Here is a 113,015-nt window from a genome sequence, read left to right as displayed (position 1 = left end):
GCCCCTGATGACTTGGTTAGCTCTCTATCTGATATCCATACATCTTGGCGGCTGCCAGTGCACGCTCTTTGGAGAGAGGAGTGATCAGCCCTGTCGTGCCTTCAACTAGCATGTACAGAAAGTACCGGCCGTCTTGATCGAGGAGTATCCGATATACCGCTTCGGATGTTTCGTAACCTGGGGCGACCGTCTGATCCACAAGAAATGTATAGGTGTGTATGTGCATACGCTTAAGCGCTGCGTCGAAGTCTGCACTGACGTCAGATTCCCACCGCTTGGTGCTGCGCAGACTGAATATGAGTCTGATCAGCAAGGCCAGCGCGATGCTTGCTACCGCAAAAATACCCGACCCATGATCCACGCCTCTACTCCCTGTGCTGGTATAGGTCTGATAAATACGGGCAACCAGCCCCTATTTCAATAAACCTTAGCGTGAGGCGCCAAAGCCTCACAGCGAACTGATGGTGCGGAGTGCTCCTCATGGACGAGTCTACCGACGCGTTCTCGCTCGCCCACTACCGCTCATTGGACAGTGCTTAGAGCCCTTACCCCCAAAAAGGCACAAAAAAAGCACTTGCGATAAACGCTAAGTGCTTGATTTTTATTGCTTGTTTGGTGGGCCGGGGTAATCTGAACCTTCGCTCTAAAATGATGATTTTAAAGCGATTTTAGTTTTAAAAAAATTGCTTGGAATACTTTTTGGAATGCACGGGCAGGGGTTCTGTGCCAGTGAGCGACTGAGCTGAGGCCGTCAGCTAGCGCGACGGCTATGCGAGCAGCGTTAGTCGGGCAATGTGGAACAGAAGTGTACGTTTATTTGCTCTATGCCAGATATCCTAGTGCTGACTCAAGCGCTTTCTGTTTAATAGCGGCACCATTGCCAAACCAGGCAGAGTCGACCCTGTACTCTGAGCTCCGAGCCCGCCTCTCATGGTCTACATACTGGGTGACAGCGTTTAGCAAGCCCCAGGCGGTCCCTCTTGCTGCGGGAAGCGTAGCGCCAATCCCATGACCCTCATAGAGCTCTATCACCCGTGTCATTGCCCGCACATTAGCGACCTTCTCAGGCATCGCCTTAAGCGCAGTCGTGTCACAGATGACCTTGGAGACGAACTGCTTCGCTTCAGCTCCCGTCACCTTCCGCTCAGCCAGTAATTTCATTTCGTACATGAAGCTCTGCCAGTTTGAAACTTGCAGTCCCAGCTGCCGTTTGACCTCGGTACCATCGAACCGGGTGCTGTGCGGTACCTTGATTGCCTGTGAGGCCCCATTGATTGCAATGGTCAGCGTGTTATTGCACACGACCCGAATGCTTGTGGGAGTCGCCGTAGTAGCGAGCGTGCCGTCGCAGGAGGTAGCAAGGAGAACGTAGCTGTCGACGATATCGTTACCTTTCAGCGTCGAAGAGTTACCAGTCCGGGCAAGCGCCCAGAATTTTCGCCCCTCTTTCAAAATGCCAGCAGTTTCCAGCTGATAACCGAATAAGTCAGTAAGGTCTCGGTAGAACTCCAGAACATCGAGTGGTTGCACGACTTGGTATCGCATTGACACTACTGATAGCGGTTTGAGGGTATCTGACCGGAACAAAACCTTATGGTCTGTGAACGCCTGAGTCGCGTGCTCGCCGCAGATATCTGTCTTGAAGTGGACAGGGCTCTCTTTGATGTGCCAATCCATACCTGCTTCTTGTTGCCAGATTTCGATCGGCCGATTTTCTGAAAGCTTTGAGCCCAGACCATGCCAAGGAGCCTGACCTACGTACGCCATTCTTTCAAGTTTATGAGCCATGGGTAATTTCTCGAGATGCACGCATACAGCCGCGCCGAAGGCGCGGTTGTATGCTGTAAGTTAAGTTTCTAAGAGCGATTATTGAAGGTGTAGTCGCAATTCACGCAGCAATAGTTGTCGAGAACCTCCTGGTCGACGATTCCGCCTATTCTGCTACCGGTTATACATCCAGCGGTGCCGACGATAAGGGCGCCAAATACTGCACCGCCGATTCCACCGATTGGTATCCCTACCGGTCCTGCCAGCGCGCCCGCTAAAGCGCCCATTTCTGCTCCTGCTAGGGCGCCGCTGAACCCGCTGATAGCACCACCAGTTGCTCCAATGACGGCACCTGTTTTCATCGCGGTGTTACGTTTTCTTACATGGTCCGAGGAGCATTTAGGGCAATTTAATGACATATGTAATTTTCCGTTGTTGAATGTCATTAAAATTATGTATGGTCAAAATTATTTTGAATGCACATGGATTAACGGAATAAGAGCCTGGCCAAGCGCTAACAATGTATGAAGTCAAGGATAGGTAATAGTATGGAGAATACTTTAATTCCAGATTGATGTGGATTCGGAAAGGCTCAGCATCCGAGCAATATTCATCTTGACGTATAAAGATAGTCTCCAGTTGAGGGGGGCATTGATCTCTGTATTGATATTATTAAGTCAGGACATGCATGCGAGCTCATACGGCAATCTAAACTTGTCAATAGGAATGACAGATATGGGCAGAGTACTTGTTCGTCACCCGGATAACAAGAATTTACACTTGTACTACGGAACATTCTTTCAGGATTATCCCGTGATGGTAAATCACGCACCATTCATTGCTGAATATCTAGAAGAATTTACCAGTTTGATTCACCGTGCATTCAGGGATCATCGTCGTATATTTGCGATGAGATTCGACCTAAGGTTTCCTAGAGATGCCGATACCTTGGAGTTCGATAGGAGCGTAGTGTCACGATTTGTGGACTCTTTAACATGGCGCCTCCGCTCCGCTCGTGACAGGGCAAGGGCAACGAATCCCAAGGCGCATAAGACCATGGTGCATTGGTGTTGGGTGCGAGAGAGGGGCATTGATGGCGGAGCTCATTATCATTTTGTGCTCATGCTAAATAACGACTCTTACCATTCGACAGGCCGTTTCGCGTCCGCCGCTAATAACGTATTCAATCGTATCCAAGCCGCTTGGGCCAGTGCATTGCGGTTGGACGTTGAGAAGGTCCGTGGCTTGGTCTATATACCGCGCAATTCGGAGTTTCATCTAACAATGGCAGACCAGGTCGAATTGGATCGTTTTTTTCGTAGGTCTAGCTACCTGTTTAAAGCGGCAACGAAGGAGTATGGCCGAGGGGGCAGGTCCTTTGGCACCAGCAGGTAGTTGTAGAGGTGTCGATAGCCGATGTTTCAGAACGATCATTTAGGCACGCAAGGCGCTATTTCTGCTACAGGTAGCAGAAATAGCAACACGCTTGCATGCAAAAACGCACTGTTATCAGGTGGTCTCGTGGTTTTCGCAAATGTCAATGGGTTTGCCTGAGTTATTTTTTACTTTGAGCACTCTGGTAACGCTGCTCCATCGCAAGGCTAGGATTGCCAGCACTCGGTCTCGCCCTGAGACCATTTGCACGATGGTGGCCGCATGAATTCCTCAGAAATTTTCGCTGAAGGTGTCTTCTCAGCTAAGAAAGTTATTAGATTCAATCGTTTAGTTGACAAGGTCGGAGTTGGCCGTTCAACTATTTATGATTGGTTGAATATCTCATCTCCGAGGTATGATCCTGAATTTCCACCGCCATTTAAGCTGTCAACGAGCAAAAATGGTGCCGTAGGGTGGATAGAGTCGGATGTAGACATGTGGCTTTCCAAAAGAGCAAATCGCCATGCATAACTTGATGGGGAAAATGTCATCACGCTCAAAGAGGTACGTGTTACCGACAGAGCGCCCAGAGTTTCCGGTGCTGAACAAATTTCCGATATTGCGAAGCGCTGTCGAAGAGGCTGAAAATAATATTAAGGCGCCTAAGGAATTGATTTTTTTCTCCGCGCTATCGGCGGCGGCTATCGCTGTGCAGAATCTTAATAACATGATTAAGCCTACAGGGCAGGAAATTCCGCTATCGCTGAATATATTGATCGTTGCAGACTCAGGTGAAAGAAAGTCAACCGTCGAAAGGGTATTCTTTGAGTCAATTAGAAGTTTTGAAAGCCAAAAGGCAGCAGAATTCCAGCAAGCCAATGTGGAATGGGAGAACACTGAGAAAATATGGATAGCGAAAGAGCGTGCATTCATATCGGAAATAGCTAAACAGACACGTCGAGGCCTAGATACGTCCGAGGTTGAGATGCGGCTAGCCGAGCATGTTTTGCTTCGGGTTCTGAAGCCTTTGGAAACTAAATTGCTTTATGAGGATGTCACATCAGAAGCACTTTTTTCTGGCCTAAAGAGAAATGGCGCGGCCGCCGGACTAGTGTCCAGCGAGGGCGCAGCAGTTCTTGATGGTCGTGCATTCAGAGACTACCCTAAACTAAATTCCATATGGAGCGGTGATGAGATTAGAGTCGATAGAAAGACGGGTGAGAGCTACGTCTTAAAGAACGCCAGATTGAGTTTGGCTATAATGGCACAAAAGCGGGTGTTGGACGGGTATTTAGCAAAAAGCGGGGATGAAATCCGTGGCTCGGGCTTCTGGGCAAGATTTCTGGTATGCCGGCCAAAATCTACCCAAGGAAGCCGAGATATCAGAAATACAACCATGACCTGGTATGCTAAATCGAAATTTACCAGAACGATATATGAAATTTTGAACAAATCAGGAGCTATGAGGCTTGACGCTGAAGTTCCAGCAAGAACCACAGTATGCTTCAATCCTCAAGCTGCTCAAGAGTGGCTTGAGATCTACAATTGCATTGAAATAGGTATAGGTCAAGGTTGGTTTAAGGGGATGGAGGATCACGCTTCGAAACTAGCAGATATCATAGCTAGGGTCGCCGCTATAATTCATTGCTTTGAGGGAGGGGAATGTGAGGTGCCAGTAGAGCCATTACGATTCGCCTTTGATCTTTGTTTTTGGGCCAGTGCACAATACTTTGATGTATTTTGCCCCAAAGATGAGGCTGAAATTCAGGCTGATGAACTTGAGGATTGGTTGATCAGTCTCTGGAAGAAAGGAGAAAAGGATATTCGAAAAAATTATATTCGGCAATATGGACCAAATTCGCTTAGAAAAGTAGATCGCCTAAATAAAGCACTCTCGGTATTGATTGGCCGAGGCCTGGTGGACGTCTATGATTCTCGCGGTATACAGTTCGTAGAGATTCGTAATCCTAGAGGCTAGTGGTTACTCACTGGAAAAAAATAGTTTCACGAGTTTGTCCTCGTGGAGTAGATTTATCATTCGAATTTTAGCATCTTCTCGTTTAATCTTAAATGCTTTGGAGGTTGATAGTTCATCATAGCGATTCATAATTTTTTCTGTCGCTGTGGATATTTTGTCCCATCCTTTTGTTGGGCGATCTGTTATCAGCGTGGTTATGACTAATTTATTGATTTCAAGGAGTGCTCGAGCTTTACCTTCCCCGCCCGCTTTTGCGTTTGAACTTTCCGGGTTTGCTAGGTCGGAGTGTATTTGATTACTATGTCCTAAAAAACTACTGGCTAAGCTAATGGCTTTCCAAGCCATTATTAGCCGGTCCTCGCTGGCTAGATTCCTGGCGATGGTATTATAGATAAAAGCACTATATAGGTTCGCTTCGAGTTTCTCTTGCTTATTCAACTTTCCGAGCATTAACGCGTGATGTAAGTCATTAAGCTGCCCTTTGGTTAGTTTTCCATCTTGTAGCTTTGTTTCAATTTCTTCGAAAATTGGTGTGTTTTTATGAGTTCTCCCAAGCCACTCTCCGATGAACTTGATTTGCTCAAAGTTTCTACTGATCAAACCTCTTATTTCCCGGTCGGGAAGCAGTGAGCTGAAGTCAGGGTTTCCACTTGATTCAATGTCGTCAAATTCAATAAAGTCGTCCATTGGTATAGTCCTATATCTGTCCGAAGCGGCCTGGGTTAGTATGTAATTACTTCAGGGGAGGAGTTAAGAAAAGAGGACGACTTGCGCGTATCTTTGATAAACATCGCGGTTCCGCCGTGGCGCATATCGATCTCGAATAACTCCGAGATTCGAATGAGGTCGCCCAGCGTTCTATAACCGTAATTTACAGCCGAGAACGAGCTATTGTTACGGATGAATTCACCAACCTGGCTAAGATGCGACCAGCCTGCATCATCTGCGGTTTTCTCCGCTGCTGTCCGGAGTAGGCGAACCAGCGAGGTGTCGCTGCGTAACTCGTTGCGTGTGCGTTTTGTAGGTTTCGGGGGGCCGCCCTCTGTGGCTTTCTCCTGATCATCGCTGATCAGGTTCTCGGTGTAGATGAACTGAGAGCAGGCATCAACGAACGGCTTGGGAGTCTTCTTTTCCCCGAATCCATACACCGGCAATCCACTTTCAAGCAGACGGAGCACGAGCGGCGTGAAGTCGCTATCGCTTGTCATGAGTGCAAAGGCATCGACGTTTTTACTGTATAGCAAATCCATCGCGTCAATGATCATTGCTGAGTCGGTGGCATTTTTACCTTTCGTGAAAGCGAACTGCTGCATAGGTCTGATCGCGTAGGGATGCACCTTTTCAACCCAGCCTGTAAGGTGTGGAGAACTCCAGTTCCCGTGTGCATGCCTAATGTTCACCATGCCGTACTTGGCCAACTCGTCGAGCACGCCGCCTATGGAGGCATGGCTCACGTTGTCACAGTCAATCAGCAATGCTATCCGTTTCGAATCCACGTTGAATCCTTGAGCGAGGTCCCTCTAAGCCTCCACTATGTCATCACGGGTGTATTCGCATCAAGGTTACTCGATTGTTGGTTGGCTGGGGGCTGCTCCTATGCTGGGACGCTGGGATGGATATCCTTCCACACACGCCGCAGGTACGCAGATTCGTCAGTGAAATGTTCGGCGAGAGGGCGCCTGGGGTGATTGCTGCTTTCTTTCCAAATCAAAGCCCCTAATTGGAGCTTTGATCCGACTCGGACTTTCGTTGTAGCGGAGCTTTAATACTGCTGAGTCCTCTAACGGAAAATATCTCGAGTAGCGCGGTAAGAAAAGCCCGCCCTTCAATAGAAGAAGCGGGCTAAGTGTTAGCTAAGCCAAGGAATTAGCCTGTCCCATGCGAGGCCGAGTAGACGGCGCGATCGCTCATCGATGAACTTGATGCCCCAGTCCTCTTGATAAGCGCCAATGGCCGCTAGATGAGGCATATGGGACGATATCTGCGCTAGCTCCTGCGTAGATTGTGCGAGCTTTATTCCAACTTCTTCGGCAGTTTTGAGAATTTGTTCCGCCTCTTCATGGGATGGCGCTCCCAGTGCTTTATAGAGAACTCGTTTTTCTTTCCAGCCTCGATTGCTGAGAGAGCTATTGGCGTCAGACTGGACGAGCACAAGATTTCCGAGCCGGTTAATGCTTTCTTTGTTTAGATAAACGTCTTCAGCCCAATCGGCGGATGCAGTCTGTGGCGCAATGTGTTCGAGAGCGAGATGGCGGGTGTCGACAAAACCCTCATAGGTGAGGCAGGTCGACGAGTAAGGTTTGCCCTGAACAATGAGTCCGCTATTCGCAGGGTCCGCTACGGAATCATGATAAGCTGCTAGGAGAATAAACCGGGCTGTAGGTCGGCTATTGCTATAGGCGGGCATTTGGGACGCATCGCTGATAAACTGCGAGCGGTTGACTACGTTGCCATGATTGGCCCCAAGCAGCCGAGCTAGAAGCTCTGCTTTCAATTTCACTACATTTATTTCAGGATCTTGAGAGTCCGTCGCACCAGATTTATTTTTGCGAGCCAAGGGAGCTAGATCGGTTAGGTTGTTAATTCCGGCTAATATCTCACGGTACTCTTGATCTATGTTTGCAGTTCCCCGGTGAGAAGCTCTCCAAAGCGCCGAAAACGCAGCCATGGCTTTTATAGCTTGCTCAAATTGTGCTATTTTCCCCGGCTTTTCGGCTTCAGATGCCGCCAGCGCTGCAGAATAAAATCTAACCAGTGGCGCTATGGCCACGGTATGTTTAAGCTCACGAAAATAGCTGAGACAAAGCTTTACACTATCAGTGGTAGCATCGACAGGAAGCCCGTGAAGGGATGGAGTTCGATCGTTAAAATCCCAAGAATATTGAATGAAAGTTGAAACATCACGAAGATGCGTAACAAACGAAATTCGCTCCGCTTTATCTTCCTCGTGCCTCTCGAATTCCTCTTTCAGGTAGCGACGCTGATCCGCAAGTCGCTTTGATAACTTCTTGCCGGTTTCCGCCGCCGCGAAATAGATCAGAAGGTCCGAGGTAGCAGATTGCAGCTGGTCACCCACTCTAAATCCTGAGAGGTAGTCGGACACGACATTCAAGCACTTTCTGGACTCGGAGTGTTCGTATTGTGTGAGTGACTCCGCGCTTACAACTCGAGGCTTAAAAGTTTCGTATGCAGTGAGTGGTTCTCCCGTCGTGTTCAAAGACTCAAAAACGGTGAACGCATAATCTTCGTTTTTTCCGCGTACTACAGTCACAGCGACGCGATTCAATAAATAGCCAGCAAGGAGGATTAAATGAAGAAGTCCAGAATACTCTTTGGAAAGAGTCTCCGACTTTAACTCGTCAATCACTTCCTGTGGAAATTCGTGGTTCAGGAGTGCTTGCTGAAGCTTTTTCGCATTGATTACTTCTTGAGTGCTAGGCAGCTCCTCTAGTTCGTCTTTAGGAGGCTGTCCAGATGCAATCGGCTTAAAGATTTTAGACAGCTGCATGAATCGATCTACAAGCGCCTCCTCTCCCTCAATTCGATTTTCACGTTTTTGTGGTTTGAACTCGATGACCTTTTCTAACTCGATAGTCTCTACGTACTTGGATATTAGGTGCGCAATAGGAGATTCGTATTTTGCGTGCAGTCCCGTTCGGGACCATTGATCATCAAAAGACCGAATCATCCTCGGATATAGAGGAGAGTCACCATAAGCTTGCTTTTCAAAAAAAGTAGCCGCTAATTCTTCAACGACTCTTCGAGCTTGCCCGTCAATCCAGTGAAGCGCGGGCGGCCACTCTTCAATTTTATTTGTTTTACGAAGTTTAGCGTGAGCGAGTCGTATGTTGTTATGGAGAGACAAGCACACTAACAGGAGTGTAGTCAGACGCTGCTGGCCATCGATTACCGTTAGCAGCTTAGCAGGTACATCTTGCCTAACTATGGGTTGGACGGTCGTATAATTGATGTCGTGGATAGTGATAACAGTACCCAGGAAGGTAAAGCTTTCCTCGCTTTCGAGCAGCATTGAATAGCCGTGAAGGGTATCTTCGACCAGCTTACTTACCTTATCTTTATCCCAGCCATAAGGGCGCTGGTATGGCGGTATGTATAGCCCCAGCCCTCGTTCGCTTAGCAGCTCCCTAACTGTTTTAGAATTCGCTTCAAAAATATCCTTCGCTTCCATCGGCATTACCGTGCTCCTTTCATGGTTATTTGTGGCAAACTAAACAAGCTCCTCCTCCTTCATCCTCTAGGTAAAGGTCATCTATGTCTTCAGGTTCTACCTCTGAGACCCTTAGAGGATTGGGCCTTCTGCGCGCAAGGTCTCTCGCTTTCCTAGTGGCAAATTCTTTCTTTATCTGCTCAATTCGCTCTGGTTGTTCGAGCTCAGAAAGTGACTCGCCTTGACTCCACGTAAATGGTGAGCCATGTTCTAACGCTGACTTTTCATAAGTCTTCGCCTCTTCAAATTCCTCTGGGTGTACTTCTTTCAGCCTAGCCCATTCGATTTTCTGCTGAAAAAAACAAAACGTACAGCCACTTCGGGATCTCCAATCATAGTACTTCGGAAGCCCCAGGCCCGAGGCCTCTAAGATATCGATGATTCCTGGTTTGTCTATTCCGTTTTCACGAAACGGTAGTTTTACTACCAAATTGTCTTGTCTAGCTATCATGCCGTCCCGATGTTCTTCATCCGCTCGGATGGCTACATAGCTGTATACCTTATCTCCGGCTTTCAACCATGGATTAATCCAGTGCTTGAAGGGCTCCAGTTTTAATTTTCGCGTGCACCAACGAGTACTGGCAGAAGGCAAAAAACTATTGTATTGACGCAACCAGAAGTCGAAATCCCGATGCGGATTGAGCCTCTCGATAGCCTTACCTAAGAAGCCCTCAAGTCTTCCAAGAAATTCATAGACTTCTGGAAGCTCTTTTCCCGTATCAGTGAAAAAATACTTGATATCAAGTTGGGGGTAATGAAGGCTCATGTAAACAGCCAATGCCGCACTATCTTTCCCGCCCGATAATCCGAGTACGTGATGTTCATTCATTGAGTTGTCCCTCAAGCCTTCTCGACAGCAACAGCGCACCCGCTTCGGCGAGCGCAGCGAGCACTAAATCCTCATTGTGCTCGCCCATAGTGGCCAGCATCTGTTTAGCCAGGTCCGCCACGACCGGCACATCGTGTTCCGATATATCTATTGAGCCAGTCACATCTCGCCCCTGGTCTGCTCCGAACACAACACCCATAACCCTGCGTGTGGCAGGGCGTCCATGAAGAGGCGCCATAGCTTCTTCTTTTCGAAATTCGAGAGCCCATGAGCCAACTTGTGAAAGAGCTAGGTCAATATCGCGATCAACCCATTGCGCTGGCGGTTTGTTTGTCGCAAGGCTTACGACTTTTTCTATGCTGTCGGTGCTACCGTCAAAAGTCTCAAGTCTAGTTGCGAAAGCGTCCAGCAGAAAATTACCAGTTATTCCTTTGATCCCAGCGGCACGTCTGTTTAAATCAATAATGTCCCTATTTTTGTGATCAAGTGCCAAAAATAGGGTTTCTTTAATGCGCTCCAACATTTTAGGATAAGCGCGTTTCAGCTCTGAGGTTATCCCCTTAAGCTTCAGAATCAGCTCTTCCGCGTTATCAGTTTCAAGGAGCGTAGGCAGGTCCGCAAACAAAACCTTGTGAGGGTCGCTCGCTTTCAAAAGCATGCCTCGTACCTGTTGCGCAAGGGACGAGATGTGCGTGGTCCTTCTCGTCCAGCCTGGCAGCTGAGTGACCATGCTTACCAGCGCTCTTGCCGCATCCAGCGGCTTCGCATCACTAGTATTTTTTTCATCAAAGCTACTGTCAGCTGTTTCTTTAATTGCTGATAAAAGCTTCTCTTTTTCCCTCGAAAGCTCCACAAACTTAAATTTCACTCGTGACGGATCCTGCACCCACTCGTCAACAGTTGCTTCAGAAATTTCTGGAGTAAACACCCCATCAATGTACATTGCGATGGACGAGCGGTTTGCCATGAAATAGGCTAATGCAAGAACTGGCATAATTCCAGCTCTGAGACCGAATGGTGCTTTTCCCCACACTTGGTATAAATCAGCAAGTGTAAGCGCTCGTTTTGAGTCAAGTAATAGCTGATCAGTTTCCCACCACAAGGGCGCTATAGAGTCGCCTTTTAAGCTTTGGCTGGGCTTGCCAAAGCCCCAACCGGAATCGCGCTCAGCATGGATGCCACAAGCATGTAGAACTGTGAAGTATAGACCAGCATCTGCAGGGTGGGTCTGGTAGCCTAAGTTTGGTTCATGAGGGTGACGGATCATCGTATAAAGCAGATCTTTCCGAGCCTTCATGGAGTTGCTTGATAGCTGTTCCCGATTGATTAGCTCGCTCAAGATTTTAGGCGACTTATGATAGATCTCTTGTGCAATAGCCGACGCAAGGGATGAGAGCGATTTGTAATGGCTCTTGTGCAGAAGCTCTCCAGAAAAATGCCATTTTGAGAGATCGTAGGCATCGCTGAGCTCTTCCTCAAGTGAAGATTTGACGCTTGCTATCCTCCCAGTCAGCTCGCGTTTGGCTACGGCGTCACCTTCTAGTTCCGGATAGGTGTTAAACACTCGTTCTGAGGCTGCAAGCTCTAGACTTAGATCTGCGATCTTTTCAGAATTAGCAGGTACGCCAAAAAAAGAAACCAGATCGGAATATGTGCTACTTGCCAGTTTAGCCGCATTCTCTGCGCTTTTATTGCTCTGTCCTAGTTCCGGAAGGCAGAGAAAAAAAGCCCCTACACTTCCTCGGTCGGTTTGAAAAGACTTCATGAACTCACTAACCTCCGAGAGGCGCAAGATATGGCGAGAGAACCAACGCATACTGCCGGTTTCTTGGTAGAGACGTTTCGCTAGTACAGGCTGAAGGTCTGTGAGTGCAGAAATTTGGTCCAGCGCATACGTGCCTATCTCAAATCGCGCTTTGTTTACAGCGGCTTCAATATCAAAGTCACTGCCAGCGTATATTCCATAGGCGTTCAAATGCTTTCGTTCTACCAAAATTCGCCAGGCGACTAAATTACCTATCGCGCTATGAATTTCTTTCTTGCTGGCTCCTGGAACAGAGAGGGCAATTATTTTTTCCTCCGGAACAATTCCGCTGCCCCCTCTGAACATATCGATTAACGCTACTGCTTTAGTCAGCTCAATGTGTATATGTTCACCCTTTGCCTCGGCTCGTTCTACTGCATCGCAGGCAGTCGCCCAGCGGTGGCTATCGCTAGAGGCAAGTATCGCCGGCTCCAGATTCGCTTTCAGATATTCCCAATAACGAGCAGGCCCGTAGCTGCAATCTAGGTCAAGTTGCGTGCCCTCAAGAAACTCCATGAATCCAAGCGGTTCCCTTGATGCCAGGAAACCGAACGTGCTGCGCTCGTTCTGGCCGAATTTGCGCCGCGAAATTGGACCTAGTAGAGCCGCCGTAATGGGGTGCAGCGGCCAGCATTTGGCTAAGCTACGCCCTATCCCATCAGGTGTGGCAGGGCGCCGAGTTTTAATGGCACGGCCTACCGCCTCAGCACGCTTTACAATTTCTTCTTGCAGGGCTGGGCCGACTGAGCTTTGGATTGCGCTCCCAATCAGCTCAATAGTTTCATCCGCAGCAGACACTAGTGGGATATCTATGAAGCGCCCTTGGATTTTAGCCCAGTCATCTTGAGATTGGCGTCCAAGACGTGACGAGTACGCTTCGAAAGATTGATGCAGAATGCCCACAATGACTAGTTTTCCATTGCATCGGCTTGCAGCCTCCGCAAGCTCTTGCAGAATGTAAATGTCATCGTTGTCTAGCGCTGCAGCCTCAAGAAATTTCCCGAGCTCGTCTATGACTAAAAGCACCCCGTTAGGATGAGCTTCTGCCGTAGCCACAATGTCAGCTACTACGTCGAGGTTCTTCCGTCGTGAAGTTGATTGCCCTTTTGCTCGGGCAAATGCACGCGCTAGTTCAGCGGCAATACTTGCTCGTTTACCTACTACAGGTACAACAGTCCATCCGTCGGTACCGGATGCGAACGCGGTGCGGACCAGGCTGCTATCGTCAAGGTTCAGAATTTTTTCAGCATTACTACGAAGATTCCTATCCGCTCCGACAAGAGTGCACAGCATCAAAGCGAGAGAGGATTTTCCACCTCCGTATGGGCCAGTCCAAGTAAACGCACGCTGCTTGGTTTCTAATATTTGCGACGCCATGTTTTCAAGCAGCGTCAACGCTGCGCCTTGGCAAATGTAGCCGGCAAGAGCATCTTCTCGACCATAGTCAGTATCAAGGCGGATGGATCGCAAGAACTGACGTGAAATACTGACGACCTCGGACAAAACCTTTTGCGGTAACGCGGAGATCAGTTGGGTCTTAGACATAAGCGGCCTTCAAAAATGTGTTTTTAGCCTTTTCGATATCGCTTAAAGCTAAGCCTTTACGAGTGACTTGGCGAATACCTGCCTGCTCAGTCCAAAGCAATTGGCCTTTGCTTAGTTGCTCCAGAGCCATCAATCGATCGGCTACCGCGTGCTCATCCAGCTTGAACACTCTTCCCGGCGATCCGTAGTCGTGAGCGACCCTATCGAAAGCCATAACGGAACCTGTGCCCTCCATCTTCTGCCAATAATCTAGGAGTGCGTACGCAAATATCCCATCAGGTAACGATCTTTTTGCTCCGCGTCGAAATTCAAAACTGTCCTTCGTGTTTTGCTGCAACAAACCTAGCTCACCTAGTAACGGCTCACTCATTTCTTCGGGGGAATCGCCGCCTAGTTTTGGAACGTAGCTACGAATACAGCATTCCACATCCCGCTTAATCGTTGCCGCAGAAATTCGAATCCCGTTCTCGGCTGCCATCTCAGAAAGTGCGCTTGCCAGCTCTTCCCTTTTAAATACTTGATGCACTACATGATTGAACAGAAAGTACCATGTCGTCGTTTTATTCGGGTCGCTTGCTAGGATCCAATGCATAAGCCATGTGGTGGCCGGCTGCTCTGAGAACGGGTCTAACCCGCTCTCGCTATTAAAAATCAGCTCTGCCAAAGGCGTTGGACCGTATCCGCCGTCCACCTCATCGATAATTTTGCATGCTGACGCCCAAAATCGAATCGACATGACCATGTTTTTTCCCACCCCAAACCTAGCGATTGCGGCGTCTTCGGAAAATATGGTTTTCGGCGCCTTGAGCCCTAGTGGCCGATAATGCGCCACCGCATCATAGGCTTTGCGTAGCCATAGCTGACGAAGGGGAAAGGTTTCATGGCCAGAAAATTGGGGCCGTTGGTCAGGACTGAATATGATCATAGCTACCGATGGTATCCCGGACTGGAGAGGGTCGCCAGTCTGCATGATGGTCATGATACTGGATGTATGAACAGATTTCTAAGCGTTTTTTGCTACGATAACTATATCTTGACTTGCCGCGTGAGATGTGAATCGTTGGTGGCCTGTCGTAGTGTCAGGTTAGATCTTGGTTGCATTCTTCCTGGATTTTTACGGGAGTGGAGCGCCGGCGCGCTTCGAGGGGGTTTAGCCGAATGTGATGCCTGAGTTTTAGACGGGTTTGAAAATAAAGAAGCCTGCTTTGGGCAGGCCTTTTAGGTGGGTGAGGGCGATAGCGATCTCAGCTGTCGACGTTTTAGTTGTTCTCATTCATGGCAGATATGGATAGGTTGCCAGTTGCTGCACCTTGAATGTGGTCGCTCCACCATTTCATCATTGGGCGCCTGCGCTCCACGTAATCGGCCCGGTTGTAGGCGCTGCGGACCTCGTCCTTGTCAACGTGAGCAAGGGCGACTTCAATCAATTCAGGATCCCATCCGAATTCGTTGAGGATGGTGCTCGCCATCGACCGCATTCCATGGCTCACAAGGCGCCCTTCGAAGCCCATGCGCTTCAGTGCCATATTGGCGGTTTGACTATTGCAATGCGTGCGAGGATCTCGATCTGCAGGGAAAACATAGTCGCGGTGTCCGCTGAAGGGCTTGATTGCCTCCAGTAGTGCAAGTGCTTGTTCGGTTAGTGGAATGATGTGTGTGCGACGTTTTTTCATTCGCTCCGGTGGGATGGTCCAGATTTTCTTGTCGGTGTCGATGTCCGCCCAGCGTGCGGTAGCTGCTTCCGCAGGGCGAGTCATGGTGTGAAGCTGCCACTCGATTAAGCAACGTGTTGTCCTTTTTATGCTGGCATTGGCCACCGTAACCATCAGCTCTTTCAGTTCCTCGGGCGCGAGTGCCGCCATGTTTTTCTTTTTCGGCTTCTTGAAGACCGAGCGAATCCCGCTGAGTGGATTTGAGTGAATCAAGCCGGAGTTGACGCCGTAGGTCATGATCTCGTTAAGACGCTGGCTTAGTCGCTTCACGGTCTCGAGACTGCCTTTGGTCTCGAGCGGTCGAAGCAATTTTATGACGGCCGGAGCCGTAATGGTCGAGATAGGTACAGCACCCAAGTCGGGGAAAACATGCAGCGTCAGGGAGCGCCAGATGTCTTCAGCATAAGCAGTAGTAACAGAGTCTTTCTTGAGCTCGAACCATGCGGTGGCCACATTTTTGAAAGTGTGTTCCGTAGTCGCTCTTAAAGTTTGCCGATCCGCGTCACGCTTCTCTTTCGGATCTAACCCATGCGCTACATGCTCCCTGGCTTCTACTGTCCGTTTCCGAGCTTGAGCCAGGCTCACCTCTGGAAAGGTACCAAGCCCCATGTTGATCCGTTTTTTTGTTGCAGGGTGAATGTAGTTAAAATTCCACAGCTTTGAGCCGTTGGCGCGCACCCTCATCTGAAGGCCGTCGCCATCAGTGAGGATGTAGTCTTTTTCCATTGGTTTCGCTGCTTTAACTTTGAGGTCTGAAAGCCGCGTGGCTTGGGCACCCATGGTGAACTCCGATGTTGCGTGTATTCCAAAAAATACCAGTTGTGGGCTTGGAATACCACGTGGAATACACGAATTGTAGGATGAGCTCAGATACCATCAGACCGCTTTGGACCTTAAACCCCTGTATTTACTGGATTTTAGGCACAAAAAAAGACGCCCTTGGACGTCTTTAGATGTAAAAGTGGTGGAGCCGGGGGGATTTGAACCCCCGTCCCGCCTTTTAAAGACGCGGGCTACGAGCCGAGAGCTGTCATTTTGCTGTCATTACCGCTCAGGTCATCTGATGGATCTGCTCCTAGGTAACCGTTTGCCCGGCTAATTTCTACAATTTCGCCTACCGCGGCAAGTGCGCCGCCGAAAAGCTCCATTGCATCAAACTCCAGGTCTTCGACCTTACAGATCATATATTCGGCTACTGATGTTTTTGCACCTTCTACGTGGTCAAAATCCATCGTGAGAGGATCGAAGTTGAAAACTGTCAACTCAGCGTCCGGATCTTCCTCCCGGTTTATCGTAGGATAACCTCCCATTGAGGTGATCGCCCCGTGGATTCCGACGTAAGTCCATATGGTGAATCGTCCTGGTTTGCCAAAGAAAGTCATACTACAACCGCCGCCGTTAGCTCCATGCGCTTCTACCGAGTAGATTCGCGACTTTTTCTGATCAATCAACTTCCTGTGATGCACCCTCGAAAGCTTACCAATAGTTACGAGCCGGGAATCTATACCGGCAATGGGTTGGGTTGCGCGTAGCCACTCCGTAAAAAGAAATATCTTTGCATCGATCTTGTCGCTTGTAGTAAGGCCCTTTGTCATTTTTCCCAGAGCTGAGCGAAACATTTGCTCGTCTGCTGCATAGGGGTAATAAACATCCTTGGCAGTTCGTTCATTCTGCTCTTCTATAAATATAGAGCTCCAGACCTTGAATGTTATTTGATCTAAGATATTTTTTATGGACGCTATGAGCTCTAGGGTCTCAATCCTGCTTTCTCGACTGGTTTGTTGGTCTGGCTCGCATTTGGAGAACTCTTCGGCTATGAGCTCAAGCTTTGAGTAGGCCTTTGCTAATTGAGCCTCGAGGTCATCGACAAAATCTATATCAGGTTGTATGTCAATCATGTGGATACCAAAAGAGTTATGCTTATTGACGAGATCATCGTGGCTCTGCTGAGGCACCATATTCTCAAGTCAACACAGTCGGTCTTATCTCTATAGCGGAGGAAATAGCCGAAAGGCTGGCATTTAGCTAACGTTATTGAATGATTACCCGACGTGGGCGCCGGCGTGGTTTTCTCAGGTCGCTAAGCGAATGATCACCTTCCCAGTTGTCGAGCGCTGTTTTGATCTTGCGAATCAGCTCCACAAACTTCCCTGTATCCAAGAAATAATTAGGGTATGCCTTTCTCAGGGCTGCTAACGACTGTGCCGCGACCAATACCACCTGGATATTACTTTTATCCTTCGCCCATTTCTCACGAGCCAAGTACTCAGTGGTGGCCTCAGGAAGCGAGCCCCTAGCGAAGCCTTGGACACTTACGTTCATTCCCGCCGCATCAAGTTCGAGCAGATAATAGTGGGTTTTCTCCCCGCTGGTATCCTTGAGGTGCTCAACAATACTGTTATACATTTCTAGTTTTTTTATAACCTCGAGCTCTTGCTCAAGGGACATCAAAGTCTCTAGGATTTGTCGCTCATTCATTAGGTCATGAGCGGGTATAACCGAACACTCTTCGATTATTGCGAAACCGGACGAAGCGAAGCGAAAAAAATCGAGCCATTCATCGCTTCCGACGCTGGACTTCAGTGCTTGATTCAAAAATACACCTGCAGTTTCTACTGCGGTTGCCCATGCGTGCTGAAGATCGTTGCGAATCTGGAGCTCAATCTGCAAACCCTCATATGCTTTCGCCCCGCCTTTGCGGTTGTTGTATTTGTAAATGAGATGAATGCCGCGATAGCCCGAATCTTTCGGCGACTTTATATAGTCATGCTCAGACACCAATACATGATCAAACTTGCTGTTTATTACATAAGAGTCTCTGAGGGCGTAGATTTCTTTGGTAGTTTTCACAACTGCGCGTAACCCACCAATGTCCTGCATCCGCGACAGACTCATATTTTTGAAGCGTTCCAGCTTTGACATGATAGAGGGGATCCGCTTCAGGCGTTGCCCGACAAGTCCGTCGATGCCAAGCGAGTTCAGCTTTTGTCTAAGCCCGGCCTGAAACGTGTTTACCGGGTAGCTATGACTTGAGCGCCAGTTGTTGAGGATTTGCAGCGCTTCTTCAAACTCATCGTCAGTCGCATCATCATTGAAAAGCATCGCCCCAGCGCGCTTTACCTTCTCTTTGCTGTAGAGGGGGACAACCCACGCCATTTTTCCATTCCTTGGAGGAGACCTATTTGATGCGAAGAATGGCATTTTGATTGTGCTCAGGCAATTGTTCTTTATCGCCAGGACTGGCTGCCCACGCCGCTACTGCTTTGGACCCCATCGACTCCTCATCATTGGTCATCCAGCGCCCGTAGACTCTCGCGATCATGGTCCAATCAGAATGCCCCATTTGCTTTGCCACCCACATGGGATGTTCGCCCGCAGAAAGCATCATCGAGGCGTAGGTGTGTCTAGTTTGATAGGGGCGCCGGTATCGTACACCTGCCTTCTTGATCGCATGTGCCCACATAGTCTTCCTGATAGGCCCATCGCCAGCCCAACGTTCGAGCGTTCGCGGGTTTTGGAACACCTCATTGCCGGCCAAATACGTGTATTCCTTCTGCGTCCTTAGGGCCCCGGACGCAGGACCAAGCAACTTGACTGAGCGCCTGCCTGCGGCGGTTTTAGGAATCTCAGCCACTCCCTTTGAAGCCTGAGTCATAGCTTTAGTGATCGTTATCTCGCCCCGAATCCAGTCCACGTCGCCCCAGTCAAGCGCCACCAGTTCGCTCGTCCGCAGGCCTGTCCAGAACGCAAACTGCACCAGGTTTGCGGCCTGGCCTTCAAGCGCGCCTATGATGGCGTGCTGCTCTTCCGGACTGAATGGGTCGACGTCATCCTCGTCTGTCGGGCTGGACTTACGCTTGTAAGTCCAGCCCGCCATCGGATTGTTCTCAATCAATTCCTCGTCGACCGCCTCGGTGAGCGCCGAGCGTAGGCAGCTCTGGATATTGCTCAGCGTCTTGTTGCTGGTTTCCAAGGTGTCGAGCCAGTCTTTGATCATCTTCCGTTTCAAATCGACCATCATGTGCGCGCCCAGGGCGGGGACTAGGCGGTGCTCGACGAGCTTGCGATAGCCGTCGAACGTACTGCTGGCCAAATGTTTTTTCTTAGATGCAAGCCACCTGGTAAGGAAGCCTGCCACCTTTTCCCGCGAAGCCTCCGGCGCAAACTTTGCAGCCCTGGCCGAGCCCGGGAACGTGACCGCGTAATCGAACGTGCCGATCGAAATCGCATGCTCGATCGCGGCCTTGTGCTGCTCGGCTTTCTTCAGATTAGTGGCGGTGGGCTTGAGCGTGATGCGCTCGCGGCACCGGACGCCCCGATACATGAACGTGATTTCGATACTCGAATCGGAGACTGCCCGAACTCCCCGCCCATCTCTACCCATGACTCATATCCCTCTGTGTCGATCAGCGTCCGGCCGTCCGGAGCCTTGTACCAAATCTCGCCAAGCCGCCAAATTCCATCACGGATCTTCGAGCGGATAGCGTCCTCGCTGTAGCCAGACTCGCTGGCGAATTTCCTGATGGTCATGTAGCGCATTTGGTTTACTCCTGACTCGTCAGGTTGGTTGTTGGTGGTGAAACTGACGTGTCATTGTTGTGGATTGCTGTCGCCCGACTCCGCCACCGCGCGCAGCTTCAAGGCGATGCCGCAGGAGTTGGCCAAGCTTGTGAGTTGGCCTACGGTGGTGGCCGGTTCTTTCAGCGCCTGGCCGAAGCGGATCAGACGATCGCCCAAGCTTTCAAACTCAGTACGCAGGTGAAGTTGGCTGCCTTGGGACATGATCATTGGCCTGCCTCCAATGCCGACCGGTAGCCAGACAGGAAAACCACGTAGGCGTCCTGGGCGTATTTGTTCGCGAAGCCTGAGCCTTCCCGCTCCAGATCCTCGGGCGCAAAGCCTGCAGGGTTTTCCTTCACAAAGAGGGAGCGCGGATCGACTTCGGCGGCCACCAGCTTGATGCGCTCGTGAATGCCCGCAGGACCAGCCGCCCCGAGCTCACGCTGAATACGCTGGTAAACCTCCTCGCGGTGTACCTCGACGCTGGCTGGAGCCTGAATGCCTACGCGCGCCTGCTGGCCTTGGATGCCAAGGATGGTGACGGCGATCTCGCTATCGATGCGGAGGGCTTCGCCAATACGGCGGGTGAGAATTAGCATTGTCCTTTCTCCTGGCCGAGTGAGTCCCGGCCGCGTTCTATGGCTTTCGCAACATCTGGTTTTAGTTATAGGGTCAGGCTTCGCTGATCACCGGACTGCGCCCGCGCACAGGCGTACGCCGCTGATTACGCGACGAGTACGCCATCGGTTGAGGTCTTGTCTTTGTGATGCTGTGGGGACGGAGTCATGTTCGATGCGAAAAGGATGAGCCCCCGGCGGAAGGCTTCGGCTACCAGTGCTGCGCGACGAGTAACACCTAACTTTGTTGTCGCTGAAAGTAGTCGTTTGTCTACGGTGGCTGGCGCCATCCCTAGCTCGCGGGCGACTTGCTTGCTTGTCATGCCTGCTGCAACGGACATTAAGCATTGCAGTTCGCGATGGGCGAGACCCATGCCTAAATTTCCTACGAGATTATGCGCGGTAATGGCAACTGCGGTCATGACACGTCCCTTTTGTTCAAGATAAGTTGAACAAATAAAAACACATCATTTTCGATAGTTCAAGATAAATTGAAAAATAAGGCCCGCTCTACTGGCGGGCTTGAATTCTCGTCGCAGTGTCTCAGCTAGTGGCTCCGCCTCGCCAAATTACACGACCAACGACTAGGCCAAGGTCATCGAACTGCTCGTCTGGAATTGTCTCGTCAGGGTAAAGCCGCTTGTCATCGCTGTCCGCCTTTACCACCCACACACCAGAGTAGCCTCGGAAAAGCCGCCGAACTCTAACGACATCCTCGGCTTCAGGCCCCCGCAGCGCATACACAAGGCCGCTTTTTGGGCTTGTGTCGGTAACGTCAATCAACAGGGTATCGCCTTTGAAAATATACGGCTCCATGCCCTGGTCTTCGCAGCCGTGGGATAGGACTCCACTCGGATCCACCTGCATGGCCTCAAGCCACGACTTTTTGAAGGCTAATCCGCCTTCTAGCGCTAAGTGAGGGCCGGACGGGCCCCGGCTCAGGTAGTCCGTGACGGAGTACTGATGGATCAGTACATATTCATCACCAAGAAGCTCAATGGGGTCCAGCTTGCGCGGCTCTGCCGACTCTCCGGTAACCAGCCAGTCGAGTGACACGTTCAGATGCTTTGAAATTTCTATCAGGTGCTCTATTCGAATATTCGCTACCTCCCCTGAGAACCATTGGTTCACGGCTTGGTAGCTCACACCACAAATGATGGCGAGCGACGGCTTGATCTGGCGTGGGGGGCACCCAGCCTCACTCATGACTTTTAAGATGCGGTCGGTAATTTTCATGTGTGCAATCTACAAGAAAACTTCAAAAGTTTGGTTGACTTTGAAGTTCAAGAACGATTGAATTCCGGGCATGAATCAGGAAACCATCCTCATGACCAAAGATCAGGCTATCAACTATTTCGGATCTACCACGGCCTTGGCGCACGCGCTTTCAATTTCCTATCAGGCCGTCCATAGCTGGCCGGATTCGATACCTCTACTGAGACAGCTGCAACTCGAAAAAATGACCAGCTCTGCACTGTTAGCTGATGCACCGGCTCCATCCGAGCTTCCAAAGCCATTGAGTGCAAAAGTACCGGCAAATACAGGTATTGGTCAGCCCCGCCTTCCTGCTGTGAATACGTCCAGTGCCCGCGCGGCCGGTCCAGATTGCCTGTGAGCAGAAGATGATTTTGGTGCCTGGCTAATTTTCGACAGGCAACAAAAAGCCCGCTTCGAAGGCGGGCTTTTAAAACCACTCCTTGCAGGGAGTGTTTCGAAACTTTTCGTTTGGAGAACGATATGTCACGTCCAGAAAATAGCAAAACCCCGGATGTAACGCAACAGGCTCTCCCCGTAGAAGCCAGTTTCGGTAATACCCCGATAGATAACCGGGGTTTAATGGTGTTTGGCGTTTCACCCGGCGTCAACATCCAAGATGCGTTGCACACCGCCCGCACTTTGTCCTCGGGGCTTGGGCAGATCTGCGATCACATGCATGACTCGCTGAACATGGGCGAAATGGCTTATTGCGACGGCATGAAAACCCTGGCGTTCATCGCCGAAGCAGTTTCAGCCCTTGTTTGTTCGGTTCAGCGCGGCATGACTCCAAAAGCGGACGGGGGTGCGCAATGAACAGCCCCATTCCCAACCTCAAACAGCTTGCAGAAGAAGCCGAGTTTCAGATGGCGGCCGCGAAGGACCAGCTTGAATGGTTTTCGGCTCTCGCACGGGCAATCTCGCGGGACGTCGAGCATAACGCTGGGCGCGATGTAGTCGTGTTGGCGCAGCTTGCGAACTACCTGGGCGACACAGGTGCTCCCGGCACCGAGTCTGCAATCGAGATGTTCGGCAAGATCGCCCGTAGCGAATCCGCGCCACAAAACCCCGACATGCCAAATCGTGGTGCGGGAGGTGCGGCATGAATCCTCTTGTGAAGTTCGACTTCAACGGCGCCGACGTTCGCGTCATCACTGATGACAATGGCGAGGCCTGGTTCATCGCCCGTGATGTTGCCGACCTGCTGGACTACGTTGATACCGATCAAGCGATCCGCACCCACTGTAAAGGGGCTCAGACCTGCCCCGTCGAAATCACGGGGCAGGTCCGGCATGTAAAGGTGATCCCTGAACGCGACGTTTACCGTCTAGTGATGCGCTCGCGTCTTCCTGCGGCCGAGTACTTCGAAGAGTGGGTGGTGGGCGAGGTTTTGCCGACCATCCGCAAAACAGGCAGCTATCAGCGGCCCCTGACCCCCGGCGAGAAGTTGCTGGCCCAGGCGCAAGCGATGATCAACATCGAACAGCAGCAGGCTGAGCAGCAGGTGGCGATCGAGCGTATCGAGCGTCGGGTCGAGGTTATCGCCGAGCAGCGAACGTGGGATCACTGCCCTCAAAACTGCGTACCGCTGGGGCGGATCAAGCAGAGCATGAACAAACGTTTCGGTTTGTCGGGGCTCACGGTGACGTTCGTGCTCCAGCAGTGGCCGCACATGCCCAAGCAAGCAGGGATGGTTCGTAACGGACACGAGGAGGCGAAAGGCAGCCAATACGTGGTGTGGCACAAGACCGACGTGCTGGCCGCGTTCAACCGGTTTGTTTCCGAATCCCAGATGGTCACCGCCACCCAGGCTACCAACCCATATTGTGAGGGCCGGTTTCGACTGGTCCAGCAGGTGTCCCAGTGAGTAAAGAAATCGATCTTCCAGCTCCGGCTGAGACTGTGCACATCAACGACGAGACGATGAGCCTGCTCACCAACGAGCAGTTGGCTTACCGGATCTGGAATCTTCTCGACAGCACCGTCGAGATAGTTGGCAACCCTGACGAAGAAGGCTCGCGGGATCACTGGGATTCAAACCAGCAGGAAGCGTACTGCAGCGCTTTAGAAGGCCAGGTCTGCGCCAGGGTGCTGGCTCGGCGGATTATTGGTGTGGAGCCCCGCAGCATCCAGGAAGAGCAGACGCGCCGGCTTCAAATCGCGCTAGGTATCACCTGCGGCACGACCAAGGCTACGGATATTCAACAGCCAGCAGCTCGGGATCTGCCTGAGCCAACTGAGCGGCGTGTGCTCCTGGGCGTCGATTACTTCGATGCGTTTGACGACTTAACGCTCGCCTGTATGGCATTCAACGGTACCGACGTCGCCCAGGCTGCTGTTCTCGGGGCGGATCACCAGATGAACCCACAGGATTTTCGCGACTGCATTATCCCCATGAAGAACTCGCTGACGGCTCTGCGTCTGCTCGTACTGCGCATGTCAGGTGGCAGCATCGAAAGCATGGGGGAAATTGTCACTCGCTCCTACCGGCCTGCCGGGGAGACCCTGCAATGAGCTTCCAAGCCATGGCGTGGGCGGTCGAGCAGAAGTTGCCTACTCGGGAGAAGTTCGTGCTTCTGATGTTGGCCAACAGAACCAACCACGACACCGGCCGCTGCGACCCCTCGCATCGGCGTCTGGCAGATGACTGCGGCATGAGCGCCTCGACTGTGAAGCGTGCTATCCAACAGCTGGAGGAAGACGGTTATTTGGTCATCGAAAACCGAGCATTCAATGCGGTGAAGCTGCCGAACCAGTACCGGCTTTGCCTTGAAAGGGGGGTAGGGTCACACAGAACCTACCCGGTTCAGGATGAACCCACCCTAGGGTCACACAGACCCGAGGGGTTAGGTCACAGTGACCTGGGGGTAGGGTCACACAGACCTATAAAACAGGAATATAACCAGGAAGATAAAACTGGAAGTAAAACTGAAAAGCCTTCCGGCGACCTTTCGGCCCCCACGACGAAGGCCGTCGTCTCGAGCAAATCGGCGAAAAAGCCGAAGACGGAGCCAGCCGATTCTGATCGGCAGGAAGCTTGCCGCATGATCTGGTCCTCCTACGCGACGGCTTACTTCGCGCGGTACCGGACTGAGCCGGTGCGCAATGCCAAGATCAACACGCAAGTGAACGATCTGCTCAAGCGGCTTGGCAGCGTTGAGGCGCCGCATGTCGCGGCGTACTACGTGACGATCAATGACAGCTACTTGATTCGGAGCTGTCATGACCTTGGATCGCTGCTGGCCAAGGCGGAAGCCTACCGGACGCAGTGGGCGACCAACACGCAGGTGAATGGGGTTACGGCTCGGCAGATGGAAAACACCCAGGCCAATCTCAACGCCGCCGAACAGGCCAAAGCGATGATTCTGGAAGGAGGGCAGGGTAATGCTTTCCTCCGCCGATAAAATCGCTCTGGTCGAAGCTCTCTGCGTGACCGCAGAGGCGCTTGGCACCACCTTGAGCCCAAATACCGCCAAGACGATGGCCGACGATCTGGAGCAGTTCTCGGTGTCTGCGCTGGTTGACGCGCTGCAGCTCTGCCGCCGCGAGCTGAATGGCCGGTTAACGCTGGCAGCAATCATCCAGCGGCTGCAGTCGGCGGATGGGCGTCCTGGCCGGGACGAAGCTTGGTCCATAGGGCTGGCATCAAGCGACGAGACCGACACCGTTGTGATGACCGAGGAAATTCGCCTGGCGATGTCTGCGGCACAGCCAATTCTGACAGTGGGCGACAAAGTCGGTGCTCGCATGGCGTTTATGTCTGCCTATGACCGTCTGATCGGCGAGGCGCGGCAGAAAGGCGAGCCAGCGCGGTGGCGTATTTCCGCAGGCTTTGATCCACAGCGCCGCGTAGCCGCAATTCAACAGGCGGTACTGATGAAGCGCCTTGAACCGATGGCTGCAAATCTTGCGCTCGAAGGGCTTGGACAACCAGCCATCAGCGAAGACGGGCGTGCGATAGCCGGGCTGCTCACAGGGAGGGCTGCGTCGCCATCGCCCAAGGTGAGGGACCGCTTGCGGCAAATCCGCGATGAGATGAGGGAGCGGTCTGCGGAGCGCGAGGCTGATCGGCTTCGCACTCTGAGAGCCGAGCGTGACAGCCACCTCGAGCGCGTCAACCAGCATATCGATAAGGCCGATCGGTTGCGGCAGGAGCGTGGTGATGAATAACCAAGGCCGAACCGTTCATGTGTCCATCACCGATGCGGAAATCCGCAAGCAGGCAGCCACCGGCGTTCGTCAGCTCCGCGATCCTCGCTATCCGCAATTGCGCTTTCGCTATTCGACCGTCGACCGCAGCAAGGGCGTTTGGCACGTCGTGGTTGGCGGCAAGTGGGGCAAGGCCGGGAGTTATCCGGGCATCAACGCCAAGCTCATGCAGACCACGCTGCCCGAGATCCTCGCGCGCCGGTCGGTGGATTCGGCCGCTGCTTCGACGACCACCAGTTGGCGCACCGTTGGCGACGTGCTGAGCTGGTACACCGATCGGATGACCCGCGACCGTGGCTTGTCGGCCAAGCGCAAGGCCAGCGCGCAGTCGGCGCTGCGCTGTCACCTGGTGCCGCGCCTTCACAATCTGGAGTTGGCCAGCCTCGATCGGTCCTCGCTCGACCGTCTGCTGATGTGGCCCCTGCAGGAGAAGTACGCGCTGTCGTTCGTGCGCTCGGTCTATGGCGTGCTGGCGGCCGCGTTCCGGCAAGCCGCACGGCTGAAGTTGATCGACGTCAGTCCGATGGCGGAGCTGAAGTTCACCGACTTCGTCCGGACACGGATCAGGCCCAAGGCGGCGCGGTTGCGTGGTGATGACCTGCCGCCGCTCTTACAGACGTTCGCAGAGCAGTTCGACGCCGTGCCGGTGCAGGCCATGCTGCCGCTGATGATGCTCTGCCATGGCACGCGGCTCGGCGAAACCCGGCTGGCCCGTTGGAAAAACCTCAACCTCGTGACCCGGCAGTGGTTCATCCCGGCGGGCGACACAAAGACCAAGGCCGAGCACACCCTGCCGCTGACCGAACAAGCCTGCGCGCTCCTACAGCGGTACCGCGCGCGACAGCTCGCAAGCGGCTACAGCGGGCCTTTCCTGTTTCCCGGCAGCAACGGCTCGGCACTGAGTGCGAGCAAGGGCTGCACCGTGTTCACCAGCGTGAGCAAGGGCGAATGGTCGAGTCACGACCTGCGCAAAGTGGCCCGCACCGCGTGGGCAGATCTGGGCGTCGACTACATGGTCGGCGAGATGCTGCTCAACCACGCCATGAAAGACCTGGACGCGACGTACATCCACACCACCGCCGAGGGCATGAAACGCAAGGCGCTGGAGGCATGGCATCAGCACCTCGACGGCCAAGGGTTTGCCCTGCTTCACGGTGAGACATATGCAGGACAGACCGACGTACCTACACCAGCGCAGACCTTTGAATCCGTGGCTTTCAGCGCAAACCAGCATCCATCCCAAGGGAGGAGCCATATTGAAAAAGGCGCCGCCCAAGCCCAGCCAGGAGACGGCCATGAGTGAAGTAACTGCAGCATTACCACGCAAGATCCTGACCTCTGGCGAGCGGGATTTCCTGAAGCAGGGCAACCGGCTCCTGCTGGACAAGCCCAACGGCCGGATCGGCGCCGCTGCGCTGATGGACCTTGTCGCCGACTGGGGCAACCATCGCGGCAGCCTCGCTTTTCAGGACTACGCCCGGCGGTGGATCACCGAAGGGCACGCCAAGAACAAAGTTGCCGATCAGCTCCTGCGTGAGTTGTTCGGCCTGAATGAGCCAGATCCGAGGAAGGCGGCATGAAGAAGCGAACGTACACAGACAAGCCGCTGGGCGACACCGAGTACCTGTTAGAGCAGTGGGGGAGCTGGAGGATGTCCGGCATGGGCGTTCCGCGCTACGTCTCGCAGCTTGCATCGGTCATTGCCCAAGCTGACCCGTGCAATGACCAGATGAGCTATGTCATCACTGACGACGTGGCGATGGTGGTGGACTCGGCGATTGCGCGGCTGATTGGGCGTAATCAGCAGATGGGGGACTTCGTGTGGCTTTACTTCGGAGCCAAGTGGACGGCCATCAGGATCGGTGAGCAAAACCGGATGGCGGAGCGCAAGGCGCGGGAGATCATCAAGCAGGGAGTGGCGTGGATTGACTCGGCTTTAGAACATTTTCGCGAAGCTGCGTAAAAGTTCTATGCGGGCGGATAAACACCTGTTTTCATGGCACGGTGTTCAACGCATTCAGCGCGACACCCCAGATGAAAAGCCCGACATTTAGATCGGGCTTTTTGTTGCTTCAGTCTTTCAATAAGCGCGGTAGTGGGCATTCGTCCCCGTGCAGACTATGAACGCATTTCAGCCCGGCTGCGGAAAGCGAGTAATGGTTCGGCCACAGTGAGGATCGATCCTGAAGGTATCCTTCATCAGCCAGCCACCTAGCAGCCAGCCGGATTAGCGCGTCGGCTCGTATCCATCCTTCATCATTGGTGGGTTCCCCCCACTCATTGAAAGTAGCAGCTACCGTCGACAAGCCTATGACGCAAGGATCTAGGTATATAGGCGTAGGAAAACTTTGATGAAGCGCCTTTAAGACATTACCTACAACGCCGTCAAACTCGACGATGTGATCTATAGCCATAGCGAATCTTCCTGAATTGGCTTAGGGGATGTCATGTTGCCAGCTAGTGAGCCCGTTTGGAACTATCCGGAATGTTGGATGAGCCGCTGAACAGGCATCACTCAATCCATGGCTTCTCCTCTATCGAGAGTGCGCGGGGCGGCTTTGGCGGGCTGATAGAAAGACATCGCGATTTTTAGCCTCGGCATTTGCCGGGGCTTTTTAGTTTCAGCCCCGCCACACCCATCGCTCCGAGCTGGGAGTGCTGTGGGGCTGACCCATTCCCCGATCCCGAAAGGGCGGATGTCGGACTACGACGAACATGCCTGAAAAATCACCTGACTTCTGGGCGCAGGTCTGGCTCGTCCTGTCGAATCCGCTCTGGCAAGGAGCGATCATGGCCGCAACGATTTCACTACTGCGCGTGCTGTACGAAGGAAAAGAGGCCAACAAGTGGCGCGTTGTGCTCGAGGCGCTGATCTGCGGCGCGCTGAGCCTGTCTGCCAGCAGCGTCATCGAATGGATGGCCTGGCCCTCGAGCCTGTCTGTCGCCGCGGGCGGCACTATCGGGTTCATCGGTGTCACCGCGATCCGCGAACTGATCATCCGATTCCTCGGCCGCAAGGCGGACTCACTATGAGCCTCGAACCCGTTGTCGCAGTAGCCAAGGTTGGCTCCACACTGCGAGCCATTGCGGCGGCCATCGTCATCGTCATCGTGATGAGCCTGTTGATCGCTATCCAGCAGATCCGCGTCGTCACGCTTCAGGGCGCTGTGACCGTCGAGGCTAAAGCTAAGCAGGAAGCGGTGGATGCGAACAACGCCAGCCAGGCGACGATCACCACGCTGCGTGCCGAAGCGCAGCGCAACGCCGACTACACCGCGGACCTCGCCAAACGTATCAAAGCCAGCGAAGAAAAGGCCAGAAAGGCCAAAAAGGATTTCGATGATCTCAAGCGCGACGACAAACCTGTTCGTGATTGGGCTGCTCAGCCTTTGCCTGACGGCCTGCGCGGCAAAGCCGCAAGTGGTAACAAAGACCACGGCGATAAGGCTGGAAGACCCTGAGCTGATCCCGTGCGAGCGGGTCAATGCAGACGATACCGATCTGCGTGATAACGGCGACGTATGGGAACTGAAGGATCAGGCCATCAAGCTGCTCGACACGTGCGCCGATCAGGTAGACGCCCAAATCCTTCGCAGTAGAAGTAAATGATCGACGACGAGGTCTACTTCACGATTCGCAGATCTGGCTTCCGCTTGCGCGCGGGACTGATGCCAGCTTCGGCGCAGCTAAGTTCCTCAAGCCTTTCTTTGAGATTAAGATTTGCGTCGCACAACTGCTCCATAGCATCTATGAGGGCGGGATGACCATGCGTCCCCTCGGCTCTCAATTTGGCTAGCTGAGCTGCAAGCAGTTTGTAATCTTGAAACAGCTGCTCAAACTCTTCGTATTTCATGTTCACTCCTCGCATGAAGGTGGCGTTGATCTCTATGGCGAGTTCGGTACGCCAAGTTTCCACCGCGGTTTAGTTAGTCACACGTTTAAGCAATGCTCGGGCCACTTTCTGGAGCGGGACGCAGCCGCGTTTGCCCGAAGCCGAATACCCGGCCGCCTGTACGAGGGCTACAAACCATCTCCAATGATCATGCAGGAAGACCACGATTACGCTGGTGCCCTGGCATTCGCGCGATGCAAGTGGCCGACCTGCTCCATATGTTGAGGCGCTCATGCCGCAGAGAACTCTCAAGCCATGCGCCGCGAGAGATTGCAATGCGCTGACTCGCAACGCCAAGTACTGCGACGCGCACCTGGATCTCTCCAAGGCATGGGGAGCCAGGCAAGGCTCGGGCCGTGGCGGCAGGCCATGGCGACGACTGCGAGATCAGATTCTCGCGCGCGATCATTACCTATGCCGTTGCGATGATTGCGTTCGGCTTGGCAGAGTGCGTGCTGCGACGGAGGTCGACCACATCGTGGCCTTGGCACATGGCGGCACTGACTACCCAAGCAACCTCAGGGCGATCCATCACGACTGCCACAAGCTGAAGACGGCGCGCGAGGCGCAGGCCGCCCGCGCCAACGGCTGAGGCGTGGCGGGAGGCTGTGACACGGCAGTGGCCCAGTGTGGCACGCCAACTTCCCGACCGCTCGTCGGATGTGCACCGTTTTGGGGCGGGGGGGAGGGTCGAAAGTCTAGGGGTTTACGAGGCGGACACCGCCTGCCCGTCGTTTTTTTACACCCGCGAAATATAAAACTCAGGAGTGGGCCCATGGCCGGGGTGAAGGGGAGGTCGGGCCGTACTCCCAAACCCACGGCCCAGAAGGTTCTCGCAGGCAATCCAGGCAAGCGAGCGCTCAACCATGCAGAGCCCCAGTTTTCAAAGATCACTCAGATCGACCCGCCCGAGTGGTTGAGCGAACGCGCAGCCACGATGTGGAAAATGATCGTTCCAGAGTTGCTTCGCGAGAACGTGGTGGCCATCACCGATCTGCATAACGTCGAAGCATTCTGCAGCGCCTATGACAACTGGCGGCTCGCGCAAGAGTCGATCAAGCAGTTCGGCATTGTGGTGACCGGAGCCACTGGCGGCCCGATGAAAAACCCGGCCTTGACCGCGGCAAACGAAACGATGCGCCAGATGGTGACCTTCGGGTCGATGCTTGGGTTGGACCCGGCGAGCCGCACACGCCTTATCGGCGGCAACAAGGAAAAAGAAACCAACGAATTCGCCAAACTATTGAGTAGCTGATGACCAAACCATCCCACCCCAACGTCGACAAGGCGATGGCGTGGGGTCGGTCATTGCTGCGCGGCAAGGTACCGGCGTGCCGCTTCATTCATCAGGCGGTGCAGCGTCACTTCGACGACATGGCTGCCAGTCGTAAGCGTGGTTTCCGATTCAAGTTCGATCCTGTAAAGGCTGAGAAGAAACTCAAGCTGATACAGCTCCTGCCTCATACAAAGGGCGAGTGGGCTTTCAAGCGGCAGCTGATCAGCCTGGAGCCTTGGCAGCTGTTCGGCCTGGCCGTCACATTTGGCTGGGTCAAAAAGAAGGGCGGGCATCGACGGTTCCGCGAAAGCTATTGGGAGGTACCCCGCAAGAACGGTAAATCCGTTGTCGCCGGCGGCGTGGGCATCAGCATGTTTGTCGCTGATGGCGAGCACGGCGCCGAGGTGTACGCCGGAGCGACCACGGAGAAACAGGCGTGGGAGGTTTTCAGGCCTGCGAAGCTGATGGTCAGCAAATCGCCAATGCTGGTCCAGGCGGCGGGGATCGAGGTCAATGCCTCGAACATGAGTATCCCCTCCGACTTCAGCCGCTTCGAGCCGCTGATTGGCGACCCGGGTGACGGCGCTTCACCAAGTTGCGCGATCGTGGACGAATACCACGAGCATCGGACCTCGGCGCAGTACGACACGATGCTGACCGGTATGGGTGCAAGGCGTCAGCCGTTGATGTTCATCATCACCACCGCGGGCGCCGACATCGAAGGGCCTTGCTACGACAAGCGTCGCCAGGTCGTTGAGATGCTGGCCGGCACTGTACCCGACGACGAACTGTTCGGCTGGATATGGACTCTCGACGATGGTGATGACTGGACCGATCCGAAGATGCTGGCCAAGGCCAATCCGAATCACGGCGTGTCTGTGTTTCAGGAGTATCTGGAAAGCCAGCAGGCGAGGGCCATTCGTTCTGCGCGTTTCGCCAACACGTTCAAAACCAAGCATCTGAATCTGTGGGTAAGCGCCAAATCTGGCTTCTTCAACATGGAGCGCTGGAAGGCCTGCGAAGACACGACGCTGACGCTTGATCAGTTCGAGGGGCAGGAGTGGGTTGCTGGTTTCGACTTGGCACGCAAGCTGGACATGAACTCAAGGGCCCGTCTGTTTTGGCGCGTCATTGATGATCGAGTGCATTACTACAGCATCGCTCCGAAGTTTTGGGTGCCTGAAGACACCGTCTTCAACAGCGACAATCGGCGCATGTCTGAGCGTTTCCAAGCATGGATCAACTCGCAGCATCTGGACGTTACACCAGGCGCGGAAATCGACTACCGGGAAATCCTTGAGGACACCAAAGAGGCCAATCACCAGGCGCCTTTGCGAGAGTCACCCATCGACCCGCATGGTGCTACAGGCTTGAGCCATGACTTGGATGACGAGGGGTTCTGCCCCATCACCATCATCCAGAACTACACCAATATGTCGGACCCTATGAAGGAGCTCGAAGCGGCTATCGAGTCCGGACGATTCCACCATGACGGTAACCCAATCATGACCTGGTGTATCGGCAATGTGATCGGCAAGCACCTACCCGGTAACGACGACGTTGTGCGGCCGATCAAGCAAGGCGACGACAACAAGATTGATGGGGCGGTGGCGCTGATCATGACCATCGGCCGGATACTCGCGAACGTCGCGCCTAGCCGTCCGGTTGAAGACTTCCTAAATCAAACACTGAGCATGTAATGGCCGATACCGACTACAGCATTGACCTGCGCACTCGCAGCCCCTTTTGGGCGCGCATGGCGAGCTTCTTCGTAGGCGGACGGCTGACGACTCCCGAAAGGGGATCTCAGTCAGGCCCCGTCTCCGCGTCGGGAGCTGTCGGAGATTCGATCGTCACCGACGAAAGATCGCTGCAGATCGCTACGGTTTTCGCATGTGTGCGTCTGATCTCTACAGTGGGGGCCGGCCTTCCTTTGGATGTCTTTCAGACGAAAGACAACAACCGGTCGAAGGTGGGAATCGACAACCCACTGGCCAGGCTGCTGCGCTACAGCCCAAATCAGTACATGACGGCCGTTGAGTTTCGCGAAGCAATGACTATGCAGCTTTGCTATTACGGCAATGCCTATGCGCTGATCGAGCGCAACAGCGTTGGCGATGTGATCAGCCTCATGCCTCTGATGTCCGTCAACATGGATGTACGCATGGAAGGCAAGCGAATCGTTTACCGATATCGGCGCGACACCGAGTTCGCTGATTTCAAGCACTCCGATATATTTCATCTCAAAGGGTTCGGCTTCAACGGATTGGTGGGGCTTTCACCGATAGCCTTCGCAGCAAAGACCGCCAGCGTGGCTGTGGCCATGGAAGATCAGCAGCGTGACTTCTACGCTAACGGCGCGAAGTCGCCGCAAATCCTCATGACCGGCGACAAGATTCTGGACAAAGAGCAACGCAAGCAGCTCGGCGAGAACTTCAAGGAAATCGCAGGTGGCCCAGTCAAAAAGCGCTTGTGGATTCTGGAGGCTGGCTTCACTACGCAGTCAATCGGTGTCAGCCCGCAAGATGCGGAAACGATGGCCGCGCGCAAGTTCCAAGTGAGCGAGCTCGCCCGCTTCTTCGGCGTGCCCCCGCACTTGGTGGGTGATGTCGAGAAAACGACCAGTTGGGGGTCCGGCATCGAACAGCAGAACCTGGGCTTTCTTCAATACACTCTTTCGCCTTTCCTGAATCGGTGGGAATACGCCATTGAGCGCTGGCTTATAAAGCCAGCCGATCTTGGGCACCTCCATGCTGAACACAACCTCGACGGCTTGTTGCGCGGAGACTCCACCGCCCGTGCTGCATACATGGGCACCATGGCAGATAAAGGGCTGCGAACAGTCAACGAGCTCAGGCGCCTGGACAATGAGCCGCCATTACCTGGTGGAGACGTTGCAACCCGGCAGTCTCAGAACGTGCCGCTTACTCAACTTGGACAAACAAACCCCGCCCCTGGCGGGGTTTAGTTTTTCTGGAGCTGCCAAATGTCAAACATTCAAAAGACCCTGGCCTTCGCCGAGGCTGAAATCAAATTTGATGCCAGCGGGAAGGTAGGGGTTTTCGAGGGGTATGCCAGCGTTTTCGATGTTATCGATTCGGATGGCGATATCATCCTTCCGGGCGCGTTTAAAAAAGCCCTGAACACGCAGAGCCGGCAGGTTGGCATGTTCTTCAACCACCAAACCTACGGGTTGCCTGTGGGCAAATGGCAGTCGCTTACAGAGGACAGCAAGGGCCTGATCGTTCGAGGCGAACTGACGCCAGGTCTTTCTGTTTCTAACGACCTGCGCGCCGCTATGGAGCACAAGACTGTCGAGGGGATGTCTGTCGGCTTCACCGTGATGAAAGACGACTTCGACATGATCCCCACCGGCCGCGCGTTTAAGAGTGTGGCCGCCCTTCGCGAGATAAGCATCTGCACGTTCCCAGCCAATGAGCTGGCAACTATTGAGTCCATGAAATCAATGGAGTCCATCACCACCATTCGCGACATTGAGCACTGGCTGAGGGATTCGGTCGGCCTGTCCAAGTCGCAAGCGCTGGGCCTTGTAGCCCGGATTAAGTCCGCAGTTCGGAGCGATTCCGAAGGTGGCGAAATCACCGCGATCCTGGATCGCCTTAAGTCCTTCCCATCTGTAGGAAAATAAACCATGTCCGAATTGGCTCAAATCCAAAAGGCTATCGAAGAATCGCAAAAGAACATGACTGAACTGTTCGATGCGCAGAAAAAAGAAATTACCGAAACCGGTGCGGTCAGTAAAAAACTGCAAACCGACCTTCAGTCCGTCCAGGAAGAGTTGACCAAATCCGGCACTCGCTTGTTCGACCTGGAACAAAAGCTTGCCGCGGGCAATCTGGACAACCCGGAAACGAAGAAATCCTTTGCAGAGCAAACGGCGATTGATCTTCAGAAGTCTTGGGACGGTAAGTCGTCGGGCAAGGTCGACGTCAAGAGCTTCAACAAGCAACTGGGCAGTACGGCAGGTTCCGCCGGCGCCTTGATCGAGCCACAGCGCAACGCTGGTATTTTGATGCCGGGCCTGCGTCGTCTCACCATTCGCGACTTGCTCGCTCAGGGCCGAATCAGTTCGAACTCCCTGGAATATGTTCGCGAGAACATCTTCACCAACAGCGCGGGGCCTGTTGCGGAAGGCAATCTGAAGCCCGAGTCGAACCTGACTTTCACCAAGGAAACGGCGAACGTCAAAACCATCGCTCACTGGATCCAGGCCTCGCGCCAAGTGATGGACGATGCGCCGATGCTCGAGTCGTACGTGAACAACCGGCTGCTGTTCGGCCTGGCTTTGGTCGAAGAAGGCCAGTTGCTGAACGGTGACGGCACCGGTGACAACCTGACCGGCCTGAACAAGGTGGCGACTGCGTACGACGCAACGCTGAACGTGACCGGTGACACACGCGCCGACAAGATTGCTCACGCGATCTTCCAGACCAGCGAATCTGAGTTTGAAGCGTCCGGCATCATTCTCAATCCGCGTGACTGGCATGCAATTGCGCTGCTGAAAGATGCTGATGGTCGCTACATCTTCGGCGGTCCAGCTGCCTTTGCAGCCAAGGTTATGTGGGGGCTGCCGGTTGTTGCTACCAAAGCCCAGGCCCTGGGCACGTTCACCGTGGGCGGCTTTGATCTGGCTTCCCAGGTCTGGGACCGCATGGACGCGACTGTCGAAGTGAGCCGCGAAGACCGTGACAACTTCGTCAAGAACATGCTGACCATTCTGTGTGAAGAACGCTTGGCCCTGGCTCACTACCGGCCAACCGCAATCATCACCGGTCCTTTCGCAACCGCAGCTTAATCGAGGGCGGGGCAGGCAACTGCCCCATTAGTACTGATGATCAAGATTCGCGCGCTGCGCCAGTTTTCGCATTACTACGCCGGAAACTTCAGTCAGTTTGAGGTCCGCGAAGTCAAGGAAGAATACGCCGAGGCATTGGTCGGATTGGAGCTGGCAGAGGTGGTTGAGGACGATCCAGCTCAAGACCTGCCGCCGAAGAAAGGTTCCAAAAAATGACCATAGCCGTTGCCGACTTGCTCAGCCTCAATGTCATTCGTCTGCATCTTCGAATTGATCATACGGACGAAGACGAGTTGATCCTGCTGTACGCGGAGTCGGCACTGGCCTGGGCCTTGTGGTATTGCGATAACCCATTGCTGGTTGCCGCATCCGACATACCGGCATCATTCAAAGTCGCACTGCTGCTTCTCACGGCTCATTCCTACGAAAACCGAGAGGCCGTCGCCTCGGGCGCAGCGCTGGAAACGCTGCCGTTGGCGGTCGACTCCTTTCTATGGAGCTCGCGCAACTTCCGCGATGCACCCGAACCGGACGAAGAAAATGGCATACCAGGACCTTGGTGCTGGCGACCTTAATCGGCGCATTACGATTCAACGAAGAACCGATTACCCGGCCGAAGACATGGGTCTTGATTCGGTGCTCACGCTGCCGAGGGATCGCTGGGCAAAGATTGAACCCGTAGGCACGGCCGTGTATGCCAATGGAGTGCAAACCGACAACAAAATCACCCACCGGGTATTTGTTCGGTACCTGCAGGGAGTCACCGTGGCGGATGAAATCGCGTCGGAGGGCTGTATCTATGCGGTGCGTCGGGTCGCTGCCATGAATGGCGGCCGCCGATTCACCGTGCTCGAGGTCGAGGAACTTGGCTTCGAACAGCCTGGAGGAAGCCTATATGGCTAGACCTGCAGCCTATCTGCACTTCGGCGAGTTCGACAGCTACGGCAAGCTCGACTTCGACAAGAAGGAAATCCGCAAGGCCATGCGCAAGGCTGGCGTGCTGGTGCGCGCCGAAGGCCGCAAGCTGGTCAGCAAGCGCGCAGTGTCAGGCAAAGGCCAGTACCCCGGCATGCGCAAAGGCAGGCTGCGCCGTTCGATTAAATACCGGGTCAGCCGTGCCGGCTTCCTGGTAAAGATCGAACCGCAGAAGACCGCCGACATGAAGGACTTCTACCCGGCTTACCTCTGGTACGGAGTGCGCCGCGGTGCCAAGCGTGGCAAGTCCCATAAAAAGCAGGAAGCGACCGGAGCATGGCGGATCGAACCGCGCGAGAACTACATGGTCGACGCGCTCAACAACAGCAAGGACGCCGTGCGCTCGATCCTCAAGCAGGCCTTTGCCGCCGCTCTGCGCTGATCAACGAGACAACCAATGAAAATCACTCCTGTGGTGCTGCACCTGCGGCAGCGCTGCCCGCTGTTCGGTGGGCGCGTGGCGGGCGGCATCGACTTCGACGCGGTAAAGGCCAGCCAGCAAGTGGACCGTCCCGGCGCGTTTGTGATTGCAACCGGTGACGACGCGACCGACAACGACCTGCAGAACGGCATCCGGCAAGACATCACAGACGCTTTTGATGTGGTCGTCATCCTGGATGCGAAGGATCAACGCGGGCAATTGGCCGTGGATGTGCTGCACGACATCCGAGCGCAGCTGTGGCAGGCGTTAGTTGGTTGGAGGCCAGGCCCCGACTACGACCCCATCACTTACGACGGCGGTGACCTGGTGCAAATCGACCGGGCGCTGGTGATCTACCGCTATTCCTTCGTGACTGCTTTCCAACTGGGCCGCAACGCGGCAACGGATCCTGCCGAGACCTGGCATGAGCTTGAGCTCGACGGTCTGCCCAAGCTGGAGGGCATGGACATCAACGTGGACTGCATCGACCCGGCAGACCGCAACCTCAAATACCCCGGCCCGGATGGGCGTATTGAAATTCAACTCAAAGAGGAACTGCCATGAACCGCATCACTGTGGCGCCGGCCAAAGGGCGCGCGGTGCCCGATCCAGAAACCGGGGAACTGCTGCTGTCTGAAGGACGCGAAGTGCCCGATGACGCCTACTGGCGCCGCCGTCTGGCTGATGGCGACGTTGTGATCCCTAACTCGCCCGCCAAAGAGGTCGCGACCAAATGAGCGTAGGATTCCAACAGATCCCCGCGGACATCCGCGTGCCGCTGTTCTATGCGGAAATGGACAACTCGAACGCCAACAGCGCATCCAGCGCGCTACGCCGCTTGATCGTGGGTCAGGTCAACGACCTGTCCACCGCAGACGAAATCGGCAAGCTGGTGCTGGTGTCGAGCCTGGCCCAGGCCAAGACGATCGGCGGCCAGGGCTCGATGCTCGCGGCGATGTATGACACCTGGCGTCAGAACGACCTGGTGGGCGAGATCTGGTGTTTGCCGGTCAAGGCCAGTGCCGGCACAGCGGCTACGGGCAAGGTGACCATCACCAACACCGCCACCGAAACCGGGCTGATCAACCTGTACGTGGCGGGTGTGCGCGTTCAGGCAACTGTGGCCTCCGGCGCTGCAGCCGCCGTCGCTGCCGCTTCGTTGGCTACCAAGATCAACGCTGCTGCCGATCTTCCTGTAACTGCGGTTGCGGCGGCAGGTGTGGTGACGCTGACGTCCAAGTGGCTGGGTGACTCAGGCAACGATATCGGCCTGAGCCTGAACCGTCTGGGCAAGAGCAATGGCGAATTCACCCCGGCGGGCCTTACTGTTGTGGTAGCGCCAATGTCCGGCGGCGCGGGCTCCCCCGATGCTACAGCCGCCCTTGCCGCGCTCGGCGACGCACCGTTCGAGTTTATTTGCGTACCCTGGGCCGACACCACCACCCTGGACGCGTGGAAAATTGCGATGGGTGATGCCAGTGGCCGCTGGTCGTGGGCAAAGCAGCTCTATGGTCACGTTTACAGCGCCCTGCGCGGCACGCTTGGCACGCTGGTAGCAGCCGGTCAGCCGCGCAACGATCAGCACATGACCATCTTCGGCTTCGAAGCGGGCGTTCCTCAGCCATTCTGGCGCGTGGCCGCGGCCGGCGCTGCACGTCAGGCGGTGTTCCTGTCCGCCGATGCCAGCCGGCCAACCCAGACCGGCGCGCTGGTGGGTATTGATCCCGCGCCTGAGGGGGCACGCTTCACGCTGACCGAGTTCAACTCGCTGCTGCAGTACGGTATCGCGACCTTGTTCTTCGAAGGCGGCTACATGCGGGTCCAGCGTGCGATCACCACGTACCAGAAGAACGCTTATGGTCAGGCGGATGATTCCTACCTGGACAGCGAGACCATGCACCAAAGCGCGTACATCGTGCGCCGCCTCAAAGGCATCATCACCAGCAAGTACGGTCGCCACAAGCTGGCCAGCGATGGCACCCAGTTTGGCGATGGTCAGCCGATCGTCACGCCCAATGTGATTCGCGGTGAGCTGATCAGTGAATACGGCAACATGGAGCGCGACGGCCACGTCGAGAACTCGGCGCTGTTCGCCCAGTACTTGATCGTGGAGCGCGACAGCAAGAGCCCGACGCGCATCAACGTGCTGTACCCGCCGGATTACGTGAACGGCTTGCGCATCTTCGCGCTGCTCAATCAGTTCCGCCTGCAGTACACCGCCGAAGCGGCGTAACGCTGTCCCGTTTTCAAGGCCCGCCACGAGCGGGCCTTTTTATTTGGAGGCCCACTCATGGGGCAGAAAGTTGCTGGTACCTGCTACGTCAAGGTTGACGGCACGCAGTTAACCCTCAAGGGCGGCGTGGAAGCACCGCTCATGGACAAGACGCGGGAGACCGTGGTCCCTGGATTTTTCAAGGAGGAGGACAAGGCGCCCTGGCTCAAGTTCTCCGCGGTGCACACAGCGAACTTCCCGCTCAAGGCTTTGACCGAGGGGACGAACATGACCATCACTGCCGAGCTCAAGAACGGCAAGGTCTACACACTTTCCGGCGCCTACCTGGTGGATCAGCCGAGTTCCAACGGCGAGGAAGGCACCATTGAGCTGCAATTTGACGGCGTTAAAGGGGTATGGCTGTGAGTGAAGAAAAGCAGGTTGTTGATCCGAACGCACCTATCAAGCTGAGCACCCCGATTCAGGCGCACAGCGAACAGCTCACTGAATTGGTGCTGCGCCGCCCGACGTCACAGGAAGCCCGGGCGATCAAGGCATTGCCGTACAAGATCGATGCGGATGAGGCGGTGTGCCTGGATCTGGATGTGTCGGCCAAGTACATCGCCGTGTGCGCCGGCATTCCGCCTTCGTCGGTGAATCAGCTGGATCTGGCCGACCTCAACAAGCTTGCCTGGATGGTGGCAGGTTTTTTCATGACCCCGGCGTCACCAGCCTCGAAGACCTGATTTCTCTGGTCTACGACCTGGCCTATTTCTGGAAGGTTGACCCCGAACAGATGATGGCCAGGCCGCTGGATATCTTTCTTGAATCGCTGGCTCAGGCGCAGCGGATCAATCGCGCGTTGCAGGTGGACTGATGGCAGATCAATTTCAGCTCAAGGCACTGATCACCGGTGTCGACAAGCTGTCGCCAACGCTGGCCGGCATTCGCAAGAACGTTGCCAACTTCCGCAAGGGCTTGCAGAACACAGGTCTGGGCAATCTCAGTTTCAAGGAGGTCATCACCGGCGGCGCGCTGGCAGCGCCGTTCGTGATGGGGACGCGCGCAGCGATAGAGTTCGAATCGGCGATGGCCGACGTGCGCAAGGTAGTCAACTTTGACGCGCCCAGCCAATTCAAGGAGATGGGCGACGACATCACCAAAATGTCGGAACGGCTGCCGATGGCCGCCAATGACATCGCCAAGATCGTTGCAGCGGGCGGGCAGTCAGGCATTGCCCGGGGAGAACTTCTGGGTTTTGCACAAGACGCGGTAAAGATGGGCATCGCGTTTGACCAGACCGCTGAGCAAAGCGGCGACATGATGGCCAAGTGGCGGACCTCCTTCAAAATGACCCAAGCCCAGGTGGTCGGGCTCGCTGACAAGATCAACTACTTGGGGAACACCGGGCCGGCCAATACCAAGCAGATTTCCGACATCGTCACCCGGGTAGGCCCGTTGGGTGAGGTAGCCGGTGTGGCCTCGGGGCAGATCGCGGCGATGGGCGCGACGATGGCGGGCGTAGGTGTCGAGCAGGAAGTTGCTGCCACCGGCATCAAGAACTTCATGCTTTCGCTCACCAAGGGCAGCGCTGCAACCAAGTCACAGGCGATGGCCTTTAAATCGCTTCGACTTGACTCCAAGGCGGTCGCGGTCGGGATGCAGAAAGACGCGCAGGCTACGATGGTGGGCGTACTCAAGCGGATTGCTGCGGTAGACGCCACCAAACGGCCTGCGTTGCTGACCAACCTTTTCGGAACCGAGTCCGTCGCCGCTATCGCGCCGCTGCTGACCAACTTGGGGCTGCTTGAGAGCAACCTTAAGAAGACCGGTGAGGCCTCGCAATACGCAGGTTCTATGGAAGCCGAGTACGCCTCGCGTTCGGCTACAACCGAAAACAATCTCACGCTCATGCGCAACGCTGTAAATCGTGCAGGCATTGCGTTGGGCAATGCATTTCTGCCGGCGCTGAACGCCGTTGTGAATGCCGTACGACCGCTGATCAGCAGGGTATCTGAGTTCATTCAGGCCAACCCGGCGTTTGTCAGAGGGCTCGCCATGGCGGGCGTCGCTTTCACTGCCATTCGCGTGGGCGCGGTAGCCGCAACTGTCGCCACCAGGTTGTTAGGGCTTGCCTTTTCAGCGACCCCGATCGGCATTGCGGCCGTGGCTATTGCCGCCGCTGTCGGTGTGATCGTCGCAAATTGGGACACCCTGGCGCCGTACTTCGAGCAGCTGTGGGACAGCATCAAGGGCCCGGCAATGGCGGTGTGGGGCTGGATGAAAGAGTTGTTCAAGTGGTCGCCAGTGGGACAAATCATTGCCAACTGGGAGCCCATCAGCGAATTCCTCGGAGCGCTCTGGGACGTCATCAAGGCCGCCGCTGTGTCCACCTGGGACTTCATGAAGGCTGCTTTCAACTGGGCACCCATGACGGTTATCGCTCGCAATTGGCAACCGCTGTCGGAGTTTTTCAGCGCGCTGTGGGACGTCATTCGCGCCTTGGCAGCCGTCGCCTGGGAAGGCATCAAGGACACCATGGCTGCGGCATGGGGCTGGATCAAAGAGCAGTTGGGCTTTGATCCGGTGCAGATCGTCACCGAGAAGTGGGAGCGACTGGTGGCTTACTTCAAGGGCCTGTTCGAGAGGATTCGGCCTTACATTCAGCCGCTGATGGAGGCAGGTGACTGGGCCAATCAGAAAACCGATGCGGCCACCGGCTGGGTCAAGGGCAAGGCGGCGCAGGTCAGCAACTTTTTCTCGAAAAGCGACCCTGCCACGCTGTCCGGCGGTGTGATCAATACCGGCACGGAAGGGCTCAGGCACTTCGCAGCGGGCATCAGTCAGCAGCCTGCGCCCGTGGTTGCAGCAGATGGCATTAAACAGGCTGCGCCTGTCGCTGCGGCGCAGGTTCCTCGGCAGGCAGCGCCAGTCGTCACCGCTGGGCTCAGTCAGCCAAAAGAGTCGTTTACGGCCGACAACGGCCCGATCTTTGATCGCCCGCTGCCGCTGATGCCCGGCGCGATACTGCCTGCACCGGGCAATTTGCTCGCCGGTGCGTCAGGCAAGTCGCAGTTGAACGGGGAGCTGGTCATTCGGCTGGAGGGAGATACGCGGGGCGTGCGGCCTCAACCGGCCACGACCGATCAGCCCGGGCTCAAGATCAGCACCAATGTCGGTTATAGATCCCTTTCTGGAGCGCAATAGATGGCCGATACCTGGCGCGAGCAGTTATTGCCGGCGTCGTTTCGGGGCGAGACGTTCCTCATCGAGGACACGTCGGTGCCAGTGGGGCGCAAGGTTCAGCTGCACGAGTACCCCAAGCGAGACGAGGCATACGCCGAACAGATGGGCAAGGTCGCCCGGGTGCACAAGGTCAAGGCCTACATCATCGGCGATGATTGTTTCCAGCGCCGCGACAAACTGCTTAAGGCTTTGGAGACCGAAGGGGAGGGCACGCTTGTTCATCCATGGCTTGGGCAGTTGCTGGTTGTGCCCGGTGCTTGTGAGATGGCCCACAGTCGCCGAGAGGGCGGCATGGTCACCTTCGACCTGACGTTCTATCCAGGCAACGCCCAGACAAACCCATCGGTGCGTGCCAACACCGCGCGTATGGCGGGGCAGACCTCGGCCAGCTACTGGAGCGCCGCGCTGGGGCGTTACAAGTCGGCAATGGCCGCGGTGGACACCGCGCGTATCAACTTGATCGGCCTGCAGAACACGGTCACCGGTGCGTTCGGCGTCATCACGGGGCAGTTCTCCCCGCTGGGCAGTGCGATCGGGTCCGCGCGATCGCTGGCCCAAATGCTGACCAACTCGCCCGGCGCTCTGTCGAGCCTGTTCAGTGGCTACTTCAGCGACCTGGGCCAGCCCTCAGCAAAGAGTTCGAGCGTTGCGGCGTCAAGCGGTACCGGATCATCTTCCGGTGCAAGCACCGGCGGGACGTCCGGTGGTGCCACCAGCGGCAGTGACGTCGATACATCCGCATCGGCATCCGTGACGAGTGCCACGAGCACCACCAGCGCCGGCGCATCAATGTTCAACAGCTACACCGATGCGGTGGGGATTGTGTCCAGACAGGCGGAGGATGCGGCCAGCATTGACACGGTCATGGCGGGCAGTGGCGCTGATACCACCGCTGCGGCTCAGGCGCTGGCCAACCTTGTTCAGGATGCGGTCCTGGTGCAGGCAACCGCGACGATCGCGCAAATGCCTGTGCTGCCCCCCGCTGCCAAGGATGAGTCGACGGCGTCGCTGCAGCAGCAAGTCGTCGAGCCCGTGGCGCGAGCCGAGGTGCCGGTGGCCGATGAGGTGGTTGCTGTAAGGGACGCATTGGATTCGGTGTTCTGGCAGGCGGCGCTCAAGGCTGACGCAACTTACTATCCCGTGATCAACGAGGCACGACAGCAAGTGGTGCGGCACCTGACAGCGGTCGCCGCTTCCGGTGTGCAGCTTGTCAGCGTCACCCCACTGCAAACCGTGCCGGCGTTGGTGATGGCTTACCGGCGTTTCGGCGACGCGACTCGCGAGGGTGAAATCGTGCAGCGCAACAAGATCAATCACCCAGGCTTTGTGCCTGCCGCACCCCTTCAAGTAGCCAGGGAGTAACCGCATGTCCGACCCGAAGACGGTTGTGACGCTGACCGTTGACGGGCTGGATTATTCCGGTTGGACCTCGGTGGAAATCAGCGCAGGTCTTGAGCGGCAGGCGCGCAGCTTCAACATCGGCATCACCTGGAAGTGGCCCGGACAAAACGTGCTACGCCCGGTCAAGCAGGGTGCTCGCTGCGAGGTGCGCATCGGCGGTGATCTGGTGGTGACGGGATGGGTGGATGCCACGCCGATCAGCTACGACCATGAGAAGGTCACCACCTCCATCGCGGGCCGGTCATCAACCGGCGACCTGATCGACTGTGGCGCGATTAATCAGCCGGGCCAGTGGAAAGGCCAGAGTGTGCAGGCAATCGTTCAAGCGCTTGCCAGCCCCTACGGACTTTCGGTCAGGAGTGAGATCGCGACCACCAGCGGCTTGACAGACCACACCATTGAGCCGGGAGAAACGGCGTTTGAATCCATCGATCGCCTGCTCACCCTCTATCGGGTGTTCAGCACCGACGATGCGAAAGGCAACGTTGTGCTGGCCGAGGTTGGTAGTGCAGGGCGCTCAGCCGAATCGCTGGAGCTGGGCCGCAACGTGCTCAAGGCAGACGCCGCGCTGGATTTCACACGCGTGTTCTCCGAATACCGGGTTATCGGCCAGCGCTCAGGCACCGATGAGGACTTTGCCAAGACCACTACAGAGGTCAACAGCTCTGTCACGGACCCGCGTATGGCGCGCAGGCGAGTCAAGGTCATCCATGAGAGTGGGCAGCTCAGCGACAAGCTGGCGGCCGACCGGGCCAACTGGGAGCGCGGCACCGCCGTGGGCAAGGCGCTGGAAGTGACCTATGACGTCCAGGGTTGGCGGCAGAGCAACGGGGCACTGTGGCTGCCGAACACCATCGTGCGCGTCGTTGATCCAGTGATCGGCTACGACCGCGACATGCTCATCGCCGAGGTGACCTACATGCTCGACGAGCAAGGGACGATCTGCCGTCTTCGGGTGGGGCCGCCCGAGGGCTACCTGCAAGAGCCTGATGACCCGCACAAGAAGCGCAAGGCCAAGAAAACCGATGCCGTCGAATACCTCCTACCTGCGGACTACAAAGACAAATGAGCCGACTGATGAACCTGCTGACGCGCGGCGTCGTGGCCATGGTCAAGTCCACGGGCAAGATGCAAAGTCTGCAGATGCGCCTGACCCATGGCGAACTCAAAGACGGGATGGAACACCTTGAGCCCTACGGTTTTACAAGCTGCCCCCACGAGGGTGCGGAAGGTTTGGCCGCGTTTATGGGCGGCGATCGATCCCATGGTGTCGTGGTGGTGGTCGCGGACCGACGATATCGCTTGCAAGCCCTGGAGGCGGGCGAAGTCGCGATATTTACCGATGAGGGCGACAAGATCCATTTCAAGCGTGGCCGCATCATCGACATTGAGACCCAGACGCTGAACATTCGCGCGGCGAAGGGTGTTCACTTCGAAACGCCCAGCATTACGCAGACCGGGACAATCGTCAGCCAGGGCGACCAGATCGCCGGCGGCGTTAGCCAGATCAACCACCCGCACACCGGTGTGAAGGAAGGCCCAGACCAGAGCGGCCCGCCGGTCCCTGGGGGTGCGTCATGACCGTCATCGTTGCGGATGGCGTAGAGGTCAACCTGCGCCGGGCTGTGGAAATCAGCCTGTTCACGTGGCGCCGCGCCAATGCCTCCGATCAGGTCGAAGACGAGGAGCGCTACGGCTGGTGGGGTGACAGCTTTCCGCTGGTTGCAAACGACCGTATCGGCTCACGGCTCTGGCTGCTGCGCCGGCGCAAGCTCACTACTGCGACCATTGGTGATGCCCTGACCTATGCGCAAGAGGCGCTCAAATGGTTGCTGGATGACGGACATGCCACTGCGGTGCAGGTGCTTACAGAGCGCGCCGGGCATTCCCGGCTCAACCTGGGCGTAGTCATGACCCTGCCCTCGGGCGAAACAATGGATATCTACCCTAACGAACATTGGCAGGTGCTTTATGCCGTTTGAAACCCCGACCCTGCCCACACTCATCAGCCGCACTGCTGCTGACCTTGCCAGCGACGCCCTGCGCCAGTCAGATGCGCAGGTGCTGTCACGCACGATCAGCGGCGCGGCTTATGGGCTGTACGGTTACCTCAACTGGATTGCCAAGCAGATGCTCCCCGACACCGCGGACGCCGTCACGCTCGAGCGCCAAGCGCTGCTGCGGCTGGAAACCCCGCGCATCCCGGCGAAAACTGCCACCGGATCGGCGAGCTTCTTGGCCTCAGCAGGATCTGTCCTGGATGCCAATTTGGTGGTGCAGGCGAGCGACGGGCGTCAATACCGTGTGGTGGACGCCATCACTCCGGCTTCAGGGATAAACACCGCGAATCTCGAAGCAGTTGACGGCGGAATCCTGGGCAATGCAGCCGCAGGCCTGACTCTGAAGCTGGTGCAGCCGGTGACGGGCATTGACGAGACGTTCACCGTCTTGGCGCCGGGCATCACCGGCGGCAGCAACCAGGAGTCAGTCGAATCGCTACGCAGTCGCGTCATTCGCAGCTACCAGGTTATCCCCCACGGGGGGGACGCTGATGACTATGTGACGTGGGCGCTGGAGTGTGCAGGGGTGACGCGCGCCTGGACGGTGAAAAATTACCTGGGCCCCGGCACGGTGGGTGTGTTCTTCGTTCGCGATGGCGACGCCTCGATCATTCCGGACGCCAATGAGATCGCAACGGTCAAGAGCTACATCGACACCAAGGCGCCGGTGACCGCCGAAGTGATCGTGCTTGCGCCGGTACTCAAAGCCGTCAACTACACGATCAAGCTCACCCCGGACACCACCGTGGTGCGCGCCGCTGTTGCCGCCGAACTGACAGACCTGCACGAGCGAGAGGCGGGACTGGGTGAGACGCTGCTGATCAGTCATATCCGGGAGGCGATCAGCAGCGCACAAGGTGAGGTCGACAACGTGGTTGGCAGCCCTGCGAATGACGTCACCGCCAAGCCCAACGAGCTGCTCACGGTAGGGGCGATCACATGGCAATAAGGACGGCGGCCGAATATATCTCTCAGTTGACCGCTTTACTTCCTCAAGGCCCGGCCTGGGATCTGGAGGGGGCGCCTGAGCTGGTAGTTGTGCTCACCGGCATTGCGCAGGAAATGGCCCGACTGGATGCCCGGGCGTTTGCTCTTAATTCCGAGATGGACCCGGCCCATGTCTTCGAGCTGGTGCCGGAATGGGAGGCCGTGATGGGGCTCCCTGATGACTGTCTGGGCAGCTCACCGGCATTTGCTGATCGCCAGCTCGGGGTGCAGCAACGACTTCTCGCGATCGGCAGCCAGCACGTCAGCTATTTCATCGCGATCGCCAGAGGGCAGGGCTATCCGAACGCGTCTGTCACTCAGCACAGAGCGCCACGCTTTGGTCGTGCTCGCATGGGGAAGAGCCACTTCGGCACGTGGCAGGCCCAGTTCATGTGGACCCTGAACACGGGCGGGCGGCAATCCCTCGGCCGCCGATTTGGTGTGAGCCATTGGGGTCAGCGATTTGGTGCGAATCCCGGCAGTGCCCTTGAATGCATCATCCGCCGCTACGCACCTGCGCACACCATCGTCAATATCAACTACAAGTGAGAATAATCAGTGGACTATCCAATTAGCGTCCCCAGCGTCGGGCTCGTGGGCGGAAGGTTTGTGGATGAAAACACGGCCACCGGCACGATCGGCTCGTTGATCCCCTCGGACTGGGGCAATGCGGTCACCGATGAAATCCTGAATACCATTCGGGGCGCATCGCTGGTGCCCAAGGAAAATACAAACAATCAGCTACTCGCTGCCATCAGGGCGATCATCGCGAGCCAGGTTGGCAAACTCAAAAATATGGTCCGGCTCACCGCCAATGGCACTTTCATCGTGCCGGATGGTGTGTATCAAATCTGGCTAAGCGGTTGCGGTGCCGGCGGCGGCGGTGGCGCAACTCTGTCGACCAATTCATCGTCGTTTGTCACGGGAGGATCAGGCGGCGGCGCAGGTCAATCGCTCTATCGGCAGTTGATCAACGTCAACCCCGGACAGTCGATTCCCTACGTAATCGGCGCTCCAGGTGTTGGAGGGACGCCTGCCGCCAATAACGCAACAGATGGCGGCGCCACTATTTTCGGGAATCTTACGCTTGCAGGCGGCACCAAGGGGCTGCTGGGCTCCGGCGGTACCGCCTCCCCTGCAAACTACGCAGGCCCAGAAGGCGGCGCTGGATTCCCGAAAGGCGGGTATGCCTCAGACACCATGGTGTATTCCGGCGGACAGGCTTCCGGTGGCATGGGTGGAATTGGCGGCAGCACCCCATTCGGCAACGCAGGACCTCCGGGCCGAGGCGCGGTAGGCGCTAACCCCAGCGCTTTTCCGGGAAGTGGTTACGGTGCTGGCGGCAGTGGTTCTGGTGGTGCGTACACCTCGCCCGTTTCAGCGCCTGGCGGCACCGGTGCGCCAGGTTTACAAGGTGTTCTCATTCTGGAGTGGTAATTGGCAATGGCAAACTACGCAATCGTTGAAAAAGGAAAGGTGATCAACGTGTCGGTCTGGGACGGAGACACCGAGAACTGGACCCCGTCCGAGGGTCAGGAGGCGGTGCTAATTCCTGACGGGCTTCCGGTAACCACCGGCACCAAATGCAAAAAAGGGGTCTTCACTTTGGAGCCAATTGCGCAGGCGCCTGAACTCGTGCCATCGGCGGAAGACATTCTGAAGAAGAACACCAACCTTCGTGACACGGCGCTGGCGACGGCGACGCTCGCCATCGGACCGCTTCAGGACGCAGTGGATCTCGACGAAGCTACCGCTGAAGAAACCGGCCTGCTAAAAAAGTGGAAGCAGTACCGGATAGCGGTAAACCGCATCGACCTGACACTGACGTCCCCGCCATGGCCTGAACAGCCCTCGTGACCCCCCCGACCGCCTTGAGCGGTTTTTTTTCGTCTGGAGAAAAGTGATGACCGTAACCGATAAAGATCGCGACGTACTCGCGCGCACGCTGTGGGGCGAGGCGCGCGGGGAGGGACTGGCCGGGATGGTGGCCGTGGCTTGGACGATCCGCAATCGCGTGGACGACGGCAAGGATAAATCCTGGTGGGGCGAGGGCTACGCGGGCGTGTGCCAGAAGCCGTACCAGTTCAGCTGCTGGAACCGCAACGACCCGAACTATCAGTTCCTGAGCGGCGCGCGGCCGATCCCGTTCCGCGAGTTGGCGCAGTGCCGAATTGCGGCTGACCAGGTGATCGACGGCAAGGTGCCAGACCCTACCGGCGGCGCTACCCACTACTACGCCACCACCATGCCGAAGGCGCCGGACTGGGCGGCCAAGGCGAAGCGGACACTAAAGCTTGGCAACCACGTCTTTTTCCGCGACGTGCCCTGAATCCGAAATAGCTTTCAAAGCCTGACCGCCAACGGAGACTGATGTGCAGACAACGACAAAAGAAGAGGCCTACCCACGCGCGATGCGCGTGACGTTGGGCGTGAAGGCAAATGGCGGCTCGGTCGCTGTTCAGATCAAAATGGGCGATAGCTGGCTGACGTCCGACACGCTCTGGAATGATGGGGCGTATCCACTCAACATCCCGCGTGCGACGGTGCGCTTCGTGCCCGCGAACGGCGCCGCCTTCGAGGTGTTCGCATGACCCTGCTCGCCGAGGCGCAGCCAATCCGACGCCGCATTCGTCGCGGTCTGGGATTGCTGGGCGACAGCTTCAGCGCGAACTGCCACACGATTGATCCGAAAGCGTTCGGCACCGAAGCCTATGGCTACGCCGGAGCGATTGCGGCAAAGACTGGCCTGTTCCCAAGCTACCTGGACAATCAGGGGAAGGTCGGCGACCACTCTGGGCAGTTCATGGCACGCCTGCAATCGTGCCTGACGTCAGCAACGGCCGATTTGTGGATGCTGCTGTCGCGAACGAACGACAGCACTACGCCGGGTATGACGCTCGCCGACAGCAAGGCCAACGTGATGAAGGCGATCACCGCGTTCCAGAACACGCCAGGCAAGTACCTGATTGTCGGCACCGGCACGCCGCGGTTCGGCACTAAAGCGCTCACCGGCCAGGCACTGGGGGATGCGATCGCTTACAAGGACTGGGTGTTGAGCTACGTCAGACAGTTTGTGCCCGTGGTCAATATCTGGGACGGGTTCACCCAGGACATGACCGTCGATGACCTGCATCCTAACCTGATCGGCGCAGATTTCATCCAGTCCAAGTGCGTGCCGATCATCAATGCCAACTTTGAATTCTTCGGCGTGCCGCTGCCCACGGATGCCGCCGACCTTTACTCGGCGATTCGCCCCTTCGGCTGCCTGAACGCCAACCCGCTGATGACTGGCTCAGCCGGTGTGATCAACGCAACGGTGAATCCAGTCGCCGGATCTGTGCTGGCGGACAACTACAAAGCATCCGGCTCAGGCCTTACCGGCATCACTTCTCGCTGGTACAAAGAGCCTGCGGCATTCGGCGAGGCGCAGTGCATTGAACTGGCTGGGGCGATGGCGGCCGCCGGCGGCTACATCTATCTGCAGCCAGCGGCTAACGTCACGCTATCCAATGTGTTGGGGGGGGATGTGATCGAGATGGTTTCGGCGCCGGAGATCATCGGCAACAGCCGTGGAATCCTTGGCTGGGAAGCGGAGCTGATTATCACCAAGCCGGTGTCCAGCACTTCCACCACCATCTATTACCGGTCGATGGACAAATATCAGGAACCTTTCACTTTGCCGGCCAACTGGAAGGGCGTGTTGGAGACGCAGCGGTACACTGGCGACGTCACGGAGACCGTCATCACCTCGCGCATGGGGCTGTACCTGGCTGCTGGTATTCCTCAGGACTCCAGGGTGAAGGTGGCGCAGTTCGGCATTCGCAAGGTTTGACCGCGCATCTGGTCAGAGACAGTCACATCGCTGCTGAGACTGATAACGACACCGGAGTTTGAAAGTCCTGACCATGAGGGAGGGCACTGTGCAAGCGACGATAAAAGAAGATGCCTGCTGGCATGCGACTTTATCACTAGCTTGTACTAGAGTCAGGACCAGCGAGGACCACCCCCGCGTTAGGGAGCGACTATGGATCTTAAGATTGACTTGGTACATGGGCATGGTTCGATCAATGAGGAGCGTGTGCTATTGACAGCAACGGCAGATTTGAATCTGTCGCGTTACCTGATCATGGACACTACGTACGTTGGGGAAAATCTATCCAACGAACACCGACACGTTAAATGGTTTCCCGCTTATTCTATTAAAAAAGGGGAGCGTATAGCCCTTTATACTAGGAAAGGCACTTATTCTAAAGAGCTCCACGATGGGGTTATTTGGCACAAGATATATTGGAATTCTGGGGTGCCGATCTGGAACAATACTGGAGATGCCGCCGTGCTGTTTCAGCTCACAACTTGGAAAACTACAAAAGCGAAGGTCTGAATCACAAGCCCCCAACCGGAGATCAGATTTCAGTGCGTTGGGGGGGCGTTCGACTCCTTGGCTTAGAGCTTCGACTTAACCGAGACGGTGATCAGTTGGCGGATGGGCTTGTATCTGGCCGCTGGCATCGCGCTTGATTCGAAGGTTAAGGTCGGTCAGATTGGGGTGAGAAAGGTTTAGGCAAGCCACCGGCTGGACCTCTGGCGAAATGAATTGACTGATTTCAAACCGCGCTCAATGATGGCCTATAGCCAAAGGAGCGCGTCATGGAAGAGCAAGCTGAAACAGTCGTAGAAAATGTAGAGGATACGCAGGCATTAGGCGAAAAAAAAGAAGCTGAAAAACTGAAAGTACTGGCTGCCATAGCAGGGAACAGTCCTTCCCGGCTAATGGACCGAGTCGCATGGGTACTAAATCATTACCCGTCGGCTCGTGATTCAGATATCAAATGCCAACTTCTTTATTGGAAGACGTTTCAGTCGGATATTTACAGCGGAGGCGCGATACCCGAGGATAAATATCTTGAGCTTGAGAAGCTCAATAATATAACTCGTGCAAGGGCGCAGGTTCAGAATACTCTCGGTTTGTTCAAAGCGTCGCCGGAGGTAAGAAGGTTTAGAGGTACATTATCTGAAGAAGAAAAACAGAAGGCTCTAGAGGTTCGCCCCACGCATCCGGTGTACTGCATCTACGCAGATGAAAGTGGCAAAACTGGAAAGTACTTGTTGGTGGGAAGCCTTTGGGTTCTGAAGAGCTACGAAACACTGAAGATTACTAAAGCCATAAATCAGAAAAAGCAGGAAATCGGCTTCAAAGGCGAGATGCATTTCAAGGAGATCGATAAAAACAATGTTGAGAAATACCTAAGCCTGTTAGGGACGATTTTAGAAAACTCCTCGTCAATCTCATTCAAGGGGCTAGGGGTCGTCAGGGCTGGACTTTATAGCGTCGACGACACATTGAACAAGCTTTTTTACCACATGGTCATCAATGGTATCAAAGAAGAAAATCAGTCAGGACGGGCGGTCCTACCTAGGAATTTGCAGTTCCGCAAGGACAAAGAAGAAGATTCTAAAGACAAGCTAGCGATGATGGAGATAGAGCTAAAGCTCAGACATGCCTCGACTGCCATATTTAATGGAAATGTTTACATAGATGTCATAGAGGCTGAAGACTCATCCATTTCGCCTTTGATGCAGATATCAGATCTTTTCGTCAGTTCCATATCTCGAATCCTCAACCGAGAAAAAGCTAGCGATCATCCGAAGGATATGTTTGCTGATAAGTTTTTGTCGGCTTTTGGAATGGTGTACAAAGACAAAGTGTTCGATGAGTTAAGCGAATGCGTTAGCTTCTCCTAAAAGCGGGCGAGGGACGTTTCGCTTTACTGTGCCGAGCAGTACATCAAGCTAGCAGCGCTAGCGGAACGTCTGCGGTGGTCATAGCGACCACACGCTCGAAGGATTTGGTTAAGCCAACCAGGGCTGGTGACTCGTACCACTTTTTGTATCAATCAGTGTTCCCGGCAGGGGTTTTCAGGGTGTTCGGAGCGCGCTGGGACGCCCCTTCCAGCGCATTCTTCTTACGCCAGCTAATCCGCACGCCTCGTAAAATTAGCATTCAAAAAGCTCGGGGCCGGAGCAGCCGGGCATGCCGACGTCATTTGGTTTCACTTTTTTTCGATAAGCGATTTGACTGTCTCGATCAGTGACTTAACTGTTTCGACCAGCGTACTGATACTTTCTTTGGTCTCGCCGATGGGCAACTCGGTAGTTTTCTTACCGAAAACGCTTCCTAGAAGGAAGCAGGCGATCGTGGTAATGGAAAGGATCAGGGCGGAGCCAAGAAAGACGATATGCCAATCCAGTGTCTTAACAACCGCGATAGGTGCGCTATACATCGCTGAAGCGTGAGTAAAAAGAGAGGTGAGGGAGGAAAAAAATCCTTCCAACATATTTACAAGCTTCCACAGGATAAATCCCGTGGCGAAAAGCACGAGAAACTCCTTCCACGTGGTGGTTGAAGAGATAAGATTTTTTAGGTTTAACTCGGGCGATTCAGGTGCATTTTTTCGGTGGAGCTGTGCGTTGCTGTTTTTATTGCCTTCCGTGGCCATTTGCCAATTCCTATTTGATGCCGAGCGCGTTTAGACGAAAGCCCATTGCCTGCTCAGAAACCCAGAGCTTCCGGGACAGGGCATTGACTGAACGATGTCCTGGGGGGAGTAATCGCAAAACCATTGAGACAACATCAGCGGGCATCAAAAGCTGAGCAGCGAAAGCATTCGCTGCGACTTCGTTAGGCGTGGAAGAGTCAAAGCTCGTGTCACGATGAGCTAGTTCACCTGCCTTAACGTGCCCTAACACCATGTGCCCGATTTCATGCGCGATAGTAAAGCGCTGCCGTACTACAGGATCGTTTGGGTTGTAGCGGATGACTGGCGCGCCCTGTTCATAACAAAACGTACCACTTGCAGGCGCGATCGTCTTGTCTGGCTTCACAACCGCTCCTAGAGCCTCAGCGATTGCCACAGGATCGATTGGAAGCGTTCCATCCCACTTCGTCTCTAGCACATGTGACGCTGAGGTGACGGGTGATTGAGTCATGGCAGAACCTCCCTTCCAGGTGGATTAGAGACCGAGTAATCATGCATTGAGCAACGTATGGCGCGCAATCCAATTAAATTTTTTGCTTACGCCCCTCGATGCGTCACGCTGTCATTTAGCTGGCATTACCCAGCCAAATCAGCCCCAAAAGGCACAAAAAAAGCACCTCGCTCAATCGCTAAGTGCTTGATTTGTAATGCTTGTGTGGTGGAGCCGGGGGGATTTGAACCCCCGTCCGCCAGTACTCCGCTTTCGGGCCTACATGCTTAGCCGTGTCTATTAAGTTAACCCTCAGCGACCCGACGGGCAGGGTGCTTTGGGCGAGCTGTGTAAGTTTTAGCCGATTCGTCCACAGCGTACTGCACGGCGATCCTGTTCTATATGACAATCACTTTGGGTTTACAGGCATCCCCTGGTGATTGCTGGAGCCGAAGCTACCAGAAGGAAGGCTAGCACCGCTTACGCGGCGAGAGCTTGTTCCCCGTAGGTTTCGTCATTGGCAACTATAGAAAGTTGCAACAGTGGATTTACGACTTCTGTTACCAAGTCGGCATGCCCCTAGAGTTTCATCACCGGCGTCGAATCCTAATCGGCCCCAATTCTGCTGCTCTAGCAGTCAGGCGGCGGAGTCTACCCGAATCAATGAGATACGTCGACCATCCGCCTGACATTCCGCTCGCGACGGGCTTGGGCCAGTCGCGATCCGGCAATTACTTCGCGGCACCGCCGTCGCTGCCGTCACCGCCGGTTTTCAGCTCGGTGATTTTCTTGGTGGTGATCGAGATGCACTCCTTGTCATCGCCACGTTTCTGCGCGGCTGTGGCATCGGCGACAGTTTTTTCAATGTCAGTCTTGCTGTCGCCGGTCAGGTTGGTGGTGGTCGACGCCTCAGCACTTTTCAATGCCGCGATGTTCGCGCCGCACAGGTCATCAGCAGCGAAAACCGGGGAACCCAACAGTGCAGCGGTAAGAAACAGTCCAGTCAGTGCAGTGCGCTTCATGTGTATCTCCTTGAGCCTGTTGACTCGGTATCGCCGGCCGATTTTGCCGGTGCCCGAGATAGAGGAAAAAAACGCCGAATGAGTTGTGGCGCTTAAAGAGATGGACTGCCGCTCATCGCAGGGGTTCTATATTTTTTTCACAATGCTGTGAAAAAGCCACGTTGCCGAATGTTTCGGGATCATGGGGCGATCTCCGCCCCATTTGTGTGCATCAAGCGGTTCTTGGTTGGGTCACTCGATCCACGAGATACACCAGACCGTGGTAGTCGATACCGCCGTGTTGCGTGAGCCCGATCTCGCACGTCCGGCTGGTCGAGATGCCTTCATCACAGAATTGAACAGCGTCTTTCAGCGAGCGCAGCGCGTGGGCATTCAGTTCGGGTGTCGTAAAGCCTTTGTCCCCCGCAAAGCCGCAGCAATGAATGCCTTCGGGAACGACCACATTCACGCTGCACATTCGCGCAAGGTCGATCAGCGCCTGGCTCTCGCCCAAGTGTTGCGTGCTGCAGGTGACGTGAACAGCGATGGGCGCCTGCTGCGGGGTGAACACCAGTTTGTCCAGCAGATGGGCGCGCATGAAACGTACCGGGTCATACAGGTCAAGCCGGGTTTCCTTGAGGTCCTGAACTAGGCGCAACGTGCAGGGGCTGGTGTCGCAATAGATCGGATCGAGCCCGCCGCGACTGGCCTTGGTCAGCGCAGCAAGCATCTGCTGGCGTTTGTCTTCTGCCTGCCCGGCGTAGCCCTTGGAGGCGAAAGGCTGGCCGCAGCACAGACTGTCCTGGTCTTCCGGGAACACCACTTGATACCCGGCTTTCTCCAGCAGCCCTCGGGTTTTGTCCATCAGCGATATCTGCTCGCGATCGCCCGCTGCGGGCCCCATGACGCGGGACACGCAAGCGGCCAAATAGACCACTCGCGGGCGTGAATCTTCAATCGGCGGCGTGAAGCGAATGGCGTGCTCGGGCTGCGGCATGGCTGGCGTCCACTGAAGCACGCGGCCCGAAGACGCTCTGCTCAACGCGCTGGATATCTTCGCCAGCCTCGGTGCGCCGAGCAGCATGCGGGCGCCATTGGCGGCATGCAGCGTAAATCGCGCGCCCCTCAACGCCGTCGCAAAGTGCTGACTGATCCAGCTAGCGGCCTTGTCGTGATGCGCTTGCTCCCCGCGAAGCTTCTTCACCAGCTCGCCGGTATTAATGCCGACCGGACAACGTTGCGCGCACAAACCGGTAGCCGCGCAGGTATCGATGCCCTGGTATTGATAGTTGCGCTCCAGCTGAGTCGTGTCGGTGCCCGCGCGCTTTTTCGCCTGAATGTCACGCCACATGACGATCCGTTGCCGTGGGCTCAGGGTCAGTCCTTTCGACGGACACACCGGTTCGCAGAAACCACACTCGATGCATTTGTCGATGATCCCATCGGCAGCCGGCATGGGTTTCAGGTTCTTAAGGTGCACCTGCGGATCGTCACTGAGCACGACGTCCGGATTGAGAATGCCGGCGGGATCGAGCAGCCGTTTGAGCTGCCACATCAGCGCGTAAGCTTCGCTGCCCCATTCAAGCTCCACGAACGGCGCCATGTTGCGGCCGGTGCCGTGTTCGGCTTTCAGTGAGCCGTTGAACTCCACGGCCACCAGATGCGTGACGTCATCCATGAACGCGGAATAACGCGCGACCTCCTGCGGGTCGTTGAAGCCCTGAGTGAAGACGAAGTGCAGGTTGCCCTCCAGCGCGTGGCCGAACAGGATCGCCTCGTCATAGCGGTGCTTTTCGAACAGCTCGATCAATCGCCGAACGCCGATAGCCAGTTGCTCGACGGGGAAGGTCACGTCTTCGATGATCACCGTCGTACCCGTCTCACGCACCGCGCCGACGGCAGGGAAGGTGTCCTTGCGAATGGCCCAGAGCCTTGCGTTCTCAGTCGCGTCTTCGGTGAAATCAACCTGCTTCTCGACCGGAAAGTGCGCGATGGACGCCATGATCTGCGCCAGTTGCTCGTGCAACAGCGGCTGCGTCGCAGCGCGGGCTTCGATCAACAGCGCACAGGCACCCTCCGACAGCTCACGAACGAATGCCGGCATGCCTGGCTTGTTCTGCACCGAGCGCAGGCTGCGCCGATCCAGCAGTTCGACTGCGGCGACCGGCTGGGTTTTCAGCACCGTCACGGCGTTGCAGCAGGTTTCGATGTCGGGAAAGACAATCAGCGCCGTCGCCTTGCTCGGGTGATCGGGCACCGTGTCGTACGTCACCGCGCTGATGAACCCCAGCGTGCCCTCTGACCCCACCAGGAGATGACTGAGAATGTCGAGCGGCTCGTCGAAATCCACCAGAGCGTTCAGCGACAGGCCGCAGGTGTTCTTCAGGCGGTACTTGTGGCGAATCTTCGCGGCGAGTTCGGTGTTCGCGCGGGTCTCACGGCTTAGTTGCGCGAGACGATCCAGCAGCTCGGCATGGCTGGCTCTAAACGCTGCGACGCTGGCAGCGTCTTCCGTGTCCAGGCGGGCGCCGTCGGCGAGCACCAGCCGGATGCCAGCGAGGGTGTGATAGGTGTTCTGGGCCGTGCCGCAGCACATGCCGCTGGAATTATTGGCGACAATCCCGCCGATTTTTGCCGCGTGCATGGACGCCGGGTCAGGACCGATCTTGCGTCCGAATGGCGCCAGCCAGACGTTGGCCTGTGCGCCGATAACGCCGGGTTGCAAACGGATCTGCGCGCCTAGCTCGCGTATTTCACGGCCGTTCCAGTTGTCGCCGAGCACGATCAACACCGAGTCACTGATGGCCTGGCCCGAGAGGCTGGTGCCGGCCGCGCGGAAGGTCACGGGGACTTTATCGGCCTGCGCCAGTTTCAGCAGCGCCACGACTTCATCTTCTGATTCAACGCGGATGACCAGCTTGGGGATCAGCCGATAAAAGCTGGCGTCGGTGCCGAAGGCCAGGGTCGAGAGCGGGTCGTCGAAGCGTCTTCCGGCAGGAATGAGGCTGTTCACACCGGCCAGAAACGCGGCGGGCAAAGTCATGCTGTTTTCCTCATGGGGCATCTCGGTCGCGCTGCGGCCTCTATCGGGCCGCATGGGTCGGGATCTGCGCGGGTCAGGCGCCCAGTTCGCGGACCAGCGAATCGCAGGTGATCTCGCTGATCGACTTGGCGCCGGTCAAGACCATCGCCACGCGCATTTCCTTCTCGAACAGATCCAGCAGGTTTTTCACGCCCGCCTCGCCGTGGGTGGCCAAGGCGTAGATAAACGCGCGGCCGATCAACACGGTGTCGGCACCGAGCGCAATCATGCGCACCACATCCAGGCCGCTGCGAATGCCGGAGTCCGCGAGGATCTTCAGATCGCCCTTCACGGCGTCGGCAATGGCAGGCAGCGCACGGGCGCTGGACAACACGCCATCGAGCTGGCGGCCGCCATGGTTGGACACAACGATGCCGTCGGCGCCGAATTTCACTGCGTCACGCGCGTCGTCAGGGTCGAGGATGCCCTTGATGATCATCGGGCCGTCCCAGGAATCGCGAATCCACTCCAGGTCTTTCCATGAAATCGACGGATCGAAGTTATTGCCCAGCCAGGCGATGTAGTCGGTGAGACCGGTAGGATTGCCGCGATAGGCCGACACGTTGCCCAAGTCGTGGGGGCGGCCGTTGATGCCCACATCCCACGCCCATTGCGGGTGAGTCATGGCTTGCAAGACGCGGCGCATTGGCCCGCTTTTGCCGCTCATGCCGGAATGCGCGTCACGGTAGCGAGCGCCCGGGACGGGCATGTCGACGGTGAATACCAGTGTTTTCACGCCAGCGGCTTTGGCTCGCTCCAGCGCGTTACGCATGAAACCGCGATCCTTCAGCACATACAGCTGAAACCACATGGGCCGCTTGATCGCTGGCGCGACTTCTTCAATCGGGCACAACGACACCGTCGACAGCGTGAACGGAATGCCCTTGGCATCTGCGGCGCGGGCGGCCTGCACTTCGCCACGGCGGGCATACATGCCACAGAGGCCAACCGGGGCGAGTGCCATCGGCATGCTCAGGGTTTCACCGAACAGCGTCGTCTCCAGACTCAGCTCGGACATGTTCTTCAGGATGCGCTGGCGCAGCGCAATGCTGGCCAGGTCGGAGACGTTGTGGCGCAGGGTGTGCTCGGCATAGGCGCCGCCGTCGGCGTAGTGGAACAGGAAGGGCGGGAGCTTGCGCTGGGCGGCGGCGCGGTAGTCGGTGGAGGCAGAAATGATCATGGGATCTCGCAGATGAGTGAGCGGGGGCACAGCCGGGCGCAAGAAACACGCCCGGCGCTCGTCTGATTAATGAACCAGCATGCCGGTGAACCAGTACGCCTGGGCGTAGGTGATGCAGCCAACGATGGTGGCGAAGAAAATGCTGTGCTTGAGGGTGAAGCGGAACAGATCGGATTCTTTACCCACCAGCCCGGTCGCCGCGCAGGCCACGGCGATCGATTGCGGGGAAATCATCTTGCCGGTCACGCCGCCGCTGGAGTTCGCCGCGACCATCAGCACGTCACTGACGCCCAGTTGGTGCGCAGTGGTGGCCTGCAAAGAGCCGAACAGCGCGTTCGACGAAGTATCAGAGCCCGTTAGGAATACGCCCAACCAGCCGAGGAATGGCGAGAAGAACGGGAACGCGCTGCCCGTCCCGGCGAGGACCAGCGCCAGCGTCGAGGACATGCCGGAGTAGTTCATGACGAAGGCGAAGGCCAGGACCATGCCGATGGACACGATCGCCCAGCGCAGTTCGATCAGCGTCCCTTTGAACGTGACCAGACCTGTCTTGGGTGTAATGCGCAGCACGATCATCGCCAGAATCGCCGAGATCAGAATCGCGCTGCCCGATGCAGCGAGCAGGTCGAACTTGTACACCGCCGGCATCGCCGTCGGGTTGGCAACAATCGGCGCCATCTTCATGACCAGTTGATCCAAATGCGGCACCGGGAAGTTCATGGTCAGCGCTTGCAGCGGACCGCCCGCAGCGAACAGCGCCTTGAACGGCTTCAGCGTCCAGATTGTCACGACCACGGTAAGAATCAGGAAGGGCGACCATGCCTTGATGATGGTGCCTGCCGAGTACGGCGATTTTTTAGTGGTGCGCGGTTGGCCAAAGCCGCCTGCATTGCCTGCGCCGCCGCCCATGACCGCAGCACCGCCGGATGTGCCGGCGATTTTCGCGTCAACCGTGCGTGCTGGCTGCCAGACTTTCAGGAAGAAGGTCAGAGACACGAGGCTGACCAGCGCTGAGGTAATGTCAGGCAGTTCCGGACCGACGAAATTGGAGGTCAGAAATTGCACGATGGCGAAGCTGCCGCCCGCGACCAGAGCCGCGGGCCAGGTCTCCTTGACGCCTTTCACGCCGTCCATCATGAACATCAGCCAGAACGGCACAAACACCGACAACAGCGGCAATTGACGACCGGCCATGGCGCCGATCTTGAACGGGTCGAGGCCTGACACCTGACCGGCGACGATGATCGGAATGCCCAATGCGCCAAACGCCACTGGTGCGGTGTTGGCGATGAGGCAGAGGCCGGCGGCATACAGCGGGTTCAATCCCAGGCCAACGAGTAACGCTGCAGTGATCGCCACCGGTGCGCCGAAGCCTGCAGCCCCTTCCAGAAACGCGCCGAAGCAGAATCCGATCAGCAAGACCTGCAGGCGCTGGTCATCGGTGATCGACATGACCGAGCTGCGAATGATCTCGAACTGGCCGCTTTTGACCGTCAGTTTGTAGAGAAACACGGCCGCAATAATGATCCACGCAATGGGCCACAAGCCGTAGAGGAAGCCGTAGCCGGCGGACGCGACGGCCATGTCGGCAGGCATCTGGAACGCGAAGATCGCGATCAGTATGGCGAGGAGCAGCGTGATGGCCCCCGCGACGTGCCCCTTGAGCCGGAAGATCGCCAGCGCCAGAAAGAAGAAAACGATCGGAATGACAGCCACCAGCGCCGAAAGGCCCAAGCCGCCAAGAGGTGTGTAGAGCTGTTGCCAGGTTTGCATGTATGAGGCCCCTAATTGTTTTTGGTTAGGCCCGGTGTCCATGTCTTACGTGCGCGGCTCCTGCAGGCGACAACTGCTTGTCTGTCTTCCTGTCGGTGCTGACGAACGAGTCGCACAGCTCACCAGCTCAAGCGTTCCGCCGTCGGGAAGCACCTGCGGCGTGGTACAGCGGTAGCCGTCCGTCGCCGGCATTGTAAATTGGTAATACCAATTTACAATGTCTTGGAGGTAGGTTAGAAGCCTTGCTGACGGTGTGTCAATTTATGACGCGTAAACTTTCGTAGCAGCTCGCCCGGATTTCACCAGCTCTTCGCCTGAGAGGGAGATTTCTCCTACATCTGCCGGGTGAATGTCTGATCGCGATCGGCGAGAATATGCGCCCCGCGGCCAGGTCAGGCGGGGCAGCCGGGTTGTGGAGTGAAGGGTTATGGGCTTTGATCAGGTGCGTCAGCGCCGCTTGTCCGACGATATTGTCGAGCAGCTGGAAAGGATGATTCTGGAGGGCACGTTGCGCTCCGGCGGTCGTCTGCCGGCTGAGCGAGCGCTGGCCGAGCAGTTCGGGGTGTCGCGTCCTTCGCTGCGTGAGGCGATTCAAAAGCTGACGGCCAAAGGGCTGTTAATCAGCCGTCAGGGCGGCGGCAACTACGTGGTCGACAGTCTGGGGTCCACGTTCAGCGATCCACTGCTTCATCTGTTGGAAAGCAGCCCGGACGCCCAGCGCGACCTGCTTGAGTTCCGCCATACCCTGGAAGCCTCCTGCGCCTACTACGCAGCCATACGCGCGACGGATGTTGATCGGCTGCGGCTGCGCGAAGCGTTCGATGCGCTGCAGGATTGCTATAGCCGCGCGGAGGAAGTGAGTCGTACGGAGGAGGGCGCCGCGGACGCCAGTTTCCATCTCGCCATCGCCGAAGCCAGCCATAACGCTGTGTTGCTGCACACCATACGCGGCCTGTTCGATCTGCTGCGGCGCAGCGTGGTCACCAACATCGGCGGCATGTACAAACAGCGCGCAGAAACCCGCGACATGCTGATTGATCAGCATCGTGAGTTGTACCTGGCGATTATCGAAGGACGGGCAGACGATGCTCGAGAGGTGTCGAGCCGTCATTTGCTCTACGTGCAGGAGGTGCTGGAGGAAGTGCGCCAGCAAGTGCAGCGCACGGCGCGGGCTGAACGGCGCAACCGGATTTGAAGATGCTGCACGGCGCCCGACCCATCACGGACCGTGCGCCATCAACAGAGGCGGCTTTTCGAAGGGGCCGGAAAGACTGAATCAGTCTTCCTTGCCCTTGTTCCGCACTGCGCGTTGCAGCTCGCGATTGGAGTCGCGTTCGCGCTCGGTGTCGCGCTTGTCGTATTCCTTCTTGCCTTTGCCCAGAGCAATCTCGCACTTGATCAAGTGCTGCTTCCAGTAAAGGGCAAGGGCCACGCAGGCATAGCCTTTTTGCTGAACCGACGACGTCAGCTTTTCCAGCTCGCGCTTGTTGAGCAACAGTTTACGGGTGCGTGTCGGGTCAGCGATGACGTGGGTACTGGCTGTCGTCAGTGGCGAGATATGGCTACCCATCAGCCAGGCCTCACCGTCTTTGAGCAACACGTAACTGTCAACCAGCTGCACCTTGTTGGCACGCAGGCTTTTTACTTCCCAGCCAGCCAGGACCAGACCGGCCTCGAACTTGTGTTCGATGAAGTAATCGTGACGCGCCTTTTTATTTTGCGCGATGGTCCCTGTGGGATGTTTCTTGAGCTTAGCCATAGGCGACGCATTATAGGGATCAACGGGCGTCTCGGCTATGGTCTCGCACGCTGAAGCTGCGCGCTTGAGCACGTGGAGTGAATCCCGGACAATGCGCGATCTTTTTTGCGTGTTGGACGTGTCAACGATGTCGACGGACAAGGTTTCGGTTCACGGGAGTTGGGCCAGTCGCTGGGTGTTTATCCTGGCGGCCACCGGCTCTGCCGTAGGGTTGGGCAGCATCTGGAAATTCCCCTACATGGTCGGCGTCTACGGCGGCGGTGCGTTTGTGCTGGTGTTTCTGGCGTGCATCGCCCTGATCGGGATTCCGGTGATGATCGCCGAGACGCTTATCGGCCGACGCGCACGGCAGAGTCCGGCCAACGCGCTGCGTACGCTGGCCCTGGAAGCGGGGCATTCGTCAAAGTGGTCATGGGGCGCTTTCGCCGGCATGGTCACCGCGCTGTTGATTCTCTCTTTTTATAGTGTCGTGGGTGGCTGGTCGCTCGAGTACATCATCGATGTCGGCAAGGGCGATTTCAAAGGCGTGACGCCTGACGGTGTCGGTGCCTATTTTGGCGAGATGATTGCCGATCCCTGGCGTCTGGTCGGCTGGCATACGCTGTTCATGCTGTTGTCGGCGATCACCATCGCCAAGGGCGTCAACGCTGGCCTTGAGCGCAGCCTGCGCATCCTGATGCCGTTGCTGTTCGTGTTGATGGTGATTCTGTTGGGCTACAGCCTGACCACCGGGCACTTCATGGAAGGCGTGCATTTCATGTTCGACTTCACCCCCGAGAAGCTGCTCGATGGCCTGCTCCCGGCCATGGGTCATGCGTTTTTCTCGCTGAGTGTGGGCGTCGGTTCGATCATGATTTACGGCGCCTACATGACCAAAGAGGCTTCGATCAGCGCGACGGTGGTGGGCGTGGCATTGCTTGACACCTTCGTGTCGCTGCTGGCGGGCCTCGCATTGTTTCCGATTGTGTTCGCGGCGGGCCTGAACCCAAGCGAAGGGCCGGGCCTGATGTTCGTTACGCTGCCGTATGCATTTGGTAACGTCGCCTTCGGTACGGTCATGGGCGTGGTGTTCTTTATCCTTGTCGCCGTCGCGGCCTGGAGTTCGGCCATTTCCTTGCTCGAACCCATGGTGGCGTACCTGGTGGAGCGCACGAAGGTTCGCCGCAGCTGGGTGACGTTCTGGCTATCGTTCATCTGCTGGTTCGTCGGCCTCGGGACGGTTTTCTCGTTCAACATCTGGAAGCAGGCCAAATTCTTCGTGAACGAAGGCGGCGGCTTCCACCTCTATCAGTGGGGAGCGTCGTCGGGGCTGGATTTCTTCGGCGTCATCGATTTCTTCACCTCGCGGATCATGTTGCCGCTGGGTGGATTGTGCTTTGTGGTATTCGCAGGTTGGGTGATGGGACGCGGTGCGGTGCGCGACGAGTTGTCGGTACGCAGCCCGGTTCTGTTCGCTTTAACGTTCTTTTTGATGCGCTATGTGGCGCCGATCGGCATTGTGGTTGTCTTTGCCGCTCAGCTTTGGAAATGACGCTGACATGACTACGCATATTCAACGTTCCGCCCTTTTGCCATATCCCGCCCAGGCGCTGTACGACTTGGTCAACGACGTGAGTCGCTACTCCGAGTTTCTGCCGTGGTGTTCCGCCGGCACCGTACTTGAGCAGAGTGATACCTCAATGCGTGCGCGTGTCGAGATCGCCAAAGGTGGCTTGAGCCAGCACTTCGTTACCCGCAACACACTGACGCCGGGGCAAACCATCGAGATGAATCTGGAGGAGGGGCCTTTCAGTCAGCTTCACGGCGTCTGGACCTTCAAGGCCCTGAATGAAAAAGCCTGCAAAATCAGCCTCGACCTGTCGTTCGACTACAGCGGATCAATCGTCCGTGCGACCTTGGGCCCGCTGTTCAATCAAGCCGCCAACACCTTGGTTGATGCCTTCTGCCAGCGAGCCAAAGAGCTGCATGGCTGAGCCGACGATTCGTGTCGAGGTCGTCTATGCTGCCGTCGACCGTCAGGAGTTGCTGGCGCTGGACGTGCCCCTTGGAACAACGGTGCTCGCAGGGGCTATTGCGTCGGGCATGGCCGAGCGCTTTCCTGAGCTGGAACTCGCACACTGTCCGTTGGGCATCTTCGGCAAGCTCGTGGGCGACCCGGAGCAGCGTGAGCTGGAAGCCGGCGACAGGGTTGAAATCTATCGCCCGTTGCTGGCTGATCCGAAAGAGGTGCGCCGTCTGCGTGCGTTAAAAGCAGCGGAGGCGAGAAAGGCGCACAAACCGATTTGATTTTCTCATCGGCTCGATTGAGAGACGTAAAAAAGCCCGGGATTTCCGGGCTTTTTTATGCGGGTGATTCCACAGGGGAAACAGTGAATCAGCGCGGGTTTGTGTCCAATGGTTCCTGGGAAGGAACGGGCACGGTTTCGACCTTGTCGACGTCGTTCTGAATCTGCTCAAGCAACGAGCCAGGCTTCGGTGGCTCTTCCTTCGGCGGCTGCGTCCCTTGGTTTTCGGGGGTGACAGTCGTGTCGCTGCTTTTGCCGAGAATGGCCTCGTCGCGGCTGACACCCGGCTTGAAGTCACCGGACAGGCTCGCCAGTTGGTCGTTGCCATTGAAGATCAGGCTGACGCGCTCCTGCTGGCGTTCGCCACCACCAGGCTGCAGGCTGTACAGATAGTCCCAGCGTTCAGGGTGGAAGGTGTCGGTCAACAAGGGGTTGCCCATGATAAACCTTACTTGCCGACGGGTCATTCCCGGGCGTAACTGGTCTATCATGTCCTGCGTGACGACATTGCCCTGTTGGATGTCGATTTTATAAACCCCGGGGAATGAACAACCGGCGAGTGCGAGCAGTCCCACGAAGGTGAAACTGGTTAGCAAGAGCTTGGTGTTTTGCATCGGTGGGCGACTTCCACTATCTTGGCTGGGACAACGTAAACCCCGATCATACCTGCATTAAGAGAAGCTGCGAAGCAGCGTCTGCGAGAAAGCTGACCATGGTTGAAAATAGCGAACTACGCAAAGCCGGACTTAAAGTGACCCTGCCGCGGGTCAAGATCCTTCAAATGCTCGATTCTGCGCAGCAGCGTCACATGAGCGCGGAGGACGTCTACAAGGCGCTGATGGAGGCCAACGAAGACGTCGGTCTGGCAACGGTTTACCGAGTTCTGACTCAGTTCGAAGCAGCCGGGTTGGTGGTTCGCCACAATTTCGACGGCGGCCACGCGGTATTCGAACTGGCTGACGGAGGCCACCACGACCACATGGTCAACGTGGAGTCCGGTGAGGTCATCGAGTTCTTCGACGAAGAAATCGAAAAGCTGCAAAAAGCCATTGTGAGCAAGCACGGCTTCGAGCTGGTTGACCACAATCTGGTGCTATACGTACGCAAGCAAAAGGTGTAAGCCTTTTGTGAAGTACGACAAAGGCGACCCTCGGGTCGCCTTTGTCGTTTCTGCAGTTCGCGATCAGGATGCTGCGAGATCCGCGCCACCCGGGTTAGGCCGTAAAGATCATCAAGATTTGGACGTGACCACCATCTTCTTGGCGTGCGCGAGCGACTCTTTAGTCAGATCGATACCGCCCAGCATTCGCGCCACTTCCTCCACTCGCTCGTTCTTGCTCAGCTTGGACACCGCTGTACGCGTCACATCTGCTTCCCGGACTTTATGTACAAACAGGTGTTGATGCCCTTGAGCGGCGACTTGCGGCAAGTGCGTAACGGTCATGACCTGGCCACGTTCGCCAAGACGACGCAGCAGCTGACCAACGATTTCAGCTGTAGGGCCACCGATACCGACGTCCACTTCATCAAACACCAGCGTAGGAACACGGGAAGTCTGCGCGGTGATCACCTGAATCGCCAGACTGATCCGCGACAGTTCCCCGCCCGACGCCACCTTCGCCAGCGCCTTGAGCGGCTGACCCGGGTTGGCGCTGACCAGCAGCTCAACCTGCTCCAGCCCGTTGGGTGACAGCTCTTTGTCTACGTTCTCGCGCAGCTCGATATTGAAGCGTCCGCCCGGCATACCCAGCCGCTGAATTTCATGCTCGACCTTGTGGGCCAGTTCCGGCGCGGCTCGGTGACGCAGGTCGCTCAGCTCGCGCGCCTTCTCTTGATAATGCCGCGCATAGGAACCTACCTCGTGTTCCAGTCTCTCGATCGCTTCGTCGTTGGCGTTGAGGGTTTCGATCTCGTCGAGCAACTTCTGGTGCAGCGCTGCAACTTCAGTAGGCTGCACGCGGTGTTTGCGTGCCAGCGTATAGATGGTGTCGAGGCGTTCTTCAATTTGCTGCAGGCGGGCGGGGTCCGCTTCGAAGCGATCGAGGAAACGATTGATCTCGCCGACGGCCTCTTCAACCTGAATCTGCGCACTGGAGAGCAGGTTGGTCGCTTCATTCAATGCGTCGGGCGTGTTGTTCACGCTGCTGAGTCGATTAAGGCTGGCGGTCAGTGCGTTCAGCGCATTGCCGGAGTCACTTTCACTGCACAGCTCCACAACTTGCCGGCAGATGCCCAGCAGGCTTTCGGCATTGGTCAGCGTGGTGTGTTCCTGTTCCAGCCGTTCGAGCTCGTTTTCGCCGAGGCTCAGGCTTTCCAGCTCTTCAAGCTGGTAGCTCAGCAACTGATGCTTGGCACGTTGCTCGTCGCCGGAGTTGGAAAGGCGCTCAAGCTCTTGGCGCGTTTGCCGCCAGCGCTGGGAGGCCAGTTGGACTTGACGTGCGAGGTCGGTGGCGCCCGCGTATTCGTCCAGCAGTCGTCGATGGGTATCGGTCTTGAGCAGCGACTGATGCTCGTGCTGGCTGTGAATGTCGATGACCAGCTCGCCAAGTGCTTTCAGGTCGCCCTGGGGGCATGGCGTGCCGTTGATGTAGGCGCGTGAACGGCCTTCGGCAGTAATGACGCGGCGCAGAATGCAGGGACCGTCGGTTTCGAGGTCACGCTCCTTCAGCCATGCGCTTGCTTCAGGGATATCCGACACGTCGAAGGTCGCCAGAATGTCTGCCTTGTCGGCACCTGGCCTCACCACGCCACTGTCGGCGCGATCGCCCAGCGTCAGGCCGAGCGCGTCGAGCATGATCGACTTGCCGGCCCCGGTTTCCCCGGTGATCACACTCATGCCGCGATCGAGTTCGAGATCGAGATGTTCAACGATGGCGTAGTTATGTATGGACAGGTGGACCAGCATCAGAGCGGCTCCCAAACAATTTGTCTGGTTATTTATACAGTGTTTTGCTTTGGGCTGACAATGCCCGGCCTTAGCTCGATTTGAAAGGTCATCAGCCATTTTTAGCATCAATCCTGCTTTTTGCTACCGCGCGTGGCTTCGGAACCCATGTCAGAACATTTGTAGGGTTATCCAGCCGATCCTGCACCTAAACCCTTGAACCCGAGAATTACGACCCCATATAGCCGGGCAGAGGCGTGAGTTGAGCTCACGGATGTAATTAGAAGGAGAGAATTTATGGCTGACGAACAGAACCCGGACATGCAGGCTCAGGATCAGGCTGCCGACGCGGCGACTTCTCAAGATGATCTGGCAACGCGTGTGCAAGTACTTGAAGAACAGCTGAAAGCGGCGCAGGACCAGTCTCTGCGTGTGGCTGCGGATCTGCAGAACGTCCGCCGCCGTGCCGAGCAAGACGTCGAGAAGGCGCATAAATTTGCGCTTGAGAAGTTTGCCAGCGACCTGCTGCCGATCGTTGACAGCCTTGAGCGTGGTCTGGACTTGTCCAACTCGGATGACGAGAGCATCCGGCCGATGCGTGAAGGCATCGAACTGACGCTGAAAATGTTCTACGACACGCTCAAGCGCTACAACCTTGAAGCCATCGACCCTCATGGCCAGCCGTTCAACGCCGAGCACCATCAAGCAATGGCGATGCAGGAAAGCGCTGACGTGGAGCCGAACAGCGTGCTCAAGGTGTTCCAGAAGGGTTATCAGCTCAATGGCCGTTTGCTGCGCCCGGCCATGGTCGTGGTCAGCAAGGCTCCATCGCCTGTTTCGCCGTCTATTGACGAGCAGGCTTGAAATTAGCTGAGCGGCCCCCATTTACAGGCCAAGCGTTTAAGAATTACCGCAATTTGTAAATGCAGTTGCGGCAACCAAATTTAAGTTTCGGGAGAGTCAAAAATGGGCAAGATTATCGGTATCGACCTGGGGACCACCAACTCCTGCGTCTCGGTTCTGGAAAACGGTAAAGCCAAGGTGATCGAGAACGCCGAAGGCGCTCGTACCACCCCGTCGATCATTGCGTATGCCAACGACGGCGAGATCCTTGTGGGTCAATCGGCCAAGCGTCAGGCAGTGACCAACCCGCACAACACCCTGTACGCGGTTAAGCGTCTGATCGGCCGTAAGTTCGACGAAGAAGTCGTGCAGAAAGACATCAAGATGGTGCCTTACAAAATCGCCAAGGCTGATAACGGCGACGCATGGGTTGAAGTCAACGACAAGAAAATGTCCCCTCCTCAGATTTCGGCTGAAATCCTGAAGAAGATGAAGAAAACCGCCGAAGACTACCTGGGCGAGGCTGTTACAGAGGCGGTCATTACTGTCCCTGCGTACTTCAACGACAGCCAGCGTCAGGCCACCAAAGACGCCGGTCGTATTGCCGGTCTGGACGTGAAGCGCATCATCAACGAACCGACCGCAGCCGCGCTGGCTTACGGTATGGACAAAGCGAAGGGCGATCACACCGTCATTGTTTATGACTTGGGTGGCGGTACTTTCGACGTTTCGGTCATCGAAATCGCTGAAGTTGATGGCGAGCACCAGTTCGAAGTGTTGGCCACCAACGGCGACACCTTCCTGGGTGGTGAAGACTTCGACATCCGCCTGATCGACTACCTGGTTGACGAATTCAAGAAAGAATCCGGCATGAACCTGAAAGGTGATCCGCTGGCGATGCAGCGTCTGAAAGAAGCTGCCGAGAAAGCGAAGATCGAACTGTCTTCGAGCAATTCGACCGACGTGAACCTGCCTTACATCACTGCAGATGCGACCGGTCCTAAGCACTTGAACGTGAAGATCTCGCGCGCCAAGTTGGAATCGCTGGTTGAAGACCTGGTTCAGCGCACCATCGAGCCTTGCCGCATTGCGCTGAAAGACTCCGGTATCGACATCGGCGCGATCAACGACGTGATTCTGGTCGGCGGTCAGACCCGCATGCCACTGGTTCAGCAGAAGGTTACCGAGTTCTTCGGTAAAGAAGCGCGTAAAGACGTCAACCCTGACGAAGCCGTCGCCATGGGTGCAGCTATCCAGGGTGCAGTACTGGCCGGCGACGTGAAAGACGTTCTGCTGCTGGACGTCAGCCCGCTGACGCTGGGTATCGAAACCATGGGTGGCGTGATGACCGCGCTGATCGAGAAAAACACCACGATTCCTACCAAGAAATCCCAGGTGTTCTCGACTGCCGACGACAACCAGGGCGCAGTGACTATTCACGTGCTGCAGGGCGAACGTAAGCAAGCGGCTCAGAACAAGTCCCTGGGCAAGTTCGACCTGGCCGAGATTCCACCAGCACCACGCGGCGTGCCTCAGATCGAAGTGACCTTCGACATCGATGCTAACGGCATTCTGCATGTCGGCGCGAAAGACAAGGCGACTGGCAAGACTCAGTCGATTGTGATCAAGGCCAACTCCGGTCTGTCGGACGAAGAAATCCAGCAGATGATTCGCGACGCCGAAGCGAACTCGGACGAGGACCGCAAGTTCGAAGAGCTGGCCTCCGCCCGCAACCAGGGCGATGCGCTGGTTCACTCGACTCGCAAAATGATCTCCGACGCTGGCGACAAAGTCACCGCGGAAGAGAAGACCGCTATCGAAGCTGCACTGGTTGCCCTTGAAGCCGCTGTGAAAGGCGACGACAAGGCTGCCATCGACGCCAAGATCGAAGAGCTGTCGAAAGTCTCTGCGCCGGTTGCCCAGAAGATGTATGCCGAGCAGGCCGAAAAACCTGAAGGCGGTGCTCAGGCCGCTCAGGAAGAAAGCAAGCCTGCAGACGACGTCGTTGACGCCGAGTTCGAAGAAGTAAAAGACCACAAGTAAGCGCAGGCTCACTTGATCGCCGGTTGACCGCTTTCGGGTGGTCGCTGGTAGGATGTCGCCGCGCGGGAGCTTGCTCCCGCGTTGGCGTGTCTGGAACACCCAAAATTTTCAAGCGCGCGATCCCGTATCGCGGGCTTTGTGGCAAAGTCGGATGCTCCTGCACTCCGGCTTGTTCAGCCGCTTTCCTCGGTCGATCAAAGGCCGTTGAACCAAGACCAGGATCGTTGAATTGACGTGAGTTGGGTCCGGGCCTGAAAGGGGCTCAACGAGTTCGGCAGACTCAGGAGGGTCATGCCGGACGTCCTCAAGAGTGCGGAAAATTTATGTCAAAGCGTGATTATTACGAAGTACTGGGCGTGGAGCGTGGCTCCAGCGAAGCGGACCTGAAAAAGGCGTATCGCCGTCTCGCCATGAAATTTCACCCTGACCGCAACCCGGGTGACAAGGCTTCGGAAGACGCCTTCAAAGAAGCCAACGAAGCGTACGAAGTACTTTCCGATGCCAGCAAGCGCGCGGCTTACGACCAATACGGCCATGCCGGTGTCGATCAGGGCATGGGCGGCGGCGGTTTCGGTGGCGGTGGCGCCAACTTCTCCGACATCTTCGGTGATGTTTTCAGCGACTTCTTCGGTGGCGGGCGCGCCGGTGGAGGTGGTCGCGGTGGTGCCCAGCGTGGCAGCGACCTTCGCTATACCCTCGAATTGAATCTTGAAGAGGCAGTGCGCGGCACGACGGTCAGCATCCGTGTACCGACACTGGTCAACTGCAAGCCCTGCGATGGCAGCGGCGCTAAAAAGGGCTCGTCCCCGGTGACCTGCCCGACATGCGGCGGCATCGGTCAGGTGCGCATGCAGCAGGGCTTCTTCTCTGTTCAGCAGACCTGCCCGCGTTGCCACGGCAGCGGCAAGATCATTTCCGACCCTTGTGACTCCTGCCATGGTGAAGGCCGTGTGGAAGAGTCCAAGACGCTGTCGGTCAAGGTGCCGCCAGGCGTCGATACCGGCGACCGCATTCGTCTGTCCGGCGAAGGCGAGGCAGGGACGCAGGGCGGCCCAACGGGCGACTTGTACGTTGTGATCAATGTACGCGAACACGCGATTTTCCAGCGCGACGGCAAGCATCTGTATTGCGAAGTGCCGATCAGCTTCACCGACGCTGCACTGGGTGGCGAGCTGGAAGTACCGACGCTGGACGGTCGCGTCAAGTTGAAGATCCCGGAAGGCACGCAAACCGGTAAGCAGTTCCGTCTGCGCGGCAAGGGCGTTGCTCCTGTTCGTGGTGGCGGCGCCGGCGACCTGATGTGCCGTGTCGCCGTCGAGACCCCGGTGAACCTGGGTCGTCGCCAGCGCGAGCTGCTCGAAGAGTTCCGTGCCACCCTTGAAGGCGACAGTTCTCACTCGCCCAAGGCCAGCGGCTGGTTCGAAGGCGTGAAGCGCTTCTTCGGCGATCTCTAAGGGGCAGGGCATGCGACGCATTGCTGTGATGGGCGCCGCCGGGCGCATGGGTAAGAATCTGATCGAGGCGGTGCAGGACCGTGCGCCGCTCACCGGACTGACAGCGGCAATCGTTCGTCCCGGCAGCACGATGATCGGTGCCGACGCCGGCGAACTCGCATCGCTGGGGCGCATCGGTGTTCAGTTGACCGGTAATCTAGAGCAGGTTGCCGACGAGTTCGACGTGCTGATCGACTTCACATTGCCGGACGTCATGCTGAAAAACCTAGCGTTCTGCCGTAGGGCGGGCAAGGCGATGGTCATTGGTACCACCGGTCTGAGCGTCGAACAAAAGCAGTTGCTGGCGGAGGCGAGCCGGGAAATTCCCGTGGTTTTCGCGTCCAACTTCAGTGTGGGTGTGAACCTGTCGTTCAGGCTGCTGGATCTGGCGGCGCGAGTGATGGGTGACGATGCGGACATCGAAATCATCGAAGCTCATCACCGCAATAAGGTCGACGCGCCATCAGGTACGGCGGTCAGCATGGGTGAGGTGGTTGCCAATGCCCTTGGGCGTGATTTGAGCAAGGTTGCCGTCTACGGTCGTGAGGGCTACACGGGTGTTCGTGATCGCGAGACGATCGGCTTCGCCACGGTCCGCGGCGGTGACGTGGTAGGTGATCACACTGTGCTGTTCGCCGCAGAGGGTGAGCGTCTGGAGATTACGCACAAGGCGTCCAGCCGCATGACCTTCGCCAAGGGCGCAGTGCGTGCCGCGCTGTGGCTAGATGGCAAGCCGCCGGGTCTTTACGACATGCAGGATGTACTTGATCTGCGCTGAGTCTTTCGGCGTCCGAGACGTGACAAGCGACAATGCGGGCAGGAGAAGGGCTTTACCTGTATCCTGCCCGCAGTTATTAGCCGTTACGCACCCGCTATGCGACGTCCGTCGCACTCCCCGGCCCTCAGGGCAATTTTAGCGGTGGATTAAAAAGACCTCTTTCTGTAAGCTACAGCTTTAGTGTGTCCACTAAAAGCGCGCAGATAATTCTACGAAAAAAGCGGGGTGACGTGTCTATACGTCATTCCGCTTTTTTACAACCTGCGATCGCCCTTTCAGGCTTTATTACGGGAGGTCTTCTTGACTAAGCCAGCCATACTCGCCCTTGCTGATGGCAGCATTTTTCGCGGCGAAGCCATTGGTGCCGACGGTCAAACCGTTGGTGAAGTGGTGTTTAACACCGCAATGACCGGCTATCAGGAAATTCTTACCGATCCTTCCTATGCCCAGCAAATCGTCACCCTGACTTACCCGCATATCGGCAACACTGGCACAACGCCGGAAGATGCCGAGTCTGATCGCGTCTGGTCGGCGGGCCTGGTGATTCGCGACCTGCCGCTGGTTGCCAGCAACTGGCGTAACAAGATGCCACTGGCCGAGTATCTGAAGGCCAATAAAACCGTTGCGATCGCGGGCATCGACACCCGCCGCCTGACGCGCATTCTTCGCGAGAAGGGCGCTCAGAACGGCTGCATCATGGCCGGCGACAACATCTCTGAAGAAGCCGCCATTGCAGCAGCGCGAGGATTCCCGGGCCTGAAGGGCATGGACCTCGCCAAGGAAGTCAGCACCAAAGAGACCTACGAATGGCGCTCTACGGTCTGGAACCTGCAGTCCGACAGCAGTCCCGAAGTCGCCGCAGCGGACTTGAAGTACCACGTGGTTGCCTGGGACTACGGCGTCAAGCTGAACATCCTGCGCATGCTGGTCGAGCGCGGTTGCCGTGTGACGGTCGTACCTGCGCAAACCCCTGCCAGTGAAGTGCTGGCGCTCAAGCCTGACGGCATCTTCCTGTCCAACGGCCCTGGCGATCCGGAGCCGTGCGACTACGCCATTCAAGCGATCAAGGATGTGCTCGAGACCGACATTCCGGTGTTCGGTATCTGCCTGGGCCACCAGCTGTTGGCGCTCGCTTCCGGCGCTCGGACCATCAAGATGGATCTGGGCCACCATGGCGCCAACCACCCGGTCCAGGACCTGGACACCGGCGTGGTCATGATCACCAGCCAGAACCATGGTTTTGCGGTGGACGAAGCGACCTTGCCAAGCAACGTTCGCGCGATTCACAAGTCGCTGTTCGATGGCAGCCTGCAGGGCATTGAGCGCACCGACAAAGACGCGTTCAGCTTCCAGGGTCACCCTGAAGCGAGCCCGGGCCCGACTGACGTCGCGCCGCTGTTTGATCGCTTCATCACAGCCATGGACAAGCGCCGCTAAGGCTGCCTTGCGACTGTAGCGAGCAGGTGACCGCGGCGGGCCGGATCAGATCCGACAGCCCGCCCGGCACCTGAGATGTTCAAGACGGCTTGCCGACTGACACAGGATTCGAGTGACAACCCATGCCAAAACGTACAGACATTAAAAGCATCCTGATTCTTGGTGCTGGCCCGATCGTGATCGGCCAGGCCTGCGAATTCGACTACTCCGGCGCCCAGGCCTGCAAGGCCCTGCGCGAAGAGGGTTACCGCGTCATTCTGGTCAACTCGAACCCGGCGACCATCATGACCGACCCGGCCATGGCGGACGCGACTTACATCGAGCCGATCAAATGGGCGACCGTCGCCAAGATCATCGAAAAAGAACGCCCTGATGCGCTGCTGCCAACCATGGGCGGCCAGACCGCACTGAACTGCGCACTGGATCTGGAGCGCGAAGGCGTTCTGGAGAAGTTCGGCGTTGAAATGATCGGCGCCAATGCCGACACCATCGACAAGGCAGAAGACCGCTCGCGTTTCGACAAGGCCATGAAATCCATCGGCCTGGCGTGCCCGCGTTCCGGTATCGCCCATAGCATGGAAGAGGCCAATGCGGTCCTCGAAAAGCTGGGCTTCCCCTGCATCATTCGTCCGTCCTTTACCATGGGCGGCACCGGTGGTGGCATAGCGTACAACCGTGAAGAGTTCGAAGAAATCTGCGCCCGCGGTCTCGACCTGTCGCCGACCAAAGAGTTGCTGATCGACGAGTCGCTGATCGGTTGGAAAGAATACGAAATGGAAGTTGTCCGCGACAAAAAGGACAACTGCATCATCGTCTGCTCCATCGAAAACTTCGACCCGATGGGTGTCCACACCGGCGACTCCATCACGGTCGCGCCGGCGCAGACCCTGACCGACAAGGAATACCAGATTCTGCGTAATGCCTCGCTGGCGGTCCTGCGCGAGATCGGCGTCGAAACAGGCGGCTCGAACGTTCAGTTCGGTATCTGCCCGGACACCGGCCGCATGGTCGTGATCGAGATGAACCCACGGGTCTCTCGCTCTTCTGCGCTGGCATCCAAGGCCACCGGCTTCCCGATCGCGCGAGTGGCAGCCAAGCTGGCTGTCGGCTACACGCTGGACGAATTGCAGAACGAAATCACCGGCGGCAAGACCCCGGCGTCGTTCGAGCCATCGATCGACTACGTCGTCACCAAGCTGCCACGGTTTGCCTTCGAGAAATTCCCTAAAGCCGACGCCCGCCTGACCACTCAGATGAAGTCGGTTGGCGAAGTCATGGCCATCGGCCGGACCTTCCAGGAATCCCTGCAGAAAGCCCTGCGCGGCCTTGAAGTGGGTGTCAGCGGTCTCGATCCGAAGCTGGACCTGAGCAATCCGGAAAGCATGAGCATTCTCAAGCGCGAGCTGACGGTTCCGGGTGCCGAGCGCATTTGGTACGTCGCCGACGCTTTCCGTGCCGGCATGACAGTTGAACAAATTTTCGGCATGAACATGATCGATCCTTGGTTCCTGGTGCAGATCGAAGATCTGATCAAGGACGAAGAGAAGGTCAAGACCCTCGGTCTTTCGGCAATTGATCGCGACCTGATGTATCGCCTCAAGCGCAAGGGCTTCTCCGATGCTCGCCTGGCCAAGCTGGTCGGTGTGACCGAGAAAAACCTGCGCACGCACCGTCACAAGCTGGACGTGCTGCCGGTCTACAAGCGCGTCGACACCTGCGCTGCCGAGTTCGCGACCGACACCGCGTACATGTACTCCACGTACGAGGAAGAGTGCGAAGCCAACCCGACGAATCGCGACAAGATCATGATTCTGGGTGGCGGTCCGAACCGCATTGGCCAAGGCATCGAGTTCGACTACTGCTGTGTGCACGCTGCGCTGGCGCTGCGTGAAGACGGGTACGAGACCATCATGGTCAACTGCAACCCGGAAACCGTATCGACCGATTACGACACCTCCGACCGTCTGTACTTCGAGCCGGTGACCCTGGAAGACGTGCTGGAAATCGTCCGCGTCGAGAAGCCGAAAGGCGTAATCGTCCAGTACGGCGGCCAGACTCCGTTGAAACTGGCGCGCGCCCTTGAAGCCGCAGGCGTGCCGATCATCGGCACCAGCCCGGACGCCATTGACCGTGCAGAAGACCGCGAGCGCTTCCAGCAAATGGTCGAGCGACTGAACCTGCGTCAGCCGCCAAACGCTACCGTGCGTAGCGAGGACGAAGCCATCCGTGCTGCTGCAAAGATCGGCTACCCGCTGGTGGTCCGTCCGTCCTACGTACTGGGCGGCCGTGCGATGGAGATCGTCTACGAAGAAGACGAGCTCAAGCGCTACCTGCGTGAAGCGGTTCAAGTGTCCAACGACAGCCCGGTGCTGCTGGACCACTTCCTCAACTGCGCCATCGAGATGGACGTCGATGCGGTCTGCGACGGTACCGACGTGGTAATCGGCGCGATCATGCAGCACATCGAACAAGCCGGCGTTCACTCGGGTGACTCGGCATGCTCGCTGCCACCGTATTCGCTGCCTGCGCACATCCAGGACGAAATGCGTGAGCAGGTCAAGAAAATGGCCCTTGAGCTCGGCGTTGTCGGTTTGATGAACGTGCAGCTGGCATTGCAGGGTGAAGATATCTACGTCATCGAAGTGAACCCGCGCGCATCGCGTACGGTGCCGTTCGTTTCGAAGTGCATCGGTGTCTCGCTGGCAATGATTGCGGCTCGCGTCATGGCCGGCAAAACCCTGAAAGAACTCGGCTTCACCAAAGAGATCATCCCGAACTTCTTCAGCGTGAAAGAGGCGGTGTTCCCATTTGCCAAATTCCCGGGTGTTGACCCGATCCTCGGCCCGGAGATGAAGTCGACCGGCGAAGTCATGGGTGTCGGTGACACCTTCGGCGAAGCTTTCGCGAAAGCCCAGATGGGCGCCAGCGAAGTGCTGCCAACCGGCGGCACGGCCTTCATCAGCGTGCGTGACGACGACAAGCCGCTGGTGGCCGGTGTTGCACGCAGCTTGATCGAGCTGGGCTTCGACATCGTTGCAACCGCCGGCACTGCACGCCTGATCGAAGAGGCCGGGCTGAAAGTGCGCCGCGTCAACAAGGTGACCGAGGGCCGTCCGCACGTGGTCGACATGATCAAGAATGACGAAGTCACGCTTATCATCAACACCACCGAAGGCCGCCAGTCGATCGCGGATTCCTACTCCATTCGCCGCAATGCCCTGCAGCACAAGATTTACTGCACCACGACCATCGCTGCGGGCGAGGCTATCTGTGAAGCGCTGAAGTTCGGCCCTGAAAAAACCGTGCGCCGCTTGCAGGATCTACACGCAGGACTCAAAGCATGATCAAGTACCCAATGACCGTTCAGGGCGCTCGCGCCCTGGAAGAAGAACACGCACACCTGACCAAGGTGGTTCGTCCCAAGCTCAGCCAGGACATCGGGACTGCGCGTGAGCTGGGCGATCTCAAGGAAAACGCCGAATACCATGCCGCCCGCGAACAGCAGGGCATGGTCGAAGCGCGTATTCGCGACATCGAAGGCCGAATCCAGAATCAGGTGATCATCGACGTCACTACGATCCCTCACACCGGCAAAGTGATCTTCGGCACCACTGTCGAAATCGCGAACGTTGAGACGGACGAGCGCGTCACCTACCACATCGTGGGTGAGGACGAAGCTGACTTCAAATTGGGCAAGATCTCGGTGGGTTCGCCGCTTGCTCGCGCGTTGATTGGCAAGGAAGAAGGCGATGTCGTCGCTGTGAAAACACCGAGCGGTGTTATCGAGTACGAAATCGTGGAAGTGCGTCACGTTTGATGATCGGCACCCGCTTTGCGCGGGTGGTGATTCAGCCAGCGGGTTCGAAGGTCATTGACTGACCTTTCGAGCCGGCGGTCGCCTGTCCGGTCTGACCGAGTCTGCGCTCATCTTTCCAGGTGAGCGCCGAGTCGGAAGGTCAGCGCTTATTCGCCCTGACCCGACAGGATCAGTTGAAGCGGTGGACGTTGGAAAGCTGCTTGTTTACCTTCGGGTTCTTGCGGTAAATCAGCGCCATTTTGCCGATCACCTGCACCAGATCGGCCTTGCCGACTTTGCACAGTTCAGCGATGGCTGCCAGGCGGCTCTCGCGGTCGAGGATGTTGAGTTTGATCTTGATCAACTCGTGATCGCCCAACGCGCGCTCCAGTTCGGCCAACACACCTTCAGTCAGACCATTGTCCGCCACCATCAACACCGGTTTCAGATGGTGACCAATGGATTTGTATTGTTTCTTCTGCTCTTGAGTGAGCGGCATAATCTGACCTCTGCGTCTGATCTTGTAAAAAGCGGCGGCCAGTTTACCCGAGCGAGTCCGGGACCGCCCGGTTAATCGCGACTCGTCCTAATTTTTTGAGGTGCTCCGTGGCACGTTCCAAAACCAGCCATAACTGGCTTAAAGAACACTTCGACGACAAGTACGTCAAAATGGCGCAGCGGGACGGTTACCGTTCCCGCGCCAGTTACAAGCTTCTCGAGATCCAGGAGAAGGACAAGATCATCCGTCCAGGCATGACGGTGATCGACCTGGGTGCAGCGCCTGGTGGCTGGTCGCAGGTGACCAGTCGTCTGATTGGTGGTCAGGGCCGTTTGATCGCATCGGACATCCTGGAAATGGACAGCATCCCCGACGTGACCTTCATCCAGGGAGATTTTACTCAGGACGCAGTGCTCGCCCAGATCCTCGAAGCTGTTGGTAATACGCAGGTCGACCTTGTGATTTCCGATATGGCCCCCAATATGAGTGGATTGAGCGCAGTGGACATGCCGCGCGCAATGTTCCTTTGTGAGCTGGCGCTGGATCTGGCCGGCCGCGTGCTGCGTCCTGGTGGCGATTTCCTGATCAAGGTCTTCCAGGGTGAGGGCTTTGATGTGTACCACAAGGACATCCGCAAGCTGTTCGACAAGGTGCAGATGCGCAAGCCTTTGTCGTCGCGGGACCGGTCCAGGGAGCAATATTTGTTGGGTCGCGGGTTTCGCGGCATAGAGGGATCGGCGAGCGATGAGCGCCTTTGATCAAGCGATAGCTTTTTTCAAATAGCTTAATCAAGGGAGCGTAACCAACATCGCGTAGTCAAAGTTTCACAAAGGGTTACAGACGCCGCCTGCCACGCCTGTAGGATCTGTAGTACGTTAGGCCGGTAAATATCATGCGAGGCACGCTCCAGCGTGGAGCTTGCTTCAGAGGGTAGCTAATTGAACGATATGGCAAAGAATTTGATCCTGTGGTTGATCATCGCGGCGGTTCTCGTGACCGTGATGAACAACTTCTCCAGTCCTAACGAGCCGCAGACCCTCAACTATTCCGAATTCATCCAGCAGGTGAAGGACGGCAAGGTCGAGAAAGTTGCCGTTGACGGTTACGTCATCACCGGCAAGCGCAGCGATGGCGACGCCTTCAAGACCATCCGACCGGCTATCCAGGATAACGGCCTTATCGGTGATCTCGTCGACAACAACGTCGTGATCGAAGGCAAGCAACCAGAGCAGCAAAGCATCTGGACTCAGCTTCTGGTCGCCAGCTTCCCCATCCTCGTGATCATTGCCGTCTTTATGTTCTTCATGCGCCAGATGCAAGGAGGCGCAGGTGGCAAGGGCGGCCCGATGAGCTTTGGTAAAAGCAAAGCGCGTCTGCTGTCCGAAGATCAGGTGAAAACGACCCTGGCCGACGTTGCCGGTTGCGATGAAGCCAAAGAGGAAGTAGGCGAGCTCGTCGAGTTCCTCCGCGATCCGGGCAAGTTCCAGCGCTTGGGTGGTCGTATTCCTCGCGGCGTGCTGATGGTAGGTCCTCCAGGTACCGGTAAAACCCTGTTGGCGAAGGCCATCGCGGGTGAAGCCAAGGTGCCGTTTTTCACGATTTCCGGTTCCGACTTCGTCGAAATGTTCGTCGGTGTTGGTGCAAGCCGTGTCCGTGACATGTTTGAGCAGGCCAAGAAGCATGCGCCTTGCATCATCTTCATCGACGAGATCGATGCGGTAGGCCGCCACCGTGGTGCCGGCATGGGCGGCGGTCATGATGAGCGTGAGCAGACGCTCAACCAGTTGCTGGTTGAGATGGACGGCTTTGAAATGAACGACGGCATCATCGTGATTGCCGCTACTAACCGGCCAGACGTCCTCGACCCTGCGCTGCTGCGTCCGGGCCGTTTCGACCGTCAGGTGGTCGTGGGCTTGCCCGACATCCGCGGTCGTGAACAGATTCTCAAAGTACACATGCGCAAAGTGCCAATGGGTGACGACGTTCAGCCAGGGGTGATTGCTCGTGGTACGCCGGGCTTCTCGGGTGCTGATCTTGCAAACCTTGTCAACGAGGCTTCGCTGTTCGCCGCTCGCACCGGTAAGCGCATCGTCGAGATGAAAGAATTCGAATTGGCGAAAGACAAGATCATGATGGGCGCAGAGCGCAAATCGATGGTCATGTCCGACAAAGAGAAGCGCAACACTGCTTATCACGAGGCTGGTCATGCAATCGTTGGCCGCGTTGTGCCAGAGCATGATCCTGTTTACAAAGTATCGATCATCCCGCGCGGTCGTGCGTTGGGTGTCACCATGTTCCTTCCTGAGGAAGATCGCTACAGCCTGTCCAAGCGTGCATTGATCAGTCAGATCTGCTCGCTGTACGGCGGTCGAATTGCGGAAGAAATGACGTTGGGCTTCGATGGCGTGACCACCGGCGCCTCTAACGACATCATGCGGGCCAGCCAGATCGCTCGAAACATGGTCACCAAGTGGGGCCTGTCCGAGAAGCTGGGTCCGTTGATGTATTCGGATGAAGACGAAGGCGGGTACCTCGGTCGTGGCGGTGGTGGGCAAAGCTCCAGCCTGTCAGGTGACACAGCACGTCTCATCGACTCCGAAGTGCGCAGCATCATCGACCAGTGCTACGGCACGGCCAGACAGATTCTCACGGATAATCGTGACAAGCTGGAAGCGATGGCCGACGCGCTGATGAAGTACGAGACCATCGACGCCGAGCAAATCGATGACATCATGGCAGGCCGCACACCACGCGAGCCTCGCGATTGGGAAGGCGGTTCCGGAGATTCCGGCACCCCGATCGCACCTGTAGGTCCGCGTCCGGAATCGCCAATTGGCGGCCCAGCTGCTGAACACTAAGGTCTGACATGACTTCTGCGCTTCACCCGACCCGGTTGCCTTGCGGCAACCGGGTTCTTGATTTGTCCCGCACGCACGTGATGGGGATCCTCAATATCACTCCCGATTCGTTCTCGGACGGCGGACGCTTTGCGCAGCGCGACCTGGCGCTGCGTCATGCCGAGGCGATGACGCTGGCGGGTGCGACCTTGATCGATGTAGGGGGCGAGTCAACGCGCCCCGGTGCGCGATCTGTTTCTCCCGTTGAAGAGCTGGAGCGTGTGGCGCCTGTCGTCGAGGCGATCAGCGCCGAGCTGGACGTGATCATTTCGGTAGATACCTCCACGCCGGCCGTCATTCGTGAGACTGCGCGCCTGGGGGCAGGGCTCATCAACGATGTTCGCTCGCTGCGTCGTGACGGCGCACTGGACGCCGCTGTGGCGACGGGTTTGCCAGTCTGCCTCATGCATATGCGCGGCGAGCCAACGGACATGCAGGATGATCCCCACTACGCTGACCTGGTCGGTGAGGTCAGTGCCTTCTTGCGCGAGCGCCTGGAACAGTGCGTCGCGGCGGGAATTCCGGCCGAGATGATCATCCTCGATCCAGGATTCGGCTTTGCCAAGACCCTCGAGCACAACCTGAGCCTGTTCAAGCACATGGAAGCACTTCATGCGCTGGGCCGTCCGCTGCTGGTGGGTGTCTCTCGCAAGAGCATGATTGGCAAGGTGCTCGACAAGCCTGTTGATCAGCGTCTGCATGGCGCCCTCGCGCTTGCCGCCATGGCCATGGTCAAAGGCGCAAAAATTCTACGTGTGCACGACGTCTCGGAGACGGTTGACGTAGTGCGTATGATTGCTGCTGTTGAATCAGCAAAATAAGAAATCTGGAGCACCCATGACCACTAAAAAATACTTCGGTACCGACGGTATCCGCGGACGTGTAGGCCAATTCCCTATCACCCCTGATTTCATGCTGAAGTTGGGATGGGCAGCAGGGATGGCGTTCCGGAAAATGGGCGCGTGCCGGATCCTGGTTGGCAAGGACACACGCATTTCGGGCTACATGTTCGAGTCGGCGCTTGAAGCCGGGTTATCCGCTGCGGGTGCGGACGTGATGCTGCTCGGCCCGATGCCGACACCTGCGATTGCCTACCTGACGCGTACGTTTCATGCCGAGGCGGGCATCGTGATCAGCGCGTCGCACAATCCGCACTACGATAACGGCATCAAGTTTTTCTCCGGGCAGGGCACCAAGCTGCCTGATGAGATCGAACTGATGATCGAGGAGCTGCTCGATTCACCGATGACCGTCGAGGATTCCGAAAAGCTCGGCAAGGTGTCGCGAATCAACGACGCGGCGGGCCGTTACATCGAATTCTGTAAAAGCAGCGTTCCCACCAGTACTGATTTTGACGGGTTGAAGCTCGTTGTCGATTGCGCTCATGGTGCTACGTACAAAGTGGCGCCAAACGTGTTCCGTGAGCTTGGCGCCGAGGTAACCGTGCTGTCGGCGGCCCCCAACGGGCTCAACATCAATGACAACTGCGGCTCCACCCATATGGGAGCGCTGCAGGCCGCCGTTGTTGAGCATGGCGCTGACCTGGGCATCGGTTTTGATGGCGACGGCGACCGTGTGCTGATGGTCGACCACACTGGCGCGATCGTCGATGGTGATGAACTGCTTTACATCATTGCGCGAGACCTTCAAGAGCGCGGCCAGTTGCAGGGAGGTGTCGTCGGCACCCTGATGAGCAACCTTGGACTGGAGCTGGCACTTGCGGATCTAAACATCCCGTTCGTGCGCGCCAATGTCGGCGACCGTTATGTCATCGCCGAGCTGCTGGAGCGCGACTGGCAAGTGGGCGGCGAGAACTCGGGCCATGTCGTGTGCTTCCGTCACACCACAACCGGGGATGCGATCATCGCCGCCTTGCAGGTGCTGTTGTCGATGAAGCGTACCGGCATGAGCCTCGCGCAATCGCGTTCAGGTTTGAAGAAATGCCCTCAGGTATTGGTCAACGTGCGCTTCGAGGGTGGAGGCGTTGACCCGGTCAAACATCCCGCCGTTATTGAAGCGTGTGATCGCGTGACCGCCGCCATGGGCGGGCGTGGACGTGTGCTTCTGCGCAAGTCCGGTACCGAGCCGCTTGTGCGGGTGATGGTCGAGGGCGAGGACGAAATCCTGGTTCGCGGGTATGCCGATGAACTGGCAAAACTGGTTGCTGAAGTTTGCGCCTGATTTCGGCTTGCCAGTGTTGAAACTGTTGGGTAACATCTGCGCCCACTTTGACCGACGAGGTACAGCATGCGTCGCCCTATGGTAGCTGGTAACTGGAAGATGCACGGTACCCGCGCCAGCGTCGCTGAGCTGATCGAGGGTCTTGCAAATCTCGCCCTTCCGGGTGGCGTAGATGTGGCGGTCTTCCCGCCTAGTCTGCACGTGAGTCTTGTGGTTGATTGCCTGGAAGGGCAGTCGATCTCTGTCGGTGCGCAGAATTGCGCTCATCAGGCAGGGCAGGGCGCGTTGACTGGAGAGGTGTCGTCGACTCAGTTGGCGGATGCAGGTTGCAAGTTTGTGCTGGTCGGGCACTCTGAGCGTCGCCAGATAATGGGCGAGAGCAATGAAGTGCTTAATCGCAAGTTCGAGGCCGCCCAGGCGGCAGGTCTGACGCCGATACTGTGTATCGGTGAGACGCTCGAGGAGCGAGAAGCCGGCAAGACCCTTGAAGTTGTCGGGCAGCAGCTTGGCAGCATCATCGAAGAACTTGGCGTCGGCGCTTTCGTTAATGCGGTAATTGCTTATGAGCCAGTCTGGGCCATTGGCACCGGATTGACTGCCTCGCCGGAACAGGCGCAGGAAGTGCACGCAGCGATTCGTGCGCAGTTGATGAAAGAGAATTCTGAAGTCGCACAAGGTGTGCGTCTTCTATATGGCGGCAGCGTGAAGGCGGCCAATGCGGTCGAACTGTTCGGCATGCCGGATATCGATGGAGGCCTCATTGGTGGCGCCTCCCTGAATGCAGATGAGTTCGGTGCGATCATTCGCGCCGCGGGAAACTGAAAAAATGCTGGAAACAGTCGTAGTCGTTCTTCATCTGCTGGGTGCTCTGGGCGTTGTTGCTCTGGTTTTGCTGCAGCAGGGTAAAGGTGCCGACGCTGGCGCATCATTTGGAGCAGGTGCATCAAATACTGTGTTCGGTGGACAAGGTTCCTCTACCTTTCTCAGTAAACTTACTGCTATACTTGCCGCCTGTTTCTTCATGACTAGCTTAGGGTTAGGTTACTTTGCTAAAGAGAAAGCTCACCAGCTGACTCAAGTAGGTTTGCCAAATCCAGCGGTACTGGAAGTGAAGCAAAAGCCGGCAGCAGATGATGTTCCGGTTCTGGAAGGGCAACAGAAACCAGCTGCAGTACCTGCTGATGTTCCTGCCACTCCAGAGCAGAAGTAACACCGGTTTCGCAGCTGTTTTTTGGGGCTGCAAAAGAGTTGTAATGCCGAGGTGGTGGAATTGGTAGACACGCAACCTTGAGGTGGTTGTGCCCATAGGGTGTAGGGGTTCGAGTCCCCTTCTCGGTACCAATTAACAAGAAAGCCCGCAGTAGCGGGCTTTCTTGTAGGTGGATGTGTCGGATTGACCCAAATTTGGATCGGTCGTATACTTCCGCCCCAGCTTTGTCGCGGGGTGGAGCAGTCTGGTAGCTCGTCGGGCTCATAACCCGAAGGTCGTTGGTTCAAATCCAGCCCCCGCAACCAGTTTTAGCGGAGCCCCTTTTCAGGGGCTTTTTGTTAGCTGGACACTTTATGACGCCGCTTTTCGCAGGCGTTTTCATGATTGGGCTTCTGCCCATTTTTTATTTGCAGCATGCACGAGGGGGTTCAGGTGTCGAGCAAGCTAGAAGAGTTGCAGGCCTTGTTGGCCCCGGTGGTCGTGGCCCTAGGCTATGAATGCTGGGGTATCGAGTATTCGTCTCAAGGGCGTCACTCGATGTTGCGCGTCTATATCGATAAAGAAGGCGGCGTGTTGGTGGACGATTGCGCGATCGTCAGCCGTCAGATCAGCGGTATTCTGGATGTAGAAGATCCGATCAGCTCCGAATATACGCTCGAAGTTTCCTCTCCAGGCATGGAGCGCCCACTGTTTACCATTGAGCAGTTTGCGGAATTTGTCGGGGCACAAGTGAAGATAAAGCTGCGTTCGCCGTTTGAAGGTCGACGCAACTTTCAAGGCCTTCTCCGCGGGGTGGAGGAGCAGGACGTCGTGGTCCAGGTTGAAGAACACGAGTTTCTGTTGCCGATCGATCTGATCGACAAAGCCAACATTATTCCCACGTTTGACTAAGACGTGCCAGATACAGCGGATCCCGCGGATCCAATGGCTTGCGAAAGGCGAGGCGTACGATGAGCAAAGAAGTACTGCTGGTTGTTGAATCGGTATCCAATGAAAAAGGCGTACCGGCCGATGTGATTTTTGAAGCGCTTGAAATAGCTCTGGCTACGGCCACCAAAAAGCGTTTTGAAGACGAAGTAGACCTGCGTGTCGAGATCAATCGTCAAACAGGTGCCTATGAGACTTTCCGTCGCTGGACCGTCGTCGAAGAAGACGACCTCGACGACCCGGCCATCGAGACATGGCCTAGCAAAGTTGCCCTGACCCACCCGGGCGCCAACGTTGGCGACGTAGTGGAAGAAAAGATCGATTCCATCGAGTTCGGCCGCATCGCTGCGCAGACTGCCAAGCAAGTCATTGTGCAGAAAGTTCGCGAAGCCGAGCGAGCTCAAGTCGTGGACGCCTACCGTGAGCGTCTGGGCGAAATCATTTCCGGCACTGTTAAAAAAGTTACACGTGACAATGTCATCGTCGACCTTGGCAACAATGCCGAAGCTCTGCTGGCGCGTGAAGACATCATTTCGCGGGAGACTTTCCGCGTGGGTGTCCGCGTTCGTGCATTGCTCAAAGAGATCCGCACCGAAAACCGTGGCCCTCAGCTGATTCTGTCGCGTACCGCGCCGGAAATGCTGATCGAGCTGTTCCGGATTGAAGTTCCGGAAATCGCCGAAGGACTCATCGAGGTGATGGCTGCCTCTCGTGATCCTGGTTCGCGTGCAAAGATCGCAGTTCGCTCCAAGGACAAACGCATTGACCCGCAAGGCGCGTGCATCGGCATGCGTGGTTCGCGCGTGCAGGCTGTTTCCGGCGAGTTGGGCGGCGAGCGTGTGGATATCGTGCTTTGGGACGATAACCCGGCGCAGTTCGTCATCAACGCCATGTCGCCTGCCGAAGTGGCAGCGATCATCGTTGATGAAGATGCCCACGCCATGGACATCGCTGTAGGCGCAGATAACCTCGCCCAGGCGATTGGCCGCGGTGGCCAGAACGTGCGGTTGGCCAGTCAGTTGACTGGCTGGACCCTTAACGTGATGACCGAATCGGACATCCAGGCCAAGCAGCAAGCGGAAACCGGTGACATCCTGCGCAACTTTATCGACGAGCTGGAAGTCGATGAGGATCTCGCTCAGGTTCTGGTAGACGAAGGCTTCACCAGCCTGGAAGAGATTGCCTACGTACCGTTGGAAGAAATGCTCAACATCGACGGCTTTGACGAAGACACCGTCAACGAGCTTCGCGCTCGTGCCAAGGATCGTTTGTTGACTAAAGCCATCGCTACTGAGGAAAAGCTGGCAGACGCCCATCCGGCCGAAGACCTGCTCTCGCTTGAGGGTATGGACAAGGATTTGGCGATGGAACTGGCGGTGCGCGGCGTAATTACCCGCGAAGACCTGGCCGAGCAGTCTATTGACGATCTGCTCGACATCGACGGCATTGACGATGATCGTGCCGGCAAGTTGATCATGGCCGCCCGAGCCCATTGGTTCGAGTAAGTAGATGCGGCCTGAGGAGAGAAGTGCATGACGCAAGTCACGGTGAAAGAACTGGCCAAGACGGTCGACACACCGGTAGAGCGCCTGTTACAGCAGATGCGTGAGGCAGGTTTGCCGCACAACGCCGCCGAACAAGTTGTGACCGATATTGAAAAACAAGCCCTGTTGACCCACCTGAAAAGCGGTCACAAGGCCAAGGTGGAAGAGCCGCGCAAGATTACCTTGCAGCGCAAGACCACCAGTACCCTTCGCGTTGCTGGCAGCAAAAGCATCAGCGTTGAAGTACGCAAAAAGAAAGTCTTTGTTCAGCGCAGCCCGGAAGAAATCGAAGCCGAACGCAAGCGCGAGCTGGACGAACGTCGTGCGGTAGAAAATGCCGCGCGTCAAAAGGCTGAAGAAGAATCCCGTCAGCGTGCCGAAGAAGAAGCGCGCCGTCAGCCTTCGTCTGGTGCCCCCGCTGCCGAGGCGGTTGCAGCGCCGGCAGCGGCTCCGCAAGCTGCCGAGCCAGCCCGGGAAACTCCGGCTGCGGCACCTGCGCCTGTCGCCGATCGCAAGAAAGACGAACAGCGTCGCCCCGACAAACCACGCAATGACGACAACAATCGTCGCAGCGGCGGTGGTGACGGCGATCGCAAGAACGCCCCGCATCGTGCATCGGTCAAGGAAAAGGCGCCAACGCCACGCGTTGCTCCTCGTACTACCGACGAAGAAAGCGACGGCTTCCGCCGCGGCGGTCGCGGCAAGGCCAAGCTGAAGAAGCGCAACGCGCACGGTTTCCAGAGCCCTACCGGCCCTGTCGTTCGTGAAGTGAAGATCGGCGAAACCATCAGTGTGGGCGATCTCGCTCAGCAGATGTCGGTCAAAGCTGCCGAGATCATCAAGTTCATGTTCAAGCTGGGTACTCCGGCCACCATCAACCAGGTTCTGGATCAGGAAACTGCCCAGCTGGTCGCTGAAGAACTGGGCCACAAAGTGACCCTGGTCAGCGACACCGCGCTGGAAGATTCTCTGGCCGAGTCCCTGAAGTTTGAAGGTGAGACGTTCTCCCGTGCGCCGGTTGTAACGGTCATGGGTCACGTTGACCACGGTAAGACCTCGCTGCTCGATTACATCCGTCGTGCCAAGGTTGCTGCAGGCGAAGCCGGCGGTATCACCCAGCACATCGGTGCGTACCACGTTGAAACAGAGCGTGGCATGGTGACTTTCCTCGATACCCCGGGTCACGCGGCGTTTACCGCAATGCGTGCTCGTGGTGCCAAGGCAACTGACATCGTGATTCTGGTTGTCGCGGCAGACGACGGCGTCATGCCGCAGACCATCGAAGCCGTGCAACACGCCAAGGCTGCCGGTGTTCCGCTGGTCGTTGCCGTGAACAAGATCGACAAGCCGGGCGCTGACCTGGACCGTATCCGCAGTGAGCTGTCCGTTCACGGCGTAACGTCCGAAGAGTGGGGCGGCGAGACACCTTTCGTCTCGGTCTCCGCGAAGATGGGTACTGGCGTTGACGAGCTGCTTGAAGCCGTTCTGCTGCAGGCCGAAGTTCTGGAATTGATGGCGACGCCGTCGGCTCCGGGTCGTGGTGTTGTAGTTGAATCGCGTCTCGACAAGGGCCGTGGCCCGGTTGCGACTGTTCTGGTTCAGGACGGTACGCTGCGTCAAGGCGACATGGTTCTGGTTGGCTCCAACTACGGTCGCGTTCGGGCAATGCTCGACGAGAACGGCAAGCCAATCAAGGAAGCCGGTCCGTCGATCCCTGTTGAGATTCTCGGCCTGGACGGTACGCCGGACGCTGGCGACGAGATGAGCGTTGTTGCCGACGAGAAGAAAGCCCGTGAAGTGGCTCTGTTCCGTCAAGGCAAGTTCCGCGAAGTCAAGCTGGCCCGTGCTCACGCCGGCAAGCTGGAAAACATCTTCGAGAACATGGGTCAGGAAGAGAAGAAGACGCTCAACATCGTCCTCAAATCCGATGTCCGTGGTTCTCTGGAAGCGTTGCAGGGTGCTTTGAATGGCCTGGGTAACGACGAAGTGCAAGTGCGTGTAGTGGGCGGCGGTGTGGGTGGTATCACCGAAAGCGACGCCAACCTGGCACTGGCCTCCAACGCTGTACTGTTCGGCTTCAACGTGCGTGCCGATGCTGGCGCGCGCAAGATCGTCGAGCAGGAAGGTCTGGACATGCGTTACTACAACGTCATCTACGACATCATCGAAGACGTCAAGAAGGCCCTCACCGGCATGCTTGGCAGCGACGTTCGGGAGAACATCCTGGGTATCGCTGAAGTCCGCGACGTGTTCCGCTCGCCGAAATTCGGCGCGATCGCAGGTTGCATGGTCATCGAAGGCGTTGTCTTCCGTAACCGTCCAATCCGTGTACTGCGTGAAGACATCGTTATCTTCGAAGGCGAGCTGGAATCCCTGCGCCGCTTCAAGGATGACGCTTCCGAAGTACGTGCCGGCATGGAGTGCGGTATCGGCGTCAAGAGCTACAACGACGTCAAGGTCGGTGACAAGATCGAAGTCTTCGAGAAGGTCCAAGTGGCTCGCAGCCTCTAAATCGCGAGCTTCAGGAGTCATGGCTTGCGCCGCATGAAAATGCCAGGCGTCGGTCATGGACTCTAAACGCAACGCCCGGTCCGGCTCTCGCCAGGCCGGGCGTTTGCCGCTTTCAGACCACATGGCTTTTGCCATGGGTCAGCAGTGACAGGTAACAAGACATGGCAAAAGAATACAGCCGTACCCAACGTATCGGCGATCAGATGCAGCGCGAGCTGGCACAGCTGATCCGTCGTGAAATCAAGGACCCCCGCGTGGGGCTGGTCACCATCACCGCCGTTGACGTCAGCCGTGACGTCGGCCACGCGAAAATCTTCATGACCGTGATGGGGCAGGACAGCGCCGAAGAAATCGCACAGTCCATCAAGGTGCTCAATGCTGCTGCAGGATTTCTGCGTATGCAGCTGGCCCGTGAGATGAAGCTGCGCAGCGTGCCTCAACTGCATTTCCATTACGACGAAAGCGTTGCCCGTGGCGCGCATTTGTCGGCATTGATCGAGCGGGCAGTGGCTGAAGATGGTCAGCACCAAACCGCACCTAAGCAAGACGGTCCGGAGGAATAAGGCGTGGCTCAGGTCAAGCGTATTCGCCGTAACGTCAGCGGGATCATTCTGCTCGACAAGCCGCTGGGGTTCACATCCAACGCCGCGCTGCAAAAAGTGCGCTGGTTGCTCAACGCAGAAAAAGCAGGGCATACGGGCAGTCTGGATCCGCTGGCCACCGGCGTTCTGCCGTTGTGCTTCGGTGAAGCGACCAAGTTTTCCCAGTACCTGCTCGATTCCGACAAGGGTTATGAAACCCTGATGCAGCTTGGCAAGACCACTACCACGGCCGATGCCGAGGGTGAGGTCCTGCAGACGCGGCCTGTGACCGTTGGTCGCTCGGATATCGAGGCGGTGCTTCCGGCATTTCGCGGGAATATCAGTCAGATACCGCCTATGTACTCCGCCCTCAAGCGGGATGGTCAGCCGTTGTACAAGCTGGCCCGGGCTGGGGAAGTGGTGGAGCGTGAACCGCGTTCTGTTACTATTGCGCGCCTGGAATTATTGGCGTGCGAAGGTGAGACCGCTCGTTTGGCGGTTGACTGCACAAAAGGCACCTATATTCGTACCCTCGTGGAAGATATCGGTGAAAAGTTGGGCTGCGGTGCTTACGTTGCTCAGCTGCGTCGTACCCAGGCCGGTCCTTTCACGCTGGCCCAGACGGTAACGCTGGAGGAGCTGGAAGCGGTGCATGCCGAAGGTGGGAATGAAGCGGTCGATCGCTTCCTGATGCCATCGGACAGCGGGTTGCTGGATTGGCCGCTGCTGCAGTTTTCAGAACACAGTTCGTTTTACTGGCTGCATGGTCAGCCAGTGAGAGCCCCCGACGCGCCGAAGTTCGGCATGGTGCGGGTGCAGGATCATGAAGGACGCTTCATCGGGATCGGTGAAGTGAGTGAAGACGGGCGCATTGCGCCGCGTCGACTGATTCGGTCAGAGTGACCGGACCCGTCGCGGCAGGGTTTCCTGCCACGGCGGTACGAGGGTGGCTGTTAACAGGCATGGTCACTCCTCACATTTAAATACGAGAGTCAGCTCTCGGCCTGTTGAAACCGTCTCCCCGGAGCGGTTTCTTGATAAAAGGAATGCCCACATGGCACTCAGCGTTGAAGATAAAGCTCAGATCGTAACCGACTACCAGCAAGCTGTTGGTGATACTGGTTCGCCAGAAGTGCAAGTTGCACTGCTGACCGCCAACATCAACAAACTGCAAGGCCACTTCAAGGCCAACGGTAAGGATCACCACTCCCGTCGTGGTCTGATCCGTATGGTAAACCAGCGTCGCAAGCTGCTGGATTACCTGAAAGGTAAGGACGTTAGCCGTTACAGCGCCCTGATCGGTCGTCTGGGTCTGCGTCGCTAATAACGACTCGGATAGAGGTTGGTTGGTCGTCATGTTCCGCTGGTTTTACCAGTGGGCTGGCGGGCTCCCAGCCTCTAGTTGTATCTGGACTGCCGAAGGGTCCGATTCCCCTCGCTGCCCAAGAATTCGCAAGAAACCAGTTCCCCAAGAGCCACAAAGAAGGTAGGAAACCGTGAACCCGGTAATCAAGAAATTTCAATTCGGTCAATCGACCGTAACCCTCGAGACTGGCCGTATTGCCCGTCAAGCCTCTGGTGCTGTATTGGTCACCGTTGACGACGACGTCACCGTTCTCGTGACTGTGGTCGGCGCCAAGCATGCAGACGCAAGCAAAGGCTTTTTCCCTCTTTCCGTTCACTACCAGGAAAAGACCTACGCCGCTGGCAAGATCCCTGGTGGTTTCTTCAAGCGTGAAGGCCGTCCTTCCGAAAAAGAAACACTGACCTCGCGTTTGATCGACCGTCCGATCCGCCCACTGTTTCCAGAAGGCTTCATGAACGAGGTGCAGGTTGTCTGCACCGTCGTCTCTACCAGCAAGAAAACCGATCCGGACGTCGCTGCGATGATCGGTACCTCGGCTGCCCTGGCCATCTCCGGCATTCCGTTCGACGGCCCGATCGGCGCTGCTCGCGTTGCGTTCCATGAAAGCACCGGCTACCTGCTGAACCCGACTTACGAGCAACTGAAAGCATCGAGCCTGGACATGGTCGTTGCCGGTACCGAAGAAGCGGTACTGATGGTTGAGTCGGAAGCCAAAGAACTGACCGAAGACCAGATGCTGGGCGCCGTGCTGTTCGCCCACGACGAATTCCAGTCGGTCATCAAGGCCGTCAAAGAGCTGGCCGCCGAAGCTGCCAAGCCAACCTGGAACTGGGCGCCTAAAGCTGAAGCCACTGAACTGCTGGGCGCTATCCGCTCCGAGTTCGGCGCAGCGATCTCCGAGGCCTACACCATCACCGTCAAGGCCGATCGCTACGCTCGCCTGGCTGAGCTGAAGGATCAGGTTGTTGCCAGGCTCGCTGTTGAAGACGGCAGCCCGTCCGCCAGCGAAGTCAAAGCGGCGTTCGGCGAAATCGAATACCGCACCGTTCGCGAAAACATCGTCAACGGCAAGCCGCGTATCGACGGTCGCGACACCAAGACTGTTCGTCCGTTGAACATCGAAGTCGGCGTTCTGCCGAAGACTCACGGTTCGGCACTGTTCACTCGTGGCGAAACTCAAGCGCTGGTCGTGGCCACCCTGGGTACCGCGCGTGACGCTCAGCTGCTCGACACCCTCGAAGGCGAGAAAAAAGACCCGTTCATGCTGCACTACAACTTCCCTCCGTTCTCGGTGGGCGAGTGTGGTCGCATGGGTGGCGCAGGTCGTCGTGAAATCGGTCACGGTCGTCTGGCCCGCCGTTCGGTTCAGGCCATGCTGCCTGCTGCCGACGTGTTCCCGTACACCATCCGTGTCGTATCGGAAATCACCGAGTCCAACGGCTCCAGCTCCATGGCTTCGGTCTGTGGCGCTTCGCTGGCCCTGATGGACGCTGGTGTTCCAATGAAGGCGCCGGTTGCCGGTATTGCCATGGGTCTGGTTAAAGAAGGCGAGAAGTTTGCCATCCTGACCGACATCCTGGGTGACGAAGATCACTTGGGCGACATGGACTTCAAAGTAGCCGGTACCGCCAAAGGCGTCACCGCGCTGCAGATGGACATCAAGATCAAGGGCATCACCGAAGAGATCATGGAGATTGCTTTGGGTCAGGCGCTGGAAGCGCGTCTGAACATTTTGGGCCAGATGAACACCATCATTGGTCAGTCGCGCACCGAGCTGTCGGAAAACGCGCCGACCATGATCGCGATGAAGATTGACACCGACAAGATCCGTGACGTCATCGGCAAAGGCGGCGCGACCATCCGTGCCATCTGCGAAGAGACCAAAGCGTCGATCGACATCGAAGACGACGGCTCGATCAAGATCTTTGGCGAAACCAAGGAAGCTGCTGAAGCTGCACGTCAGCGCGTTCTGGGTATCACCGCTGAAGCCGAGATCGGCAAGATCTACATCGGTAAGGTTGAGCGCATCGTTGACTTCGGCGCGTTCGTTAACATCCTGCCGGGCAAAGACGGTCTGGTGCACATCTCCATGTTGAGCGACGCTCGCGTAGAGAAAGTCACCGACATCTTGAAAGAAGGTCAGGAAGTCGAAGTTCTGGTGCTGGACGTGGACAATCGCGGTCGCATCAAGCTGTCGATCAAAGATGTAGCAGCTGCCAAGGCGTCGGGGGTTTAACCCGCTCTGCCGCAGCTGATCAAAAAAGAGCCCTTAGGGGCTCTTTTTTTTGAATGCAATTAATGGCTTAGAAAGGAAACCTACGCTTGGCAGCTGGTCAGAACATGCATCTTGCAAGCGGAACTTTCCCAAAGCGGGCAATCTGCACGACGTCCGTGGATCCATGAAAAAATAACTCATTGATTTATAAGGAGTCTTTGTCAAACAAAAGGTTGGCACACCGCTTGCGATATATAGGTAACCCTGCAGCCAATCAGATTGGCGCAGATTCTGAGAAAAACAGGAGTTACCCGTATGAAGAAGTTCGCTATTGCTGCTGCTACCGCCACTGCTCTGACTCTGACTATGGCCAACGTAGCCATGGCTCAGACCTCTGCTCAAGCTCCAATGACTGTAGCTGCAAACGAAGTTGCCAAAACCAAAGAAGCTACTTCTGACACTTGGATCACCACCAAGGTCAAATCTGATCTGCTGACCGAGAAGGGCATTCCGGGCTCCGACATCAAGGTTGAGACCAACAAAGGCGTGGTTTCCCTGTCGTCGACTGTTGCTATCACTGATGCACAGAAAACCACTGCTGTAGCGATCACCAAAAAAATCAAAGGCGTGAAAGCTGTTTCGGCTGACGGCCTGAAAGCTGAGTAATTCCACTCAGCAGAACCTATAGAACAACCGGCTGGCAGTGTGAAAGTCGTTAGCAGACTGATTCAAGGTTCATGCGAAAGACCACACGGACGTGGTTATCAAAAGCCCTGACGCCCGCGTCGGGGCTTTTTTATGCCCTGATTTCAGCCCATCCTCCTCGCTGTCTCACCAGCGCCAGGGCGTTTGACATATTCTCGCCACACCCGCCGCTTTACTCTGCTGCCCTTCTTGATATCCAAATGGAAGGATTTGCTCAGTCCATCCGAAATGAACCGGAGCAGCTGTGCACATTAATTGCATACCAAGCAGCCCATTGTTGAGTGGGTAGAGAATCTACCCACACGCTTGACGCTTTGATCACGTGTCATCAGCTACAGTCTGGCATGAATCTTTGCTCACCTTTGTCACGCTGCCTTACACCGGGCCACGCCTGAAACTTTTTTGCTGTGAGAAGTAGATGCCCACGATTCCCTTGCTGATTTGCGACGACTCCAACATGGCGCGGAAGCAGCTTATTAAGGCCCTGCCGCCCGAGTGGGATGTTTCAGTGACCACGGCCACCAACGGCCGTGAGGGGATCGAGGCGATTCGCCAGGGTCTGGGCCGCGTGGTGCTGCTGGATCTGACGATGCCGGACATGGACGGCTATCAGACACTGGCCGCCATCCGCGCGGAAAGCCTGCAGGCCAGCGTCATTGTCGTCTCCGGCGACGTTCAGGAGGAGGCGGTGCGCCGTACCCTCGAACTGGGCGCACTGGCGTTTCTGAAAAAACCGGCCGATCCGGATCAGTTGCAGGAAACCCTCCAGCGGCTGGGCCTGTTGGGGGAGGGCGCCAATCAATCGCAGGCCCCGGCATCCGGTCTCGACCAGGCGGACATCAGTTTTAACGACGCATTTCGCGAGACCGTCAACGTCGCAATGGGCAGCGCGGCCGCCTTGCTGGCGCGGGTGTTGGGCGTATTCGTGCAACTGCCGGTGCCCAACGTCAACATGCTGGAAGTGGGCGAGTTGCACATGGCGCTGGCCGATGCCCAGGCCAACGACCGGCTCACGGCGGTGTGTCAGGGCTACATTGGTGGTGGCATCGCCGGCGAGGCGCTGTTGTTGTTCCATGATTCGGAAATCGCCGACATGGCGCAGCTGATGAAGATCGATGACGCCGACTACTCCGACATGGAGATGTTGCTGGACCTGTCTTCCATCCTGATCGGCGCTTGTCTGAGCGGCATTGCAGAGCAGCTCGACATCGCGTTTTCCCAAAGCCACCCCCAAGTGCTGGGTTTGCACAGCGGCATTGAAGAGCTGATCCGTCTCAACGAGCGGCGCTGGAAGAAGACGCTGGCTGTGGAGATCAGTTACAGCCTGGAAGGTCATAACATCCATTTCGATCTGTTGATGTTGTTCACCGAGGATTCGGTCGAGCTGCTGTCGCGGAAACTCGCCCATATAATGAGCTGATTCATGAACGATCGTATCGATTTCAAGGAATTGCACTGGCTGCTCACCGTGACGCAGAACATCGACGTCGGCGTGGTGGTGCTGGATCAGGAATACCGCGTGCAGGTCTGGAACACCTTCATGGAGAACCGTTCCGGGATACTGTCGTACGAAGCGGCGACCCGCTCGTTCTTTTCGCTGTTCTCGGAGATCAACGAACGCTGGCTGAAAAACAAGATCGACAGCGTGATTACCCTTGGCACGCCAGCGTTCACGATCTGGGAGCAGCGCCCGTTTCTGGTTCGCTTCAAGAGCTATCAGCCCATCACCGGGCAAGAAGAGTTCATGTACCAGAACACCACCATGTATCCGCTGCGCTCGACGACCGGGGTGGTGACCCATGTGTGCCTGGTGATCTACGACGTCACCGATGTGGCGACGAACCGCCTGCAATTGCAGGCGGCCAACCGGGAGCTGCAGAAGCTGTCGAGCACCGACCGCCTGACCAGCCTGTACAACCGCGGCCACTGGGAAGAAGCATTGCGTCTGGAGCATGCACGGCATGTGCGTTACGGCACCACAGCGTCACTGGTGATGTTCGACATCGACCACTTCAAACGCGTCAACGATACCTATGGGCATCAATGCGGCGATCGGGTGATTCAGCGGGTGGCGGACGTGGTGCGTGAGCACATCCGCGACGCTGACATCGCGGGTCGTTACGGCGGCGAAGAGTTCGCGGTGCTGCTGCCCGATACGGACAAGCAGGGCGGCGCCATGTTCGCCGAGCGTCTGCGCGCCGCCGTCGAGGCGCTGGACGTCATGCAGGAAGGCGAAGCGATTCATTGCACGATCAGCCTGGGCGTAGCGGACATGACCTCGCCCATGGACGACTACAAGATGCTGATCGAGCGCGCGGACCAGGCGCTGTACGAGTCCAAGAAGAACGGGCGCAATCGGGTGTCGGTGGATACGTCGGATTGACGCCCGGATAACGTCTGCATCCAAGGCCGTCTTCACCCGCTAGGACAACTCCGCGAAATCGCTGAGCACGTCATCCCGCAGCTCGATAAACCGCGCGTCGCTGCGATTGCGCGGCCGTGGCAGGTCCACGTCGACGATACGCCGGATGCGCCCCGGATGCGGTTGCATCACCACCACCCGATCACCGAGATAAACCGCTTCATCCACATCATGGGTGACATGGACCATAGTGATCTTTTCCTGCTGCCAGATGTGCTGCAACTCACGCTGCAATCGCGTACGGGTCAGCGCATCCAGCGCGCCGAAGGGTTCGTCGAGCAACAGCACGCTGGGCCGATTGACCAGCCCTCGAGCGATCGCCACCCGTTGCGCCATCCCGCCGGAAATCTGGTGCGGGTACGACCCGGTGAAATCCTGCAGACCCACCAGCTGAATGTGTTCGCGCACGGTCTCATTTTTCTGCGCCGCACTCAGCGGTGCGTTCTTCAGGCCGACCGCGACGTTCTGCTCAACCGTGAGCCACGGGAAAAGCCGGTGATCCTGAAACACGATGCCGCGCTCCAGGCCCGTGCCCCTGATCGGCTTGTCGTCCAGCAGGATGCGGCCGTCAAATTCTTCGTCCAGGCCGAGGATCAGTCTGAGCAGGGTTGATTTGCCACAACCACTGGCGCCGACGATGGTGATGAACTCCCCCGGCGCGATGTCCAGCTGGACGTTATCCAGCACCTGCAGCTGGCTGTCGGCTCCTGTGCTGGCGAAGCGCTTGCTGATGTTTTCCAGACGCAGGCCATTGCCCTGCGATGGGGAGATGGCCCGGGCGACGGGCTGTGCGGTAAGCAGTTGAGTGGCGGGCATGGCTTTTCCTTCAGAAATTCGGTTTAGCGAAGCGAGAGATTCGATAGAGGCTTAACGATGGCTTCAGCGCGGGGCGATGCCGTACAGCCGTTGCAGGCGCCGTTCAAGAAGGCGCGCCAGGACGTTAAGCCCCCAACCGACCAGCCCGATGACGATCATGCCGAACAGCACGAGGTCCATCATGAAGTGCTCGCTGCCATCGATCAGTGTGTTGCCGATGCCGCTGCCTGACACCAGCAGGTATTCCGCGCCGATGGTCGCCAGCCACGAATAGACCAGCGCCAGGTAGATGCCGGTGAAAATCGAAGGCAGTGCTGCCGGCAGCATGACGCCGATGATGGTCTGCCAGCGGGTGAAGCCGTAGACCTTCGCGACTTCCAGCAGCGCGGGGGAGACGCTGCGCAAGCCGTCGCACGTGTTGACCACCACTGGCACCAGTGCGGCAAGTGACAGAAACACCACTTTGGCGACGTCGCCCAGCCCGAACCACACTGAGATCAGCGGGATCCAGGCGAACAACGAGATCTGTTTGAAGGTGTTGAAACTCGGGCCCGCCAGACGCTCGAACAGCCGTGAAAACCCCAGCAGACAACCGAGCACCAGGCCCAATGTGGTGCCGATGAAGAAGCCGCTCACGTCGCGCGCAAGGCTGGCGGAAATCGCGCGCCAGAACTGCGCGGACGTCACTTGCTCCCAGGCGGTGACCGCGACCTTTTGCGGCGAGACCAACAAGCCGGAGGTGCTCCAGCCCTGACTCGACGCCAGCCACCACATGGCGACCGCCACGATCGGCACGACCCACCCTCGATAGCGGTGGGTCTGGGCGGCTTGCGGGATTGTCAGTATGCTCATGCCAGTCTCCCGGTCTTGCTCGGACGGCCTCGGTTGAGGCGCCGCTCGACGAACTCGAACCCGCGATCAATCAGCAGACCAATCGTGCCGACCACCACCACGGCGGCCATGACCAGGTCCAGCTGGAACAACTGCCGACCGTAGGCAATCAGGTAGCCCAGGCCTTCGCTGGACGCCAACAGCTCAACCACCACCAGCGACAGCCAGGCCTTGGTGAAGCCCAGGCGCAGGCCGGTGAAGATCGGCGCAACGGCGGAGGGCAGGACGATATCGGTAACGATCTGGCGTTGGCTGAACCCGTACGCGCGGCCCACCTCCAGCAAGCGCTTGGGCACTTCATGGAAGGCTTGCAGCGTACACAGCGTCACCGGGACCAGCGCGGCGTGGGCAATCAGCACGTATTTCAGCGGCTCGCCGATGCCGAAAAGCAAGAGCGCAAACGGCATCCAGCCCAGTACCGGAATCTGCACCAGCGCGTTGAAGGTCGGCAGCAGGTAATCTTCGACGGTTTTCGACAAACCCATCGCCAGTCCCAGGGTGATGCCCAGCGCCGAGCCCATCAGAAAGCCCACCAGCACGCGCTGCAGGCTGGCGGAAGCGTTCAGCCATAAGTCGCCGCTGCTGACCAGATCGCCCAGCGTCTGGTAAACGAATGCGGGCGGCGGCAGCACTTGCTCCGACAACCAGTCGCGTTCAGTGCCGAGGTACCACAGCCCCAGCAGCGCGACGGGCAGCAGCCAGGCCAGCGCGACGTTGGCAGCGCGGGTTCGCCAGGCCGTGGCGGTTTTGACAACCGGCACGCGGCGAGGGGCACGCGACGGTGGGCGGGGCAGGTGCTTGACCGGCGCCAGGGTTTTCGCCGGGATGTGCTGCCGATCAAGCGCTTCAGCGGTGGCTCGGGCCATGGCATCAGCCTCCGTTGTTGACGGGTTTTTCCGAAGACGCCGTCGCTGTGTTCGCGGCTTTGCCGTCTGCGCCGTAGACGGTCCAGTAGTGCTCGAGGCCTTTGGTTTTCAGCGCGTTGTCCAGATAGCGGGTGTCGAACCAGCCGACGACGCTCACTGGCCGACGGATCATTTTCTCGTCCTTGGCCTGATCGGCGACGGCTTGATAACGGTCGCGCAGGAATTCATCCACCAGCGGTGACGCGCTGTCGCGCAAATCCAGTCGATTGAAGTCAGCCTGCAGCGAGGCCAGCGGTTCATTGGTCTTCGCCCACTCGTTGAACACGGCGTCGCGGTTGCCGGCTTCGGATTCCCATCGCGCGGCATCGACGAGTACGTTGACGACTTTTTGCACGCTGTCGGCGTGCTGTTTTTCGTAATCGCCACGGACCACCAGGGCGCACTGGCGGGTGTAGCGCACGTTGTTGTTGGGGTTGTCGAAGATGATGTCGACCAGCCCCTGATCGCGCAGCTTGAACAGCTCGCGGCCGCCGAATGCGGCGTCGACCCCTTTGGACGCCAGCGCGGCCTGGCTGCTGCCGCTGTCCAGATTGATCACTTTCAGGTCGCGCTCGGTCATGCCGTGATCGGCGAGCAATTTGATCGAAACCAGATGGCCGTTGGTGCCGCGGAATACCGCGACCTTCTTGCCCTTGAGGTCTTCGACGGTCTTGATATCGGAGCCTTTCGGCACGGCCAGATACACATTCGAGCGCACGCCGATGGCCGCAAGCAATTTGGTGTCCAGGCCATTGGAACGGCCGACTACTGCGGGCAAGTCGCCTTCGTAAGCGAAGTCCAGTTGCTGATTGGACAGCGCTTCGTTGACGGCCGGCCCGGCGCCCTTGAAGAAGAACCACTGCACTTCGGTGTCGGTGCCGGCGAAGGCTTTTTCGAGGAGCTGCTGGTTGCGCACGATGCCCAACGGCGAGCCGCTGAATGTGACCGGATCACCGCCACCGGCGCTGGCTACGCCAATGCGCAGAACGTCGGCCTTTGCCAAGGGCATCATCAGCAGCGCCGCCAGTGCGGTAGCTACGCTTGTTTTGCTGAATAGAGATGTTCGCTTGGCGTTTGCCATGACGGTTCTTCCTTGGACAGTGAGTGACGCGCAATCAGGCAGCCAGATGTTTCTTGTCGGCTTCTGTTTTGGGCGAGAGGGTTTCGGGTGTGGGTTTGATGGCCTGACTGGCGCGTCCGTCGACGCCGACCGGAATGTCGCCCGCCACAGTGGTACGACGCACCACGCGCTCGGCCTGGCCGTAGTCGTTGACGGCAATGTGTTGGGTGGCGCGGTTGTCCCAGATCACCACGTCGCCTTCGTTCCAGCGCCAGCGCACGGTGTTGTCCAGATGGGTGATGCGATCGTGGAACAGGCGAATCAGCTGTTTCGAGTCATTACTGCTGACGCCCTGAATTTGTTTGACGAAGTGGCCGAGCAGCAGGCTGCGCTCGCCGGTTTCAGGGTGCACGCGCACCAGTGGGTGTTCGGTTTCGTAGACTTCGGCGGTGAACTGGTCGCGGTAGCGTTTTACGCCCGCTTCGCCGGTGTCTCGGGGCGCCGCATAGTCATAGACATTGGTGTGCAGTGCGCGCAGGCCGTCGGCCAGGGTTTTCAGGCTGTCGGGAAGGTCAGCGTAGGCGGCTGCCGTGTTGGCCCATACCGTGTCGCCGCCGTAGGGCGGGATGACCACCCCGCGCAGGATCGAGATCTTCGGGTAGTTGGCGACGAAGGTGACGTCGGTGTGCCAGGAGTTGGCGCGAGTTTCCTTCGCGTCCAGATGCAGGATGGCACTGCTTTTCTCAGCGGAACGTACGGTGGGGTGAGGGACCTGATCGCCGAAACGGCGGGAGAAGCCTTCGTGCTGCTCGTCGTTGAGAAACTGCTCACGGAAGAACAGCACCTTGTGCGTGAGCAGCGCCTGGTTGATGAAATCGAAATCCTGCGCGCAGACATCGGCGGAGAGTTTGACGCCGCTCACCTCGGCACCGATTTTCCCCGCAACGGGTTTGATCTGAATCGCCATGTCCGTAACCTCGATCTGAGCTGTTGTGGCTCAGATCATAAGGATATAAATCGGCGCTCCGCTAATCACAATTTGGCATAAATATAGAAGGAAAGTTATGCGTGAGGTTAATGTCATGGGCTGAAGGTCATAAGCCCAAGAGATTCCTGCGCCAGTGGATCACCTCACATCTGCGGTGCATCCTCCTGCAGACCCTGCCCCCTCCAGGTGCCGAGGGATTTTCGCAGCCGGCTGGCCAGCGAGCTGCTGCCGTGGACGTTGTGATAGTGAAACACCGCCGTGGCACGCAGGGCGTCTTCGGCCACGGGCATGTTGGTGTGCAGCGAGCGATAGCCCCAGAACAGGTACAGGTGGCCGGGTTGCATGGCGATGCGGGTGAACGCCTTTTCATCCCTGGCGACTTTGCTCCTGAGACGGCGCTGCACCCAGCTGTTGTCCACTCGCACCTTGTCCAGCAGGTTGGCGAAGTAGCTGCGGCGGATCGGCCGACGGTTCGGCAGCATCAGCAGGTCGCCGCGTTCGCCGCTGGTGGGCATGCAGACCGGCAGGATGGTGGTCAGCACAAACGAGTCGTAGTGGAAGATCAACGATTCGCGACGACCGCCGCTGCCGGTCAGGCAGCGTAACGTCTGGGTCATGCCATTCTCGCTTGAGCGCTCACCGGTGACGCCCGCCACAATGCGCCGGCATAAATCGATGAAATCCCGCGACGTGCCCCATTCATGAAGCGGCGTTCCTTGCACGGCCTGTCGGCCCGAGAGTGCGACGTAATCGTTGCCGCAGTCGGCAACCGTCCGGGCGACCAGCGCTTGCAGTGCTTCGAGTTGGGAAGGGCTGGCCCAGCCGGGCAAGACAGCGTATCCGTCGCTGTCGATGGCCTTGATCAAGCTCTGAACCTGCGCTTCCGACAAAGTGGTGTAGGGCATCTGGCGGCAACCTCATAACGTAGACCGAGGAACGGAGAAGCCCATCGGACCTACTGCTTGAGATGTACCGTTTCAGCCGGGCGAGGCCAGAGCCTAGCAGCTAGCACAACTTTATCCATGTGCACGGAAAGAATATTTCCAAATGTTTATTTTCGCGGGAAAAGCTCACTTTATCGTCCATTTATGAAACAGATCGACGCAAGATCCCCTAAGCAGAGGGGTGCTGAGTGTAACGTTATTGTGTCGCGAGATATGTCATGACCCCTTTGCGATCTTAAACCACGTGGCGGTTATCTGGATGGCAGTCCGTTTTACTCGCTCGACGATCTCCAGACCGGTTGAGCGGCAGAGCGGGGCCGAATGTGTGGCTCAGCCCTTGAACAGGGGTTCTTCGAGGCCCTGGACGCCAGGGTTTAACGCGAACACGCCACCGGCCAGCGGCTGGTCGCTGATGTCGCCGCCGGGGCGTATCGAGGTGACGTACAGGGTGTCCAGACCCGAACCGCCGAAGGCGCACATGGCGGGCTTTTTCACCGGCACCTTGAGCGAGCGATCCAGCTTGCCCTTGGGGGTGAAACGGTGGATCACGCCTTCATCGTTGCCGCAGATCCAGTAGCAGCCATCGGCGTCGACTGCTGCGCCATCGGGGCGGCCGGCGTGGTGATTCATGTCGACGAACAGTCGGCGGTTGCGCGGTATGCCGGTATCGACGTCGTAATCGAACGCCCAGATTTTCTGCACGCAAGGGTGAGAATCGGAGAGGTACATGATGCGGCCGTCCGGGCTGAACCCCAGGCCGTTGGGCACGATCATGTCGGTGAGTTGCGCAGTCAGCGGCTCGGCCTGGCCGGCGCTGTAGCGATACAGCGAACCCACCGGCGACGCTTTTGCCATGTCCATGAACATGGTGCCGGCCCAGAAACGGCCCTGGCGATCGCAGCGACCGTCGTTGAAGCGCATGTTGTCGCTGGCGTGTTTGACGCCGCTGAGCAGTTGCGTGGTGACGGTACCATCGTCCTGAGGATGAAGGCGGAACAGGCCGCTTTCCATGCCGGCCAGCCAGCTGCCATCTTCGTAGCGAGCGATGCAGGCGAGCATTTCCGGTGCTTCCCAGTGTGTGGTGCGACCGTCTTGCGGGCTCCAGCGATGGAGGCGACGGGCCGGAATGTCGACCCAGTAGAGTGCCTGTTCCCGGGCGCTCCAGACCGGCGATTCACCCGTGGCGTTGCGTGCATCGAGAATCAGCTCTGCGTCCATGACGGTCATTCCCAGATTTTTACGATGGAAGGCCGACCCCGCAGTCGGCCTGGTCGTCGTCGATCCTTACTCGTCGCCAAACGGCCCGGACTTCACGAACGCACCGCCCTGGTAAACCATGGCGGGGTCGTCGGATGCCGGCATCGGCTGCGCTTCGACCTTGGCGCGAAATTGTTCGGAGTTGTCTTTTGGCTGATAGCCCAAGTGATTGGCCAGGCGGTTATCCCACCAGACCTTGCTGTTGTCCGACGCGCCGTAAACGATCGTGTGGCCGACGTTCGGGGTGAACAGCCCGCGCTCGATCAGCTGGGTCAGGTCGTCGTAGCTCAACCAGCTGGAAAGCATGCGGCGGTTCTGTGCTTCAGGGAATGAGGAGCCGATGCGGATGCTGACGGTCTCGATGCCGTAGCGATCGAAATAGAAGCTGGCCATGTCTTCACCGTAGGATTTCGACAGGCCGTAGTAGCTGTCCGGCCGACGCATGGCGCTGGCGTCGATGACTTCATCCTGACGGTAGAAACCGATGACGTGGTTGGAGCTGGCGAAGATCACTCGCTTCACACCCTGCCGGCGCGCCGCTTCGTAGATGTGGAAGATGCCACAGATGTTCGGGCCGAGGATTTCTTCGAAGGACCGCTCGACCGAGACGCCGCCAAAGTGAACGATGGCGTCAACGCCTTCGACCAACTGGTGAACCGCTTTTTTGTCGGCCAGGTCGCAGATCTGGATTTCTTCGTGGGGGCCGGCGGCCGGTGCTATGTCGGCGATATCGGAAAGACGCAGGATCTTGGCAAATGGACGCAGGCTTTCACGCAGGACTTTACCGAGGCCGCCAGCGGCGCCCGTCAGCAAAATGCGGTTGAGCGGGGCCTGGGCGTTGAATTCAGTCATCGTGGGAAGCCCTGATTCTGATGTTGTTTTTATGGTGTCATCGGTTGTCGTATGACGTATGCGGGATTATCGACAGGGCCCGCAAATTTTGTCAACGCGACGAAGGTTCAATCCCACGGCGTCGTCCTCGCCGGGCCAGTCCCGGGTACTCCCCGAACGGTACTCGTCACGGGCTTACCAATGGTCGCTGGCGGATATTGCGAACCCCCCGTTTCTCTGCTAATTTCAAAAATGTTAACGATGACATTTCCGCTTTAACAATAAAAACAACGGGATTTTTCGCTATGACAACTCGCCTCAAGAAGGGCTTTTCCGCCGCTCTCTGTTCCCTCACTGTGGCTGTCGCCTGCGGCAGCGCCGTCAACGTTCAAGCCGCCGACGCCGCCAAGAGCGGTCCGCTGAAAATCGGTGCTTCGTTTCAAGAGATCAACAACCCCTACTTCGTGACCATGAAGGACGCCCTTCAGGACGCCACTGCCAGCATCGGTGCAACGCTGCTGGTCACTGACGCGCGCCATGACGTGTCCAAGCAGATCAGCGACATCGAAGACATGCTGCAGAAAGGCATCGATATCCTGATCATCAACCCGACCGACTCGGTCGGTGTTCAGTCCGCCGTCAAACAGGCCCACGACAAAGGCGTGGTCGTGGTTGCCGTCGACGCTCAAGCCAATGGCCCGCTGGACTCGTTCGTCGGCTCGAAGAACTTCGACGCTGGCGTGCAGGCTTGCGATTACCTGGCCAAGAATATCGGCGAGAAGGGCGACGTCGGAATTCTCGACGGCATCGCGGTGGTGCCGATTCTTGAGCGCGTGCGCGGCTGCAAGGAAGCCCTGGGCAAGTACAAAGACATCAAGATCGTCAGCATTCAGAACGGCAAGCAGGAGCGTGATCAAGCGCTGACCGTGACTGAAAACATGCTGCAGGCGCAGCCCAATCTCAAAGGCCTGTTCAGCGTCAACGACAACGGTTCGCTCGGCGCCCTGGCTGCCATCGAATCCAGCGGCATGGACGTCAAGCTGACCAGCGTCGACGGCGCGCCCGAAGCCATCAAAGAAATCCAGAAGCCCAACAGCAAGTTCATCGCCACTTCTGCTCAGTACCCTCGCGACCAGGTGCGTCTGGCCCTCGGGCTGGCGCTCGCCAGGAAGTGGGGCTCACAAGTCCCGCCGATCATTCCGGTCGACATCCTGCTGGTGGATCAGGCGAAGGCGAAAACCTTCACCTGGTAACGGGCGTGGCGCCGCTCGCCTGGGGCTTTTTGCCCAGGCGGGCGCCACGGATTGATGTGAGTTGCGCAGCGATGTTGTGCTGCGACGAGGTGACCATGAGCTGCCTTCTGCAATTGGAAAACATCTGTAAAAGCTACCCCGGCGTGCAGGCGCTCAAGTCGATCAGCCTGCAGGTCGAGCGCGGCGAAATTCACGCGCTGCTCGGCGAAAACGGCGCGGGCAAATCGACCCTGATGAAGATCCTCGCGGGCGTCGAGCATCAGGACAAAGGCAGCATTCTCATCGATGGCGCCGAGCAACATTTCGCGACCTATAACGAAGCCATTGCGGCCGGCATCGGTATCGTTTTTCAAGAGTTCAGCCTGATCCCCTATCTCAATGCCGTGGAGAATATTTTCCTCGGTCACGAGATCGTCAACGGTTTCGGCTTGCTGCGAAAAGGCGAGATGCGCGAGAAAGCCATCGCGCTGTTCGACCGCCTCGGCGTGAAGATCAATCTGGATTGTTCGGTGCAGCACTTGAGCGTGGCCGAGCAGCAGTTTGTCGAGATCGCCAAGGCGCTGGCCCTTGAAGCACGCTTGCTGATTCTCGACGAGCCGACTGCGACCCTGACGCCGTCCGAGGCCGAGCTGCTGTTCGACATCATGCGCGAGCTGAAAAGCCAGGGGGTGGCGGTGATCTTCATCTCCCACCATCTGGAAGAAATCTTTCAGGTCTGCGACCGCATCAGCGTGCTGCGCGATGGCGCCAACGTCGGCGCCCTGACCGTCGCCAACAGCGACATCGACACGCTGGTGGAGATGATGGTGGGGCGGCGTCTGGAAGCGAGCTTTCCGCCCAAGCAGTCCCGCGCCCGGGGCGAAGTGGTGCTGCAAGTGCGTGACATCCAGCTCACCCGCAACGGCCCGCACAACAGTTTCAATCTGCACAAGGGCGAGATTCTCGGCTTTGCCGGGCTGGTGGGGTCCGGGCGCACGGAACTGGCGCTGGGCGTGATCGGCGCGTTGCCGGTAGTCAGCAAGGATGTGCTGCTGCGGGGTCAGCCGGCGCACCTTAATGATCCGGCACAAGCGCTGGCCAGTGGCATCGGCCTGTTGCCGGAGAGCCGCAAGAGCGAAGGGCTGATCGTGGATTTCAGCATTCGCGAGAACATCTCCCTGAACAACCTGGGCAAGTACGAAGGCGCGGCGTACCTGCTTGATCGGCACAAGGAAGACACCACCACCTCTCAGCTGATGAAGCAGCTGTCGATCAAGGCGCCCAGTTGTGAAAGCCGGGTGATTAATCTCAGCGGCGGCAATCAGCAGAAGGTGGTCATCGCGCGCTGGATCAATCACCACTGCGACATCCTGATCTTCGACGAGCCGACCCGAGGCATCGACGTCGGCGCGAAGGCGGAGATCTACACCCTGATGCGCACACTCACCGAACAAGGCTTCGCGATCATCATGATCTCTTCGGAACTGCCGGAAATCATCGGTATGTGCGACCGCGTGGCCGTTTTCAACAAGGGCGCTATCGTCAACGTGCTGGAGGCTTCGGCCATCAATCCGCAGGAAGTGATGCGCCACGCCACCGGGAGCCTGAACAGTGAACACCTCCATTAAACCCATGACCGCGCAGCCCAACCGGATGCAGCTCAACTTCGCTCGATTGATTCGTTCTCCAGCGTTTTACCCCTTCGTCGGTCTGGTGGTGGTGACGGTCTTCATGATCTTCGCCAGCGACAAGTTTCTCACCGGCGCGAACCTGGAAAACATTGCCCGCCAGGTGTCGATCAACGCGATCATCGCGGTCGGCATGACCTGCGTGATCCTTACCGGCGGCATCGATTTGTCGGTCGGTCCGGTGATGGCCTTGTCCGGCACGCTGACCACCGGGCTGATGGTGGCAGGCGTCCCGGCGCCGATTGCGATCCTCATCGGTTTGCTGATTGGCGTGGGCTTCGGTGTGGGCAACGGCATCTTCGTGGCGTACCTGAAAATGCCGCCGATCATCGTCACGCTGGCGACCATGGGCATCGCGCGCGGGTTGGGCCTGATGTACACCGACGGTTACCCGATTGCGGGGATGCCGGACTGGTTCGCCTGGTTCGGGCGCGGCACGCTGTTCGGCATTCAAGTGCCTATCCTGATCATGCTGGCGACGTACTTCTTCGCCTGGGTGCTGCTGCAGCACACGCGCGTTGGCCGCTACATTTATGCCATCGGCGGCAATGAAGAAGCCGTGCGGCTGTCCGGCGTGCGCGCCTCGCGGTTCAAGCTGCTGGTGTACTCGATCAGCGGGCTGACGGCGGCGATTGCCGGGCTGGTGTTGTCGTCGCGGCTGATGAGCGGGCAACCGAACGCCGGCGTCGGCTTCGAGCTGGACGCCATTGCGGCGGTGGTGCTGGGCGGTGCGTCGATTGCCGGCGGGCGCGGCGTGATCATCGGCACGCTGGTGGGCGCGATGCTGTTGGGCGTGCTGAACAACGGCCTGAACATGCTGGGCGTCTCTCCGTATGTGCAGAGCGTGATCAAGGGCGGAATCATTTTGCTGGCGATTTTCATCAGTCGGCAGCGGCATAAATAATTTTGGTGGTGACTGATTTGGCCTCATCGGGAGCAAGCTCACTCCTACAGGGCGACGAGGTCATTGTAGGAGTGAGCTTGCTCGCGATAGGGCCGGTCCAGTCACTCATGAATTTGAAACGATATCGGCTATCTCAGCCGTCATCCAAACATCAAAACAGGTGAACCGACATGGAACAAAACACTACAAATACCATGCAAGCCGTCGTCTGCCATGCGCCGAAAGACTACCGTCTGGAGCAGATCAGCAAGCCCGTTGCGCGGGCCAATGAATTGGTGATTCGCATCGGTGCCTGCGGGATCTGCGCCAGTGACTGCAAATGCCATTCGGGTGCGGCGATGTTCTGGGGCGGCGAGAGCCCGTGGGTCAAGGCCCCCGTCGTGCCGGGCCACGAGTTCTTCGGCTACGTCGATTCGGTGGGCGAGGGCGCTGAAGAGCACTTCGGTGTGAAGGTCGGTGACAAGGTCATCGCCGAGCAGATCGTGCCGTGCGAGAAGTGCAAGTTCTGCAAATCGGGCAAGTACTGGATGTGCGAAGTGCACAACATTTTCGGCTTCCAGAAGGACGTCGCCGAGGGTGGCATGGCGCAGTACATGCGCATCCCGAAAACCGCCATCGTGCATCACATCCCCGAGTCGGTGTCGCTGGAAGATTCGGCGTTGATCGAGCCGATGGCCTGCTCGATTCATACCGTCAACCGTGGTGATGTTCAGCTCGATGACGTGCTGGTGATCGCCGGCGCCGGCACGCTGGGCCTGTGCATGGTGCAAGTGGCTGCGCTGAAAACGCCGAAGAAACTGGTGGTCATCGACATGGTCGACGAGCGCCTGGAATTGGCGAAAAAATTCGGCGCCGACGTGGTGATCAACCCGAGCCGCGACAATGCGAAAGAGATCATCAACGGGCTCACTGACGGCTACGGCTGCGACGTTTATATCGAAACCACGGGCGTGCCGATCGGCGTCACTCAGGGCCTTGATCTGATCCGCAAGCTGGGCCGCTTCGTGGAGTTCAGCGTGTTTGGCGCCGAGACCAGCGCTGACTGGTCAATCATCGGCGATCGCAAGGAACTCGACGTACGTGGCGCTCACCTGGGCCCGTATTGCTACCCGATTGCCATCGACCTGTTCGAGCGCGGGTTGGTGACGTCAAAAGGCATCGTCACCCACGACTTCGGTCTGGACGACTACGCCGAAGCGTTTGCCCTGGCGGACTCGACCAAGTCGATCAAGGTGCTGCTCAAGCCCGTCAACGGATAACCCTGTCTCTGTAGGAGCCATCGGAGGTTACGACGGTCGCGATGCGGTTTACCTGACACAACGCTTTCGCGACCGTCGTAACCTCCGATTGCTCCTACAGGGAACCGTGGCACGCCTCAGGTAAACCAATAACAAGAGAGCGCACCCAGATGGATTACGTCATTGGTGTCGACATCGGCACCCAAAGCACCAAGGCATTGCTGGTCGATGGCCAAGGTCGGATCGTCGCGCAGCACAGCCACAGTTATAAGGTCGACACCCCCAAACCGCGCTGGGCCGAGCAATGGCCGCAGGTCTGGCTCGACGCCGTGGAAATCTGTGTCGCCGCCTGCATGCGCAAGAGCGCGTTGCCGAGGGAGAGCGTCAAAGCTCTGTGTGTCAGCAGCCTGTACGGCGGCTCCGGCATTGCGGTCGATGTACAGATCAAACCCTTGTACCCGTGCCTGATCTGGATGGACCGCCGCGCCGAAGCGCAGGTCGAGTGGGTCAACCAGCACGTCAATCTTGAGCGGCTGTATGCGATCACCGGCAATTCGGTGGACAGTTATTACGGCTTCACCAAAATGCTTTGGCTCAAGGACAAACAACCGCAGGTTTGGGCCGACACCCGCTACCTGTTGCCGCCCAACAGCTACATCAATTACTGCCTGACCGGCGAGGTCGCGGTGGACCACAGCTCTGCCGGCAACATCGGCGGTGTTTATGACGTCGAGGCGCGGGGCTGGTCGGCAGAGATGCTCGACGCGCTGGGCATCCCGGCGTCGATGATGCCCGAGCGGCTGGTTCACTCCGGTGATGTGGTCGGCGGCCTCTTGCCCGAATGGGCCGATCGCCTTGGGCTTACCCCTGACATTCCGCTGCTCGGTGGCGGTGTCGATGCCGCCATGGCGACCTTCGCCGCGGGCGTCACCCAAGCCGGCAACCATGTGGCCATGATCGGAACCAGCATGTGCTGGGGCTACCTCAATCAGCGGGTGGATGCCCGCCACGGTCTGGTCAGTTTCCCCCACGTCTTCAATGGCGCCAAAGACCTCTACATCTTCGGCGGCGCGATCACCGCCGGCGCCTCGGTCAGCTGGTTTCGCGAGCAGTTCTGTCAGGCCGAAGAACAGCAAGGGAGTGAGAGCGGCGAAGACAGTCACGTCATTCTCGAACGTGCGGCGATGAAGATCCCGGCCGGCAGCGACGGCGTACTGTTCCAGCCGTACCTGATGGGCGAGCGCAGCCCGGTGTGGGACGCTAAAGCCAGCGGCAGTTTTGTCGGCCTGAGCCTCTATCACAGCCGAATCCATCTGTATCGCGCGGTGCTCGAAGGCGTTACGTTCGCGCTTCGGCACAACATCGAAGCGGGCACCAAAGGCGCGCAGTCCCTGGACCCTCGGCTGATCGTGGTCGGCGGTGCCAGCCACTCGGACCTGTGGATGCAAATCATCGCCGACGTCACCAACTTTCCGGTCTACACCATCGTTCAGGAGGTCGAGGCGGCGCTCGGTGCAGCCTTGCTGGCGGCCCACGCTGTTGGATTGGTGGATGAGGCGCAGGTCCACAAAGGCTGGGTGCAACTGGAGCGCCGGGCCGAGCCTCAGGCCGAGAACGTCGCGCTGTATTCACGACTGTTCGCCGATTACGTGGCGCTGTACCCGGCGCTGAAACCGATCATGCATCGCTTGCAGGGAGCGTGACTGTGAACACGGCTCAATTTGATTTCAGCGGCCAGCGGATTTTGGTCACCGGCGCCAGCAGCGGCATCGGCTGGGAGGTCGCGCAGCAGTTGCTGGCCAGCGGCGCCGAGGTGTATGCCCTGGGCCGCGATGCATCGGCTCTGGAAAAACTGGCAGGACAAGGCTGTCAGGTCTTGCGCGTGGACGTGGCCGATCCGCCGTCATTGGCCGCAGTGCTGGCGGACTTGCCAGTGATGCACGGCCTGGTCAACTGCGCGGGGATTTCCATACTGGAATCCGCGACCCAGGTGAGCGCTGCGGCGTTCGATCAGGTCATGGCGGTCAACGTGCGGGCGGCGGCGATGATCGCGGGGGCGGTGGCGAAGATGATGATCGCCGAGGGCGTCGCGGGGAGCATCGTCAATGTGTCGAGCCAGGCCTCGTTGGTGGCGCTGGACAATCACCTGAGCTATTGCGCGTCAAAGGGCGCGATGGATGCCATGACCCGTGTGCAGTGCGGCGAATGGGGCCGTTACGGGATTCGCGTCAACAGCGTGAACCCCACCGTAACGCTGACACCCATGGCGCAGATGGCCTGGGGCGAGCCAAGCAAACGCGACCCGGCGCTGGCGGCGATTCCCCTCGGCCGCTTCGCCGAAACCGCAGAAGTCGCGGCGCCAATCCTGTTCCTGTTGAGCAGCGCGGCGTCGATGGTCACTGGCGTGTCATTGCCGATCGATGGGGGTTACACGAGCCGTTGAAGGACTGTATCCGCTACAGACGTGTCAGGTATATGAGACCTCTGTGGTAGCGACCGGGGTGGCGCTCCACCTTGCTCGCGAAGGCGTCGGTGAATGCGCTAAATCTCCATCGCTTGCATTGCCTTCCTCGTGAGCAAGCTCACTCCCACATGAGTACCGTTTGCTTTGCTATAGCGCGGCGGCAGGGCGATTGGCTTTCATCAAGCGCGTCCGGAATCGGTTGGCCAGATCACAACGCAGGTGTATCTGCCGGCCGATGAATTGTGGGAGCGAGCTT

General features: G+C 57.3%; 113 protein-coding genes, 2 tRNA genes, 1 other RNA gene and 1 pseudogene. 80 read left to right on the top strand and 37 right to left on the bottom strand.

All coding sequences use genetic code 11. The annotated features are described in order from the left end of the window. Window positions 1-16: 16 nt before the first annotated feature. From QWI20_RS00585 to QWI20_RS00575, 3 genes are all read right to left on the bottom strand, one after another. Window positions 17-361 (bottom strand): hypothetical protein, encoded by a 345-nt coding sequence (locus QWI20_RS00585; RefSeq protein WP_369303696.1) that lies wholly within the window; start codon window positions 359-361, stop codon window positions 17-19. A gap of 461 nt (window positions 362-822) precedes the next feature. Further along, window positions 823-1,788, bottom strand: a complete 966-nt coding sequence (locus QWI20_RS00580; protein ID WP_369303694.1) for a DUF932 domain-containing protein — start codon at window positions 1,786-1,788, stop codon at window positions 823-825. A gap of 68 nt (window positions 1,789-1,856) precedes the next feature. After that, window positions 1,857-2,213 carry a hypothetical protein gene (locus QWI20_RS00575; protein WP_369303693.1) on the bottom strand — a complete coding sequence of 119 codons (357 nt, stop codon included), beginning with the start codon at window positions 2,211-2,213 and terminating at the stop codon, window positions 1,857-1,859. A 238-nt stretch (window positions 2,214-2,451) separates the two neighbouring features. Between QWI20_RS00575 and QWI20_RS00570 the strand changes: the two genes are divergently transcribed. From QWI20_RS00570 to QWI20_RS00560, 3 genes are all read left to right on the top strand, one after another. Beyond that, window positions 2,452-3,162, top strand: a complete 711-nt coding sequence (locus QWI20_RS00570; protein WP_369303991.1) for an inovirus-type Gp2 protein — start codon at window positions 2,452-2,454, stop codon at window positions 3,160-3,162. 261 nt (window positions 3,163-3,423) lie between these two features. Beyond that, the gene (locus QWI20_RS00565; RefSeq protein WP_369303692.1) at window positions 3,424-3,672 is read left to right on the top strand and encodes a helix-turn-helix transcriptional regulator; all 249 of its coding nucleotides are present in this window, start codon (window positions 3,424-3,426) and stop codon (window positions 3,670-3,672) included. Then, window positions 3,665-5,119, top strand: coding sequence for a YfjI family protein (locus tag QWI20_RS00560; RefSeq protein WP_369303690.1), 1,455 nt, complete (start codon window positions 3,665-3,667; stop codon window positions 5,117-5,119). Before QWI20_RS00565 ends, QWI20_RS00560 begins: the two co-directional genes overlap by 8 nt. 3 nt (window positions 5,120-5,122) lie before the next feature. Here QWI20_RS00560 and QWI20_RS00555 read toward each other — a convergent pair whose 3' ends face one another. From QWI20_RS00555 to QWI20_RS00490, 14 genes and pseudogenes are all read right to left on the bottom strand, one after another. Further along, the gene (locus tag QWI20_RS00555; protein WP_369303689.1) at window positions 5,123-5,806 is read right to left on the bottom strand and encodes a hypothetical protein; all 684 of its coding nucleotides are present in this window, start codon (window positions 5,804-5,806) and stop codon (window positions 5,123-5,125) included. Between the two features lie 35 nt (window positions 5,807-5,841). Beyond that, window positions 5,842-6,615: an NYN domain-containing protein gene (locus QWI20_RS00550; protein ID WP_369303688.1), complete on the bottom strand. Its 774-nt coding sequence runs from the start codon at window positions 6,613-6,615 to the stop codon at window positions 5,842-5,844. Between the two features lie 353 nt (window positions 6,616-6,968). Next, window positions 6,969-9,314: a DUF262 domain-containing protein gene (locus tag QWI20_RS00545; RefSeq protein WP_369303687.1), complete on the bottom strand. Its 2,346-nt coding sequence runs from the start codon at window positions 9,312-9,314 to the stop codon at window positions 6,969-6,971. Window positions 9,315-9,333: 19 nt separating this feature from the next. Next, on the bottom strand, window positions 9,334-10,176 hold the full coding sequence (locus QWI20_RS00540) for a phosphoadenosine phosphosulfate reductase family protein (RefSeq protein ID WP_369303685.1): 843 nt from the start codon (window positions 10,174-10,176) through the stop codon (window positions 9,334-9,336). After that, complete coding sequence (locus QWI20_RS00535) at window positions 10,169-13,525, bottom strand: ATP-binding protein (protein ID WP_369303684.1); 3,357 nt, start codon at window positions 13,523-13,525, stop codon at window positions 10,169-10,171. The genes QWI20_RS00540 and QWI20_RS00535 overlap by 8 nt, the downstream gene beginning before the upstream one ends. Further along, window positions 13,518-14,495, bottom strand: a complete 978-nt coding sequence (locus tag QWI20_RS00530) for a DUF4007 family protein (protein WP_369303683.1) — start codon at window positions 14,493-14,495, stop codon at window positions 13,518-13,520. Before QWI20_RS00530 ends, QWI20_RS00535 begins: the two co-directional genes overlap by 8 nt. 289 nt (window positions 14,496-14,784) lie before the next feature. Beyond that, a complete protein-coding gene (locus tag QWI20_RS00525; RefSeq protein ID WP_369303682.1) occupies window positions 14,785-16,017 on the bottom strand; it encodes an integrase domain-containing protein in 1,233 nt (410 codons plus the stop codon). 233 nt (window positions 16,018-16,250) lie between these two features. Then, a complete protein-coding gene (locus QWI20_RS00520) occupies window positions 16,251-17,135 on the bottom strand; it encodes a hypothetical protein (RefSeq protein WP_369303681.1) in 885 nt (294 codons plus the stop codon). A gap of 133 nt (window positions 17,136-17,268) precedes the next feature. Then, complete coding sequence (locus QWI20_RS00515) at window positions 17,269-18,393, bottom strand: RelA/SpoT domain-containing protein (protein ID WP_369303680.1); 1,125 nt, start codon at window positions 18,391-18,393, stop codon at window positions 17,269-17,271. 22 nt (window positions 18,394-18,415) lie between these two features. Next, the gene (locus tag QWI20_RS00510) at window positions 18,416-19,621 is read right to left on the bottom strand and encodes a DUF3596 domain-containing protein (RefSeq protein WP_369303679.1); all 1,206 of its coding nucleotides are present in this window, start codon (window positions 19,619-19,621) and stop codon (window positions 18,416-18,418) included. A gap of 206 nt (window positions 19,622-19,827) precedes the next feature. Beyond that, window positions 19,828-20,025 (bottom strand): hypothetical protein, encoded by a 198-nt coding sequence (locus QWI20_RS00505; RefSeq protein WP_369303677.1) that lies wholly within the window; start codon window positions 20,023-20,025, stop codon window positions 19,828-19,830. Window positions 20,026-20,231: 206 nt separating this feature from the next. Beyond that, window positions 20,232-20,396: pseudogene (gene csrA / locus QWI20_RS00500) on the bottom strand (carbon storage regulator CsrA); the annotation flags it as partial. A 125-nt stretch (window positions 20,397-20,521) separates the two neighbouring features. Beyond that, the gene (locus tag QWI20_RS00495) at window positions 20,522-20,836 is read right to left on the bottom strand and encodes a LuxR C-terminal-related transcriptional regulator (protein ID WP_369303676.1); all 315 of its coding nucleotides are present in this window, start codon (window positions 20,834-20,836) and stop codon (window positions 20,522-20,524) included. A 121-nt stretch (window positions 20,837-20,957) separates the two neighbouring features. Continuing rightward, window positions 20,958-21,650 carry an XRE family transcriptional regulator gene (locus tag QWI20_RS00490; protein WP_369303675.1) on the bottom strand — a complete coding sequence of 231 codons (693 nt, stop codon included), beginning with the start codon at window positions 21,648-21,650 and terminating at the stop codon, window positions 20,958-20,960. A 70-nt stretch (window positions 21,651-21,720) separates the two neighbouring features. Between QWI20_RS00490 and QWI20_RS00485 the strand changes: the two genes are divergently transcribed. The 12 genes from QWI20_RS00485 (at window position 21,721) to QWI20_RS00430 (ending at window position 29,338) form a co-directional block, all read left to right on the top strand. Continuing rightward, window positions 21,721-22,029, top strand: a complete 309-nt coding sequence (locus tag QWI20_RS00485) for a Cro/CI family transcriptional regulator (protein ID WP_369303674.1) — start codon at window positions 21,721-21,723, stop codon at window positions 22,027-22,029. Window positions 22,030-22,151: 122 nt separating this feature from the next. Next, complete coding sequence (locus QWI20_RS00480) at window positions 22,152-22,484, top strand: hypothetical protein (RefSeq protein WP_369303672.1); 333 nt, start codon at window positions 22,152-22,154, stop codon at window positions 22,482-22,484. Next, the gene (locus QWI20_RS00475; protein ID WP_369303671.1) at window positions 22,481-22,774 is read left to right on the top strand and encodes a hypothetical protein; all 294 of its coding nucleotides are present in this window, start codon (window positions 22,481-22,483) and stop codon (window positions 22,772-22,774) included. The genes QWI20_RS00480 and QWI20_RS00475 overlap by 4 nt, the downstream gene beginning before the upstream one ends. Before the next feature lie 8 nt (window positions 22,775-22,782). Then, window positions 22,783-23,535, top strand: coding sequence for a Bro-N domain-containing protein (locus tag QWI20_RS00470; protein WP_369303670.1), 753 nt, complete (start codon window positions 22,783-22,785; stop codon window positions 23,533-23,535). Next, window positions 23,532-24,182: a hypothetical protein gene (locus QWI20_RS00465; protein ID WP_369303669.1), complete on the top strand. Its 651-nt coding sequence runs from the start codon at window positions 23,532-23,534 to the stop codon at window positions 24,180-24,182. Before QWI20_RS00470 ends, QWI20_RS00465 begins: the two co-directional genes overlap by 4 nt. After that, a complete protein-coding gene (locus QWI20_RS00460; RefSeq protein WP_369303668.1) occupies window positions 24,179-25,072 on the top strand; it encodes a helix-turn-helix domain-containing protein in 894 nt (297 codons plus the stop codon). Before QWI20_RS00465 ends, QWI20_RS00460 begins: the two co-directional genes overlap by 4 nt. Continuing rightward, window positions 25,053-25,838, top strand: a complete 786-nt coding sequence (locus QWI20_RS00455) for a hypothetical protein (RefSeq protein WP_369303667.1) — start codon at window positions 25,053-25,055, stop codon at window positions 25,836-25,838. Before QWI20_RS00460 ends, QWI20_RS00455 begins: the two co-directional genes overlap by 20 nt. Beyond that, window positions 25,831-27,180, top strand: a complete 1,350-nt coding sequence (locus QWI20_RS00450) for a tyrosine-type recombinase/integrase (protein ID WP_369303666.1) — start codon at window positions 25,831-25,833, stop codon at window positions 27,178-27,180. Before QWI20_RS00455 ends, QWI20_RS00450 begins: the two co-directional genes overlap by 8 nt. Further along, a complete protein-coding gene (locus QWI20_RS00445; RefSeq protein WP_369303665.1) occupies window positions 27,173-27,457 on the top strand; it encodes a hypothetical protein in 285 nt (94 codons plus the stop codon). Before QWI20_RS00450 ends, QWI20_RS00445 begins: the two co-directional genes overlap by 8 nt. Beyond that, window positions 27,454-27,840, top strand: coding sequence for an antiterminator Q family protein (locus tag QWI20_RS00440; protein ID WP_369303664.1), 387 nt, complete (start codon window positions 27,454-27,456; stop codon window positions 27,838-27,840). Before QWI20_RS00445 ends, QWI20_RS00440 begins: the two co-directional genes overlap by 4 nt. A 752-nt stretch (window positions 27,841-28,592) precedes the next feature. Then, the gene (locus QWI20_RS00435) at window positions 28,593-28,910 is read left to right on the top strand and encodes a phage holin, lambda family (protein ID WP_074893635.1); all 318 of its coding nucleotides are present in this window, start codon (window positions 28,593-28,595) and stop codon (window positions 28,908-28,910) included. A 41-nt stretch (window positions 28,911-28,951) separates the two neighbouring features. After that, on the top strand, window positions 28,952-29,338 hold the full coding sequence (locus QWI20_RS00430) for a hypothetical protein (protein WP_369303990.1): 387 nt from the start codon (window positions 28,952-28,954) through the stop codon (window positions 29,336-29,338). A gap of 161 nt (window positions 29,339-29,499) precedes the next feature. Here QWI20_RS00430 and QWI20_RS00425 read toward each other — a convergent pair whose 3' ends face one another. Continuing rightward, window positions 29,500-29,730, bottom strand: a complete 231-nt coding sequence (locus tag QWI20_RS00425; RefSeq protein ID WP_369303663.1) for a hypothetical protein — start codon at window positions 29,728-29,730, stop codon at window positions 29,500-29,502. A 271-nt stretch (window positions 29,731-30,001) separates the two neighbouring features. On the opposite strand from QWI20_RS00425, the gene QWI20_RS00420 reads away from it, so the two are divergent. The 29 genes from QWI20_RS00420 (at window position 30,002) to QWI20_RS00280 (ending at window position 52,905) form a co-directional block, all read left to right on the top strand. Further along, window positions 30,002-30,361 carry an HNH endonuclease gene (locus QWI20_RS00420; RefSeq protein ID WP_369303661.1) on the top strand — a complete coding sequence of 120 codons (360 nt, stop codon included), beginning with the start codon at window positions 30,002-30,004 and terminating at the stop codon, window positions 30,359-30,361. Window positions 30,362-30,544: 183 nt separating this feature from the next. Further along, window positions 30,545-31,024, top strand: coding sequence for a phage terminase small subunit P27 family (locus QWI20_RS00415; protein ID WP_369303660.1), 480 nt, complete (start codon window positions 30,545-30,547; stop codon window positions 31,022-31,024). Further along, entirely contained in the window at window positions 31,024-32,745 is a 1,722-nt protein-coding gene (locus QWI20_RS00410; protein ID WP_369303658.1) for a terminase large subunit, read from the top strand. The genes QWI20_RS00415 and QWI20_RS00410 overlap by 1 nt, the downstream gene beginning before the upstream one ends. Beyond that, window positions 32,745-34,013, top strand: coding sequence for a phage portal protein (locus QWI20_RS00405; RefSeq protein WP_369303656.1), 1,269 nt, complete (start codon window positions 32,745-32,747; stop codon window positions 34,011-34,013). The genes QWI20_RS00410 and QWI20_RS00405 overlap by 1 nt, the downstream gene beginning before the upstream one ends. A gap of 18 nt (window positions 34,014-34,031) precedes the next feature. Next, on the top strand, window positions 34,032-34,694 hold the full coding sequence (locus QWI20_RS00400) for an HK97 family phage prohead protease (protein WP_133776780.1): 663 nt from the start codon (window positions 34,032-34,034) through the stop codon (window positions 34,692-34,694). A 3-nt stretch (window positions 34,695-34,697) separates the two neighbouring features. Continuing rightward, complete coding sequence (locus QWI20_RS00395; protein WP_369303653.1) at window positions 34,698-35,861, top strand: phage major capsid protein; 1,164 nt, start codon at window positions 34,698-34,700, stop codon at window positions 35,859-35,861. A 36-nt stretch (window positions 35,862-35,897) separates the two neighbouring features. Next, window positions 35,898-36,077, top strand: coding sequence for a hypothetical protein (locus tag QWI20_RS00390; protein WP_133776782.1), 180 nt, complete (start codon window positions 35,898-35,900; stop codon window positions 36,075-36,077). Further along, the gene (locus QWI20_RS00385) at window positions 36,074-36,436 is read left to right on the top strand and encodes a head-tail connector protein (protein WP_369303651.1); all 363 of its coding nucleotides are present in this window, start codon (window positions 36,074-36,076) and stop codon (window positions 36,434-36,436) included. The genes QWI20_RS00390 and QWI20_RS00385 overlap by 4 nt, the downstream gene beginning before the upstream one ends. Beyond that, a complete protein-coding gene (locus tag QWI20_RS00380; protein WP_369303650.1) occupies window positions 36,402-36,764 on the top strand; it encodes a phage head closure protein in 363 nt (120 codons plus the stop codon). Before QWI20_RS00385 ends, QWI20_RS00380 begins: the two co-directional genes overlap by 35 nt. Beyond that, complete coding sequence (locus QWI20_RS00375) at window positions 36,757-37,218, top strand: hypothetical protein (protein ID WP_369303649.1); 462 nt, start codon at window positions 36,757-36,759, stop codon at window positions 37,216-37,218. Before QWI20_RS00380 ends, QWI20_RS00375 begins: the two co-directional genes overlap by 8 nt. Before the next feature lie 15 nt (window positions 37,219-37,233). Continuing rightward, window positions 37,234-37,821 (top strand): hypothetical protein, encoded by a 588-nt coding sequence (locus tag QWI20_RS00370; RefSeq protein WP_369303648.1) that lies wholly within the window; start codon window positions 37,234-37,236, stop codon window positions 37,819-37,821. Next, complete coding sequence (locus tag QWI20_RS00365) at window positions 37,818-37,994, top strand: DUF2635 domain-containing protein (protein ID WP_369303647.1); 177 nt, start codon at window positions 37,818-37,820, stop codon at window positions 37,992-37,994. Before QWI20_RS00370 ends, QWI20_RS00365 begins: the two co-directional genes overlap by 4 nt. Next, entirely contained in the window at window positions 37,991-39,490 is a 1,500-nt protein-coding gene (locus tag QWI20_RS00360; RefSeq protein WP_369303646.1) for a phage tail sheath subtilisin-like domain-containing protein, read from the top strand. The genes QWI20_RS00365 and QWI20_RS00360 overlap by 4 nt, the downstream gene beginning before the upstream one ends. Window positions 39,491-39,547: 57 nt before the next feature. Then, on the top strand, window positions 39,548-39,895 hold the full coding sequence (locus tag QWI20_RS00355) for a phage tail tube protein (protein WP_133776789.1): 348 nt from the start codon (window positions 39,548-39,550) through the stop codon (window positions 39,893-39,895). Then, window positions 39,892-40,215 (top strand): phage tail assembly protein, encoded by a 324-nt coding sequence (locus QWI20_RS00350; RefSeq protein WP_369303644.1) that lies wholly within the window; start codon window positions 39,892-39,894, stop codon window positions 40,213-40,215. The genes QWI20_RS00355 and QWI20_RS00350 overlap by 4 nt, the downstream gene beginning before the upstream one ends. A 130-nt stretch (window positions 40,216-40,345) precedes the next feature. Continuing rightward, window positions 40,346-42,676 (top strand): phage tail tape measure protein, encoded by a 2,331-nt coding sequence (locus QWI20_RS00345; protein ID WP_369303643.1) that lies wholly within the window; start codon window positions 40,346-40,348, stop codon window positions 42,674-42,676. Then, window positions 42,677-44,077, top strand: a complete 1,401-nt coding sequence (locus QWI20_RS00340; RefSeq protein ID WP_369303640.1) for a DNA circularization protein — start codon at window positions 42,677-42,679, stop codon at window positions 44,075-44,077. Between the two features lie 4 nt (window positions 44,078-44,081). Further along, window positions 44,082-45,185, top strand: coding sequence for a phage baseplate assembly protein (locus tag QWI20_RS00335; RefSeq protein WP_369303638.1), 1,104 nt, complete (start codon window positions 44,082-44,084; stop codon window positions 45,183-45,185). Beyond that, a complete protein-coding gene (locus tag QWI20_RS00330) occupies window positions 45,182-45,697 on the top strand; it encodes a phage baseplate assembly protein V (RefSeq protein WP_369303636.1) in 516 nt (171 codons plus the stop codon). The genes QWI20_RS00335 and QWI20_RS00330 overlap by 4 nt, the downstream gene beginning before the upstream one ends. Beyond that, window positions 45,694-46,098, top strand: a complete 405-nt coding sequence (locus QWI20_RS00325) for a phage GP46 family protein (RefSeq protein ID WP_369303635.1) — start codon at window positions 45,694-45,696, stop codon at window positions 46,096-46,098. Before QWI20_RS00330 ends, QWI20_RS00325 begins: the two co-directional genes overlap by 4 nt. Next, window positions 46,088-47,125, top strand: a complete 1,038-nt coding sequence (locus QWI20_RS00320; RefSeq protein ID WP_369303633.1) for a baseplate J/gp47 family protein — start codon at window positions 46,088-46,090, stop codon at window positions 47,123-47,125. Before QWI20_RS00325 ends, QWI20_RS00320 begins: the two co-directional genes overlap by 11 nt. Then, window positions 47,116-47,712 (top strand): YmfQ family protein, encoded by a 597-nt coding sequence (locus QWI20_RS00315; RefSeq protein ID WP_369303631.1) that lies wholly within the window; start codon window positions 47,116-47,118, stop codon window positions 47,710-47,712. Before QWI20_RS00320 ends, QWI20_RS00315 begins: the two co-directional genes overlap by 10 nt. Before the next feature lie 60 nt (window positions 47,713-47,772). Continuing rightward, complete coding sequence (locus QWI20_RS00310; RefSeq protein ID WP_369303630.1) at window positions 47,773-48,600, top strand: hypothetical protein; 828 nt, start codon at window positions 47,773-47,775, stop codon at window positions 48,598-48,600. A gap of 6 nt (window positions 48,601-48,606) precedes the next feature. Further along, window positions 48,607-49,020, top strand: coding sequence for a tail fiber assembly protein (locus QWI20_RS00305; protein WP_369303628.1), 414 nt, complete (start codon window positions 48,607-48,609; stop codon window positions 49,018-49,020). Between the two features lie 46 nt (window positions 49,021-49,066). Next, window positions 49,067-49,492, top strand: a complete 426-nt coding sequence (locus QWI20_RS00300; protein ID WP_369303626.1) for a cell wall hydrolase — start codon at window positions 49,067-49,069, stop codon at window positions 49,490-49,492. A gap of 82 nt (window positions 49,493-49,574) precedes the next feature. Continuing rightward, window positions 49,575-49,754 (top strand): hypothetical protein, encoded by a 180-nt coding sequence (locus QWI20_RS00295; RefSeq protein WP_369303989.1) that lies wholly within the window; start codon window positions 49,575-49,577, stop codon window positions 49,752-49,754. Further along, window positions 49,751-50,995 carry an SGNH/GDSL hydrolase family protein gene (locus QWI20_RS00290; RefSeq protein WP_369303625.1) on the top strand — a complete coding sequence of 415 codons (1,245 nt, stop codon included), beginning with the start codon at window positions 49,751-49,753 and terminating at the stop codon, window positions 50,993-50,995. Before QWI20_RS00295 ends, QWI20_RS00290 begins: the two co-directional genes overlap by 4 nt. Before the next feature lie 192 nt (window positions 50,996-51,187). Next, on the top strand, window positions 51,188-51,544 hold the full coding sequence (locus QWI20_RS00285) for a hypothetical protein (RefSeq protein WP_369303624.1): 357 nt from the start codon (window positions 51,188-51,190) through the stop codon (window positions 51,542-51,544). Window positions 51,545-51,810: 266 nt separating this feature from the next. Further along, entirely contained in the window at window positions 51,811-52,905 is a 1,095-nt protein-coding gene (locus tag QWI20_RS00280) for a DUF3800 domain-containing protein (protein ID WP_369303622.1), read from the top strand. Window positions 52,906-53,213: 308 nt separating this feature from the next. On the opposite strand, the gene QWI20_RS00275 is transcribed toward QWI20_RS00280, so the two are convergent. The 7 genes from QWI20_RS00275 to QWI20_RS00245 all read right to left on the bottom strand — a co-directional run bounded on the left by QWI20_RS00275 (window position 53,214) and on the right by QWI20_RS00245 (window position 61,165). Then, window positions 53,214-53,660: a hypothetical protein gene (locus QWI20_RS00275; protein WP_272632649.1), complete on the bottom strand. Its 447-nt coding sequence runs from the start codon at window positions 53,658-53,660 to the stop codon at window positions 53,214-53,216. 10 nt (window positions 53,661-53,670) lie between these two features. Continuing rightward, complete coding sequence (locus tag QWI20_RS00270; protein ID WP_272632647.1) at window positions 53,671-54,150, bottom strand: ImmA/IrrE family metallo-endopeptidase; 480 nt, start codon at window positions 54,148-54,150, stop codon at window positions 53,671-53,673. 205 nt (window positions 54,151-54,355) lie between these two features. After that, window positions 54,356-54,747, bottom strand: a transfer-messenger RNA (tmRNA) gene (ssrA, locus tag QWI20_RS00265). A 113-nt stretch (window positions 54,748-54,860) separates the two neighbouring features. Then, window positions 54,861-55,151 carry a hypothetical protein gene (locus tag QWI20_RS00260; RefSeq protein ID WP_369303620.1) on the bottom strand — a complete coding sequence of 97 codons (291 nt, stop codon included), beginning with the start codon at window positions 55,149-55,151 and terminating at the stop codon, window positions 54,861-54,863. 211 nt (window positions 55,152-55,362) lie between these two features. Continuing rightward, the gene (locus QWI20_RS00255) at window positions 55,363-58,173 is read right to left on the bottom strand and encodes an FAD-binding and (Fe-S)-binding domain-containing protein (protein ID WP_369303618.1); all 2,811 of its coding nucleotides are present in this window, start codon (window positions 58,171-58,173) and stop codon (window positions 55,363-55,365) included. Window positions 58,174-58,246: 73 nt separating this feature from the next. After that, entirely contained in the window at window positions 58,247-59,392 is a 1,146-nt protein-coding gene (lldD, locus tag QWI20_RS00250; RefSeq protein WP_369303617.1) for an FMN-dependent L-lactate dehydrogenase LldD, read from the bottom strand. A 66-nt stretch (window positions 59,393-59,458) separates the two neighbouring features. After that, on the bottom strand, window positions 59,459-61,165 hold the full coding sequence (locus tag QWI20_RS00245; protein ID WP_369303615.1) for a lactate permease LctP family transporter: 1,707 nt from the start codon (window positions 61,163-61,165) through the stop codon (window positions 59,459-59,461). A gap of 427 nt (window positions 61,166-61,592) precedes the next feature. On the opposite strand from QWI20_RS00245, the gene QWI20_RS00240 reads away from it, so the two are divergent. Next, window positions 61,593-62,360, top strand: coding sequence for a GntR family transcriptional regulator (locus tag QWI20_RS00240; RefSeq protein ID WP_369303613.1), 768 nt, complete (start codon window positions 61,593-61,595; stop codon window positions 62,358-62,360). Between the two features lie 81 nt (window positions 62,361-62,441). On the opposite strand, the gene smpB is transcribed toward QWI20_RS00240, so the two are convergent. Continuing rightward, entirely contained in the window at window positions 62,442-62,924 is a 483-nt protein-coding gene (smpB, locus tag QWI20_RS00235) for an SsrA-binding protein SmpB (protein WP_065987620.1), read from the bottom strand. Between the two features lie 127 nt (window positions 62,925-63,051). Between smpB and QWI20_RS00230 the strand changes: the two genes are divergently transcribed. The 3 genes from QWI20_RS00230 to QWI20_RS00220 are packed head-to-tail and all read left to right on the top strand — an operon-like array spanning window position 63,052 to window position 65,210. Beyond that, entirely contained in the window at window positions 63,052-64,455 is a 1,404-nt protein-coding gene (locus QWI20_RS00230) for a sodium-dependent transporter (protein ID WP_369303611.1), read from the top strand. Between the two features lie 7 nt (window positions 64,456-64,462). Then, the gene (locus QWI20_RS00225) at window positions 64,463-64,897 is read left to right on the top strand and encodes a type II toxin-antitoxin system RatA family toxin (protein ID WP_133776812.1); all 435 of its coding nucleotides are present in this window, start codon (window positions 64,463-64,465) and stop codon (window positions 64,895-64,897) included. Beyond that, window positions 64,890-65,210 carry an RnfH family protein gene (locus tag QWI20_RS00220; RefSeq protein ID WP_369303607.1) on the top strand — a complete coding sequence of 107 codons (321 nt, stop codon included), beginning with the start codon at window positions 64,890-64,892 and terminating at the stop codon, window positions 65,208-65,210. Before QWI20_RS00225 ends, QWI20_RS00220 begins: the two co-directional genes overlap by 8 nt. 88 nt (window positions 65,211-65,298) lie before the next feature. On the opposite strand, the gene QWI20_RS00215 is transcribed toward QWI20_RS00220, so the two are convergent. Further along, entirely contained in the window at window positions 65,299-65,823 is a 525-nt protein-coding gene (locus tag QWI20_RS00215; protein WP_074888447.1) for an outer membrane protein assembly factor BamE, read from the bottom strand. Between the two features lie 98 nt (window positions 65,824-65,921). Here QWI20_RS00215 and fur point away from each other — a divergent pair, with 98 nt between their 5' ends. Then, window positions 65,922-66,329, top strand: a complete 408-nt coding sequence (fur, locus tag QWI20_RS00210) for a ferric iron uptake transcriptional regulator (RefSeq protein ID WP_065987616.1) — start codon at window positions 65,922-65,924, stop codon at window positions 66,327-66,329. A 111-nt stretch (window positions 66,330-66,440) separates the two neighbouring features. On the opposite strand, the gene recN is transcribed toward fur, so the two are convergent. Continuing rightward, on the bottom strand, window positions 66,441-68,114 hold the full coding sequence (recN, locus tag QWI20_RS00205) for a DNA repair protein RecN (RefSeq protein WP_074888451.1): 1,674 nt from the start codon (window positions 68,112-68,114) through the stop codon (window positions 66,441-66,443). A gap of 276 nt (window positions 68,115-68,390) precedes the next feature. Between recN and grpE the strand changes: the two genes are divergently transcribed. The 7 genes from grpE (at window position 68,391) to greA (ending at window position 78,504) form a co-directional block, all read left to right on the top strand. Beyond that, entirely contained in the window at window positions 68,391-68,957 is a 567-nt protein-coding gene (gene grpE, locus QWI20_RS00200; RefSeq protein ID WP_074888454.1) for a nucleotide exchange factor GrpE, read from the top strand. A gap of 102 nt (window positions 68,958-69,059) precedes the next feature. After that, window positions 69,060-70,979 (top strand): molecular chaperone DnaK, encoded by a 1,920-nt coding sequence (dnaK, locus tag QWI20_RS00195; protein WP_192173314.1) that lies wholly within the window; start codon window positions 69,060-69,062, stop codon window positions 70,977-70,979. A gap of 323 nt (window positions 70,980-71,302) precedes the next feature. Further along, window positions 71,303-72,433, top strand: coding sequence for a molecular chaperone DnaJ (gene dnaJ / locus QWI20_RS00190; protein ID WP_369303604.1), 1,131 nt, complete (start codon window positions 71,303-71,305; stop codon window positions 72,431-72,433). A 10-nt stretch (window positions 72,434-72,443) separates the two neighbouring features. Then, entirely contained in the window at window positions 72,444-73,250 is an 807-nt protein-coding gene (dapB, locus tag QWI20_RS00185; RefSeq protein ID WP_369303602.1) for a 4-hydroxy-tetrahydrodipicolinate reductase, read from the top strand. Window positions 73,251-73,550: 300 nt separating this feature from the next. After that, window positions 73,551-74,687, top strand: a complete 1,137-nt coding sequence (carA, locus tag QWI20_RS00180; RefSeq protein WP_369303601.1) for a glutamine-hydrolyzing carbamoyl-phosphate synthase small subunit — start codon at window positions 73,551-73,553, stop codon at window positions 74,685-74,687. Between the two features lie 122 nt (window positions 74,688-74,809). Further along, window positions 74,810-78,031, top strand: coding sequence for a carbamoyl-phosphate synthase large subunit (gene carB, locus QWI20_RS00175; RefSeq protein ID WP_369303600.1), 3,222 nt, complete (start codon window positions 74,810-74,812; stop codon window positions 78,029-78,031). Then, the gene (gene greA, locus QWI20_RS00170) at window positions 78,028-78,504 is read left to right on the top strand and encodes a transcription elongation factor GreA (RefSeq protein WP_122535420.1); all 477 of its coding nucleotides are present in this window, start codon (window positions 78,028-78,030) and stop codon (window positions 78,502-78,504) included. Before carB ends, greA begins: the two co-directional genes overlap by 4 nt. 169 nt (window positions 78,505-78,673) lie before the next feature. On the opposite strand, the gene QWI20_RS00165 is transcribed toward greA, so the two are convergent. After that, window positions 78,674-78,982, bottom strand: coding sequence for a YhbY family RNA-binding protein (locus tag QWI20_RS00165; protein WP_074888472.1), 309 nt, complete (start codon window positions 78,980-78,982; stop codon window positions 78,674-78,676). A 107-nt stretch (window positions 78,983-79,089) separates the two neighbouring features. On the opposite strand from QWI20_RS00165, the gene rlmE reads away from it, so the two are divergent. The 18 genes from rlmE to QWI20_RS00075 all read left to right on the top strand — a co-directional run bounded on the left by rlmE (window position 79,090) and on the right by QWI20_RS00075 (window position 97,502). Next, window positions 79,090-79,740 (top strand): 23S rRNA (uridine(2552)-2'-O)-methyltransferase RlmE, encoded by a 651-nt coding sequence (rlmE, locus tag QWI20_RS00160; protein WP_369303599.1) that lies wholly within the window; start codon window positions 79,090-79,092, stop codon window positions 79,738-79,740. Window positions 79,741-79,929: 189 nt separating this feature from the next. Next, window positions 79,930-81,840: an ATP-dependent zinc metalloprotease FtsH gene (gene ftsH / locus QWI20_RS00155; protein ID WP_369303596.1), complete on the top strand. Its 1,911-nt coding sequence runs from the start codon at window positions 79,930-79,932 to the stop codon at window positions 81,838-81,840. A gap of 8 nt (window positions 81,841-81,848) precedes the next feature. Continuing rightward, window positions 81,849-82,700: a dihydropteroate synthase gene (gene folP / locus QWI20_RS00150; RefSeq protein ID WP_369303594.1), complete on the top strand. Its 852-nt coding sequence runs from the start codon at window positions 81,849-81,851 to the stop codon at window positions 82,698-82,700. A gap of 16 nt (window positions 82,701-82,716) precedes the next feature. Beyond that, entirely contained in the window at window positions 82,717-84,060 is a 1,344-nt protein-coding gene (gene glmM, locus QWI20_RS00145; RefSeq protein WP_369303592.1) for a phosphoglucosamine mutase, read from the top strand. Window positions 84,061-84,126: 66 nt separating this feature from the next. Then, entirely contained in the window at window positions 84,127-84,882 is a 756-nt protein-coding gene (tpiA, locus tag QWI20_RS00140) for a triose-phosphate isomerase (protein ID WP_369303590.1), read from the top strand. Between the two features lie 4 nt (window positions 84,883-84,886). Then, the gene (gene secG / locus QWI20_RS00135) at window positions 84,887-85,270 is read left to right on the top strand and encodes a preprotein translocase subunit SecG (protein ID WP_074888489.1); all 384 of its coding nucleotides are present in this window, start codon (window positions 84,887-84,889) and stop codon (window positions 85,268-85,270) included. Between the two features lie 45 nt (window positions 85,271-85,315). Beyond that, a tRNA-Leu gene (locus QWI20_RS00130) sits at window positions 85,316-85,401 on the top strand. Window positions 85,402-85,498: 97 nt separating this feature from the next. After that, window positions 85,499-85,575, top strand: a tRNA-Met gene (locus QWI20_RS00125). 127 nt (window positions 85,576-85,702) lie between these two features. After that, the gene (gene rimP / locus QWI20_RS00120; protein ID WP_369303588.1) at window positions 85,703-86,161 is read left to right on the top strand and encodes a ribosome maturation factor RimP; all 459 of its coding nucleotides are present in this window, start codon (window positions 85,703-85,705) and stop codon (window positions 86,159-86,161) included. A 59-nt stretch (window positions 86,162-86,220) separates the two neighbouring features. Next, window positions 86,221-87,702, top strand: coding sequence for a transcription termination factor NusA (nusA, locus tag QWI20_RS00115; protein WP_065987602.1), 1,482 nt, complete (start codon window positions 86,221-86,223; stop codon window positions 87,700-87,702). Between the two features lie 27 nt (window positions 87,703-87,729). Beyond that, window positions 87,730-90,252, top strand: coding sequence for a translation initiation factor IF-2 (gene infB, locus QWI20_RS00110; RefSeq protein ID WP_369303586.1), 2,523 nt, complete (start codon window positions 87,730-87,732; stop codon window positions 90,250-90,252). Window positions 90,253-90,413: 161 nt separating this feature from the next. Beyond that, window positions 90,414-90,815 (top strand): 30S ribosome-binding factor RbfA, encoded by a 402-nt coding sequence (gene rbfA, locus QWI20_RS00105; RefSeq protein ID WP_065987600.1) that lies wholly within the window; start codon window positions 90,414-90,416, stop codon window positions 90,813-90,815. Between the two features lie 3 nt (window positions 90,816-90,818). Next, window positions 90,819-91,736 (top strand): tRNA pseudouridine(55) synthase TruB, encoded by a 918-nt coding sequence (truB, locus tag QWI20_RS00100; protein ID WP_133776826.1) that lies wholly within the window; start codon window positions 90,819-90,821, stop codon window positions 91,734-91,736. A 151-nt stretch (window positions 91,737-91,887) separates the two neighbouring features. Beyond that, window positions 91,888-92,157: a 30S ribosomal protein S15 gene (gene rpsO / locus QWI20_RS00095; RefSeq protein WP_037015114.1), complete on the top strand. Its 270-nt coding sequence runs from the start codon at window positions 91,888-91,890 to the stop codon at window positions 92,155-92,157. A gap of 172 nt (window positions 92,158-92,329) precedes the next feature. Continuing rightward, on the top strand, window positions 92,330-94,435 hold the full coding sequence (gene pnp / locus QWI20_RS00090) for a polyribonucleotide nucleotidyltransferase (protein WP_369303583.1): 2,106 nt from the start codon (window positions 92,330-92,332) through the stop codon (window positions 94,433-94,435). Window positions 94,436-94,729: 294 nt separating this feature from the next. Beyond that, window positions 94,730-95,080 (top strand): BON domain-containing protein, encoded by a 351-nt coding sequence (locus QWI20_RS00085; protein ID WP_065987597.1) that lies wholly within the window; start codon window positions 94,730-94,732, stop codon window positions 95,078-95,080. Window positions 95,081-95,537: 457 nt separating this feature from the next. Then, entirely contained in the window at window positions 95,538-96,539 is a 1,002-nt protein-coding gene (locus QWI20_RS00080) for a response regulator (RefSeq protein ID WP_369303582.1), read from the top strand. A 3-nt stretch (window positions 96,540-96,542) separates the two neighbouring features. After that, window positions 96,543-97,502: a diguanylate cyclase gene (locus QWI20_RS00075; RefSeq protein WP_369303581.1), complete on the top strand. Its 960-nt coding sequence runs from the start codon at window positions 96,543-96,545 to the stop codon at window positions 97,500-97,502. A gap of 39 nt (window positions 97,503-97,541) precedes the next feature. Here QWI20_RS00075 and QWI20_RS00070 read toward each other — a convergent pair whose 3' ends face one another. The 8 genes from QWI20_RS00070 to QWI20_RS00035 form a co-directional block, all read right to left on the bottom strand. Beyond that, window positions 97,542-98,357: an ABC transporter ATP-binding protein gene (locus QWI20_RS00070; RefSeq protein WP_369303580.1), complete on the bottom strand. Its 816-nt coding sequence runs from the start codon at window positions 98,355-98,357 to the stop codon at window positions 97,542-97,544. Window positions 98,358-98,420: 63 nt separating this feature from the next. Beyond that, window positions 98,421-99,209: an ABC transporter permease gene (locus QWI20_RS00065; protein ID WP_369303578.1), complete on the bottom strand. Its 789-nt coding sequence runs from the start codon at window positions 99,207-99,209 to the stop codon at window positions 98,421-98,423. Beyond that, window positions 99,206-100,114, bottom strand: a complete 909-nt coding sequence (locus QWI20_RS00060) for an ABC transporter permease (protein WP_369303577.1) — start codon at window positions 100,112-100,114, stop codon at window positions 99,206-99,208. Before QWI20_RS00060 ends, QWI20_RS00065 begins: the two co-directional genes overlap by 4 nt. A gap of 4 nt (window positions 100,115-100,118) precedes the next feature. Further along, window positions 100,119-101,234 (bottom strand): ABC transporter substrate-binding protein, encoded by a 1,116-nt coding sequence (locus tag QWI20_RS00055; RefSeq protein ID WP_369303576.1) that lies wholly within the window; start codon window positions 101,232-101,234, stop codon window positions 100,119-100,121. 34 nt (window positions 101,235-101,268) lie between these two features. Beyond that, window positions 101,269-102,180: a TauD/TfdA dioxygenase family protein gene (locus QWI20_RS00050; RefSeq protein WP_369303575.1), complete on the bottom strand. Its 912-nt coding sequence runs from the start codon at window positions 102,178-102,180 to the stop codon at window positions 101,269-101,271. A gap of 164 nt (window positions 102,181-102,344) precedes the next feature. Continuing rightward, window positions 102,345-103,106: a hypothetical protein gene (locus QWI20_RS00045; RefSeq protein ID WP_369303574.1), complete on the bottom strand. Its 762-nt coding sequence runs from the start codon at window positions 103,104-103,106 to the stop codon at window positions 102,345-102,347. Window positions 103,107-103,475: 369 nt separating this feature from the next. Then, complete coding sequence (locus QWI20_RS00040; protein ID WP_369303572.1) at window positions 103,476-104,363, bottom strand: SMP-30/gluconolactonase/LRE family protein; 888 nt, start codon at window positions 104,361-104,363, stop codon at window positions 103,476-103,478. A 66-nt stretch (window positions 104,364-104,429) separates the two neighbouring features. After that, the gene (locus QWI20_RS00035; RefSeq protein WP_369303571.1) at window positions 104,430-105,254 is read right to left on the bottom strand and encodes an NAD-dependent epimerase/dehydratase family protein; all 825 of its coding nucleotides are present in this window, start codon (window positions 105,252-105,254) and stop codon (window positions 104,430-104,432) included. Between the two features lie 284 nt (window positions 105,255-105,538). Between QWI20_RS00035 and QWI20_RS00030 the strand changes: the two genes are divergently transcribed. From QWI20_RS00030 to QWI20_RS00005, 6 genes are all read left to right on the top strand, one after another. Further along, entirely contained in the window at window positions 105,539-106,486 is a 948-nt protein-coding gene (locus QWI20_RS00030) for a substrate-binding domain-containing protein (protein ID WP_369303570.1), read from the top strand. A gap of 95 nt (window positions 106,487-106,581) precedes the next feature. Continuing rightward, entirely contained in the window at window positions 106,582-108,093 is a 1,512-nt protein-coding gene (locus tag QWI20_RS00025) for a sugar ABC transporter ATP-binding protein (RefSeq protein WP_369303569.1), read from the top strand. Between the two features lie 4 nt (window positions 108,094-108,097). Then, window positions 108,098-109,057, top strand: coding sequence for an ABC transporter permease (locus QWI20_RS00020; RefSeq protein WP_074888538.1), 960 nt, complete (start codon window positions 108,098-108,100; stop codon window positions 109,055-109,057). 170 nt (window positions 109,058-109,227) lie between these two features. After that, the gene (locus QWI20_RS00015) at window positions 109,228-110,316 is read left to right on the top strand and encodes an alcohol dehydrogenase catalytic domain-containing protein (protein WP_369303568.1); all 1,089 of its coding nucleotides are present in this window, start codon (window positions 109,228-109,230) and stop codon (window positions 110,314-110,316) included. A 149-nt stretch (window positions 110,317-110,465) separates the two neighbouring features. Then, window positions 110,466-111,998 carry an FGGY-family carbohydrate kinase gene (locus QWI20_RS00010; RefSeq protein ID WP_369303567.1) on the top strand — a complete coding sequence of 511 codons (1,533 nt, stop codon included), beginning with the start codon at window positions 110,466-110,468 and terminating at the stop codon, window positions 111,996-111,998. Between the two features lie 2 nt (window positions 111,999-112,000). Further along, entirely contained in the window at window positions 112,001-112,738 is a 738-nt protein-coding gene (locus tag QWI20_RS00005) for an SDR family oxidoreductase (protein ID WP_369303566.1), read from the top strand. Window positions 112,739-113,015 lie beyond the last annotated feature (277 nt).

The organism is Pseudomonas sp. W2-17 (assembly GCF_041060445.1).
Taxonomy (GTDB): Bacteria; Pseudomonadota; Gammaproteobacteria; order Pseudomonadales; family Pseudomonadaceae; genus Aquipseudomonas.
Note: the sequence above shows the minus strand (reverse complement) of the source record. Positions and strands in the feature narration are given on the sequence as shown.

Excerpts from the sequence above, each read along its gene's own strand:
- rbfA (WP_065987600.1), top strand. The coding sequence starts at position 90,414 with ATGGCAAAAGAATACAGCCGTACCCAACGTATCGGCGATCAGATGCAG.
- QWI20_RS00385 (WP_369303651.1), top strand. The coding sequence starts at position 36,074 with ATGACCATAGCCGTTGCCGACTTGCTCAGCCTCAATGTCATTCGTCTG.
- QWI20_RS00400 (WP_133776780.1), top strand. The coding sequence starts at position 34,032 with ATGTCAAACATTCAAAAGACCCTGGCCTTCGCCGAGGCTGAAATCAAA.
- glmM (WP_369303592.1), top strand. The coding sequence starts at position 82,717 with ATGACCACTAAAAAATACTTCGGTACCGACGGTATCCGCGGACGTGTA.
- QWI20_RS00435 (WP_074893635.1), top strand. The coding sequence starts at position 28,593 with ATGCCTGAAAAATCACCTGACTTCTGGGCGCAGGTCTGGCTCGTCCTG.
- greA (WP_122535420.1), top strand. The coding sequence starts at position 78,028 with ATGATCAAGTACCCAATGACCGTTCAGGGCGCTCGCGCCCTGGAAGAA.
- QWI20_RS00355 (WP_133776789.1), top strand. The coding sequence starts at position 39,548 with ATGGGGCAGAAAGTTGCTGGTACCTGCTACGTCAAGGTTGACGGCACG.
- QWI20_RS00475 (WP_369303671.1), top strand. The coding sequence starts at position 22,481 with ATGAACAGCCCCATTCCCAACCTCAAACAGCTTGCAGAAGAAGCCGAG.
- QWI20_RS00375 (WP_369303649.1), top strand. The coding sequence starts at position 36,757 with ATGGCTAGACCTGCAGCCTATCTGCACTTCGGCGAGTTCGACAGCTAC.
- grpE (WP_074888454.1), top strand. The coding sequence starts at position 68,391 with ATGGCTGACGAACAGAACCCGGACATGCAGGCTCAGGATCAGGCTGCC.
- QWI20_RS00480 (WP_369303672.1), top strand. The coding sequence starts at position 22,152 with ATGTCACGTCCAGAAAATAGCAAAACCCCGGATGTAACGCAACAGGCT.
- QWI20_RS00415 (WP_369303660.1), top strand. The coding sequence starts at position 30,545 with ATGGCCGGGGTGAAGGGGAGGTCGGGCCGTACTCCCAAACCCACGGCC.
- QWI20_RS00420 (WP_369303661.1), top strand. The coding sequence starts at position 30,002 with ATGCCGCAGAGAACTCTCAAGCCATGCGCCGCGAGAGATTGCAATGCG.
- QWI20_RS00020 (WP_074888538.1), top strand. The coding sequence starts at position 108,098 with ATGACCGCGCAGCCCAACCGGATGCAGCTCAACTTCGCTCGATTGATT.
- QWI20_RS00015 (WP_369303568.1), top strand. The coding sequence starts at position 109,228 with ATGGAACAAAACACTACAAATACCATGCAAGCCGTCGTCTGCCATGCG.
- QWI20_RS00025 (WP_369303569.1), top strand. The coding sequence starts at position 106,582 with ATGAGCTGCCTTCTGCAATTGGAAAACATCTGTAAAAGCTACCCCGGC.
- QWI20_RS00555 (WP_369303689.1), bottom strand. The coding sequence starts at position 5,806 with ATGGACGACTTTATTGAATTTGACGACATTGAATCAAGTGGAAACCCT.
- QWI20_RS00040 (WP_369303572.1), bottom strand. The coding sequence starts at position 104,363 with ATGGACGCAGAGCTGATTCTCGATGCACGCAACGCCACGGGTGAATCG.
- QWI20_RS00450 (WP_369303666.1), top strand. The coding sequence starts at position 25,831 with ATGAATAACCAAGGCCGAACCGTTCATGTGTCCATCACCGATGCGGAA.
- lldD (WP_369303617.1), bottom strand. The coding sequence starts at position 59,392 with ATGATCATTTCTGCCTCCACCGACTACCGCGCCGCCGCCCAGCGCAAG.
- QWI20_RS00505 (WP_369303677.1), bottom strand. The coding sequence starts at position 20,025 with ATGATCATGTCCCAAGGCAGCCAACTTCACCTGCGTACTGAGTTTGAA.
- QWI20_RS00340 (WP_369303640.1), top strand. The coding sequence starts at position 42,677 with ATGGCCGATACCTGGCGCGAGCAGTTATTGCCGGCGTCGTTTCGGGGC.
- QWI20_RS00460 (WP_369303668.1), top strand. The coding sequence starts at position 24,179 with ATGAGCTTCCAAGCCATGGCGTGGGCGGTCGAGCAGAAGTTGCCTACT.
- QWI20_RS00035 (WP_369303571.1), bottom strand. The coding sequence starts at position 105,254 with ATGACTGAATTCAACGCCCAGGCCCCGCTCAACCGCATTTTGCTGACG.
- secG (WP_074888489.1), top strand. The coding sequence starts at position 84,887 with ATGCTGGAAACAGTCGTAGTCGTTCTTCATCTGCTGGGTGCTCTGGGC.
- QWI20_RS00535 (WP_369303684.1), bottom strand. The coding sequence starts at position 13,525 with ATGTCTAAGACCCAACTGATCTCCGCGTTACCGCAAAAGGTTTTGTCC.
- QWI20_RS00580 (WP_369303694.1), bottom strand. The coding sequence starts at position 1,788 with ATGGCTCATAAACTTGAAAGAATGGCGTACGTAGGTCAGGCTCCTTGG.
- ftsH (WP_369303596.1), top strand. The coding sequence starts at position 79,930 with ATGGCAAAGAATTTGATCCTGTGGTTGATCATCGCGGCGGTTCTCGTG.
- QWI20_RS00215 (WP_074888447.1), bottom strand. The coding sequence starts at position 65,823 with ATGCAAAACACCAAGCTCTTGCTAACCAGTTTCACCTTCGTGGGACTG.
- QWI20_RS00085 (WP_065987597.1), top strand. The coding sequence starts at position 94,730 with ATGAAGAAGTTCGCTATTGCTGCTGCTACCGCCACTGCTCTGACTCTG.
- QWI20_RS00440 (WP_369303664.1), top strand. The coding sequence starts at position 27,454 with ATGAAGAAGCGAACGTACACAGACAAGCCGCTGGGCGACACCGAGTAC.
- QWI20_RS00320 (WP_369303633.1), top strand. The coding sequence starts at position 46,088 with ATGCCGTTTGAAACCCCGACCCTGCCCACACTCATCAGCCGCACTGCT.
- QWI20_RS00255 (WP_369303618.1), bottom strand. The coding sequence starts at position 58,173 with ATGACTTTGCCCGCCGCGTTTCTGGCCGGTGTGAACAGCCTCATTCCT.
- QWI20_RS00545 (WP_369303687.1), bottom strand. The coding sequence starts at position 9,314 with ATGCCGATGGAAGCGAAGGATATTTTTGAAGCGAATTCTAAAACAGTT.
- QWI20_RS00260 (WP_369303620.1), bottom strand. The coding sequence starts at position 55,151 with ATGAAGCGCACTGCACTGACTGGACTGTTTCTTACCGCTGCACTGTTG.
- QWI20_RS00510 (WP_369303679.1), bottom strand. The coding sequence starts at position 19,621 with ATGGGTAGAGATGGGCGGGGAGTTCGGGCAGTCTCCGATTCGAGTATC.
- QWI20_RS00445 (WP_369303665.1), top strand. The coding sequence starts at position 27,173 with ATGAGTGAAGTAACTGCAGCATTACCACGCAAGATCCTGACCTCTGGC.
- QWI20_RS00370 (WP_369303648.1), top strand. The coding sequence starts at position 37,234 with ATGAAAATCACTCCTGTGGTGCTGCACCTGCGGCAGCGCTGCCCGCTG.
- QWI20_RS00245 (WP_369303615.1), bottom strand. The coding sequence starts at position 61,165 with ATGCAAACCTGGCAACAGCTCTACACACCTCTTGGCGGCTTGGGCCTT.
- QWI20_RS00530 (WP_369303683.1), bottom strand. The coding sequence starts at position 14,495 with ATGCAGACTGGCGACCCTCTCCAGTCCGGGATACCATCGGTAGCTATG.
- QWI20_RS00330 (WP_369303636.1), top strand. The coding sequence starts at position 45,182 with ATGAGCCGACTGATGAACCTGCTGACGCGCGGCGTCGTGGCCATGGTC.
- QWI20_RS00395 (WP_369303653.1), top strand. The coding sequence starts at position 34,698 with ATGTCCGAATTGGCTCAAATCCAAAAGGCTATCGAAGAATCGCAAAAG.
- infB (WP_369303586.1), top strand. The coding sequence starts at position 87,730 with ATGACGCAAGTCACGGTGAAAGAACTGGCCAAGACGGTCGACACACCG.
- QWI20_RS00225 (WP_133776812.1), top strand. The coding sequence starts at position 64,463 with ATGACTACGCATATTCAACGTTCCGCCCTTTTGCCATATCCCGCCCAG.
- QWI20_RS00070 (WP_369303580.1), bottom strand. The coding sequence starts at position 98,357 with ATGCCCGCCACTCAACTGCTTACCGCACAGCCCGTCGCCCGGGCCATC.
- QWI20_RS00575 (WP_369303693.1), bottom strand. The coding sequence starts at position 2,213 with ATGACATTCAACAACGGAAAATTACATATGTCATTAAATTGCCCTAAA.
- QWI20_RS00360 (WP_369303646.1), top strand. The coding sequence starts at position 37,991 with ATGAGCGTAGGATTCCAACAGATCCCCGCGGACATCCGCGTGCCGCTG.
- fur (WP_065987616.1), top strand. The coding sequence starts at position 65,922 with ATGGTTGAAAATAGCGAACTACGCAAAGCCGGACTTAAAGTGACCCTG.
- QWI20_RS00220 (WP_369303607.1), top strand. The coding sequence starts at position 64,890 with ATGGCTGAGCCGACGATTCGTGTCGAGGTCGTCTATGCTGCCGTCGAC.
- QWI20_RS00325 (WP_369303635.1), top strand. The coding sequence starts at position 45,694 with ATGACCGTCATCGTTGCGGATGGCGTAGAGGTCAACCTGCGCCGGGCT.
- QWI20_RS00425 (WP_369303663.1), bottom strand. The coding sequence starts at position 29,730 with ATGAAATACGAAGAGTTTGAGCAGCTGTTTCAAGATTACAAACTGCTT.
- nusA (WP_065987602.1), top strand. The coding sequence starts at position 86,221 with ATGAGCAAAGAAGTACTGCTGGTTGTTGAATCGGTATCCAATGAAAAA.
- tpiA (WP_369303590.1), top strand. The coding sequence starts at position 84,127 with ATGCGTCGCCCTATGGTAGCTGGTAACTGGAAGATGCACGGTACCCGC.
- QWI20_RS00290 (WP_369303625.1), top strand. The coding sequence starts at position 49,751 with ATGACCCTGCTCGCCGAGGCGCAGCCAATCCGACGCCGCATTCGTCGC.
- QWI20_RS00525 (WP_369303682.1), bottom strand. The coding sequence starts at position 16,017 with ATGGGTGCCCAAGCCACGCGGCTTTCAGACCTCAAAGTTAAAGCAGCG.
- smpB (WP_065987620.1), bottom strand. The coding sequence starts at position 62,924 with ATGGCTAAGCTCAAGAAACATCCCACAGGGACCATCGCGCAAAATAAA.
- QWI20_RS00060 (WP_369303577.1), bottom strand. The coding sequence starts at position 100,114 with ATGGCCCGAGCCACCGCTGAAGCGCTTGATCGGCAGCACATCCCGGCG.
- carB (WP_369303600.1), top strand. The coding sequence starts at position 74,810 with ATGCCAAAACGTACAGACATTAAAAGCATCCTGATTCTTGGTGCTGGC.
- QWI20_RS00390 (WP_133776782.1), top strand. The coding sequence starts at position 35,898 with ATGATCAAGATTCGCGCGCTGCGCCAGTTTTCGCATTACTACGCCGGA.
- QWI20_RS00365 (WP_369303647.1), top strand. The coding sequence starts at position 37,818 with ATGAACCGCATCACTGTGGCGCCGGCCAAAGGGCGCGCGGTGCCCGAT.
- QWI20_RS00565 (WP_369303692.1), top strand. The coding sequence starts at position 3,424 with ATGAATTCCTCAGAAATTTTCGCTGAAGGTGTCTTCTCAGCTAAGAAA.
- dapB (WP_369303602.1), top strand. The coding sequence starts at position 72,444 with ATGCGACGCATTGCTGTGATGGGCGCCGCCGGGCGCATGGGTAAGAAT.
- QWI20_RS00065 (WP_369303578.1), bottom strand. The coding sequence starts at position 99,209 with ATGAGCATACTGACAATCCCGCAAGCCGCCCAGACCCACCGCTATCGA.
- rpsO (WP_037015114.1), top strand. The coding sequence starts at position 91,888 with ATGGCACTCAGCGTTGAAGATAAAGCTCAGATCGTAACCGACTACCAG.
- QWI20_RS00335 (WP_369303638.1), top strand. The coding sequence starts at position 44,082 with ATGTCCGACCCGAAGACGGTTGTGACGCTGACCGTTGACGGGCTGGAT.
- QWI20_RS00055 (WP_369303576.1), bottom strand. The coding sequence starts at position 101,234 with ATGGCAAACGCCAAGCGAACATCTCTATTCAGCAAAACAAGCGTAGCT.
- QWI20_RS00295 (WP_369303989.1), top strand. The coding sequence starts at position 49,575 with ATGCGCGTGACGTTGGGCGTGAAGGCAAATGGCGGCTCGGTCGCTGTT.
- QWI20_RS00315 (WP_369303631.1), top strand. The coding sequence starts at position 47,116 with ATGGCAATAAGGACGGCGGCCGAATATATCTCTCAGTTGACCGCTTTA.
- QWI20_RS00540 (WP_369303685.1), bottom strand. The coding sequence starts at position 10,176 with ATGAATGAACATCACGTACTCGGATTATCGGGCGGGAAAGATAGTGCG.
- QWI20_RS00380 (WP_369303650.1), top strand. The coding sequence starts at position 36,402 with ATGGCATACCAGGACCTTGGTGCTGGCGACCTTAATCGGCGCATTACG.
- QWI20_RS00410 (WP_369303658.1), top strand. The coding sequence starts at position 31,024 with ATGACCAAACCATCCCACCCCAACGTCGACAAGGCGATGGCGTGGGGT.
- QWI20_RS00270 (WP_272632647.1), bottom strand. The coding sequence starts at position 54,150 with ATGACTCAATCACCCGTCACCTCAGCGTCACATGTGCTAGAGACGAAG.
- QWI20_RS00240 (WP_369303613.1), top strand. The coding sequence starts at position 61,593 with ATGGGCTTTGATCAGGTGCGTCAGCGCCGCTTGTCCGACGATATTGTC.
- QWI20_RS00165 (WP_074888472.1), bottom strand. The coding sequence starts at position 78,982 with ATGCCGCTCACTCAAGAGCAGAAGAAACAATACAAATCCATTGGTCAC.
- QWI20_RS00560 (WP_369303690.1), top strand. The coding sequence starts at position 3,665 with ATGCATAACTTGATGGGGAAAATGTCATCACGCTCAAAGAGGTACGTG.
- QWI20_RS00030 (WP_369303570.1), top strand. The coding sequence starts at position 105,539 with ATGACAACTCGCCTCAAGAAGGGCTTTTCCGCCGCTCTCTGTTCCCTC.
- QWI20_RS00490 (WP_369303675.1), bottom strand. The coding sequence starts at position 21,650 with ATGAAAATTACCGACCGCATCTTAAAAGTCATGAGTGAGGCTGGGTGC.
- dnaJ (WP_369303604.1), top strand. The coding sequence starts at position 71,303 with ATGTCAAAGCGTGATTATTACGAAGTACTGGGCGTGGAGCGTGGCTCC.
- recN (WP_074888451.1), bottom strand. The coding sequence starts at position 68,114 with ATGCTGGTCCACCTGTCCATACATAACTACGCCATCGTTGAACATCTC.
- QWI20_RS00455 (WP_369303667.1), top strand. The coding sequence starts at position 25,053 with ATGCTTTCCTCCGCCGATAAAATCGCTCTGGTCGAAGCTCTCTGCGTG.
- QWI20_RS00405 (WP_369303656.1), top strand. The coding sequence starts at position 32,745 with ATGGCCGATACCGACTACAGCATTGACCTGCGCACTCGCAGCCCCTTT.
- QWI20_RS00075 (WP_369303581.1), top strand. The coding sequence starts at position 96,543 with ATGAACGATCGTATCGATTTCAAGGAATTGCACTGGCTGCTCACCGTG.
- QWI20_RS00300 (WP_369303626.1), top strand. The coding sequence starts at position 49,067 with ATGACCGTAACCGATAAAGATCGCGACGTACTCGCGCGCACGCTGTGG.
- QWI20_RS00280 (WP_369303622.1), top strand. The coding sequence starts at position 51,811 with ATGGAAGAGCAAGCTGAAACAGTCGTAGAAAATGTAGAGGATACGCAG.
- QWI20_RS00010 (WP_369303567.1), top strand. The coding sequence starts at position 110,466 with ATGGATTACGTCATTGGTGTCGACATCGGCACCCAAAGCACCAAGGCA.
- QWI20_RS00080 (WP_369303582.1), top strand. The coding sequence starts at position 95,538 with ATGCCCACGATTCCCTTGCTGATTTGCGACGACTCCAACATGGCGCGG.
- QWI20_RS00275 (WP_272632649.1), bottom strand. The coding sequence starts at position 53,660 with ATGGCCACGGAAGGCAATAAAAACAGCAACGCACAGCTCCACCGAAAA.
- QWI20_RS00495 (WP_369303676.1), bottom strand. The coding sequence starts at position 20,836 with ATGACCGCAGTTGCCATTACCGCGCATAATCTCGTAGGAAATTTAGGC.
- QWI20_RS00045 (WP_369303574.1), bottom strand. The coding sequence starts at position 103,106 with ATGCCCTACACCACTTTGTCGGAAGCGCAGGTTCAGAGCTTGATCAAG.
- QWI20_RS00050 (WP_369303575.1), bottom strand. The coding sequence starts at position 102,180 with ATGGCGATTCAGATCAAACCCGTTGCGGGGAAAATCGGTGCCGAGGTG.
- dnaK (WP_192173314.1), top strand. The coding sequence starts at position 69,060 with ATGGGCAAGATTATCGGTATCGACCTGGGGACCACCAACTCCTGCGTC.
- QWI20_RS00570 (WP_369303991.1), top strand. The coding sequence starts at position 2,452 with ATGCATGCGAGCTCATACGGCAATCTAAACTTGTCAATAGGAATGACA.
- QWI20_RS00520 (WP_369303681.1), bottom strand. The coding sequence starts at position 17,135 with ATGATTGACATACAACCTGATATAGATTTTGTCGATGACCTCGAGGCT.
- QWI20_RS00345 (WP_369303643.1), top strand. The coding sequence starts at position 40,346 with ATGGCAGATCAATTTCAGCTCAAGGCACTGATCACCGGTGTCGACAAG.
- QWI20_RS00285 (WP_369303624.1), top strand. The coding sequence starts at position 51,188 with ATGGATCTTAAGATTGACTTGGTACATGGGCATGGTTCGATCAATGAG.
- QWI20_RS00515 (WP_369303680.1), bottom strand. The coding sequence starts at position 18,393 with ATGGCGTGGGTTGTCCCCCTCTACAGCAAAGAGAAGGTAAAGCGCGCT.
- folP (WP_369303594.1), top strand. The coding sequence starts at position 81,849 with ATGACTTCTGCGCTTCACCCGACCCGGTTGCCTTGCGGCAACCGGGTT.
- QWI20_RS00485 (WP_369303674.1), top strand. The coding sequence starts at position 21,721 with ATGAATCAGGAAACCATCCTCATGACCAAAGATCAGGCTATCAACTAT.
- QWI20_RS00305 (WP_369303628.1), top strand. The coding sequence starts at position 48,607 with ATGGCAAACTACGCAATCGTTGAAAAAGGAAAGGTGATCAACGTGTCG.
- QWI20_RS00230 (WP_369303611.1), top strand. The coding sequence starts at position 63,052 with ATGTCGACGGACAAGGTTTCGGTTCACGGGAGTTGGGCCAGTCGCTGG.